Origin of the sequence: uncultured Roseobacter sp., from assembly GCF_947496515.1 — a bacterium.
Taxonomy (GTDB): domain Bacteria; phylum Pseudomonadota; class Alphaproteobacteria; order Rhodobacterales; family Rhodobacteraceae; genus Roseobacter.
Window position 1 is genome coordinate 1 of sequence record NZ_CANMDB010000009.1, and the last position, 114,486, is coordinate 114,486.

Below are 114,486 nucleotides of genomic sequence, written 5' to 3' on the forward strand. Positions count from 1 at the left end.
CAGATCTGCCGCGGGGTCAGATCCCAACTCGTCAAATCCCCCGCCTCCAACTTCAGCTTCTGAGCCGAATCAGAGGAGATATAAAGTTCGGGGATCGGCGCCAGGTTGCCAAGCATCAGGAAAGTCCTTCGTATCATGTCGGATTGGGATCGGGGGCCATGCAAGCTCCGAAATTCAAGGCCAGATACACCGCAGGCGTGAACAAAATCCAGTAAATCTTCGAAAAACCGGATGTTAGCCTTAATGCCACTTGGTAAACGCCGCCAAGCCTGTTTGGTTTTGCCAGTTTATCGCCCCGAAAAGACGCCGACATAGCTTACCGGGCCAGATCCGAGGCTGCCCCGGAGCTGGCTGTCATCATCGGACGGTGCTGAAACCGGCCCGGGACGGTCACCTCGCCGACGATGCCGGGAAAGATGGAGTTCGGATCTTGGCCTGAATGCTTAAATAATAGTCGCTCAGTGTACTATTTATGCGGGAAAGTCAGCCAGTTCCTTTTTGATCGAAAACGTGGCCCTGCTCCCTCTTCCCGGAGCGTTTTTGTCGGCGAATAGACGCGCATAACGGGTACCTTCGGAGATCATAACGATTGACTTAAAAAGACACCCGGAAGTATAACGTTAATGACTAAATTTTTTCTAAATCATTTCAGTAATTTATATTTGCCAGTATAAGGAATACCCGATGTATAGCGCTCGTTTAGTAAATTCCTCCATGTACACCGAAGCTGATCGTGCCAAAGTCTCCACGCTCTTGCCTGCGACCGAATGCACGCTGACCGGGATGGGGGGCGTGCTGTCGAACCGGTCCGGCGATTTCGAGCTTGATGGCCGGGATGCCTGGATTTTCATCAGTATCAAAAACCGCAGCTTCAATCGCGGCTACATCGACCGCTTTATCGACATGTGTGAGGCGCAGGGGCTGAACGGATACATCTGCCCGGTCGATGACCCTTACCGCTACAACAGCATGGCGGAATTGCGCCGCGATGATCTTCCCCAGCAGGAGGAGGACAAGATCGGGCGGCTGTCCACGGACATCACGCGCATGGTGCAGAAGGCGCTGAATGGTAAAAGATCCACGCGGGTCAGCATCGTCAAATGGCGCGATCTCGAAGAGAAGACGCCCGCCGTCTACCGCGCCGAACTGACCAAGGCCTTCCACGACCGGACGGCGATCCGGGACATCCTCTACGATCACATCAGCTCCGTCAAACCTATCGAAACGGAACGGGATTTCGAGCGGTACGCCGAATTCTTCCTGTGCGAGGTACCGGTCCTGATGCACACCTACTACTGCAACGGAGCCACTCTGGACATCTACCCCGGCCCGCAGCCCAAATTCTTCTGGCAGATCGAGCTGGGCGTGTTTGAGCGCGAGTTGCCCGAACTGACAGCGCTGACCCGCGGCCAGCGCCCCATGCTTTATCTGGATACGCATCACCGACCCAAACTCAAGGCGTGATCGGCATGACAGTGAAAGAGAGAGCTGCGCTTTGCGCAGACGATGTGCTTGACGGTCACTTTACCCTGGTGTCGTTGCCCGGGATGATCGACGCGATCAGCCTTGAGGGTGCGCGCGGCTGGACCTCCCCCAATCCGCATCCGGTGCTCAGCCTGATGCAGTGGACGACGACCAATACCGATCTGGCCGCCGCGGCGCTCGACAGCGCGCTGGAGCGATTTCGCGAAAAGGGTCACGGCTTCGATTGGATGACAGGCCCGAAATGCGCGCATCTTATCCCGCTGTTGCAGGGAAAGGGCTTCATTGAACCCTCGCTTGACGTCGCTGCGATGGTTTGTGCGATCCCCCGGGATGTGGAGGCGCCGGTCCCGGCTGGCATCCGTATTTCCAGGATCGACGACCCCGAGGATTTGCGCGTGGCACGGGTCATGGCGCGTGGTTTTGATGTCCCGGCAGAGGTCGGCATCATCTTTCACCATGCCTATCTGACGCCATCACCGGTGCAGACATCGGAGGTCTTCGCGGCTTTTGCCGATGATGATGACGACCCCGTTGGCGTTGGCTACCTGTCCTATATGGCGGATGAACGCTCCGTGCTGCTGCGTGTGTCCAGTGTGCTCGAGAGCCACCGGGGCAGGGGCATCTACCGGGCGCTCGTCACCCACCGTCTGGCGGCAGCGGCGGCGCAGGGCAGGACGCAGATGTTTGTCCACGCCTATTCGGACGGCTCGCGCGCGGCCCTCGAAGACCTCGGGTTTGAACGTATTGGAACACTGCAGCTTCATCGCTGGAGGCCCTGACCATGGCACATATCCGGGTGGTAACACCGGTCATTCCCACAGGTCTGACGAAGGCGGAGGATTTCGAGGGTATTCTTGCGACTGAGGATACCGTTGATTTCGTTGAGATCGACAGGGGGCCGGCCTCTATCGAATCCGGGTTTGACGAGATGTTGGCCTCCGCCGGGACGGTCGCAAAGATCATCGAGGCCGAAGCTGCGGGGGTCGATGCTGTGGTCATTGACTGTATGGATGATCCCGGGTTGCGGGCAGGGCGCGAAAGCGTCTCCATCCCCGTGCTGGGGCCGGGCGAGGCGTCGATGAACCTCGCCTGCATGCTCGGGCATCGGTTCAGTGTTTTGTCGGTACTGGCCAACATGCGCGTCCTTTTCGAGACCCACGCGCGGCTCTATGGGGCGTGGGACAAATATGCCTCGACCCGCTCGGTGGAGATCCCAGTGCGGGATCTGCATGCCCAATCGGATCTGCTGAAATCCAACCTGCTGGAACAAGCCCTGCTGGCGCTGACGCAGGACGGTGCGGATACGATCATTCTGGGCTGTACCGGCATGCTCGGTGTGGCACACAACCTGCAGACAGATCTGCAACGCGCGGGATGGGATGTTCCGGTCATCGACCCGATCCCGGTGACGATCCGGCTGGCCAAGCTGCTTGTGCAAAGCGGGATCAGTCATTCCAAGGCGGTCTATCCCACGCCGCGAAAGAAACTGATGCAAGGGTACGACGGTTCTGCGTTGGAGGCGTTCCGTGGCTCATAGCGTGCAGGAACGGATCCCCGAAGCCTTTCCCTCCGAGGTGGGCCACGAAACACTTGGAGCGCTGGTACGCGCGGCGCTGTCAGTCTCTCCTGATCAGGTCGCACTACGGTATGCCGGTGCGGAAAAGACCTGTGGCGCCGTTCTTGCGGATGCGGACCGCGTGGCCGAGCGGCTCGCCGCGCTCGGCATTGGCGCGGGCGAACCCGTTGTGCTGGAGATGGAGCATTCCTTTGAGATGGTGGCCGCGCTCTGCGGTATCCTGCTTGCGGGCGGTGCGGCGGTGCCGGTGGATCCGAAACTGCCGGTCGAGCGGCGACGCGCCATCTTCTCCGATGTCGATCCAAGGCTCTATATCGAGTTGTCCGAGGACGGGCTCTCTCCGGAGATCAAGACTCGCAGCAGCCACATCGGAGCTCACCCGGGGCTGGCCTTCATCGTCTATACCTCCGGTTCCAGCGGTGGTCCGAAAGGTGTGGAAATCACCCATGATGCCTATGTGGGGCGCCTGAAACATATCATCTCGTCCAACCCCACAGCCCCCGAGGATGTCGATCTGATCTGGACCCCGTCGAGCTTCATCGGGATGCTGGACGAGGTTTTCTTTCCGTTTCTCAAGCACATTCCCGCGGTTATCGCGAGCCCTGCGGCGCGGTCCGATCCCCGTGCCTTTGCCGATCTTGTCGCCCGTGAGAAAATCACCACCTTCCGGATCACGCCCAGCCTTCTGGATGTGTTCCTGACCCCGGTGACCGCGGAAAAGCTGCAGGGCCTGCGCGCGATCTATGCCAGCGGCGAGACGATGTCGGACGCCGTGCAAAAAAAGGTTCACGATCTCATACCGGCAACCATCATAGGGTTTTACGGCGCCACCGAAGCGCCGGGCATCGCCTATCACGTCTACGACCGGGATGCGGATCCGCTCACCTCGACGGTCTGTACGCCGCAGGATTTCACCCGGCTACGGTTTGTCGATGCGACGGGTGCCGATGTCCCGACAGGGCAGACCGGGGAAATCTGGATCGGTGGTCTGGCCGTGGCGCAGGGCTACTGGCGCAAACCCGAGCTGACGGATGAGACCTTTGTGCAGGCGCAGGGTGTCTCATGGTACCGCACGGGTGATCTGGGCCGGCGGCTGGAGGACGGCCGCTTTGAGGTTCTGGGCCGCGCCAACCTGAACGAGGTCAACATCCTCGGGGTTCGCGTCAACATTCCAGAAGTCCGGGAGGTCCTGTGCGGGCTGGACGGGGTCACGGAAACCTGGGTTAGCATTGTGGAGATGTCACCGGGCGAGGATCCGGTGCTCGTGGGTCATTGTGTGACGCAGGACATCGCGGGGTTTGATCCCGACGCGCTCAGGACAACGCTGGCCGCCCGTTTGCCAACGGCGGCGGTGCCACGGCTCTTGCTGGGTCGGGAGAGCTTTCCGCTGACCGCCAATGGCAAGCTGGATGCGATGGCGCTGAAGCAGGAGGCACACGACCTTCTGACGACGCATCCCGCCCCAGCCGATGCAAATGCAGGGGATGTGCCCCTCTCCGATCAGGCCAATGTGCTGCTCCCACTGGTGCTTGAGGTCGCAGAGGAAACCCTGAAGACATCCGGTGTGACGGCGCGGGACAACTTCTTTGTGCTTGGCGGCAACTCCCTGCTCGCGGTTCAGTTCGCCCTGCTGATCAGCGAGCGGTTGGACCTCGAACTGACCAGCACGCTGATCTTCAACACCGCCAATTTCGGCGAGGTGGCCGAGACCATCGCCAGCGGGCGCTCCGAGAAAGTCTCGCCCCTGCGGCTGCTGCGGGCGGGTGCCGAGGGTGCGCCGCCGCTCTTCACCATCAACGCCATCGGCGCCTATGTCCGGCTCTCGCGGCAACTGCAGGCGCAGGGGACCGTCTATAACCTCAACCTCTTCGGCCTGACCAACGAGGTGGTCGACCGGATCGACAGGCTGACATTGCAGGACATCGCTCAGCGGTTTGCCGATGCGGTGCTGGAGGCGCATCCGACCGGCCCATGGCGGCTCATGGCCTTTTGTCAGGACGGGTGTCTGGCGGTTGAAATCGGGCGCATTCTGCAGGCACGCAATCAGGGATCGTGCAGCCTGTTGTTGATCGATACCTTCTTTCTGGACCACAAGTTCAATTTCAGGATGCTGATCTCCCGCGCCATCGACATGGGCCCGTCCTATTTTTTCCAGAAGTTCAGAAACAGGTTCCTTGGCAAGCCGCCGGACCAGAAGCCAAAAGAAATCTCCGTCGAACAACGCGCCGCCCAGCTGGAGAAATCCCAGAATGACGGCCGCCTCTACCGACGGTACATGGAATTCTTCATGTCCTATCAGCCGACCTCTTTCGAGGGGCCGATCGTGCTGTTTGTCTCAACCGAATGGCGGCACGTGCGGCTCGACGGGATCCGCGAGATGGCCAGGAACGGCCTTGTGGTCAAAGACCTGCCCGGTCGTCACGGCGCGATTTTCTCTCCACAAACACTGCCCGTCCTGGCCAATGCCGTCGATGGCAGCCTGGAGGATTTATCGGCGCAGGGCCACTGATCCGGCAGGCCGCGATTTGATCACTGTGTGAGCGATACTTGAACGTACCGCTCGGATGTGTCGGGGGATCTGTCGGGAACGAACGCACCTGAGGTCTCGCAGTCTCAAACACAAAAAAAGCGCGGCGCCCCGAGAGACGCCGCGCCATGGACCAGATTGTTTTCGATCAGAACAGGAAGTTGAGTTCCGGCTCTTCGAGGACCAGAGGGGAGGTGCTGTTGAAGTCACCTTCTCCGGCGCGCAGCGCATCCCACATCGACCATGGCTCATCGCCCCGCTGACCGGGCTTGCCGATGATGTCATTTGCGGTATCACCGTTCCCGTTGGTGATTTCCAGCATCAGCGTGTCCGTCTCGAAGTCGATCACGGTGCGGGCCTTGTAGGCATCGTCCAGACCAACGAAGACGATTTCATCGAACATACCCTGCAGGGCATCCACATTGATCAGCTCATGCGTGCCAACACCACCGGTGTAGTCGGACAGGTCGATGTTCAGCGTCCCGTCCAGCGAGATGCCGGACTGAACCGGGCTGCCGGACTGGTCCCAGTAACCGGAGCGGAATTCGCCCAGTGTCGAGAAGCCATCTTCATCGGCCACAAAGCTCAGCGTGGCATTGTCGGCCATCTGCATAATGGCGCGGCCATCGCTGTCACCGTCAAACCCGACCCGGGCGTCAGAGCCCACGATGCGCAGCTCGCTGCCGTTCGACAGGATCATCGACGCATCGTCCGTGGCAAGAATGGCCTGACCGTTGTCGCCCACCTGAATGGTGACGTCACCGTCCACCACACCGGTGTTGGCAAAACGCCCACCTTCGATGTTGACCTCCAGACGTCCGGCGTCGCCGAAACCGTTGGTCCAGAACTGACCGGCGCCGTCGATGGAGACATGGCCATCGCCACCGCTGGTGGACAGGGTGCCTTTGACTTCCAGCAGACCGGAGGTCACCGCCAGTTTGCCACCGTCACCCAGATCCAGATCTTCGATCCGCGATGTCAGCGAGCCGTACTGAACCCAGTTGCTGCCAAGATCAACCGTGTCGCCATCGGTGGGCAGCTCTTCACTGTCCCAGTTGATGCGGTTGTCCCAACGCACGCCACCGGCAAGGTCATTGGGGATGAAACGGTGCTCTTCCACCGCGGACCCGTTGTCCAGATCCTGACCGAAACCGGACTGGAAGTAGTTGACGATATCGCTGGCCGTAACCACGTCATCGTACTCGGTGTTGGACAGACTCAGGATGTAGTCCATCAGACCTTCAATCGTGGCGGTTTGCCCACCGGTCAGCTCAGCGGCGTACCGCTGGATGGTGGTCTGCATCGCCTGATCGAAATCCACATCGTCCAGATTGCGATCCATGGCATCTTCTTTCCAGCGCTTGGGATCGGATGCGAGCCAGTTCAGAACCTTTGTATCTTCATAGAAGTAGGAGGCGTTCTCCTTCTGCGACGTCGCAAAGCGGGTCACTTCCTTGCCGTCCAGACCGTTCGGATCATCCGGATCGCCCAGATGTGCCACGATGTTGTCCAGCATGGTGCTTTCGTAGCCACCGTTGGTGGTGCCCCAGCCCTGGCCGCCGATGCTCTGCGCTTCCTTAAAGGCACCCGACGTAATCACGTTGTCCGCGAAATACGTGAAGTTACCCACGTGGCCAAAGCTCTTGTAGTTGCCGCCCAGAAAGTTCACCGCGACGTTGTTGTCGAGGAAGAGGTTGTCCTCGGCAAAGGCACCGCCACGCAGCTGCGCGCCGACGGAAGACGATTCCGACGAGATGTTGTCGCGGAAGGTCACATCACGGGTGTCCCACTGCAGATAGACGTTGTGGCTGAACTGGTCAGGCGCACCGCCGGTCCCGTCCATGTTATAGCCGTCTTCCCAGCCGTTGTGGTGGAACACGTTGCCTTCCAGCAGGAGGCCGGTTGAATCCACGCCCAGCAGACCCTGGGTGACACCACTACCGTCGTTAAAGTCGATCGTGGCGTAGCTGATCGAGGAATCGTGCAGCGTCACAAACTCACTGCTCCGGATACCAAGACCGTCCGATACCAGATCGGTGTCAGTGATCAGAACGTTTTTGCTGTCCTTCACACCCATCCCGCCATGGACTTCGAGGTTTGAGATCACAATGTTCTCCGACGGCCGTTGCGAGATCGCAATGGTGTTGTCGAGGACGGGCGCAGGCCCCTCACCCCAGGAGGTGATGTGGATCGGATGCAGTTCGCTTTCACCCATGGCACCGCGACCCGTGACCTTGCCCAGATCGGTGTACTCATAGCCTGCTTCAAACAGCAGCCAGTGCGAGTTGGGATCCTGGTAGTCGGCAGTCAGCTCGTACCACAGGGTCATGCCCACATCGGTTGCCAGCGCCATATCTTCGCTGCCGCCATACTCGGGATGCTCCATCAGCCACTTGCCGTCGATGTCGCCAACCGCAACGCCTTCGCGGGCCGCGATGTCCGACAATGTCAGCGCTTTTTCGTCTTCCGAGACATATACCTTGCGATGGTTGTCGCCGGTTTCCACCACAACGTCGCCGTCGCTGTCACGTTCCAGCATGTAGTGCTGACCCATGCCCCAGCCCGCTTCCTGCGTTGGCGCCTGCACGTCAAGCTTCATCGTGCCGGTGGACGTGCTGCCATCGGCATAGGTTGTCTTGTACTCCACGGCCAGGGGACCTTCGTGGTCCGTACCGGTCATCACCACGGCGATGGAGTTGTCGGGATTGACGGTCGCATTGCCGGCAGCGGGCCCTTCGACGATTTCCACCGACGTGATCTGCTTGGCGGTATTCAGCTCCAGCGTCGTGGTGCGCCCGCCGCTGACGGAAACGGTTTCACCTGCGCTGTACTCCACTGCCTCAACCCGCACTGGGCCTTCGCCTGTGTCCGATGTGGGCAGACGCGGAGGCGTCGGCTCGGGATCAGTATCGGTATCGGTATCAGGTTTGGTGTCAGGGTCGGTATCTGTGTCGGTATCAGGTTTGGTGTCGGGATCCGTATCTGTGTCGGTGTCCGGTTTGGTATCGGGATCTGTGTCGGTGTCTGTATCGGGTTTCGTTTCCGGCACAACCACGCTGTCGAGGCTGACCATCTCGAACTCGGTATCGGGCCCGGACCAGTCCAGATCCAGCGTCTGCGATCCGCGCGCCTCGAAGTACAGAACCTCAATCGGGTAAGACCCGGCTTCCAGCTTCAGCGTCACAGTCTTGGTGATGGCATCGTGCAAGCCGTCGTTGTCGATCACCACCTTGCCGCCGATGCTCAGCTGCGAGCCATCGTCAGAATTCAGGTTAAAGGTATAGGTACCCGCCTTTTCGATTTTGATGTCGGCTGTGAAGCGGGCTGCAAAAAAGTTGCCTTTCCCGCCATCGTAGAAGGCATCATACCCTTCGTAGCTCAGGTCGCTCACGACTTCTTCGTGCACGCTCGGTGCTGAGAAGTCGATCTCGGACAGGGATTTGATGTCACGATCGTCGTCGTGGATGTTGAAGAACTCAGCCAGAAACCCTGGCTTGGCCTCATCGCCAGGCGTCGGTTTCGGCTCGGCACCGCCACTGCCCGGCACGATCGCGCTATCGCCGTCGATGTTGACCATCTCAAAGCCTGTATCGGGACCCGACCATTCCAGATCCAGCGTCTGCGTGCCGCGGATTTCGTAATACAGCAACTCAATGGGGTGCGACCCGGCCTCCAGTTCCAGCGTCACGGTCTGTTTCACCGCATCGTGCAGACCGTCATTGTCGATGACAAGATTGCCGTCGAGCGTCAGCTGCGAACCGTGATCGGAATTGAGGCTGAATGTATAGGTGCCTGCTTTCTCAACGGTAATCTCCGATGTGAAACGGGCCGCGAAAAGATTGCCTTTGCCACCGTCCCAGAACGCTTCCTCACCGTAGTAGTTGACCTTGTCCACGACTGTCTTGTGTGCGGCGGGCGCATCAAAGTCGATTTCGGACAGCGATGTGATGTCGCTGCGGCCACGATCGAGGACGAAGAACTCCGCAAGGAAGCCCACCTCTTGTGCCGCCGCTTCGGGTGCGGGCTCTGGCTCGGGCTGGCTGACCGGCGCTGGGCCGGGCTCAGGCTGCACTTGCGGTGTCGTGTCTTGTGGCGGAGTTGCCGTGCTTGGTGTCATAGTGTTGCTGCCATTTATGTTGACCATTTCAAAGCCGGTATCAGGACCCGACCACTCAAGATCCAGCGTCTGCTCGCCGCGGATTTCGTAGTACAGCAACTCAATTGGGTGTGACCCGGCTTCCAGCTCCAGTGTCACCGTCTGTTTGACGGCATCAGTATCACCGTCGTTGTCGATGATCCGGTTGCCGCCGAGCGACAGCTGCGAGCCGTGGTCGGAATTGAGGCTGAACGTATAAGTGCCGGCGGTCTCAACAGTGATATCTGCTGTAAAACGCGCGGCGAAGAGGTTGCCTTTGCCACCATCCCAGAAGGCATCTTCTCCGTAGTAGTTCACCTCATCCACGACTTGTGTGTGCGCAGCTGGCGCAGTGAAATCGATCTCTGAAAGAGATTTGATCTCGCTGTCGGCGCGATCAAGGATGAAGAACTCCGCCAAGAGTCCGGGCTGGTTTTCCTGGTTCGTCGCCATGTCTTATACTCCTAATAACTCTGCAACTAGACGTGCATTGGGTTAGCCGCGTCGGCCTCAGCTTTACTGAGAGCGTCAACGGCGCTAGGACCTAAGGAACCAAGGAAAACCCGCGTCTGGCGGGGAAACACAACTCAAGGTCACCGTTCGGCCGATGCTTGAGTTCTACGGGGGGAGTGGCACCGCAATGAGGTGCAATAGTGACCATTTCGTGGGCGGACGGATGTGTACTACATCAACCCTGGTCGAATCGTTTTCGCTGCTAAAGGCCTCATTTCGTGTGCTTTTCAGCGGCTATGCTGCCGCTTGAATTGTGTCATAAAACGCACATACGGGAATTGAATCAAAAGCAAAACGCCATCTGAACCAGAAGCGATAAAGAGGCAAATTCCCGCTCAGATAGGTGTTTCCGTCGGTGCCTTTATGCCAGAAATACACGTGTTAACAATGTATTAGATCTTGTTTGCCTACTGTTCCATTCGTGCCCGAATGTTGGGCTGGGCTGCCTTCTGAGAGGATTTGCATTCAATTCCGACTCAGCTTGCTCTAATCAAATCGACGAAAGAGACGGCAGGTTGACTGATTTGAACGCCATGCAAGAGCAGATTATCGCGCCCTACCGAACGGAGCCTGCATGGCTGGTCACCGCAGCATCGTTTCTGGTGGACCGGATCATACCGGATTGTGAGCGTGTTCAGCTTCCGGCGCATGAGGTAGCGGGCGGTACGCTGAGATACGGCAGGGGTCCCTTACCTGCGCCCTCTCTCCCGAAACGACAGCTGCGATCATGGCGCAAACCCAAACCGATTGCTGCGCCGCACGAGACTGTCTTTGATCTGCGCCGAAACACACCAACGAACTGGGCGCATTTTCTCAACAACCATCTGCCCATTGTCTTCTCGGTTTGCGATCAGCTGGGCATAGATCCGCAAGAGGTGCTGTTGGTGCTGCCCGACCAGACGCCGGGCTACATCCGCGGGGCCGCCGCCATGTTCGGCCTTGAGATCCTGACCACGGATGCGGCGGTGGACGGGACAGGGGTGCTCTTTGACGCGACCCCCTGGACGGGCATCCGGCCCCTGCGGCATGCCTGGGTGAATACCGCCCCGGTGCAGCAGGTGATGGCGCGCCTTGACGCCGCCGCCGATGACGCCGCACCGCGCAAGGTGTTCCTGTCCCGGCGTGACACCCGCGCGCCTCTCAACGAGGCAGAGGTCATGGCCTGGCTGGCGCCCCGGGGTTTCGTCAGGATCTACCCCGAAGACCTGACCCCGGAACAGCAGATCCAGCTGTTCCGGCAAACGGAGGTCATGGTCGCGGTGCACGGCGCCGGCCTCGCACCTCTGCTCTACACACAAGCGGGTGGGCGCCTGCGCCAGTTGATCGAGGTGTTGCATGCGGGGCATATGACGGATGTCTACCGCGTCATGGCGCATCAGGTCGGGGTGCAGTGGACCGGTGTGCGCGGGCGGCTGACGCCAGAGCTGATCAAGGGCGCCTATGACCTTGGGGGGCGCTACCGGGCGCATTCGCTGGATAACTTTGAGATCGACATCACATCGCTGCAGGTCGCGTTCGAGATGGCCGGACTGGAATGAGGGACACGGGATGACAGCAAAACACAAGGTCTTCGGGATCGGGTTCCAGAAAACCGGCACCACCTCTCTGGGCACGATTTTCACCAAGCTGGGATATGATGTCGCCAGCTACCGCGATTTTCGCGACTTCGCGCCGCACGACCGGGCCGACTGGGCCGAGGTGACCAGCCGCGCGCTGGAAATCGCCGCGCGCGTGGATGCGGCCAAGGATACGCCCTGGCCCTTGCTCTACCGCGAATTGGATGCCGCTTTCCCGGGATCGAAGTTCATCCACGTGACCCGTGATCCGGACGCCTGGATCGCCAGCGCGGTCAAGGATTTCGCGGCACACCCCAACGGGCTGCACCAGACGATCTACGGCTGCCCCTATCCCAAGGGGCACGAGGATACATGGCTGGCCCGCTACAACCGGCACAACGCGGAGGTCGCCGAATACTTCGCCGACCGCCCGGATGACTACCTGCACCTGCGGCTTGAGGACGGCGTGAGCTTTGAGGCCGTTTGCGATTTCCTCGGCGAGCCGCGCGTGGGGCAGGGGGTGCCTGTGGCCAACACCCGCGCGCGCAAGCGGCTGAAAATGATCTGGTGGCGGCTCTTTCGCAAGGGCTGAGGGGGCTTCGCACCCAACCCCCCCGCCGCATGGCGTGGTGTAACGGCCCGTCGCATCGCAATTCCTGACCACAGACAGCGGTTTGACCCCGGCGGATCAGGCCCGCTCTCGCCGCCACGGCTCTCCTCCGTCTGCATACGTGGGAACAGACCCCCCAGCAGCCCGGACGGAACCCTACCGCTTTTTCAGGAAAAGCTCTTCAATCTCGCGATCACCCATGACGCCCACCGGGCGCAGCGCCATCGTCAACACAATCACCAGCCCCAGCATGACGCCAGAGAGGCCCAGCACCTCCGGCAGGTCGATGCCGATCACCACGGGTCCCGTCTCAAGCCAGCGCACGACCTCCAGCCCGAAGGAGATGGCGAAGGTCCCCAGCACGGCCCCCGTCACCGTGCGCATACCGCCAAAGATCAGCATCGCGAGGGTCAGAAAGACGTGGTTGAAATAGAACGGCCGCGCCGAGATCGTCCCGAGGAAATAGGCATAGGCAATACCCGCGCAGGCAAGGATCAGCGCCGACAGCACCCATGCGATCAGCCTCAGGCGGACGACATGCACGCCCATCGCCGCAGCGCCGGTTTCATCGTCGGCAGAGGCGCGCAGCATCACGCCCCAGGCGCTCTCGCGAAAGCCGCGCACAACAAAGACCAGAACGACAGCCAGCACCACGATGGAGGTCAGGGAAAAGACCTGGGGGATGCCAAAGAACGCCTGATTGCCTTTGAAGATGTCGGTCCGGTAGAGAAAGATCGCATGCACGATCACGAGGATGGCGAGGGTTGCGATGGTGGCCCCCGTGCCGGTCATGCGCACGATGAAGATGCCCACCAGACAGGCGATGACCCCGGTGATCACCAGTGCGACCAGCGCCGATGTCACCGGGTCCAGCGCAAAGGCATTGAGACCCCAGGGCGCGTCGGGAAGGGCGATCTGCTTCATCGCCACCGGCGTCACGCAGATGGCCGCCGCATAGGCGCCGATCCCCATAAAGGCGCTGTGGCTGAGGTTCGTGAGCCGCGAATTCCCCATGAAAACCTGCAGGCCCAGCACCACGATCAGGTTGACGAAGGTGCTGTACACAAGGCGGAGCTGATAGTTCGAGGCCAGGAATGTGGCCAGCACGCCGATGGCGATCAGGATCGCGGCCAGCATGCAGGCCCCCACGATCCCGCGCTTCTGGCTTCGGGTCAGGGTCACAGCTTGTCCCCCTTCTCCTTGGCGGGGCTCAGGATGCCGTCGGGTCGCCAGACCAGCACCAGCGCGATGATGCCAAAGACGAACGCATCCTTGAGCCCGCCGTATTCCTGCGGCAACAGCACCAGCATGGCCACTTCGACCGCGCCCAGAAGAAAGCCGCCCAGCACCGCGCCCGGCAGGCTGCCAAAGCCGCCGACGACACAGGCGACAAAGGCCTTGAGCACCGGGTTGAACCCGAAATGCGGGTCCACCGATCCGCGGCGCGCCATGATGAAGATGCAGGCCAACCCCGCCAGAAGCCCGGAGATCAGAAAGGCCAGTGCAAAGACCCGGTTGGCGCGGATGCCGGTCAGGCGCACCATCTCGAAGTCGCGCGACGCTGCCCGCATGGCCAGCCCCAGCGTGGTTCTTTGCAAAAAGAGCACGAGTGCCATGATCACTACCACGGTCGTCACGGATTCGAAGATCTGCAAGGACGAAATCTGTACACCGAAAAGCATCACCGGCGTGTCCAGGAAATAGAGCGACGTCACCGCAATGGGGCGCGGTGAGATGAACAGCAAAAAGAGGTTTTGCAACACGATGGAGACGCCAAAGGCGGTCAGCAGGCCGGTTGTGGGGTCGGCGTAGCGCACAGGCCGGAAGGCGACCCGTTCCAGCGCGACCGACGTCAGAGCGGTTGCCGCCACGGCGCCGACGATGATGATCAGCGGATTGGCCGTGACCAGCGCGGCAAAGGCGACCATCGTATAGCCGCCTACCGCGATCACCTCGCCATGGGCGAAGTTGACCAGCCCCATGACCGAGAAGACGATCGCAAGGCCAAGCGCCAGCAGCGCGTATTCGGCGCCAAAGGACAGGGCATTGATGATCTGCTGCGCTGCATAGTCCATCTCAGCCCAGCCCCGTCAGTTTTGCCATCATATCGGTACTTTCGCCCAGCTCCTCGGCAGTGCCCTCGGCCTGAATGCGGCCGCTGTTCAGCAGATACGCATAGTCCGAAATCTGCAGCGCCTGACGTGCGTTCTGCTCCACCAGCAGGATCGTCATGCCGTCGGCGCGCAGCTGCGCGATCATCTGAAACACCTGTGCGACGATCCGCGGTGCCAGCCCAAGGCTAGGTTCGTCCAGCAGCAGGATCTTCGGCTTCGACATCAGGGCGCGCGCAATGGCGAGCATCTGTTGCTCTCCGCCTGACAGGGTGCCGCCGGGCTGGTCCCGGCGCTCGCCCAAAATAGGGAAGGTATCGAACCACCGCTCAATATCGGCCTGCACGTTTTCGCGGTCGGCCCGGATCCCACCCCCGAGCCGCAGATTTGCCTCGACGCTGAGATTGCTGAAGATCCGCCGCCCTTCGGGCGAGACGGCAATGCCGCGCCCGATACGGTCCTCAACCGTCACCCGCGTCAGATCGGTGCCCTCCAGCGCGATGGTGCCACTGGCCCGTGCAATGCCGCAGATCGCCGAGATCGTGGAGGTCTTCCCGGCCCCGTTTGGTCCAAGAAGCGCCACGCATTGCCCTGCGCCCACACGCAGAGAGATGCCGTGGACGGCCTCGATGGGCCCGTGAAAAACACGGAGGTTTTCGATGCTCAGCATGAGGTCAACAGGGCGCGACAGGCTGGCCGCGCCCCGGCTGAGTTACCAGTCCGTAGGGACATTTTCTGGAATTTCGTTCGAGACGAGCACCCGCTCGCCGTCCTTGTAGCCAATGACGGGGATCGTGCGCTGGGCGTAGGTCTTGGTCTCCTTGAACGAAATGCTGTCAACCGTCAGGACCGGGATGCTGTCAGCCTCGCGGATCGTCTGGGCGATGGTTGCGGGATCCGTGCTGCCCGACTGCTCAATGGCCCAGGCGACGGCTTTCACCGTGTCGGCACCGGTCGCGGGAAAGAGGCCCGGCACATCCACACCCAGTTCCTTGCAGTCGTTGATGAAGCTCACCACCGCACTGTCGGCGTGACTGGGGGCAAGGGTCGCAAAAAAGACCTTGTCCAGCAGCGATGGATCATCCGTGCCGATCGCATCCAGCGACGGATCGTCAAATCCGTCCGATCCCACGACCCAGGCGTCGATGCCAGCGCTGCGCAACTGGCGGACCAGCACGCCCACATCGGGCATGATGGAGGAAATATAAACCGCGTCGATCTCTTCGCCGAGCGCCCGCATCTCGGCGATCTGCGGTGACCAGTCAGAGGTGCCAAAGCTGAAATTCAATGTCTCAAGCACCGTGCCGCCGGCTGCCTCGATCGCCTCTCCGAACCACAGGGGCGTCTTGGCCGACCAGCTGCCGCCCTCGTCCGAGGTCATCAGGACCACATTCTGGACACCGTTTTCCAAGGCATAGTTGGCGGCCGCCGTGGCGGTGAACGGGTCCGGCGAGACGCCGGTAAAGAAGTTGTCGACGATGCCCGCGTGCATTTCAACCTGTGTGGACTGGGGTTGGAAGATCGACACGCCATAGCTCTGCGCGACCTGAGCCACCGGGATCATCGTGTCTGAGAACGGGATCGTGCCCAGCATGACCGCGCCCTCGTCCAGAAACTTCTGCGCCAATGAGATCGCGGTCTGCGTGTCGGCCCCGGCGTCCTGCACCAGCACCTCGATCATCTTGCCGTCCACACCGCCGTCGGCGTTGATCATCTCGGCCATGCAGCGCGCGCCCTGCCATTCGGCATAGGGCGCGTAGTCGCCAGTCATGGGCACGCCCAGACCGATCTTGATGGTCTCCTGTGCAAAGGCGGCGGGTGTCAGGGCGGTGCAGGCCAGCGCCGCGAGGATGGATTTTTTCATGGTCGTCTCCTTGTTGGTGGTTTTTTGTTCAGGCAACGGCGCTCGCGTCTTCTCCGAGATAGGCGCTGATGACTTTCGGGTTCTTGGTGATCTCCTGCGGTGTGCCCTCGGCGATGATGGCCCCCATGTCGAGCACGGTAATCCGCTCGCAAAGGGTCATGATGAATTTCAGATCGTGATCAATGACGAACAGCGCGCAGTCTGCCTCCGCCTGCACCCATGTCAGGGCGCGTCCAAGCGCGTCGGTCTCTTCCTCGTTCATGCCCGCCGCCGGTTCGTCCAGCATCAGAACCTTCGGTCTGAGTGCGAGACCGCGCACAATCTCCAGCCTGCGCTGATCCCCGTAGGACAGGGCATTCGCCGCCAGTGTCAGCTTGTCGCGCAGGCCGAATTCCTCGATTGCCGCCTCGGGCAGGGCCGCGCCACCCCCTGCGTAGCGGGCAACATCTATGTTCTGCTCGACGCTGAGGCTGGGAAAGACGCGCAGGTTCTGAAAGGTGCGCGCAATACCTTGCCGCGCGCGCTGGTGGGCGCTTTGACCGGTTAGGGAGGCACCATCGAGTGTCATGGTGCCCGACGAGGCCGTCAAAAGCCCCGAGATCAGGTTGACGAGCGTGGACTTGCCCGCGCCGTTCGGTCCGATCAGCCCGCGCACCTCTCCGGCGCGCAGCACAAAGGAGACATCGCGCACCGCCTGCACACCGCCGAAGGATTTGCTGACGCCGCTCAACTCCAGCATCGCGGCCTCCCCTCGTTCTGGCGGACGGCATCTCTCACAGGGCGTCCAGTTCTTCGATCAACGCGGCGGTGGTGACCTGCCTGCAATAGCCCTTGATCGTCCTCAGCGAGTTTTCGTGCCGCTCGGGCGTGTAGGTCAGGCAGGCATCCGTCACCTGCGTCACCAGATACCCCAGATCACAGGCATCGCGGATCGCACTTTCCACGCATTGATCCGTGATCAGCCCCGAAATCACCAGCTGCCGGACGCCCAGATTGCGCAGCACGTAATCGATATGGGTGGAGATGAAGACAGAGGAGGAGGATTTGGGCAGCACCATCTCGTCGCCCTCGGGCGCGATCTGGTCGATCACCTTGCCGTCCCATGACCCTTTGGGCACGTTGAACCCGGTGATCTTGTAATCCAGCGACCGGTCCCGCCCGTCGAGCGTCAGGCTCTCGATCGTGGTATACATCACCTCGACCTCCGCCCTGCGGCAGGCGGCCTGGAGGGCCTGCATATTCGGGATCACGCGGGCGTCCAGCTCCTCAAAGAACCAGCCATATGTCTCGTTGAAGTCTGCCTCGGGCATATCCTTGAACTCGCCGCCGTCGCGGTGCGCGGCAAAGTTCTGTACATCCACGAACAGCAGGGCAGAGGCTTCGGGCACCAGCGGGACAGCGCGGGTCAGCGTCATGGCGTCTCCTCCAGCACCGACCCGATGGCGGCAGCCAGCAGGTCCGCCCACCGCGCGACACCGGCCGCATCCGCCAGATGATCGTTGCGCACCTCGATTAGGCTGTGACGCACGCCGCGAGCCTCCGCGTGGCGCGGAATGAACCAGTCGCTGGCATCGTCGATCTGATAAGGCTCGTTCAGCGCCAGCGTCAGCTCCGGCGCATCCGCCGACATCCTGTTGATGAGACGCCGTGCCGTGTCCATGTCCCGCCGCACCAGAAAGCCCGCATCCCACGGACGTGCCCGCCCCTGAAAATGCGGGGTAAAGCTGTGGATGGAGAACACGGCCCGACGCGGATGCGCCTCGAACGCCGCGGTGATCGCATCGTTCATCGGATCGAAAATCGCCTGCCTGCGTGCGGCGTGATCCGCTGCGCTGAGACCGATATTGCCCGGCACCCGTGTGCTATCGCTGACCTCGGGGATGGACTCCTCGGATCCCGGCGGGCGGTTGCAGTCCATCACCAGCCGGCTGTAGCGCTGCAGGATCAGCGGGCAGCGCAGGCGGTCCGCCAGACGGCACGCCAGATCCTCCGCCCCGATGTCCCAGCCGATATGCCGATCAATCGCGCCATCGGGCAGCCCCAACCCGTTTAGCGCCTCCGGCACGGCCCGGCCCGCGTGTTCGCACAGCAAGAGCACCGGTGAGGCCGCCTGCCCATGGCGCAGCGTCACGGGCGCCGGATCGTTCGCGCGCAGCAGGCCGCCATGGGCAGCGCGCCCGTTTTCCCCGGCATCCATCACATTTGATCTTGTCACAGCTGTTCCCCGATCCTGCCGGAAGTAGACGAATGAAATTTTCCAGAGTCAAGTATTTCAAGTTGACTGAAAGAAAATTTTCATAAACGCTGGACCGGCAAAGGGGCCGGGGCGTGAAAACCGTGCAGATCAGACAGAAGATTGAAAAGGCATCCGACGGCTTCACAACCGGCGAGCGCAAGCTCGCGGCGGCCATCCTGTCGGATTACCCCTATGCGGGCCTGTCCTCCATTCAGGATCTTGCCTCCCGGTCCGAGGTGTCGGCACCGTCGATCTCCCGCTTCATGACAAAGATCGGGCTCACCGGGTATCAGCAGTTCCAGCGGCTGCTCATTGCCGAACTGAAAGACGGGGACCGCAGCCCGGTGGAGGTGCACGAGCGCGGCCGCCATATCGAGGGCGACTATCTGGCGGATTTCCTCGCCAAGGCCAGCGCCCAGATGGCCATCGCGGGCGACGCCATCACCGACGAGCAGTTCAACCGCGTCTGCACACTGCTCTCGAACCCCAAACACAGCGTCTACGTCCTCGGCGGGCGGATCAGCGACACGATCGCGGCGCATCTGTCGTTTCACCTGCGGCAGGCGCGGGCGGGCGTGTTTCATTTGCCCTCCGACCCGGAAACCTGGCCGGAGTATCTGTTGCGGATGAAAGCGGGCGACATCTTCTTCGTGGTCGATTTCCGCCGCTACCAGACCTCGCTTGCCAGCCTCGCGGCACTGGCCCGGGACGACCGCGGCGCGCGCGTGATGGTGATGACCGACAAATGGATCTCCCCCGTCGCGCGGCATGCCTCTGACGTTCTGCCGGTTCCGATCAAATCCGGCACCCTCTGGGACACCTATTCCTCCGCCCTCGCCGTGATCGAGGCCATCGTGACCCGGATCGCCGAAGACACCTGGGAGCTGACCCGCGACAGGATCGAGAGTTGGGACAGCCTCCGCGTGACCACAAAGGACAGCCCCCAATGACGCCGATGCCCCTGATCTTTGCCGCCACCTGCGATATTGCCGGCAAGGTGCGCGGCAAGGCATTTCCCGCCGACCAGCTTGAAAAGCGTCTCAGCCGCGGGGTGGGCTGGGTGCCCACCAACGTGCAGATCACCTGTTTCGACAGCATCGCGGAGAGCCCCTTCGGCTCTCTGGGGGATCTTCTGCTGGTGCCCGATCCGTCCTGCGAAGTGAACGTGGCCTTTGGCGAGGGTGCGCCGGAGCATTTCATGCTCGGCGATATCGTCACGCTCGATGGGGACCCTTGGGCTTTCTGCACGCGGCGGCTGTTGCGCGATGCGCTGGACCGGTTGCACCGCCTGACCGATGCACGGCTGTTCTCCGCCTTTGAGCACGAGTTCCAGCTCAAGGGCACCGGCCTGCCCAACGAAGGCTTCGGGCGCCGGGCGTTTGAAGACCAGCGCGGGCTGCTGGAAACCCTGATGGGCGCGCTCAAGGCGGCTGGCCTCACACCCGACAGCATCATGAAGGAATACGGGCCCAACCAGTTCGAGGTTGTGCTCGCCCCGGAGATCGGGGTGAGATCCGCCGATGCTGCCGTGATCCTGCGCGAACTGACCCGCTCTGCCGCGCGGGCCGCGGGGGAGGAGGCGACCTTTGCCCCGATCCTCGATACCGCCTCCGTCGGGAACGGTGTCCACATCCACCTGAGCTTTCAGGACGCGGATGGCACGCCGCTCACCCACGATGAAGATGGCCCCTGCGGCATGTCGGATCTGACGGCGGGTTTCGCCGCGGGTGTTCTGAAATACATGGCGTCCATTCTGGCGCTCACGGCACCGTCCGTGGTCTCCTACGAACGGCTCACACCGCATCGCTGGTCGGCGGCCTACAACAATCTGGGCTTTCGCGACCGCGAGGCATCGCTGCGGGTCTGCCCCGTTACGGCCCGGGATCCTGCCTCCATCGCGCGGCAGTTCAACATCGAATACCGCGCGGCGGATGCGGCGGCCTGCCCGCATCTGGCGCTGGCGGCGGTCGTCCATGCAGGCTGTCAGGGGATCGAGGACGGGCTGCGCGCCCCGACGGCGACGGAGGATGACCTGTCCCTCCTCTCCCCCGAAGAGCTGACCGCCCGCGGCTTTACCCGCCTGCCCGAAACACTGGTATCGGCGCTGGACGCTTTCACCGGAAACGACACGGTCACCGGCTGGTTCCCCGATCCATTCGCAGCCGTCTACCGTGCCCACAAAGAGGCCGAGATCGCGCATCTCGATGGCATGGATACCCCTGCCAAATGTGCCGCCTATGCGACGACCTACTAGGGAAAAACCGATGACGCGCCCGCACTGGCCCACCGGACCCAACACCGCCCTGCCGGACCAACGCCGCGGCATCGCCGGTGACAGGGCGAAAGGGGATGTCGCCCGCCGCCACCCGCCGCCTCGGGCAGTTGGCCTGCCCCACCCTTGCGGAGACACACCATGACACCCGTCACCGTCTTCGGCCCGGATTTTCCCTTTGCCTACGACGACTGGCTCAAACACCCCGCGGGGCTGGGATCCGTGCCCGCCGAAGCCCACGGCGCCAGGGTCGCCATCATCGGTGCCGGTGCTGCGGGTGTCATCGCGGGATATGAGCTGATGAAACTTGGCCTCTGCCCGGTCCTTTTCGAATCCGGGCACTTCGGCGGACGCCTGCGGTCGCAACCCTTTCAGGGCGCCGATGGCGTGATTGCGGAGCTGGGCGGCATGCGCTTTCCCGTCTCCGGCACCGGGTTCTATCACTACGTCGATCTGCTCGGGCTGGAGAGCCGCCCCTTTCCCAACCCGCTGACCCCCGCCGCGCGCTCAACCGTCATCGACCTGCTGGGCAAGACCTACTACGCCGAGACACTGCAGGATCTGCCGCCCCTCTTTCAGGACGTGGCCCGGGCCTACGATGCGGCGCTCGAAGAGGGGGCGAATTTCGCCGCCCTCAAACACGCCATCCGGGCGCGCGACATCCCACGCATCAAGGAGATCTGGAACCCGCTCGTCGCCGCCTGGGACGAACGCACGTTCTATGATTTCGTGGTCTCGTCACAGGCCTTCCGAAAGCTTTCCTTCCACCACCGCGAGGTCTTCGGTCAGGTCGGTTTCGGCACCGGCGGCTGGGACAGTGACTTTCCCAATTCGATGCTGGAAATCCTGCGTGTCAACGTCACGGAATGCGACGACCACCAGCGCTACATCCTCGGCGGTGTCGAACAACTGCCCCGGCGGCTGTGGGCGCATACCCCCCACAGGCTCACCCACTGGCCCGCCAGCACCAGCCTGCGCAGCCTGAACACCGGGGCGACCCGCGCCGGGGCCAAACGCCTCAGGCGGCTGCCCGACCACCGGATCGAGGTCACGGACAGCTGGGGCCAGGCGGAGGCCTTCGATGCGGTGCTCGTCACCTGTCAGACACATCTTCTGACCACGCAGATCGACACCGAAGAAGCGCTCTTTTCGCAAGAGCTGTGGATGGCGCTGGATCGCACCCGCTACATGCAATCGGCCAAGACATTCGTGATGGTGGATCGCCCCTTCTGGAAAGACCCCGATCCCGCAACGGGCCGCGATACCATGTCCATGACCCTGACCGACCGGATGACGCGGGGCACATATCTGTTCGACAACGGGCCGGACAAACCCTCCGTGATCTGCCTCAGCTACGCCTGGATGACCGACGCCCTCAAGGTCCTGCCGCTGCCGGTCGAAAAACGGGTGGAGCTTGCGCTCTCCGCCCTCGCCAAGATCTATCCGTCGGTCGACATCCGCAGCCACATCCTGGGCGATCCGATCACGGTCAGCTGGGAGACGGATCAGAACTTCCTCGGGGCCTTCAAAGGAGCACTCCCGGGGCATTACCGCTACAACCACCGCATGTTCGGGCACTTCATGCAGGGCGAGATGCCGCCCGGCCAGCGCGGGATCTTCATCGCGGGCGACAGCGTCAGCTGGACGCCCGCGTGGGTCGAAGGGGCGGTCCAGACCTCCCTGAACGCGGTCGCGGGCATCATTGCGCATTTCGGTGGCCGTGCGGCACCGGAGAACCCCTCACCGGTCGATGCCTATGCCGCGCATGGACCGATCCGTCTGAGCGTCTAAGATGGGCAGACCACCGGGCGGCACACCACACAAGCGGAGAGACCCATGAGCTGCACTCACACGATCCACAAGCATCACTACCATCTGGGATGGGACAACACGATCGAGCCCGCGCTCAGCGTTGCGCCGGGTGAGACAATCGCGGTGGAGACGATCGACGCCTCGGGTGGCCAGCTCCACGCCAAATCCACGCTGGAGGATCTCACCGCACTGGATTTCGACCAAGTGAACCCCGTCACCGGACCGATCTATGTCGAAGGGGCGGAACCGGGCGACGCGGTGGCGATCACCTTCAAGGCGTTTCACGCTTCTGGCTGGGGGTGGACGGCCAATATTCCGGGCTTCGGGCTGCTCGCGGATGAGTTTCCCGACCCCGCCCTGCATGTCTGGAGCTACGATACAGGGCTGGCCAAACCTGCCGTCTTCTCGCCTTTCGGGCAGGTGGCGCTCAAGCCGTTCGTGGGCACCATCGGGCTGGCCTTGGCCGAGCCGGGACAGCACAGTGTCGTGCCGCCGCGCCGGGTGGGCGGGAACCTCGATATTCGGGACAACTGCCTCGGCACCACGCTCTATCTGCCGGTCGAGGTCACGGGTGGCCTGCTCTCGCTCGGCGATACGCACGCAGCCCAGGGCGACGGCGAGATTTGCGGCACGGCCATCGAAAGCCCGATGGACGTGGAGATCAAGGTGGATCTGATCAAACACGCCCAGTTCCCGTTCCCCCGGCTGGAGACCGATGGCCCGGTTTCGACCCACATCGACCGGCAGGGCTACCGTATCACAACGGGGATCGGCCCCGATCTGATGCAATCCGCACGCGATTCCGTGCGCCAGATGATCGACTGGATCTGTGCCAGAACAAAAATCTCCCCTGTGGAGGCCTACATGCTGTGCAGCATCTCCGGCGACCTGCGGATTTCCGAGATCGTGGACATGCCCAACTGGGTCGTGAGCTTCTACTTTCCGAAATCCGTTCTGGGATAGGGGCATGATCCATGTGTCAGATCCCCCCGATCTGCCAGCCTGAAGCGTCCCGCGAAAAACCCGAACCGCGTAACGCTGCCTGAAATCAAAGATGTCGACGCGCTGCGTGATGCGTCAGGCCCCGGCATTTCGTCAGATGCCATGAACGCAACGGCTTTCAAAGCCAATCAGCTCGATCGTCGACCGCCTGAGGGGCGGTGCAGTCGTAAACCCCGTCTTCGATCTGCCTGCCGCAGGGTGACAATCGATCCCGCGATCTGATGTCCGGCGCCTCGCTTCACCGGATCCCACGTCCGCGGTACCCTCTCTGGTAACACGACGCCAGGTGTCGGAACCCATCGGCCTCACCTCATCAGTACAGATGTCCTAAAACATCGCGGATTTCCGCCACGCTGGAGAGAAAGCGCGCTCCCCAAGCGATGCAAATGCCCGCTTTGACGTCATATAGCCGCCCCCGGTAGTCGACCGGCGGTGCCCAACGGACGGCTCCGCCTTCCGCGATCCCTGCACCCGGACCCCGCGTCCCGGCACGTGCGCTCAAGGAGGATCCCAGATCGTCCCCTCGGTGTAGATTTGCGATGCCGATGGGTCGGCACAGGAGGATCCACCGGAGCCGGGTCTCCCGCGGACATCAGATCGACCCCAGTGCCCGTGTTTTTCCGTCGGCCTGACGCATCCCGCCCGGACGTCAGGCCGGGCAGCGGCCGAGCCCCCTCGATGGGGGCGAGGGCGCTTGCCTCCTCCCGATCACGCCCGCCCGCTCGTCCAACGGGTTGCGACCGGCTTGTCCCCGTCCTGCGGGTAAGTTTCCGTCAAAACCGGCAGCGTCAGATGTGACGCTGACTTCACACAGGTCTCTGCCCGCACCAACACGGCTCACTTGTCGCGAAACTGCGCCTCGCGTTTCTCCAGAAAGGCGGACATCCCCTCGGCCTGATCTTCCGTCGCGAAAAGCGCGTGGAACATGCGCCGCTCGAAGAGGATCCCCTCGCGCAGCGGCACCTCATAGGCGCGGTTGACCGCTTCCTTGACGACCATCGTGGTGATCATGGATTTCTCCGCGATCTTCTGGGCGGCCGCATGGGCCTCCTCCAAGAGCTTCTTGCAGGAGACGACCCGGCTGACCAGTCCTGCGCGTTCGGCTTCCTCCGCATCCATGAACCTGCCCGTCAGATGCATATCCATCGCCTTGGACTTGCCCACCACGCGGGTCAGCCGCTGGGTCCCGCCAATCCCCGCCACCACGCCGAGGTTGATCTCTGGCTGGCCGAATTTCGCCGTGTCCGAGCAGATGATGAAATCGCACATCATCGCCAGCTCACACCCGCCGCCCAGCGCATAGCCGGAGACCGCCGCGATAATGGGCTTGCGCACCGCGGTGATCTGGTCCGCCTCGGATGCAAACAGATCGCTCGTGAACACCTCGACAAAGCCCTTGTCCTTCATCATCGCGATGTCGGCCCCGGCGGCAAAGGCCTTCTCGGAGCCGGTGATGATGATGCAGCGCACCTTCTCGTTGGCCTGCGCCTCGCCCAGCGCCTGCGCCAGTTCCCGCATCAGCGCGTCGTTCAGCGCGTTGAGCGCATCCGGCCGGTTGAGCGTGATTTGCGCCACGTGGTTCTCCACATCGACGATGATCGTTTCATAGGCCATGAAGAATGCTCTCCGGTTGTGCTCCCAACCATCGACACAATACCATGCCGCGACGGTGTTCAAGCTATCTTTGGCACCGCGGGCAGAAGAATGTGGACCGCCCTGACTGCACGATACGTCCTATGACACCCCCGCAGCCGTCGGTGCGGCAGGGCGCGCCTTCGCGCCCGTAGACGTCGAAACTGTGCTGGAAATACCCCAGCTCGCCGCCGGTCTGCCGGTAGTCGCGCAGGGACGAGCCGCCCGCCGCGATGGCCGCCGCCAGCACCTCACGGATGACCGGCACCAGCCGCGCGACCCGCGCAGCACCGATCCGCCCCGCCTTGCGGGTGGGCCGGATCCCCGCCCGGAAAAGCGCCTCGCAAACGTAGATATTGCCCAGACCGGCGACCAGCCGCTGGTCCAGCAGTGCGGATTTCACCGGCGTCATGCGCCCCCGGAAGGCCGCGATCAGATGGTCCTCGTGAAAGTCATTGCCCAGTGGCTCGGGCCCCAGCACCGCCAGCAGCTTGTGCGCCTCCGCGCCTCTCGTGGCCATCAGGTCCATCGCCCCGAACCGCCGCGGATCGTTAAAGGTGATCCGCGCACCGTTGCCCATGTGCAGCACCACATGATCGTGCTTTTCCGGCGCCGGATGGGCGTGCACGAAATCGCCCACCTGATCGCCCGACACCAGCATCCGCCCCGACATCCCCAGATGCACCAGCAACGTCTCATCTGTGTCCAGATCGGCCAAAAGATACTTCGACCGCCGCCGCAACCCCAGCACGCGCGCCCCCGTCAGCCGGGCCGCCATCCGCGCGGGAAAGGGCCAGCGGAGATCAGGCCGGTTCACGTCCGCCCGCGCGATCACCGCACCTTCCATGGCAGGCGCCAGCCCGCGCATCACGGTTTCAACTTCGGGGAGTTCGGGCATTCCGCTGTCCTGTGACCAAAGGGCCGCATTGTGGTCCGCAGCCAGAGCCTTATAACAAAACCTGACGCCGAAAGGACCACAAGACCCCATGACCGATCACAGCGACAAAACCACCCATTTCGGCTATCAGACGGTGCCCGAAGGCGAAAAGGCCGGGCGCGTGCAAGGTGTCTTTTCCTCCGTTGCCAGCCGGTATGACGTGATGAACGACGTGATGTCGGGCGGCATCCACCGGCTGTGGAAAGACGCCATGATGGACTGGCTCGCCCCGCGCGCAGGCCAGCGTCTGCTCGATGTCGCGGGCGGCACCGGCGACATCGCCTTTCGCTTTCTCAAACGGGCAGGCGCGGCGCATGCCACTGTGCTCGACCTGACAGAACCCATGCTGACCGAAGGCCGCGCCCGCGCCGAGGCCGCGCAGATGGGCGACAGCCTCGACTGGATCGTGGGCGACGCCATGGCGCTGCCGTTCGACGACGCCAGCTTTGACGTCTACACCATCTCCTTTGGCATCCGGAACGTCACCCGCCCGCAGGAAGCGCTGGCGGAGGCCTACCGCGTCCTCAAACCCGGCGGCCGCCTGATGGTGCTGGAATTCAGCCAGTTACCCAACCCGGCGATGCAGCGCGCCTACGATCTCTACAGCTTCAACGTGATCCCCCGCATGGGCCAGATCATCGCCAAGGACCGTGACAGCTATCAATATCTGGTGGAATCGATCCGCAACTTCCCCGATCAGGAGACGTTTCTCGGCATGATCCGCAGCGCAGGCTTCGGCAACGCCAAGTACCGCAACCTGACCATGGGCGTCGCCTGCCTGCATTCCGGGTGGAAGCTGTGACGCGCTTACCCGGGCAGGCCTGACCGTTGCGGGGCCCTCACAACATCTGGCGGCTGGCCGTGACCGGTGCCACGTTCGAACGCACGGGTGCCATGAACGTGGTGCTCGATGCGCTCGACACGCCGCCCGCGCTGCGTGTCGCCGCGCGCACGCTGGCGCTGCCTTTCAAATGGCTGGGCTACCGCGGCGATCCCGCCATGCCGCCCGTCCCCCGTGCGCTCACGGCGCTGGGGCCCGCCTACATCAAATTTGGCCAGATCCTCTCCACAAGGCCGGACGTGGTGGGCGACGAGCTCGCGACGCAGATGCGCGTGCTGCAGGACAAGCTGCCGCCCTTCTCCATCGAAGAGGCCAAGGCCGAGGTGGAGCGGGAACTGGGCCAGCCCGTCGATGCGCTCTTTTCCAGCTTCAGTGCGCCGGTCGCCGCCGCCTCCATTGCGCAGGTCCACAAGGCCACGCTGGCTGCCACGGGTCAGGCCGTTGCCGTCAAGGTCCTGCGCCCGGGGATCGAACGCGCCTTTCGCAAGGACGTGGATGCCTTCTATCTCGCGGCCAAGATGATCAGCATCCTGTCGCCGTCCTCGCGCCGCCTGCGCCCGATGGATGTGGTCGAGCATTTCGACGGCGTGGTGCAGGGCGAACTGGATCTGAGGCTGGAATCCTCCGCCGCGTCGGAATTTGCCGCCAACACCAAGGATGATCCGGGCTTTCAGCTGCCCCAGATGAAATGGGAATACTCCGCCCGGCGGGTGATGACGCTGGGCTGGGCCGATGGTGTGCCCATGGGCGATAACGACGCCATCGATGCGGCGGGTCACGACCGGGTGGCGCTGGGCGACCGGGTGCTGACGCTGTTTCTCAACCACGCGCTGCGCGACGGGTATTTCCACGCGGACATGCATCAGGGCAACCTCAAGGTCGCGCCCAACGGCGACATCATCGCCTATGACTTCGGGATCATGGGCCATATCGATGAATATACCCGCCGCGTCTACGCCGAGATCCTCTTTGGCTTCATCCGCAAGGACTACAAGCGCGTGGCCGAAGTGCATTTCGAGGCAGGCTACGTTCCCGCCCACAAGGATGTGGACGAGTTCGCCCGCGCCCTGCGCGCCGTGGGAGAGCCGATTTTCGGCATGGACGCCACCAAGATCTCCATGGGGCGGCTGCTCAACTATCTCTTTGAAGTGACCGAGCGGTTCGGCATGGAAACGCGCACGGAGCTGATCCTGCTGCAGCGCACCATGGTCGTGGTCGAAGGGGTTGCCCGCTCGCTCAACCCGCAGATCAACATCTGGCAGGTCGCGGCACCGCTGGTCACGGATTACATCTCGCAGTCCATCGGGCCCAAGGCGGTGATCCGCGATCTGACCAAGACCGCCCGGGTCGTCACCCGCTTCGGCCCGCGCCTGCCCGGTCTGGTGGAGACCGCGCTGGTACGCCAGAGCATGCCCGCCCCGCCACCGCCCCGGCGCAGTCTGGTGGAACGCCTGCTGCTCGCCGTGGTCTTCGGTTTTGCCATCGGCGCGGGCGGCGCGCTGACGCTGCTGGTGATCGATCTGACCATTTTCTAGCGCGCGCCAGTTCTGTCCAGCGATGACCGCTTTGACCAAATCGGTGCCAAAACGCGCGTGCACGTGAGCTGGCGTGAACGGAATTTCGAAATTCCGTTCAGATTTCCTTACGGAAATCGGAGGATACCAGGGTCCTTTCCAGTGCTTTTTGACGCGCGACGGGTCGGGATCCGTGCCCCACGCGGCGCGCGCCGCGTGCCAGCGCGCCGCTGCGAGGTCGTCTTAAGGTTTACCGACCGTGCGCTGTCAAAACGGCGCAAAGCGTCGTGAATGCCGTCATTGCACCGATAAAATACCGACGTACCACCGACGCCATACCGACACGCCGATGCCCCTTGTTTCCAAGAAGCACAGCCCTTTTCGATGGTCCCCCGGAGAAAGGGTCCCGAACCGTTGCGCGTGCGCTCCGGTCACATCCGCTCAATCGCCAGCGCGATGCCCTGACCGCCGCCGATGCACATGGTGATCAGCGCCTTGGAGCCGCCGGTGCGTTCCAGCTCATAGAGCGCCTTGACGGTGATGATCGCCCCCGTCGCACCCACCGGATGGCCAAGGGCGATGGCCCCGCCGTTGGGGTTCACCTTCGCCGGATCAAACCCCAGTGACCTGCTGACCGCGAGGGCTTGTGCGGCAAAGGCCTCATTGCTCTCGATCACGTCGAAATCATCCGCAGAGAGCCCCGTCCGCGCCAGCAGCGATTGCACCGCGGGCACCGGCCCGATGCCCATCACCTCGGGTCGCACGCCCGCGTGCGCATAGCCCAAGATCCGGGCCTTCGGGGTCAGCCCCGCGGCCGCGGCCGCCTCCGCTGTGGCCAGCACGACAGCGGCGGCGCCATCGTTGAGTCCACTGGCATTTCCGGCTGTAACAGTGCCCTCCTTCTCGAACACCGCCCGCAATCCGCCGAGCGTTTCCAGCGTGGTTTCCTTGGGGTGTTCATCAACCTCAAAGGCGCGCGTCTCGCGCCGCACCCGCACCTCCACCGGTGCGATCTGGCTGGCGAAATGCCCCGCTTTCTGGGCGGCGGCGGCGCGGGTCTGGCTCTGCACGGCAAAGGCATCCTGATCCGCTCGGCTGATGCCTTCCTCGCGCGCGACATTCTCCGCCGTCACGCCCATATGGCCCGTGCCAAACGGACAGTTGAGCGCGCCCAGCATCATGTCGAGACTGCGCACGTCACCCATCTTGGCGCCCCACCGCTGGTCCGGCTGGATGAAGGGCGAGCGGGACATGTTCTCCGCCCCACCGGCCAGCCCGAACGCGGCATCCCCCAGCATAAGCGACTGAATAACAGAGACAATCGCCTGCACACCGGAGCCGCACAGCCGGTTCACGTTCATCGCGGGCACGCTGTCGGGCACCCCGGCCTGCATCGCCGCAACCCGGCTGAGGTACATGTCCCGCGGCTCGGTATTGATCACATGGCCAAAGGCCACATGCCCGATCTGCGCGCCCTCCACACCGGCGCGCGCCATGGCCGCCGTGCTGGCCACGGTGGCCAGCTCGATGGGTGGTACACCCGCCAAGGCGCCGCCGAAAGTGCCGATCGCAGTGCGTGCGCCGTCCAGAATTACGATGTCGTTGGTCATGCTGGCCTCCCTTGCCGTGCCCGTGCATAGGCCATGTCATGCTGCGCCAGATCCGTCCCGTGGGCAACGCTCACGCCACGTCCCGGGGGTGGTTTTCGTTTCCCCTCCGGCAGCGTATATCACCGGTGAAACCGGCCAAGGGGGCATATCCGATGCACAATGACATGATGGCCTTGTCCAAGCTGCACGCCCGCGAGGGGCTGTGGATGACCCGCGCGCCCGTGCCGGACATCGGCCCGGACGACGTGCTGATCAGGATCGCAAAGACCGGTATCTGCGGCACGGATGTGCACATCTGGAACTGGGACAACTGGGCTGCCGCGACGGTGCCCGTGCCGCTGATCACAGGCCATGAATTTGCGGGCGAGATCGTGGAGATGGGCCGCAATGTCACAGGTCTGACGATCGGGCAGCGCTGCTCGGGCGAGGGGCATCTGATCGGCCGTGCATCGCGGCAAAGCCGTGCGGGCCGGTTCCACCTCGACCCTGCGACCCGCGGCATCGGCGTGCACGAGCCCGGCGCCTTCGCCGAATACCTGCGGCTGCCCGCCTTCAACGTGGTGCCCCTGCCGGATGAAATCTCCGACGACATCGGTGCCATCCTCGACCCGCTGGGCAACGCTGTGCACACCGCGCTCAGCTTTGATCTGGTGGGCGAGGATGTGCTGATCACCGGTGCTGGTCCCATCGGGATCATGGCCGCCGCCGTTGCCCGACATGTGGGCGCACGCCACGTGGTGATTACCGACATCAACCCGACCCGTCTGGCGCTGGCTGCCGCGGTCGCGGATGTGGTCCCCGTCAATGTGGCACAGGTGGATCTGGCGCAGGTCATCGCGGATCTCGGGATGAAGCAAGGCTTTGATATCGGGTTGGAAATGTCCGGCAACCAGCGCGCCTTCGATCAGATGGTCGAGGCCATGACCATGGGCGGGCGCGTCGCCATGCTCGGTATCCCGCCCGGTAAAAGCCCCGTCGACTGGAGCCGAGTTGTCTTCAAGGCGATCACCATCAAGGGCGTCTACGGGCGGGAGATCTTCGAGACCTGGTATAAGATGATCGCCATGCTTCAGAACGGTCTCGACGTGAGCGGCGTGATCACCCACCGCTTTTCGGCAACTGCCTTCGAGGACGGCTTTGCTGCCATGAAATCCGGCCATTCCGGCAAGGTCGTACTGGACTGGAGCGCGCCCGCTTAGGGCATCAGCGGCACGCGCCCGTCTTCACTCAGCAGCCAGCAGTTTCGCCCCTGAAAGACAGCCGCATGCAGCGGTCGGAAGTAGCCCGCCCCGCCATCGAGGTTGACCCGGTTGCCCGCATGCTCCGGATAATCCAGCGCCGTGTGCCCGTGCACCACCAGAGGACCGAAGGATTTGCGGTATTGCAGGAACGGATCACGGATCCAGATCACGTCATCCTCGACCTGCTGATCGAGCGGGATACCGGGACGGATCCCGGCGTGCACGAAGAGCAGCTCTCCCTCCCGGTGCATCAGCGGCAGCCCCGCCAGAAAATCCCGATGCCGCTCAGGCACCGCCGCACGGGCCGCGGTCTGGATCGGCTGGAGCGGCGCTCCTTCCTCCGCCGTCACCCCGTAGGAGGCAAGCGTCTTGTCGCCTCCGAGGCGCGGGTTGAACCATGTCAGATCACCGCGCGTCGCCGGATCCTGCACGATCATCTCATCGAGAAAACGGCTCAGATAGCGGTCGTGATTGCCTTTGAGCATCACCCAGTTGCGGCCCGCGTCCTGTGCGCCGCTCAGCAGGTCAAGCACGCCGCGGCTGTCGGGCCCGCGATCCACATAGTCACCGACAAGCACCACCCGCGCGTCAGGCCCGCCGTCCGCCTCGATCAGTGCCAGCACGCGGCGGAGCTCGTCCAGCTGACCGTGCACATCGCCGATGGCATAGACGGGCGGGCCGGAACTGGGCTCCGGCACGGGCTGTTGCGCGCCGAAGCGTTTGAGGATGTTACGCCACATCGAAGGCCAGAGGCTTGATCTGGGTAAACAAATCCGTCTCTGCCAGTTTGGCACGGGCCTCTGCCGGGACCGCGTCATCGACATAGAGCAGCGCGATGGCTTCGCCCCCCGCTGCCGCCCGGCCAAGGGTAAAGTTGGCGATGTTCACGCCGAAATCACCCATGGTCTGGCCCAGCGTGCCGATGATCCCCGGCACATCCACATTGGTGGTGTAGAGCATGTGCGATCCGATCTCTGCGTCGATGTTGATGCCCTTGATCTGGATGAACCGCGGTTTCCCGTCGGAGAAAACCGTACCCCCGATGGAGCGTTCGCGCTTGGCCGTGACCACCGTCACCTTGATATAGCCATCGAAGGCGCCCGATTTGTCCTGACTGGTCGTGGAGATCTGGATGCCGCGTTCCTTGGCGATCACCGGGGCGGAGACCATGTTCACATCCGGATTGGCCTTTTTCATGATGCCCGCCATCACCGCGCAGTTCAGCGCGTCGAGGTTCATGCCTGCTGCGACACCGTCATAGAGGATGTTGACGGCCTGAATGGGCTCATCCGTCATCTGGCCCGTAAAGCTGCCCAGATGACCCGCGAGCTTGACCCAGGGGCCCATGACCTGCGCCTCCTCGGCGGTGACCGATGGCATGTTGAGCGCGTTGGAGACGGCCCCTGTCAGCAGGTAGTCGGACATCTGCTCTGCCACCTGAAGAGCCACGTTTTCCTGTGCCTCGGTGGTGGCCGCGCCCAGATGCGGTGTGCATACGACGTTGGGCAGGTGAAAAAGCGCGTTGTCTGTCGCGGGTTCCTTGGCAAAGACGTCAAAGGCCGCACCGGCCACGTGGCCCGACTTCAAGGCTTCGGCGAGCGCGTCCTCATCGACCAGACCGCCGCGCGCGCAGTTGATGATCCGCACGCCTTTCTTGGTCTTGGCGATGGCCTCGGCGCTGAGAATATTGGCCGTCTGATCCGTATAAGGCACGTGCAGGGTGATGAAATCAGCGCGCCCCAGCAGATCGTCCAGTTCGACCTTCTCGACACCCATCTTCTGGGCCTTCTCCTCGCCCAGGAAGGGGTCGTAGGCCAGCACCTTCATTTTGAGCGCCCTCGCCCGATCACAGACGATACCGCCGATATTGCCTGCGCCGATCACGCCCAGTGTCTTGCCCGTGAGCTCCACCCCCATGAAGCGGGATTTCTCCCATTTGCCAGCGTGGGTGGAGGCGGAGGCTTCAGGGATCTGCCGCGCGACGGCGAACATCATTGCAATCGCGTGCTCGGCTGTGGTGATCATGTTGCCGAAGGGTGTGTTCATCACGATGATCCCCTTCTTGGAGGCGGCGTCCTTATCGATGTTATCGGTGCCGATCCCGGCCCGCCCGATGACCTTGAGATTGCTGGCGGCCGCGATGATTTTCTCGGTCACTTTGGTGGCCGAGCGGATGGCGAGGCCGTCGTAGTTGCCGATGATCTGGGCCAGTTTGTCCTTGTCCTTGCCCAGATCGGGCTGGAAATCCACCTCGATGCCGCGGTCCTTGAAGATCTGGACGGCGGCGGGCGACAGCTTGTCGGAGATGAGTACTTTGGGAGCCATTGCTTTGGTCCTTTTGAAGAAGCGATGTGTCACCCTCGGGCCTGACCCGAGGGTCTCTGTGTCAATGTCGGGGAGGGTGGGCAGGCAGGAGATCCTCGGGTCAGGCCCGAGGATGTCGGTTACCCGGCGATCTCGGTTTCAAATGCCCAGGCAAGCCAGGGCAACATGGCCTCGATATCCGCGGTTTCGACCGTGGCACCGCACCAGATCCGCAAGCCGGGGGGCGCGTCGCGGTAACCGCCGATGTCGAATGCCACACCTTCGTCCGCAAGACGTTTGGCGACAGATTTGGCAAAGGCGGCACCGTCGGTGATCCGGGGGTCGGTGAATTTCAGACAGACGGATGTGTTTGACCGGGTCGCGGGGTCAGACGCCAGAAAGTCGATCCAAGGCTGCGCGGCCACGAACCGCGTCACGGCGGCGGTGTTGGCATCGGCGCGGGCGATCAACCCTTCCAGGCCGCCTACGGAGTGTGCCCAATCGAGTGCCTGTAGGTAGTCTTCCACACAGAGCATCGATGGCGTGTTGATCGTCTCTCCTCGAAAGATCCCCTCGATCAGATTGCCGCCTTTGGTCAGGCGAAAGATCTTTGGAAGCGGCCAGGCGGGCGTGTAGCTCTCCAGCCGCTCCACCGCACGCGGGCTCAGGATCAGCATGCCATGCGCTGCCTCGCCGCCCAGCACCTTTTGCCAGCTGTAGGTGGTCACATCGAGCTTGTCCCAGGGTAGATCGACCGCAAAGGCCGCCGATGTCGCATCGCAGAGCGTCAGCCCGGTCCGGTCCGCGGGGATCACATCGCCCGTAGGGACCCGCACGCCGGAGGTCGTGCCATTCCAGGTGAAACAGACGTCCTGAGTGTAGTCGAGCGTGGCAAGATCCACGATCTCACCGTACCCGGCTGTGTGCACGGAATGGTCGATCTTGAGCTGCTTAACCACATCTGTCACCCAGCCCGCGCCAAAGCTCTCCCAGGCGACCATTTGCACCGGGCGTTCGCCCAGCAGGGTCCACATCGCCATCTCAAACGCGCCGGTGTCGGAGGCGGGTACGATCCCGATCCGGTAATCGTCGGGGATCCGCAGGATCTCGCGCGTGGTCTCGATGGCAGCTTTGAGCTTTGTCTTGCCTTCGGTCGCGCGGTGAGACCGGCCAAGCGGTGCACCCGCAAGCTTTGACAGATCAAAAGAGGGGGGTTTGGCACAGGGGCCGGAGGAGAACCGCGGATTGGTGGGTCGCGCGGATGGTCGTGCTGCCACGTCCTGCGGCAGGGTCGTTTGCATAGCCATTGTTGCTATCCTTCCAGATATGCGCCCTTCGTTGGGGAAGGGTGTCCCACCGCCGGACATACGGAAACGCGGCCAAGACAGCAACAGCCAAAGCTACTCCCAATATCGGCACAGCAAGACTTTTGCGGGCCGATGCAGGCACGCATGTTTCCGATAGGCATAAACCTGAGACAAGGAACCCCGGATTTGGGACTCGATTGAAGAACCGGGCCACAGGCGGCCTACGGTGTCGAAACAGGCGGTGGAAGGGCGTTGGCAAAGAAAACGGGCGAGAGAGCGGGCGTTCGCCTCAACGACCATGCCGAAAGGTCAGTATTTCCGGTCATGCGCTCGGGCTGCCTCCGTGTGGCAAGGCAGGTGCGGTTGCATCTACGGCTTCATCGTCAGGTAGCGCGCCGTTGGGCGCCATATCTGCGCAACTTACTGAGCGCATGGCCTCGGTTACCGAACAAGCACCTGAGCCGCGGGCGGAGTACGACGACACCAGCAGACCGCATGCGTCTTGCGGCGATCCACCATCCGTACAGCCGCGGCGCGCTTGCTCAAAGCGAAACCTAGAACTCTAAAACCACGATACCCAAACTGTCATCATGAACGAGTAAGCCTGTGGGGGCCGAGCGGGTGAACCGGTTGGCTTGCGCTGCGTCAGATCACGGCTTTCTCGACAATCGGCTGGTCCGCAGTGATACGCGCGTAGTTGAAGGGTGTCATATCCAGTGCGCGGTATTCTCCGTAGGTCAGCCATTCAGCGGTTCCGCGGCCCATGGCGGGCGACTGCTGCAGGCCGTGCCCCGAGAACCCGTTGAGAAAGATGAAGTTCGACAGCTCGGTATGCGGCCCCATGATCGCGTTGTGATCAAAGGTGTTCATGGCATAATGACCGGCCCATTCGCTTTGAACCTTGATCGCTTCGAATTGCGGAATCCTTGTCGCGAGGATCGGCCAGATGTGGTTCTCCCAGAGGGAATGATCCATCGTGTGATCGTCGTAATCTACCGCCGGGTCATGATCGGAATGCCCGCCGCATTGATAGGTCCCGCTGCCGTTTTCGCGGACGTGTACGCCCGACGGGTCGATGGTGAGCGGCAGATCCCGGTCGAGCGGCTGCGCGGCCTTGAAGATCCAGGTGTAGCGTTTGCGCGGCTCCACCGGCACGTCGATCCCCGCCATTTTCGCGGTTCGGGCGGCCCTCGGTCCGGAGGCATTGACCACCTGACCGCAGGCAATCACGTCGCCTGACGCCAGGGTGACGCTTTCTACCCTTGTCCCGGCGGCGTCGGAGGAAATGGCGACCACCTCGTTCTGGATCCATTCCACCCCGCGCTCACGGCTTTGACGCCGCCACCAATCGTTGACGGCTGCGCCATCCCAGTACCCCTCATCCACGAGGTTGATCGATCCCAGCACGATGTCATCGACATTGTAGAACGGGTATGCCTCTTTGATCTGCGCTGCCGTCATCAACTGGGTTGCTGCGCCTGCGGCCAGTTGCACGCGCTGGTTCTGTCGCAAGACATCGGCAAAAGCGTCGGTATCGGCGAGATACATATAGCCGAAAGAGCGAATGCCGAGGTCGGGAACCCGCTCGTCCCCGCCCATGTAGCTGCGGATGTTCTTGACGAAATCGGCGGCAAACTGGCTGATCCGAACGTTCAGCTCTGTTGAAAACTGCTGCCGCATGCAGGAGTTCGTGTGCGCGGTGGAACAGGATTCGTATGTCATGTCGCGCTCAACGACGAGCACGGAGCCGTTGAAATCCTCGTTGTCCGAGAGAAACCACGCGGTCGAGGCGCCCATGATGGCGCCCCCGATGATGACAACGTCGTAGCTCTGCCGGGTTGGGCTTTGTCGGCTCATATTTCTTCCCCCTGTGCGACGGTTGAATGGACCGCTGCGATGTCATCGGCTGTCAGGCCATAGTCTCGCTGTGCTGTCTCTTCGGAAATATACCCTTGTGCCAGATCGCGTCTCACCAGTTCTTTCGGGCGCTCGGCCGGATCGCCGTAGCCAGCGCCGCCCGGGAAGGCCATCATCACCTTGCGACCATGAGGCACGAATTGCTTGCCTTTGGTCTGCATGACCGACCCGTCATCTTGTGCAATCGTTGTCGGCGCACCGTTGTGTCCACCGCGACGGCCCCGTGCGGGGTACTGGCTGCGGTCAAACATGGCTTGAATATCAAACTCATGTCCTTCCTGCGCCCCGACCTCCATGTATTGACCAAGGCCGCCGCGCGTCTTTCCCGCGCCGCCGCTGTCCGGGCGCAGCTCTTTGCGCCAGATGATGACCGGGCCTGCGTGTTCGGTCGCCTCAATCGGCATGGTCATGACGCCCGATGGAAAGGCCGTGGCGTTCATACCATCGTGCTCTGGCCGCGCCCCGCTGCCGCCGGAGTTGAAGGTGAGGACTTCGGACCGCTGCGCATCAGACGGTGCAGGAGCATCACTGCGGGGCCGCAAACTCACTTGAAAGTTGCACAGGCATCCGGCCCCTTCAGCGGGCACCAGTCCCGGCACGATCTTGTCAAAGGCATCATAGACGGCGTCCGGCACGAAATGCCCGACGATATGTCGCAGCGCCACCGGTGCAGGGTGGAGGGCATTCACGATGGAATTCTCGGGCGCAATGATCTCGAAAGGCGCAAGCGAGGCTGCGTTGTTCGGAATATCGGGTGCGATCGCGAGTTTGAGCGCATAGCAGGCATAGGCTTTGGTATAGACAAGCGGGCAGTTGATCCCCTTTTTGTCGAGACCGGAGGTGCCGGTAAAGTCGGCAACGATGCGGTCGCCCTCGACGCGGACCGTGACCTTCAGCGTGATTGGCACGTCGAAACCGTCCATGGTCATCTCGCCCGTCGCAGAGGTCTGCGGCAGGGCTGCGATCGCCTCGATCGTGGCGCGGCGCGAGTTTTCCAGAATGAATTCTGCAATACCGTTCAGATGATCGAGGTTGAACTCATCCATCATGTCGATCAGACGTCTGTGGCCGATTTCATTGCAGGTGGCCAGCGCATAGATGTCGCCGATCAACTGGTCCGGCTCTCGGACATTGCCGCGGATGATGCGGATGAGTGTTTCGTCCACATTGCCGCGGTCGGCGAATTTCATGATCGGGATGTAGAGCCCTTCCTCATACACACTTTGCGCATCTGCCCCAAATCCACGCCCCCCGATGTCAACGATATGGGCCGTGCAGGCGAAAAAACCGACCAAGGTGCCTTTGTGAAACGAGGGTGTGACCATGGTGATGTCATGAAGATGCCCGGTACCCTCCCACGGATCATTGGTGATGTAGACGTCGCCCTGGGACATGTTCTGCCGACCGATACGGCGGATGAAATGCGCTACCGCATCAGCCATGGCGTTCACATGACCGGGGGTGCCGGTCACAGCCTGGGCCAGCATATTCCCGTGTTTGTCATAGACGCCCGCTGACAGGTCCCCGGCCTCGCGGACAGAGGTCGAAAATGCCGTGCGCACCAGCGCCTGCGCCTGTTCTTCCACGACCGAGATCAGGCGGTTCCACATAATCTGATAGGCAACGTTCGACGGTTCTTGGGTCATTGGGCTGCTCCCTTCGTTACCACGTCGATACATCCGTCGGGCTGGCAGATGGCATCGCGGCCACTGGGCACGATGATGGTGGTCTCAGCCTCGGTCAGAGCTGCTGGTCCTGTTGCCCGCTGTCCCGTCGTCATGGTGTTCCGGTCGATCACCTGCGCGTCGATATAGGTGTTTGAGGCCGGATCAAAAAGCTGCCTCCGACCGCTCGCCACAGCCGGTGCGGTGCCGTAAATGGCCATAACCCGCGCCACCTTTTCGGGCGGTGTCGTGGCATTCACAGACCAAACGGTAATTTCTATATCCATCCCGGCGACCGGGCGACCAAAGAGCTTGGCGTAGTCTTCCTCGAACCGGGCTTTAAAGGTTGCAGCATCGGGGTTCATGGCCTGCGCTTTGGTCAGCTCAACGGGAATTTCCCAACCCTGGCCGCTGTACCGCATGTAGACTTTGAATTCCGAGAGGATCGGGCTGACCGCGTCGCAGGTGCGCACGAATCCGGTGGCCTCCGCCTCCAGGTCTGACAAAAGATCCGTGATCCTCTGAGCGTTGAAATCGCTGAGCTTCATGTAAACCGAACGATTGGCCTCAAAGCTGAAGGGCGCGCGCAAGAACCCGATGGCAGAGCCGACACCCGCTCCGGGCGGGACCAGAAAGCGTTGGATACCCAGTTTTTCGCACAGACGACCGGCATGAAGGGGAGCCGCGCCCCCAAAAGCGATCATCGTGTAGTCGCCCAGATCCTCACCATTCTCGACCGCGTGAACGCGGGCCGCGTTGGCCATCGTCTCATCAACCACTTCGGCGACGCCGAAAGCCGCCTCGACCGTGGTCATGTCTAACCTGTCACCAACCTGTGCGGTCAGCGCCGCCTCCGCGCTTTCGGGATGCAGGGCGATGGATCCACCGGCAAAGCTGTCGGGATCCAACTTGCCAAGTACCAGATCAGCGTCTGTTACCGCCGGGCGTTCACCCCCGCGGCCGTAGCACGCGGGTCCCGGTTCGGATCCGGCGCTTTCCGGGCCCACACGGATTTGCCGCATGCTGTCTACATGCGCGAGACTGCCGCCGCCCGCGCCGATCTCCACCATATCGATCACAGGTATCGAGATCGGCATGCCGGAGCCCTTCTTGAACCGGTAGCTGCGTGCGACCTCAAAGACACGTCTGGTCTTGGGCGTCTCGTTCTTGATCAGACAGATCTTGGCGGTGGTCCCGCCCATGTCAAAAGAAAGCACCTTGTCCAAGCCGTAGCGGGCCGCGACATGTGCCGCGAAGACAGCACCCCCTGCCGGTCCGCTCTCGACAAGACGCACGGGAAAATCAGCGGCATTCCGGATCGAGATGATCCCGCCGCCTGAATGCATCAGGAAGATGCGGCACCTCACACCTTCATCGCTCAAACGGTCTTCGAGCCGTCCCAGGTAGGAGGCCATCAGTGGCTTGATGTAGGCATTGGCAACCACGGTATTGAACCGCTCGTATTCACGCATCTGAGGCGAGACCTCGGACGAGATCGACACCGACACGGTCGGACACCGTTCGGCGAGAACGTCGCGTACCAAGAACTCGTGCTTTGGATTGAGGTAGGAGTGGATCAGGCCAACCGCGACGCTTTCAAATCCCGCCTTGGCGATACGATCAACCACGACTTCGATGTCAGCGCGGTCGAGATCGACCAGAATTTCGCCCTTGGCGTTCACCCGGCCCGGCACCGTGAACCGCATCTGGCGCGGCAAGAGGGGCTTCGGCAAGTTAAGGTTGAGGTCATATTGCTCAAACCGGCTTTCGGTGCGCATCTCGATCACGTCCCGGAACCCTTGGGTGGTAATCAGCGCTGTTTTGGCGCCGCGCCGCTCGATCAGCGCGTTGGTCGCCAGCGTGGTGCCGTGAATGATCTGGTCGATCTCGGCGGGTTTGACACCCGCCTTGGCGCAAACCTGGTGCATCCCGTCGATGATGGCATTTTCGGGTGCCGCGTAGGTGGTCAGCACCTTGACGGAATACTGCTGCTCGGCTTTCTCAAGCACAACGTCTGTGAACGTGCCGCCGATGTCGACGCCCAGTCGAATGGAATTGGACTTCACGGGTATCTCCATATCGACGAACGGTTCATCCGTCGACATGGGACCACAGCGCGCGAGAATTCAAATCAAATGATTTCCTTCACTCCAAAGATCTTCGTTTTCGAGGCTCTGGACCTGTCACCAACAGATGATGGTTGCTGCGCCTGCAATGGCGGAGAGGAGGACGCGGGACATCTGCCCTAGCCTGTTGCGGGGTACCGCCAGTCCATCCTCCTGCCGGACATGATCTCGATCCGGCTGGGTCGTTTGTATCTGTGTTTGCCGTACCGCGCAGGTTTTGGACGAACCTTCCCGCCCGGCACGTAGGCGCGTCCCGCCTTGTTATGCAGAGCTTTCCTGAGACGGGCTCATGCGGTTTCTTTTTCGCCACGTCCGGTGCCCAGGCCTATCATGATCCGGGCAAAAACGCCCTTACCGCCGCGCCGCGTCTCGCGACCGCAAGCCACTGCGATGGACGCAGATCATTCCGGTCGATTTTTGACCGATGCAACGAGCCGCAACCCGAGTCTATTGATCACGATCCAGAGCCACCACGGGTTCGGGCCTTCTCTTTGAAAGGAGACCCTACGCGGGTCGCTCTGGCGCGGCGTTGAAAACGCCGCTAGAACGCCGCAACACCGCATTTTCGCGATACCCGCGACACCACTCGGAAACCAGATCCATGTTGATGGCCACCTTGCTGAGCGCCCCCACCGCGCGCACTCTCGACGCCGCACTCGTCACCGCGTTGCGCGATGCCTGGGGTGGCGGAGAGATCCGCTGGCTCGCCCCGCAGGAGGCAGCCGAGTTTGCCCTGCCTCACATGCCCGACAACCGTTGGGAGGTTTGGGAGAGCCTGCAAACGCAGGGCGTCGATCTGGCGGTGCAGCCTGCGGAGGGACGGCGCAAGGCGATGTTGCTGGCGGATATGGACAGCACCATGATCCAGCAGGAATGCATCGACGAGCTTGCGGAGGAGGCCGGCGTCGGCGAACGGGTCAAGGACATCACCGCCCGTGCCATGGACGGCGCACTCAATTTCGAGGAGGCGCTGCGGGCGCGGGTCGGGCTGCTCAAGGGGCTGGCCTCCGATACCATCCAGAAGGTGCTGGCAGAACGGATCACCTATATGCCCGGCGGCTCCGTACTGCTGGCGACGATGAAGGCGGCGGGCGCCCATGCGGCGCTGGTCTCGGGCGGGTTTACCGATTTCACCGCAACGGTCGCGGCGACGCTCGGGTTTGACGAGCACCGGGCCAATACGCTGCTGCACGATGGCCGCGCGCTGTCGGGCGACGTCGGTCTGCCGATCCTCGGCAAGCAGGCCAAGGTCACCGCGCTGGAAGAGATCACCGCGCGGTTGGGTCTCTCAGATGAGGACGTGCTGGCCGTCGGCGATGGTGCCAATGATCTCGGTATGCTGCACCGCGCGGGGATGGGCGTCGCCCTGCACGCCAAACCCAGCGTGGCCGCGCAATGCGAGTTGCGGATCAACCACGGTGACCTGACGGCTCTGCTGTTTTTGCAGGGCTACTCAGCGGCGGAATTCGCTGCCTGATCAGCTGAGCGTGACGGCGGGCCGGACCCACCCTGTGCGCACATCCCGGCGGTTGGTGATCGGCGCGTTCATGCGTTTCAGCGTCGCGGGATGCGTCGCCTCCAGCGCGCCAAGCTTCACGAGGATCGCCGCCATGGCACATTCGGACGCGCGGGTCGTACCATCGGTGATCTTGAGCGCGACACCCAGCCCGCGCTCGGGCAGGATGGCGGTAAAGAACCCCTCCGCCCCGGTCTTGATCGCCACACGCCCGTCCATCGCCTGCATCAGCTCGGTACAGGCACGCCCGTCACCCGCCACCAGATCAGGGTGCAGGCGCATGGCTTCGTGCAACTGAGCCTCCGGGCTGCCCTCGGGTGCGGCAGCGAAATGCGCCATCGCGCGGGCCATCGCCCGGAGAGTTGTCGCGTAATTGGGGGCAGAGCAGCCGTCGATGCCGAACCCGGGGCTGCTCTCTCCCGTGACCGTCTCGAACGCCTCCAGACAGGCGCGCTGCACGGGATGATCCGCCTCGATGTATTCGGATCCTGCGTTCAGGTGCCGGGCCAGCGTCAGGAACCCAGTGTGCTTGCCCGAGCAGTTGTTGTGCATCTGGCAGGGCGGCGCATCGCCCCGGATCAGCGCCTCGCGCGCGGGGCGGTTGTCAGGCATCTGAGGGCCGCAGCGCAGGGCATCGTCCGCACGACCGAGCGTTTTCAGCCATGTCTCTACCCGGTCCGTATGGATCGCTGCCCCATTGTGCGATGCGCAGGCCAGCGCCAGTTGCTCGGTCGAGAGCCGCGCCGCCCTCGCCGCACCGGAGGTGATCAGCGGCAGCGCCTGGATCATCTTGGCCGAACTGCGCGGCAGCACCACCGCCTCCGGATCCCCCCATGCGTGCAGGATCTGCCCGGCCGCATCGCAGACCACCGCATGACCGCTGTGCATGCTTTCCAGAAAATCGCCGCGCCAGATTTCGACCATGGGAGCAGGCTGCGTCATCTCGTTCCTCAATTATCTGGCAGAAACCTGCTAATCAGCCTTTCGGGCCTCGCGGCTTTTGCGCTATTATGCCACTTGTCGAGAACAAAGACGGGTCTTGCAAGAGAGCGGGTCGAAAAAGACGCGCCGGGCGGGAACACCGCGAATTGAGGTCACATACGGCTGGAGGCTGTAGGCATGCGAATTTTACAAAAATGGATGGCGGGCATTTCCGCTCTGGCGCTGGCCGGGATGACAACGCAGGCACTCGCCCAGGCAGAGAGCAGCAATCTAGTCGCGGAAAAGACGGATTGGGCCGTCTACGAGGACAGCGACCCCAAGGAATGCTGGGCGGTTTCGGTGCCTACGCAGTCAGTCATAACAGTCGACGGGCGCGTGGAAGACCGGTCCCGGGGAGATGTTCTGTTGATGGTTTTTTACCGTCCGGACGCGGGAGCGAATGCTCAGGTCACGTTCACCGGTGGGTACCCATTCGCAGATTCCTCTAACGTCAGAGTGGCGATCAGCGGCAGCACCTATGAGATGTTCGTCGATGGCGAATGGGCCTGGCCTGCCGACACGTCAGCGGATGCGCAGATTGTCACGGCCATGCGCCGGGGTGCGCAGGCAGTGGTGACCGGGCAGTCGAGCCGTGGGGCCACAACCACAGACACGTTTTCGCTGTTGGGCTTTACCGCAGCGCTGGAAGAGGCACAGACCCGCTGCGCCAGCTGACCCCTTAACGCTGGTCCGCCTTTCTCTTTTGATCCTGACACAATCCCCTATATAGAGCGCGGGCAGCGCACCCTCCGGGGCGCGCGCGCCCGTGCCCTATGGTTCGGGCCGCCACCGGACGCGCTGGTCGCGTCTTTTCGCACTGTCAGGAGCTTTTCATGTCTGCCCAGGCGCCGATCACGCAAGACGTACATACGATCCCGCGTAAACTGCCCGAGGGACCGGTCAACCTCGTCGGTCTGACGCGCGAGGCGATGCGGGACGCCTTGATTGACGCAGGTGTGCCCGAGAAACAGGCGCGCATGCGCACGGGTCAGATCTGGCAGTGGATCTATCAATGGGGCGTGCGCGACTTCGACGCAATGACCAACCTCGCCAAAGGCCTGCGCGCGGATCTGCGAGAGCGCTTTGTCATCGAGATCCCGGAGGTCGTTTCCAAACAGGTGAGCAGCGACGGCACCCGCAAATACCTCGTGCGCATCGCGGGCGGTCATGAGGTGGAGGTCGTCTATATCCCCGAGGAGGGGCGCGGCACGCTCTGTGTCTCCAGCCAGGTCGGCTGTACGCTGACCTGCTCATTCTGCCACACGGGCACCCAGAAATTGGTCCGCAACCTGACGGCGGCAGAGATCATCGGCCAGGTCATGATGGCCCGAGACGATCTGGGCGAATGGCCCGAGATGGGCGCGCCAAAGGACGAAACGCGGTTGCTCAGCAACATCGTTCTGATGGGGATGGGCGAGCCGCTATATAACTTCGAGAACGTGCGCGACGCAATGAAGATCGCCATGGACGCGGAAGGCATCCAGCTGAGCCGCCGCCGCATCACACTCTCAACGTCGGGTGTCGTGCCGGAGATCGCGCGCACCGCACAGGAAATCGGCTGCCAGCTGGCGGTGAGCTTTCACGCGACCACGGATGATGTCCGTGACAAGCTCGTCCCCATCAACAAGCGCTGGAACATCGCGGAGTTGCTGGACGCCCTGCGCAGCTACCCCAAAGTGTCGAACTCAGAGCGGATCACCTTTGAGTATGTGATGCTCGACGGTGTGAATGACAGTGACGTGGACGCGCACCGGCTGATCAAGCTGATCGAGGGCATCCCGGCGAAGATCAACCTGATCCCGTTTAACGAATGGCCCGGCGCGCCCTACAAACGGTCGTCGAACAACCGCATCCGCGCATTCGCCAACATCATCTATCAGGCGGGCTACGCATCGCCAATCCGCACGCCGCGGGGCGAAGACATCATGGCCGCCTGCGGTCAATTGAAGTCTGCCACAGAGCGGTCGCGCAAGTCCCGCCGCCAGATCGAGGCCGAAGCGGGCATCGGCTCCAGCTGATGAAGCGACGGGATCTTCTGATCTTGGGCGGGGCCGTGGGACTGACAATGGCGGTACCGCCCCTGCTGAGACGCGACCCGCCGTTGCAGTTCGAGGAAATTCCCGGCGCTCCGGGCTTTCGTCGTCTGGTTCGTGATAACGTTCCCGCGGCCCCTGATCTATTCGCAGGCATCGTGACCCCGACGGAAGAAGCTGCGATGGTCGATCTGCCCGAAGACATCTGCCCGCTGATCTTCGGTGAATTGGCCGATGTGGCACAAGTGCCCGTCGCGGTCTTCAGCGATTATTACTGTCCCTATTGTTCAGTTTTGGATGCACGGCTTGCCCGGATGAAGGCCGAGGGGTCTCCCATCCGACTGATGTTCCATGAATTACCGATGCTGGGCGATCGTTCCATTCGTGCGGCGCGACTGGCGCTTGCCGCGGCGCGTCAGGGTGATCACACGACCCTGCATCTCGATCTGATGAAACGTACAATCAAACCGGGCGCGGCTGGTGTGGCGGATATCGCCCGTCGGCACAATCTCGATGAGGCGCGTCTTCGGAAAGATATTGTCAGTGAAGATGTTGAGCAGCAGCTTCAGACGTCTCTCGCCCTCGGACGCCGACTTGAGATCCCGGCGACACCCGGGATGGTCATCGGACGCACCGTGGTGATCGGTGCGCTGCCGGAGGAGGTCTTGGCCAATATCATCGAGCTTGAAAGTGACCGACCTACATCGGTCTGTGCCTGACGGCTATTCAGTCCGACCGGGGCACACTCAACCGTTTGCCGCGATAAATCGCGTCAGTGACGCCGCCCCTCGGCCATTCCCTGCGCCATACCGTGCATGAACGCAGCTGCTAGTGGGGGCATGTCGCGCGTATCAGGCGCTTCTGGCACTTTCTGCGATGAAGTCTGCGTGGTCTCGCTGGTCGTTCCGCGAGCGGCGACCATAAAGATCAGACCAAGACCCAGATACCCTCCGCCCATGATTGCACTGGCGGTGATTGCGTCCGTCACGGTCAGTAGAAACATGAGTAAGGACGCGCTGAAAAAGCCCAGCCCGACGATACTCATCAATGCGCCGAGACCACCCAGTGCAAAGCGTTGGGCCGTCTCGCGCAGCTTTGTTCGAAATCGCGTCAGCATCTCAGTGACGACGTGCTGCCAGCAATCCGACAAGAAAACCAACGCCAGCGGCAATCCCAACCGACATTGCAGGTTGCTGCCGCACCGTGTCCTCGGCCTTAAGATACGCCATCTCCGCTTCGTTGCGGATCTGATGGGCGGTATCTGACGCTTTGGCTTGCGCCGTCTTGGCGGCGGCCTCAGCCGATGCGCTCATGTCCTTGACCGAACCGGCCGCCCGCTTCTTTGCTTCGTCTGTTTTGTCCTTGGCAAGATCGGCCATCAGATTTGTCAGCGCTGCGATGTCCTGTTTGATGGTGTCGATCTGTGCCGTGACGTCGGTGAGTTCGGTTTTCCCGTTTGTGCGTGCCTGTGCCATGCGGTTCTCCTATCTGTTTGCTAAGCCCCCGGGGCTCAATGGATGTGGCTGACCATCAAACGCCGTCGTCCGGGGATTGGTTCCGCAATTGGTACTGCTATGTGGATGGAATCACCGCCGTCGCCTCGATCTCGACCAGTGCCGCGTCTTCGATCAGGTCGGCGACGACGACCATGGTCATGGCCGGATAGTGTCGCCCCAGCAGCTCTCGGTAAGCGGCTCCGATCTCACTTTGCCGGGCGAGGTAGTCGCGTTTGTCCGTCACGTACCAGGTCAGCCGGGTGATATCCTGCGGCTGTCCGCCTGCTTCCTCTACCACTGCCACGATATTGCGCAGCGCCTGGGTCATCTGGCCGATGAAATCATGGCTTTCAAACACCTGCTGCGCGTTCCAGCCGATCTGACCGCCCACGAAAAGATGCCCCTCGGGTGTCAGAACGCCGTTGGCATAGCCCTTTGCAGGGGCCCATCCGTCTGGTGCGATGATGCGGTGTGACATGACGGGTCCCTTCAGCTGTGGCCTGCGCGCAGACGAAAGCGCTGGATCTTGCCGGTCTGGGTCTTCGGAAGACCGTCGGTGAACCGGATGGAGCGCGGATATTTGTAAGGCGCGATGGTGGCCTTGACGTGCTCTTGCAGGCTCTGGGCGGTCGTGACATCCGCAGGCCAGCCCTCTGCCAGCACCACATGGGCCTCAACGATGTGGCCGCGCGCGTCGTCCGGCACACCGATGACGGCGCATTCGACCACCGCCGCATGGGCGAGCAACGCCGCCTCAACTTCGGGCCCCGCGATGTTGTAGCCCGCCGAGACGATCATATCGTCGTTGCGCGCGGCAAAGTGCAGATACCCATCGTCGTCCATCACAAAGGTATCGCCGGTGATGTTCCAGCCGTTCTGCACATACGCTCCCTGCCTGTCGTCGGCCAGATAGCGACACCCGGTCGGCCCCCGCACCGCGAGCCGTCCGGGGCTGCCGCGCGGCACCTCCGCGCCCGCTTCGTCCAGCAAGCGCACCTCGTAGCCCGCGACTGGCTTGCCCGTACAGGCAGGTTTGTGATCATCAAAGCGGTTGGAAATGAAGATATGCAGCATTTCCGTCGCGCCGATCCCGTCGAGCATGGGCTTGCCGGTGCGGTCCATCCACTCGTCATAGACCGGGCCGGGCAGCGTCTCTCCGGCAGAGACGGCGGCCCTTAGGCTGCTGAGATCGGCGCCCTCATCCATCGCCCGCATCATCGCGCGGTAGGCCGTGGGCGCGGTAAAACAGACCGTTGCGCGGTATTTCTCGATGATCTCGACCATATTGGGAGGCGAGGCCGCCTCCAGCAGTGTCGCCGCCGCCCCGAACCTCAGGGGAAAGATCGCAAGGCCCCCCAGCCCGAACGTAAAGGCGAGGGGTGGCGAGCCGACAAAGACATCCTCGGGCGTGACCTTCAGCACCTCGCGCGCATAGCCATCCGCAATAATCAGCAGATCGCGGTGAAAATGCATCGTGGCCTTGGGGCTGCCCGTGGTGCCGGAGGTAAAGCCCAAAAGCGCCACATCGTCCCGCCCCGTCGGTACCGCCTCGAACTGCACGGGCTTTTCCAGCGCCAGCCGATCCAGTTCCGCATGGTGGTTGGAGGTGCCGTCGAACCCCACCACAGATGTCAGAAAGGCTGATCCCTTGGCGCAGGCCACCATCTCCTCCATCAGCCGCGTATCGCAAAGCGCGTGGGCGATCTCTGCCTTGTCCACGATCTGGGAAAGCTCGCCAGCGCGCAGCATCGGCATTGTGTTGACCACGACGGCGCCCGCCTTGGTCGCGGCCAGCCAGCAGGCCACCATCGCAGGATTGTTGGCCGAGCGGATCAGGACGCGGTTGCCGGGTTGGACCTTCAGATCTTCCGTCAGCACATGGGCCAGACGGTTCGTCCAGTCCGACAGCTCCTTGTAGGTGCGCCTGCGCCCGTTCCCGATAAGCGCGGTGCGGTCGCCAAACCCCCGTTCGACCATCGCGTCAGTCAACTCGACGCCCGCGTTCAGCCGTTCGGGGTAGTCGAAGCCCTTCAGCAGAAAGTCGGGTTGCGCCGCGGCGGGTGGCAGATTGTCCCGCGTGAAGCTGTCGATATGTGCGCTCGGGCCCAGCATGGCTCAGTCATTGGCCTCGGGCGGCAGGAAGTCGACGTCATGCTGGGCGGAGATACGCGCGGCTTCTTCGGGATCGCTGAGGTTGTGCAGCTGATCAAAGAGATCCTTGAGCTTGCCCATCGGCGATACCCAGAAGAGCGCGCGGCACGGTTTGTCGGATTTGTTGAAATAGCCGTGCGGCACGCCGCGGGGCATGCGGACCACATCTCCGGGGTAGGCCTTGCTCCACACTCCGTCGAGTTTCAGGTCCAGCTCACCTTCCTGCACGAGGATGAATTCATCCTGAGTGGCATGGACATGAACGGGCACGAAATCGCCCGGTTTGGAATTGGTCTCAAAGGCAAAGCTGCTGTCGCATATGCTTTTGGGGAAGTACGCCTGCCCGAGGATGTTCCATTCGGTGCCGTCAAAGCCTGTGCCGTTCTGCGTGATGCCTTTTTCGAGGTCTGTCATGGTCAACTCCCTTTGGGTTCGGTGGTATGGGCGCCCATGGTCTGGCGCGCGATGATCACCCGCTGCACGTCGGAGGCACCTTCGTAGATACGTAGCGCGCGGATGTCTCGGTAGAGCTCTTCGACCTTCTGACCCTTGCGCACGCCGTCACCGCCGTGCAGCTGGACGGCCGTGTCGATGACCCGCTGCGCCTGATCGGTGGAGAAGAGCTTGGCCATCGCGGCCTCTCGGGTGACACGCGCGTCGCCGCTGTCCTTGGCCCAGGCGGCGCGGTAGATGAGCAGCGCGCTTGCATCCACATCCACTGCCATATCCGCGATGTGCCCCTGCACCATCTGCAGATCAAAGAGCGGCGCGCCCTGAACATGGCGTTCCGTGACCCGGGTCAGCGCCTCGTCCAGCGCCCGGCGGGCAAAGCCCAGTGCCGCCGCTGCCACGGACGTCCGGAACACATCGAGCACCGACATGGCGATGCGAAAACCCGCACCGCTTTCGCCGAGAAGGGCGGTATCGGGGATGCGGCAATCGTCGAAGCGCAGGGTGGCCAACGGATGCGGCGCGATGGTTTCAAGCCTCTTTGTCACCGTCAGCCCGGGCGTGTCCGCGGGCACGACGAAGGCCGAAAGCCCCTTGGCCCCCGGCGCGTTCCCGGTGCGGGCAAAGACGGTGTAGACATCCGCGATACCGCCATTGGATATCCAGGTCTTTTCGCCCTGCAGCAGGTAGTCATCCCTGTCGCGCGTCGCCGTCATGGTCGCGTTGGCCACGTCCGAACCAGAGGCTGGTTCGGTCAGGGCAAAGGCGGAGATCGCCTCGCCCCGCCGCACTTTGGGCAGCCATTCCGCCTGTTGCTCCGCCGTGCCGAAAAGCGAGATCGCGCCGGTCCCCAGCCCCTGCATGGCAAAAGCGAAGTCAGCCAGACCGTCGTGGCGCGCCAGCGTTTCCCGAATGAGGCAGAGCGTCCTCACATCAAGCCTGCCCCCAGATCCGGGCGCAACTGCCGCATGTTCGAGCCAGCCGCCCGCACCAAGGGCCGTGACCAGATCCCGGCAGGCCTGATCGGTGTCGGTATGATTGACACTCAGCCCCGCGGCGAAATCCTCCAGCCGTTCGGCCAGCGCACGGTGGCTGTCGTCAAAAAACGGCCATGTCAGGAACGTGCGGTCCGCCATCAATCCCCCTCGAACACCGGTTTTTCCTTGGCGACAAAGGCGTGATACGCCCGTTCGAAATCGCCAGTCTGCATGCAGATCGCCTGCGCCTGTGCTTCTGCCTCGATGGCCTGTTCGATGCTCATCGACCATTCTTGCGCCAGCATTGTCTTGGTCATCATATGGCCAAAGGTCGGACCGGCGGCGAGCCGTTCGGCCAGAGCGCGCGCGTCAGTGTCCAGATCATCGGTCAGGGAATTGTAGAAGCCCCAGGCGTGGCCTTCCTGTGCCGTCATCGAGCGCCCGGTATAGAGCAGTTCCGCCGCACGACCCTGCCCGATGATCCGCGGCAGGATCGCGCAGGCACCCATGTCACAGCCCGCGAGCCCCACGCGGGTGAACAGGAACGCCGTTTTCGCGGTGGGGGTGGCGATGCGCAAATCAGCGGCCATGGCGATGATCGCGCCCGCGCCGACGCAGATGCCATCGACCGCGGCGATGACGGGCTTGCCGCAATTCACCATCGCCTTGACCAGATCTCCGGTCATCCGGGTAAAGCGCAACAGCTCCTTCATGTTCATGCCGACCAAGGGCCCGATGATGTCGTGCACATCACCCCCGGAGGAGAAATTGCCTCCGTTCGAGGCGAAGACAACGACGTCGATGTCCTCGGCATAAGCCAGATCGCGGAACCAGTCGCGCAACTCGGCGTAGCTGTCGAAGGTCAGAGGGTTCTTGCGGTCGGGCCGGTCCAGCGACACTGTGGCGATGCGCCCCGTGATCTCGCAGCGGAAATGTTCCGGTGTGCTACCCATGGTCGGCGCCCTCCTCCCGCACGGTCAACGCAACCTCCAGCGTATCGGCCAGCTGGCGGCTGTCGCAGGCGTCCAGACCGCCCAAAAGCTCGCTGACCCATTGCTCGTGAACGCAGGCTTGCCGTTCGAACTCCGCCACCCCTGCCTTGGTCAGCCGCACCCGGGCCGCACGCCGGTCACCGGGCACGGCCTCGCGCAGCACGAGCGCATCCTCGGTCAGCCGGTCGATGATGCCGGTGACATTGCCATTGGAGACCATCAGCATCCGTGACAGCTCGCTCATCTTCATGCCCTTAGGATTGCGGTGCAACGCCGCCATCACGTCGAACCGCGGCAGCGTCGTGCCGAACTGAACCCGCAGGCGTTCGCGTAACTCCGCCTCTATCAGGCGGTTGGTCTTGAGCAGCCGCAACCAGAGCCGCAGATGCGCTTTGGAGGCAGGGATTTCGTCTGGCAGATCCTGCGGTCTCATATCTCGCCCCCCGATACCGACAGCGCGTGGCCGTTGACCATCGCCGCCCCGGGCGAGGCCAGAAACAGCGCGGTGGCCGCGACTTCTTCGGTGCTGATCAGGCGCCCGACGGGATTGTTTGACACGACCATGGCCTGCGCCGCCTCAGCATCCAGGCCCCGGTTTGCCATGACACTTTGCACCGCAGCTTCGGCCATCGGTGTGTCCACGAACCCAGGACAGATGGCGTTGCAGGTGATGTCTTTGTGCGCGACCTCCTGCGCCACCGACCGCACCAGCCCCAGCACACCGTGCTTGGACGCCGCATAGGCCGCGATGCGCCCGCCACCCTTGAGCGCCTGGGTAGAGGCGATGGCAATCAGGCGACCGCCCGCTGGCATGTCGCGCAGCGCCGCGCGAAAGGTCAAAAACGTGCCGGTGAGGTTGATGGCCAGCGTATTGTTCCACTCCGCCAGACTGACCTCTGCGAGCGGGGCCGCACGGCCCACACCTGCATTGGCGATCACCACGTCGAACGGCCGATCAAAGAGCGCCTCCACCGCCGCTTCATCGGTCACATCGGCGGTCTTGCAGATCATGCCGTGTGCGCCACTGGTTTCCTCCAGCGCGTCCATACGCCGTCCGGTGATCGTCACCTCCGCACCGTCCTGCGCAAAGGCACGCGCGATACCCCGCCCGATGCCGGAGCCGCCGCCGGTAACCAGAATCCGCCTCATACCCCGGCCTCCGCGTCGCGATCCGCCAGCCGCCAGAGTTGGTCGCGCCCGGCCTCATAGGGCAGGGGCCAGCGCTGGTGCCGGTCGCCGATCTGCGCGCCGGCTCGGAGGGTCCAGTAGGGGTCCGTCAGATGCGGGCGGGCGAGGCAGACCAGATCGGCGCGCCCCGCCATCAGGATGGAGTTCACGTGATCCGCCTCGAAGATGTTGCCCACCGCCATGGTCGCGATGCCCGCCTCGTTGCGGATCCGGTCCGAGAAGGGCGTCTGAAACATGCGCCCGTAGACGGGTTTGGCCAGCGTGGAGGTCTGCCCGGCGGAGACGTCGATGATGTCCGCACCCGCCGCCTGGAAGGCACGCGCAATCTCCACCGCATCCTCGGGGGTGATGCCGCTCTCGCCCACCCAGTCATTGGCGGAGATGCGCACGGACATCGGTTTTGCCTTGGGCCAGATCGCGCGCACGGCCCCGAACACCTCCAGCGGATAGCGCAGACGGTTTTCTAATGTGCCGCCATAAGCGTCCGTCCGGATGTTCGACAGCGGAGAGATGAAGGACGACAGCAGATACCCATGTGCAGCGTGTAGTTCGATCATATCGAAGCCTGCCCTGTCGGCCATTTGGGCTGCTGCAACGAAATCCTCGCGCACTGCGTCCATGTCGTCCCGCGTCATGGCGCGAGGCGTTGCGTTTTCCTCCGACCATGGGAGGGCGGAGGCTGAGATCAGATCCCAGTTGCCCTCCGCCAGCGGTGTATCCATCCCCTCCCAGCCGAGGTTGGTGGACCCTTTCCGCCCGGCATGACCGATCTGGCAACAGATCTTTGCGCCCGTCTCGCGGTGCACGAATGCCGTCAGTCGTCGCCATGCGGCCTCATGCTCCGGCGCGTAGAGTCCGGGGCAGCCCGGCGTGATCCGCCCGGTCGCCGATATGCAGGTCATTTCCGTATAGATGAGCCCCGCGCCGCCCTTTGCCCGCTCGGCGTAATGGGCGAAATGCCAGTCCGTGGGGCAACCATCCTCGGCTTTGTACTGCGCCATGGGTGAGACCACGATGCGGTTCTCCAGCGTCATCTCGCGCAACTTGAAGGGTGCGAACATGGGCGCGCGCACTGGCTCTGGCGCAGCACCCGCCTGAACCTGGAGCCATTGCTCGGCGCTCCGCAGCCAATCGGGATCGCGCAGGCGCAGGTTCTCGTGGCTGATGCGCTGGCTGCGGGTGAGCAGGGAATAGTTGAACTGCACCGGATCCAGCCCGAGATAGCGCTGCACGTCCTCGAACCACTCCAGCGAGTTGCGGGCCGCCGATTGCAGGCGCAGCACCTCGACGCGGCGGTCCTCCTGATAACGCGCGAAGGCCTGTGGCAGATCGGCCTCCTCTGTCACGCAATCGGCCAGTGCGATGGCACTTTCCAGCGCGAGCTTGGTGCCAGACCCAATGGAGAAATGCGCCGAGGCCGCCGCATCGCCCATCAGCACGATATTCTCGTGGCTCCAGGTCTCGCAGAGCACGCGGGGGAAGTTGATCCACGCAGAGCCGCGAATATGATTGGCGTTGCTCATCAGCGCATGACCGCCCAGATGCTCTGCAAAGATCTCCTCGCAAACCGCGATGCTGTCGGCCTGGCTCATCTCTCCGAAACCGTAAGCGTTCCACGTCTTCTCATCGGTCTCCACGATGAAGGTCGCCGTATCTGCATCGAACTGATAAGCGTGCGCCCAAAGCCAGCCCTTGTCTGTCTCCTCGAAGATGAAGGTGAAGGCGTCGTCGAATTTCTGGTGCGTGCCCAGCCAGACGAACTTGCAGGCGCGCATGTCGATCTGTGGTTTGAAGCGGTCCTCGAACGCCCCCCGCGCGACGGAGTTCAGCCCGTCCGAGGCGACCACGATACCATAGTTCGCCGCAAACGCCGCGACGCTGTCCACGGTATGCTCGAACACCAGTTTCACACCCAGTTCGCGCGCGCGGTCCTGCAAGAGCAACAGCAGCGTCTTGCGCCCGATCCCGCAGAACCCATGGCCCGTCGACAGCTGCCGCGACCCCCGGTAATGCACGGCGATATCGTCCCAGTAGGCAAAGTGATCTCGGATCGCCTTGGCGCTCACAGGATCGTTCTGCATCAGCCGGTCGAGCGTTTCGTCCGACAGCACGACACCCCAGCCAAAGGTATCGTCGGGCTTGTTCCGCTCGAACACGGTCACATCCACGTCAGGCTGCCGCAGTTTCAGGGAAATCGCGCAGTAAAGGCCTGCCGGTCCGCCCCCCAGACATGCAACGCGCATTCGCAGAGTCTCCCGTTGATTGCTTTCCTGACAGCCTATGAGGGCACCTAAACTATTTCAAGTCTGAAATTTTAAGCTTGAAATATATAGCCAGTCGCTCTTGAATGCCGGCACACAGTGGGCCACCGTGGTCAGCGCGGGCGAGCCCAGCCTCAGCAAGAGTAAACCGATGACCGATGCCTTTGATCCCGAAGAAGACGGCGCGCAGATGTCCTTTGCCAAGGACATGACATACGGTGATTACCTCGGCATGGATGGCCTGCTGGCTGCGGCACAACCGTTGTCGAACGCCCATGACGAGATGCTCTTTATCGTGCAGCACCAGACCTCCGAGCTGTGGATGCGGCTCGTGCTGCACGAGCTGACCTCCGCCCGGGTGCTGATGCTGGAGGGGCGCACCCAGGAGGTTTTCAAGATGCTGTCTCGGGTCGCGCGGATCTTTGAGCAACTGAACAACGCATGGGATGTTCTGAGGACCATGACGCCGAGCGACTACACCGCCTTTCGCGACGATCTGGGGCAGTCATCGGGGTTTCAGTCGCACCAGTATCGGCTGATCGAGTTCATTCTGGGCAACCGCAACCGGGCCATGATGAAAGTGCACGAGCACCGGACAGAGCTGCACCGCATGCTCACCCATGAGCTGACGCAGCCCTCGCTCTACCACGCGGCACTGCGCCTGCTGGAGACGGAGACAGACAGCCGGTTCGATCCCGCGTGCTATCGCATGGACGCGCCGCATCAGGCGGACCCCGCGATCATGGAGGCCTGGAGCCACATCTACCGCGACCCGCAGGCGCATTGGACCCTCTATGATCTGGCGGAAAAGCTGGTGGATCTGGAAGACTACTTTCGCCGCTGGCGGTTCAATCACGTCACCACGGTCGAGCGGATCATCGGTTTCAAACGGGGCACTGGCGGGACCAGCGGCGTGACTTATCTGCGACGGATGCTGGAGGTCGAGCTATTCCCGGAACTATGGCACCTGCGCGGAGGACTGTGATGACCCTGCCCCTCAAACATTTTTTCGAGCTGCCCGAGGGTATCTTGTACCTCGACGGAAACTCTCTGGGCCCGTTGCCGAAAGGGGTCGCCGAAAAGGTGCAGGCGGCCGTCATGCAGGAATGGGGCGAGACGCTCATCGGTGGCTGGAACCAGTGTGGCTGGATGGCGCAGCCCGGTCGGGTCGGCGACCGGGTGGGCCGTCTGATCGGCGCGCCTGAGGGCAGTGTGGTGATGGGCGATACGCTCTCGATCAAGGTGTTTCAGGCGTTGGCAGCCGCCTTGGCGATGCGCCCGGATCGGCGGGTGATCCTGTCGGATACGGGCAACTTTCCCACAGATCTCTATATGGCCGAGGGGCTGATCGCCCTGAAGAACGCGGGCTACACGCTGCGGACGGTCGCCCCGGAGGACGTGGCGGATGCCATAGACCACCAAACCGCCGCCGTGATGCTGACGGAAGTCGATTACCGCACCGGGCGCAAACATGACATGACAGAGATCACCCGCCGGGCGCAGGACGCGGGCGCTGTGATGATCTGGGATCTGGCCCATAGCGCCGGGGCGCTGGAGGTCGATCTGACCGCTGCCGGATGCGAGTTCGCCGTGGGCTGCACCTACAAGTACCTCAACGGTGGACCGGGCGCGCCTGCGTTCATCTACGTGCGCCCGGATCTGACCTTGAAGGTGGAACCGGCGCTGGCGGGCTGGCTGGGACATCGCGCGCCCTTCGACTTTGATCCCAGCTACACGCCCGCGCCTTCTGTCGAGCGGATGCGCGTCGGCACACCGCCCGTGTTGCAGATGACCGCGCTGGAAGAGGCGCTGAAGCTCTGGGACGATGTGGATATGGCGGAACTCCGCCAGACCTCACTGGCACTGTCGGAGATGTTCATCGCAGAGGTCGAGGCCGGTTGCCCGGACCTGCAGCTGGTCAGCCCCCGGGATGGCGCGCAGCGCGGCTCTCAGGTGTCCTTTGCGTTTGAGCATGGCTACGCGGCCATGCAGGCGCTCATCGCGCGCGGCGTGATCGGGGACTTTCGCGCGCCGGACGTGATGCGCTTTGGCTTCACGCCGCTCTATCTGGATGAAAACGACGTCCGCGCTGCCGCCGCGATTCTGACAGAGGTGATCCGCGACGGCCTGTGGGATGACCCGGCCTATCAGCGGAAAGGCGCGGTGACGTGAAACGGCGCCTCTGCATTGATGGGAATTCTCTCTATTGTTAACTTGATCACATATTGTACGACGGCTTTTGATTACCAGAGACATTCCAGGCCAGAACGGCCTTCATTGACCAGTATCGGCAAAACAGCTTAAGCCGGGCCCGATGGGGCCTTAGGGTGTGGGCAACAGACCGTGTTGGCACGCTGTGCCGGCGCATCGAACGGACGGGTGAGACGGATGCAGACTTCGATCATAAAAGCGGGCCGCAAAGAGCTGCGCCGCGTGCGCAAGCGCAGCCGTGGGCTTTACTGGGCAGTGGGGCTGTTCAGCCTCTTTGCCAACCTGCTGATGTTGACCGGGCCGCTCTACATGCTGCAGGTCTACGACCGGGTGCTGTCTTCGGGGTCGCAGGAAACGCTGCTGGCGCTCTCGATGATCGTGATTTTCATGTACGCGATCATGGGGCTGATGGAATATGTCCGAGGCCGGGTGATGGCCCGTGTGGGTGCGCGGTTCCAGGATGCGCTGGATCGCCGGGTGTTCGACGCGGTGGTCCGCAAGTCGGTTGTCGCTCCGGACGTGAAAACAGAAACCGGGCTGGCGGATCTGGAATCGGTGCAGCGGCTGATGACCTCGCCGGTGCTGATGGCTGCATTTGATCTGCCGTGGACACCGGTGTTCTTTGCCGGAATTTTTCTGTTTCACCCACTGTTGGGCTATTTTGCGGTCTGCGGTGCTGTGGCACTGATCCTGATCGCGCTGGCCAACCAGCTGCTGTCGCGCGAGCCGCAGGCCAGCGCCAGCCACGCGGGCCATGTGGCCACGCAGATGTCCGATCAGATCCGCAAGGAATCCGAGATGGTGCAGGCCATGGGCATGCGCGATGCAGCCTTCGCCCGCTGGCAAAAGGCCCGCGGGCATTCCCTCAGCCGTCAGATGGAGGCGACGGATGTTACCGGTGTGTTCACCTCCCTCACCAAGACACTGCGGCTTTTGCTGCAATCGGCCATGCTGGGCATCGGTGCCTATCTGGTGCTACAGGGCGAGATGACGGCCGGTGCGATGATCGCGGGCTCTATCCTGCTGGGCCGCGCGTTGGCCCCGGTGGAACTGGCGCTCAATCAATGGCCGATCGTGCAACGCGCGATGAAGGGCTGGGAAAACCTCAGCGAGCTGCTGGGAGCCGTCCCCGAAGAACAGGAGCGCACGCCGCTGCCAGTGCCCAAGGCAAACCTCTCCGTCAAAGTGCTGAGCGTGGTGCCGCCGGGTGAGCGTACGCCGTCGCTCAAATCCCTGTCGTTCGAGGTAAAGCCCGGGCAGGCGGTGGGTGTCATTGGTCCCTCCGGTGCGGGTAAATCGACCCTCGCGCGGGCGCTCACCGGCGTGTGGGCACCTACCGCGGGGTCCATCCGGCTCGACGGGGCGACGTTGGCGCAATACCCGCCGCATGTGCTGGGTAAGCACATCGGGTATCTGCCCCAGCGGGTGCAGCTGTTTGATGGTACGATCGCCGACAACATCGCCCGGCTTGAAGGCACACCGGATCCGGCAAAAGTGGTGGAGGCTGCTCAAAAGGCGGCAGCGCACCAGATGATCCTCGATCTGCCCAACGGCTATGACACCATCGTGTCGGCGGCCCAGTCACGGCTGTCGGGCGGTCAGATGCAGCGCATTGGCCTTGCGCGCGCGCTCTACAGCGATCCGGTTCTGGTGGTGCTGGATGAGCCGAACTCCAACCTCGACAACGATGGCAGCAACGCGCTGAATGCCGCCATCCGGGGTTTGAAGCAAAAAGGCAGCTCCGTCTTGATCATGGCCCACCGGCCCGCCGCCATTCAGGAGTGTGACACGCTGCTGGTGCTGGATCAGGGCGCGCGCACCGCGTTCGGGCCCAAGGATGAGGTGCTGAAAGGCATGGTCAAGAACCACAAGCAGATCAAGAAAGCCACCGCAGGAGGTGTGTCATGAGCGAGACATCCGATTGGTCCGCCCGCAAACCGCTGATCCTGGGGTTTCTGGGGCTTATCGCGCTGGTGGGTGGCTTTGGAACCTGGGCGGTCCTGTCTCAGATCTCGGGCGCCGTGGTCTCCTCCGGCCGGTTCGAGGTGGATCGCAACCGCCAGATCGTCCAGCACGAAACGGGCGGGACGGTGGCCGACATTCTGGTGGATGAAGGCGATACCGTCGCCGCCGGTGACCTGCTGCTGCAGCTCGACGGTGCTCAGCTAACCTCTCGTCTGGTGATCGTGGAGGACCAGCTTTATGAGCTGAAGGCCCGCCGTGCCCGGCTGGAAGCGGAGCGTGACGAGGCGGACGCCCTGGACCTTGACGATGATCTTCTGGAGGCGGGCAAGCTCGATGTGGATGTGCAGGAGCTGATCACCGGGCAACGGAACCTCTTCAACGCGCGCCGCGATTCGGTCGCGCAGGAAATCGACCAGCTCTCCAAACGTGCCAGCCAGATCCGCAGTCAGATCGTCGGCATTGAGGCGCAGGAAGTATCGCTGTCCAAGCAGCTCGACCTGATTGAACTGGAACTGGCAAACCAGCAGTCGCTGCTGGAACGCCAGCTGACCCAGGCGGGCACGGTCCTCAGCCTGCAGCGCGAATCCGCACGGCTCAACGGTCAGCTGGGAGAGCTGGCGGCCTCCAAGGCGCAGGCGGAGGGGCGCATCACCGAGATCGACATCGAACGGCTCAAGCTGTCCACCGGCACGCGCGAGGAGGCGATCACGCAGCTGAGGGATCTGCGCGCGCGCGAGCTGGAACTGGCGGAGCAAAGCAATGCCCTGCGGGAGGAAATCGACCGCCTGGGCATCCGAGCGCCTGTCTCTGGCGTGATCTACGGGATGCAGGTGCGCACACCACGCTCGGTCATTCGTGCTGCGGAACCGGTGATGTTCCTCGTGCCGCAGGATCGGCCTCTGGTGATCGCGGCGCGGGTCGATCTCATCCATATTGACCAGCTGGTGGCGGGTCAGGACGTTACCTTGCGGCTCTCGGCACTGGATCAGCGCACCACGCCGGAGCTCTTCGGCAGTGTGACCCAAATCTCCGCCGATGCGTTTGAGGATGAGGCAACAGGACAAAGCTATTACCGCGCCGAAATCGTGCTGAACGAGGGCGAGGCCGACAAGCTGGCCGAAGGTACCGTGCTGATCCCCGGCATGCCGGTGGAAGCCTATATCAAGACGGGTGACCGTACGCCGCTCGCGTATCTGGTCAAACCGCTGACCGACTACTTCGTCCGGGCCTTTCGCGAAAGCTGAGCAGCGCTTCGGCGATGCAGGGTTTTTCGAAAACCCTGTTGTAACCCCCGCTCGAGCGGGGGTGGCTGCCTGGCAGCGTCAGCGCTGACTATCCCGTAGGCGCTGACACAAGGTTTTTCGAAAAACCTTGTTCCGCGCGCCGTGATCGCAGTCAAACGGATCCTTCTCGCTGGCTTAGCCTTATTAACTTTACCGACCCGGAATGCTGTCGCGTGCCGGAAGGTCCTGCCAAGTCTCGATGAGCCGCACTGCCTCGGCAGCGTCATCGACAAAACGGAACAGCGACAGATCCTCCTGCGAGATGGTGCCCGCATCGGCCAGTGCGTCCCAGTCGAGGATCCATTCCCAGAACGCCTTGCCAAAAAGCAGGACAGGCACCGGCTGCATCCGCCCGGTCTGGATCAGCGTCAGCGTTTCGAAAAGCTCGTCCAAGGTCCCGAACCCGCCGGGAAAGACGCAAATCGCCCGCGCCCGCATCAGGAAGTGCATCTTGCGCAGGGCAAAGTAGTGGAAGTTGAAACATAGCTCGGGCGTGACATAAGCGTTGGGCGCCTGCTCGTGGGGTAGCACGATGTTCAGCCCGATGGACTTGCCGCCTGCCTCCTGTGCGCCGCGGTTGCCGGCCTCCATCACGCCGGGCCCGCCGCCGGTGACGACGACGTTCTCGCGCCCGCCGGTCTCCAGGCTCTGGAGCGTCATCAGCCGCGAGAATTCCTGCGCGACGGTGTAGAACCGCGACAGATCCGCCAATGTCTTTGTGCGCGCCTCGTCCTTTCGGTCGGGTGCGGGGATCCGTGCGCCGCCGAACAGGACGATGGTGCTGGTGATCCCTTGGGCGTCCAGCATCATCTCTGGCTTGAGCAACTCCAGCTGCAGCCGGACAGGGCGCAGCTCCTCCCGGCACAGGAAATCCTCATCGGCAAAGGCCAGACGGTAGGCCGGTGCGCGGGTTTGCGGCGTATCGGGAACCTCTCGCGTTGCCGCACGGTCGGTCGGCGCATCGCGCAGGGGATGGCGGGGTCGGTTCATCTGACAGTCTCCGATTGGCTCTTTTCCGGCAGGGGCGCATGTTGTGGCACAAGTTGCAATTGAATTGATTTAGATTTCACGAAAGGCGTGTGCATTTCGCGGCACCTCAAGCCAACGCCGTTGAAGCTTTGGCCCGGCGAGGATAGAAGCGGCAAAATCATTTCGGATCGGAGCCATCATGTCCAACGCCCAGCTTGAAACCGCCATCGAAGCCGCATGGGACGCGCGCGACACCATCACGCCGACCACAGGCGGCGAAACACGCGAGGCCATCGAGGAGACGCTGGCAGCGCTCGACAGCGGGACACTCCGCGTGGCGGAGCCTCGCGACGGCGGGGATTGGCACGTGAACCAATGGGCCAAAAAGGCGGTGCTCTTGGGGTTCCGGATCAAGGACATGGAGATCCAGCCCGGTGGCCCGCAGGGTGGCGGCTGGTGGGACAAGGTGGACAGCAAGTTCGCGGGCTGGGGTGACAATCAGTGGAAGGCCGCCGGTTTCCGGGCCGTGCCCAACTGCGTGGTGCGCAAATCGGCCTATATCGCGCCGGGCGTGGTGCTGATGCCCTCCTTTGTGAACCTCGGCGCCTATGTGGACAGCGGCACCATGGTGGACACTTGGGCGACGGTTGGTTCCTGTGCCCAGATCGGCAAGAACGTGCACCTGTCGGGCGGTGTCGGCATCGGTGGCGTGCTGGAGCCGATGCAGGCTGGCCCCACCATCATCGAGGACGATTGTTTTATCGGTGCGCGGTCCGAAGTGGTCGAAGGGTGCATCGTGCGCGAAGGCTCGGTGCTGGGCATGGGTGTTTTCATCGGCAAATCCACCAAGATCGTGGACCGTGAGACGGGCGAGTTCACCTATGGCGAAGTGCCCGCAGGCTCGGTCGTGGTGGCAGGATCCATGCCGTCGAAGAACGGCGTGAACCTTTACTGCGCGGTGATCGTCAAGAAGGTGGATGCGCAGACCCGTTCCAAGACCTCGATCAACGAACTGTTGCGCGACTGACGGGCGATGGCCAACCCGAAAAAACCCTCTCGCCAGCAGGTCTATACGCTGGTCGTACAGATCGGTCGCAAGGCCGGGGATGGCCTGCCCGAGGGGGCGAGCGGTGCGGGGCTCGTGGTTTTTGCCAGCGGTGTGGACGAGGCCGAAGCCGTGCGCGAGACGGTCGCCGTGCTGAAACAGGCGGAGACGGCGCCGCTGGATGTCACGGGCTATGGCACGCTGGCCGAACGGCAGGCCGAAGGTCATGAGATCAGCGAAGAAGAACAGGGTCTGATGCAGCGCGCGCTTGATGAAAACGCCGTCATAATCGCGCAGATGGAGCCCTTTTACGGCGACGCGCCCGACCCGGACGCGACCCTTCAGTGAACCGAAAGGCAGCGATATGACCTCGACAGACCCTGTGAGCCTGACAGCTGATCTGGTGCGCTGCGCCTCGGTCACTCCCGCGGACGAAGGGGCGCTCGATGTTCTGCATGATCTGTTGAGCGGCGCCGGGTTCGACTGCGCCTGGGCCGATCGGGGCGGTATCCGCAACCTCTTTGCCCGTTGGGGGCCGAAGGGTCACGCGCGGACCTTCGGGTTCAACGGTCACACGGATGTGGTGCCCGTGGGAGATGAGGCCGCCTGGACCAAGCCGCCCTTTGGGGCCGAGATCCACGATGGTGTGCTCTACGGGCGCGGGGCCACGGATATGAAATCAGGTGTTGCAGCATTCGCGGCGGCTGCTGTCGATCTGGTGACGCTGTCGCCCCCCGATGGTGCCGTGATCCTCGCAATCACCGGTGATGAGGAAGGCGACGCGACCGATGGTACCACCGCTCTGCTGGCGCATATGGAGGATATGGGCGAACGGATGGACGTCTGCCTGGTGGGTGAGCCGACCTGCCCCGACACCATGGGCGAGATGATCAAGATCGGGCGGCGCGGGTCGATGTCCGCCTGGATCCGGGTCATCGGGACGCAAGGCCACGCTGCCTACCCGCACCGGGCGCTTAATCCGCTGCCCGCGATGATGCGGCTGATGGACCGGCTGGCAAGCCACCAGCTGGATCAGGGCACGGAACACTTTGACCCGTCGACGCTGGCCGTTGTCACGGTCGACACCGGCAATCCAGCCACCAACGTCATCCCGGCGGAGTGTCGCGCGACCGTCAACATCCGCTTTAACGATACCCATAGCGGTGCCTCGTTGACCACGTGGATCGAGCAGGAGATCGCCCGGATAGAGGCAGAGTTCGGTGTGCGTACCGAGCTCAAGGTCAAGATCTCCGGTGAGAGCTTCCTGACCCCGCCCGGCGCGCTTTCGACCCGCGTTGCAGACGCGATCAAGGCCGAGCTGGGCGTGACACCGGTACTGTCCACCAGCGGCGGTACGTCGGATGCACGCTTCGTCAAGGACCACTGCCCTGTGGTGGAGTTTGGCCTTGTCGGGCGGTCGATGCATCAGGTGGACGAACATGTGGAGATCGCCCATATCCGGCAGTTGAAAGCCGTCTACGGGCGCATTCTGGCCGATTATTTCGCGTGAGCTTGCGGATCGAACAGACCCGCGACATCGCGACCTGCCAGCGGTTACGCGCAGAGGTGTTCACCGGGGAACAAGGCGTGTCCGAGGCGGATGAGGTCGATGGGCGCGACGGCGACGCGCTGCATCTGTTGCTGTGGGAAGGCGACTGTGCCCAGGGCACGGCCCGTATGCTGATCCTGGACGACACTGCCAAGATCGGACGGGTGTGCATCCTGGCCGAAGCGCGTGGCAGGGGGCTGGGGGCTGCGCTAATGCGCGCGGCGCTGACACTGGCGCGCAACCAGCCGGGTGTGACACGCGCCAGGCTTGGCGCGCAGCTCTCCGCGCTGACCTTCTACGAAGCGCTCGGGTTCACGGCAGAAGGCCCGGTCTACGATGATGCCGGGATCGACCACCGCGATATGGTCCGGGATTTGTGAAACCCTGGCTCGTCATCATGTTGAAGGAACCTCGCCCGGGCCGGGTAAAGACACGGCTGGGGCGCGACATCGGGCTGGTCCCCGCCGCCTGGTGGTTCCGCCATCAGGCCGGGTCACTCATCCGCCGCCTGCAGGACCCCAGATGGGATCTAGTGCTCGCGGTCAGCCCCGACCGCGAGGGGATGCTGAGCCGTGTCTGGCCCGCGCATCTTCGCCGGATGCCGCAGGGCCGCGGCGATCTGGGGGAGCGCATGGCGCGTGCTTTGAGATGCGGGCACGGGCCGGTATGTATCATCGGCGCCGATATCCCCGGCATCCTGCCCGCTCATATCGCGCGGGCCTTCACCGCTCTGGGGGGCGCGGATGTGGTCTTTGGCCCTGCGCCAGACGGTGGCTACTGGCTGATCGGGTCACGGCACCCGCGCTGTCTGCCGTCGACGCTCTTCAAGGGCGTGCGCTGGTCGACGGAACATGCGCTCGACGATACGGCGGCCAGCCTTGGCAATGCCCGCGTCGCCTATGTGGATGTTTTGCGCGACGTGGACGAGGCCCGCGATTTGACCATGACGGCACCGGGTGCGCGTGCTACCTGAGGGGGTATGAACCGCATCCCCACAAAACCCGAAATCCTCGACTGGATCAGCGAAAACCCGACCCAGACGGCGAAGCGCGATATCGCCAAGGCCTTTGGAATCAAGGGCGCGGCACGGATCGACCTGAAACGCGTGCTCAAGGAACTGGAGGCCGACGGGCATCTGGAAAAGCGCAAGCGCAGTTACCGGGACCCGGACCGTCTGCCGCCGGTCAGCGTGCTGCAGGTGACGGGACCGGATGCGGATGGAGATCTTTTTGCCAAACCGATGGAATGGCACGGCGACGGGGTGGAGCCTGTGGTGATCGTGGTGCCGCGTGCCTCGGATCCTGCACTCGGTGCAGGCGACCGCATTCTCGCACGGTTGACGCTGATCAAGGGCGAGGAGCATCACTACGAGGCGCGGCTCATTCGCCGCATCGGTACTAACCCGCGCCACGTGCTCGGTGTTTTTCGCAAGACGGCCGAAGGCGGTCGAATCCTGCCGGTGGACAAGGGCTCCGACAAGGAATGGCAAGTGCCCGAAGGCGCGACCCACGGTGCGCAGGACGGCGAGCTGGTGCAGGCAGAGCTGGCTGGTCCCAAGACCCGCATGGGCCTGCCGCGCGCGCGCATCACCGAACGTCTGGGCGATCCCTCTGCGGCGCGTGCGGTATCGCTGATCGCGATCCACCAGCACGGCATCCCCGACAGCTTTCCCGATGACGTGATGTCGGAGGCGGACCGCGCCGAACCGCTCGGCCTTAAGGGCCGGGAGGATCTGCGCGACCTGCCGCTGATCACCATCGACCCGTCCGACGCCCGAGATCACGACGATGCCTGCTATGCCCATGCCGACGAGGATCCGGCGAACGAAGGCGGTCACGTTGTCTGGGTCGCCATTGCCGATGTGGCCGCCTATGTCACGCCCGGCTCCGCGCTGGATCGGGAGGCGCGGCTGCGCGGTAACTCCACCTATTTTCCCGACCGTGTGGTCCCGATGCTGCCCGATCGTCTGTCAGGGGACCTTTGTTCCTTGCACGAAGGGGTGCCGCGCGCCTGTATCGTAGTGCGCATGGTTCTTGATGCGGACGGCAACAAGCTGGGGCACGCGTTCCATCGCGGGCTGATGCGCTCGCCCGCGTCACTCCACTACGAGGAAGTGCAGGCTGCAATCGACGGCGCACCTAACGACCGCTGCGGGCCACTGTTGGAGCCAGTGCTAAGGCCCCTTTACGCAGCATACGAAGCGCTTGCCGCTGCCCGCGAAAGACGCCAGCCGCTGGATCTCGACCTGCCGGAACGGCGCATCGTGCTGGATGACGCAGGGCAGGTGACGTCCGTCCAGTTCAAGGACCGGCTGGATGCGCACCGGCTGATCGAGGAATTCATGGTGCTGGCGAACGTCTGCGCCGCAGAGACGCTGATCGCCAAAAAGACCCCGCTGCTCTTTCGGGTGCACGAGGAGCCGAGCGCCGAGAAGCTCGACGCGCTGCGCGAAACCGCTAAGGCAAGCGGCTATGCATTGGCCAAGGGGCAAGTGCTGAAGCCCGCGCACCTGAACCGGCTGTTGCACGAGGCCGCGGGATCGGACGAGGCGGAGCTGATCAACATGTCCACCCTGCGCTCCATGACGCAGGCCTACTACGCGCCGCAGAACCTCGGCCATTTCGGGCTGGCGCTGGCGCGCTACGCGCATTTCACCTCCCCCATCCGGCGCTACGCCGATCTGGTCGTGCACCGGGCGCTGATCAGCGCGCACGGTTGGGGCAAGGACGGCTTGCAAGGCGTCGATGAAGACGAGCTGACCACCACGGGCACCCATATCTCGGACACCGAGCGCCGCTCCATGATCGCGGAGCGTGATACCACCGACCGCTACATGGCGGCGTATCTGAGCGAACGGGTGGGCAACGAATTCGAGGGACGGATCAGCGGCATCGCCCGTTTTGGCATCTTTGTGAAGCTTGATGAAACTGGTGCCGATGGTCTGGTGCCGATGCGCGCCATCGGACAGGAGTATTTTCACCACGACGCTGAGACCAATAGCCTGATGGGGGCCGATACCGGCCTGACGATTCGGCTGGGTCAGCGGGTCACGGTCCGCCTGGCCGAGGCGCTGCCCACCACCGGTGGCATCGCGTTGGAGCTCTTGTCGCTGGAAGGGGAGGCGCTGCCGCAGGGGCGCGTGTCTCCCGCGGGGCGCACGCCGCGGCGGGGTCGGCCCAAGCCGCGGCGCAAAACCGACAAGGCCAAGCGCAAGCTCAAGCGCAGCCGCAGCTAGGCTCAGGATCCGGCGGTGTCGGGCAGCAGTGCATCAATGCGCCGGATGTAAGGCATCAGAACAGGATCCTGGCGGATCCGCTCGGATAACAGCGTTTCACCGGGCATCGCGATGGCGGCGCTGATCATCGGCCCGACAGAGGCATCTGCCGCGGTGGGCTGATCCCCAAACAGGAACGGGCTCTGATCCACGCGCGCTGCAATCGCCAGCAGGTCGGGTTCAATGCGGTCCAGCCTCTGGCTTTCGTTGAACCGCCCCAGCCCCTGCGCATTGAGGCCCAGCATCAGCTGCTTGCGGATCCGCGACGTAACGAGCCCGCGCAGCACGCGCGGGATCATTGAGAAATAGGTGTCCCGGATGATGGGCCATTGGGCGTCATTGCCCCAGCGGTCCATGACCACGTGAAAGTAGATGTGCTCCTCCGCCATGCGGATGAAGGCGCGGGCGGTAGACTTGTCCAGCGTGGACAGGCCGGGTTCAAAGGCGGCACCCTGGCTTTCCAGATAGGCGCGGATGGCATCGCTGTCGGCGATGATTTCCCCGTCCACCCGGATCACCGGCAGTTTTTGAAAGGGCATCTTGCGCGGGTCCAGTTGATCTTCGCGTTGCCACGTCGCGCCCGCCTGATCCAGCAAGAGCGCCACCTTGGTGCAAAAGGGGCTGGCGGAGAACTGACCAAAGGTAGCCGGATAGGTGACGAGCGTAATCATGAGAGATGATCCTTTCCTGTTGACAGTTGGGTAGGGTGTCATGCTGTCAATTTCTGGCATGAGATGTGATAGGTGTGGGGTATGAGCCGCACACACCGCCTTTTCCAGATGATGCAGACCCTGCGCCGCCTGCCGCCGCCTGTGACAGCCGCCCAACTGGCGCAGGAAATGCAGAAATCGCCCCGCACGATCTATCGCGACATCGATGCGTTACGCAGCATGGGGGCTGTGATCGACGGTGAGGCGGGCTTTGGCTATACGCTGATTGAAGACGCCGCAATGCCGCCTCTGGGCTTTGAGGATGATGAGTTGGAGGCGCTGGTGCTGGGGCTGCGGGACGTCACCATGATCGCCGATCCGGCCTTGGCCAAGGCCGCAGGCTCGGCGCTGGCCAAGATCAAGGCGCGGGTGCCGCCGCGACAGGCCCACCGGTTGCAATATGCCGTGCTCGACGCGCATCGTTTTGTCAGGCCGCCCGCGATCAGCATCGATGCAGCTGTCCTGCGGGCTGCAACCTGGGACGAGGTGGCGGTGCGCTTTTGCTATCGTGACCGTCGCGGGGCGGATACGCTGCGCAGTGTCGATCCGTTGGGTCTGGTCTATCTCGACAACACCAATGTGCTGTTGGCGTGGTGTCATCTGCGCCAGGATTTCCGCACCTTCCGGCTCGACCGGATGCAGGATCTGGAACGCACGACCCAGAGCTTTCGGCCGCGCCGGGTGCCGATGCTGCGCGCGCATCTCGCGCTCATCCGTGAGCAGATGGAAAAAGCCGCCGAGAGCGGCGTAACCTTCGATTGAATTCTTTCGAAAGCAGCCGATCTGGCGTAGACTGGCCCCAATCAATAATGAGCAGCGGTAGGTCACAATATGCGAAGAACAGCGGTGTGCGCAGTCGTTCTGGCGACTGGTTTGATGGGAATGGCGGCGGCAGCATTTGAAGCGCAGCCCTTGTTGAGACCTGTGGTGCGGCCCGCGCCGCCGCAGCTGGAAACGGTGCAGAAGGTGGCCGCGGCGATCAGACCGCAGCTGCGGCCCTCGGGTCTTGCACCGGCTCCGCTGCAAGCGACGCAAACGGCCAGCAATCAGGGTCTGGCGCGCTGGATCGACGGGTTTGAGCGACGCGCGCGCGCGCAGGGCATCCGGTCCGAGACGCTGCGCGCGGCGTTCGACGGGGTGCGCTATGATCCGGATGTGATCCGGCGCGACCGCAATCAGTCGGAGTTTACCAAGACCATTTGGGAATATCTCGACAGCGCGGTATCCGACACGCGCATCCGCAATGGCAAGGCGGCCCTGCGCGACCATCGCCGGACGCTTGACGCCATTGAGGCGCGCTACGGGGTGGAGAAGGAGGTCGTCGTGGCTGTCTGGGGGCTGGAAAGCGCCTACGGTGAGTACCGCGGCAGCAACGATGTGATCCAGTCACTGGCCACGCTCGCTTATGACGGGCGGCGGGGCAAATTCTTTGAGGAGCAGTTGATCGCCGCCCTCAAGATATTACAGAACGGCGATACCAGCCCGCGCAACATGACCGGCAGCTGGGCGGGCGCCATGGGGCATACTCAGTTCATCCCCACGTCCTTTCTGGCCTATGCCGTTGATTTCACCGGCGACGGGCGGCGCGACATCTGGTCCGACGATCCCACCGATGCGTTGGCCTCCACCGCGGCTTACCTCAAGCGGTTCGGGTGGGTCACAGGACAGCCCTGGGGTGTCGAAGTGCGGTTGCCGCAAGGGTTCGACTACGCGCAGGCCAGCCGCAAGATCACCCGGTCGCCCGCAGAGTGGGCAAGCCGCGGGGTGGTCGGAACCGACGGGCGCGCTGTGCCGAACTACGGCAATGCGTCGATCCTGCTGCCCGCAGGGGGGCAGGGAGCGGCTTTCATGATCTTCAAGAACTTCAGTGTCATCGAGCGGTACAATACGGCCGATGCTTATGTGATCGGTGTTGGGCATCTGAGCGACCGGATCGAGGGCGGACCTGCGATCCAGGCGAGCTGGCCGCGCGGGGACCGGGCGCTGAGCTTTGCCGAGCGCAAGGAGCTGCAGCAGCGCCTGACACGCGCCGGGTTCAGCACGAAAGGGGTGGACGGCCGGATCGGCCCGAACACGATTGCCGCGGTGCGCGCCTATCAGCGCAGTCAGGGGTTGGTGCAGGATGGCTACGCGTCATTGAGATTACTTCAGAGGTTGCGCTAGCGGCGGGTGCGGGAGCCTCCGGCGGGAGTTTATCTGGCAAGATGAAAGAGCCGGAAGCGCTTTAGCTCGGCGACATGCCGCGGAGGCGTTCGGAGCGTCGGCGGAGCAGTTCCACCACGGTCAGCAGCGCGATAGAGATGATCACCAGGATCGTGGCGACGGCCAGGATGGTGGGGCTGATCTGTTCGCGCAGGCCGGTGAACATTTGCCAGGGCAGGGTCTTTTGCCCCGCTGAGCCCACGAAGAGGACCACAACCACCTCGTCAAAGCTGGTGATGAAGGCGAAGAGACCACCGGAGATCACCCCCGGCAGGATCAGCGGCATCTGCACGCGGAAGAACGTTGTCACCGGACCGGCGCCCATATTGGCGGCGGCACGGGTGAGCGAATTGTCGAAGCCCACCAGTGTGGCGGTGACGGTGATGATGACGAAGGGGATGCCCAAGGCGGCATGCGCGAGGACGACGCCGGTGTAGGTGCCCTGCAGACCGATGCGGCTGTAGAAGAAGTACATGCCAGCCGCCGAGATGATCAGGGGCACGATCATGGGTGAGATCAGGATCGCCATGATCGCGCGGCGGAAGGGGACGTGGGCCTGGCTAAGGCCGATAGCGGCCAGTGTACCAAAGGTGACGGAGAGCAGGGTCGCCATGGGGGCGATCTTGACCGAATTGGCCAGAGCACCTTGCCAGTCGGCGTTGGTGAAGAAGTCTTCGTAGTGTTTCAGCGAGTAGCCTGCTGGATCGAACCGCAGCATCTCCGGCGTGAAGGTGAAGAAATCCTCTGCGTTGAAGCTGAGAGGCATGACGACGAGGATCGGGGTGATCAGGAAGACCAGGATCGCACCGCAGATCACCCGAAACGTGTAGTGCCAGAGCACCTGACCGGGGGTGAGGTAGGGGGCGACGTAGGCACGGTATCGTCCTTCGTAGAGCCAGAAGGTGAACCAGCCGAAGAACCAGCCGAAGGCGGCTCCGATCAAACCCGCCGCGATGCCGCTGAGGGCAAAGCCCGCGATGGCCATGACGAGGATGAGCACCCAACGGCTCGCGCTTTCCGCCTTGACCACCTGCGTGATCCCGAAAGCCGTGGCCGCCATGAGCAACGCCCCGGAAATGACCCCCAGGAACGAGCTGCCCTGAGCGGTGCCTACCAGCAAACCCGCAATCGCACCGGCGAGGGCCACGACAGGCACGTAGAAGGAAACAGGCGTGCGGGAAATGGGGGTAAGGGCTGTCATCGGTCAGCCTCCGAGCTTGACGTTGTCGATGCCGACGATCCGGTCGTAGGCCCAGTAGAGCCCGAGCACCAGGGCGAGCAGGATGGTCCCCAGTGCCGCCGCCAGACCCCAGTTGAGTGAGCTGGAGATGTGATAGGCGATCCGGTTGGAGATGAAGGTACCGGTGGTGCCGCCCACAAGCTCGGGTGTGATGTAGTAGCCGATGGCGAGGATGAAGACGAGGATCGAGCCTGCGCCGATGCCGGGCACCGATTGCGGGAAGTAGACGCGCCAGAAGGCGGTCCAGTTGGTGGCGCCCAGCGATTTTGCGGCGCGCAGGTAGCTCGGCGGGATCGTCTTCATCACCGAGTAGAGCGGCAGGATCATGAAGGGCAGCAGGATATGGGTCATGGCGATGATCGTGCCGGTCTGATTGTTGATGAGCGCGAGGCGACTGTCATCGGCCACCAGCCCGAGCCAGACCAGCGTGTCGTTCACCACGCCCTGCTGCTGCAACATGACCTTCCAGGCGGAGGTTCGCACCAGCAGCGAGGTCCAGAAGGGCAAGAGCACCAGGATCATCAGCAGATTGGCCGTGCGCGCGGGCAGGTTGGCCAGAATCCAGGCGACCGGGTAGCCCAGCAGAATGCAGCTGCCGGTGATGGCCAGCGACATGATCAGCGTGCGGATGAAGAGCTTGATGTAGATCTGTTCGTCATCGGGTCGCATCTCCGGGCCATCGGGCGATTTCTTCATATCGACGGCGTTGAGAAAATAGCCGGAGGTGAAATCGGGACTGTAGGTCTGGATCGTTTGCCAGACCTCGATGCTGTGCCAATCCTCGTCGATGTCCTCGAAAGCGGCGGCGTGATCGACCGTTTCGAAATCGGGAACGGCTGACATGGCGACCAGGAGTTCTGCCGACCCCGGACCGCCGTAGCCGGAGAGATCCGGCGTCTGGATCAGATCGGTATAGAGGGCCGAGTACACCAGCTCCCACGGGTCTTCATCTGCGAGGTTGTCTTCATCCTCGCGCTGCACGAAATCCGCAAAGATCTGGAAAATCTCGGCTGTCTGCGGCAATAGCCCAGTGATCTCCTCTCGCGGTTCGAACGGTGGTTGGGGGTCATCTGATCCCTCGTCCCACTGGATCTGGGCTGCGTTCCAGTCGTCGCTGCCCATCAGCGCGTTCCAGGTCTCGCTGTCTTTCCAGAAATCATCGAGGTCCTCGAACTGGTCCTGATAGACTTCGCCGATGTCATCGACGCGCCGCCCGGATTTGCGGAAGAGCGAGGATACGCCCGACAGCTCGTAGTTCAGCCGGGATCCGAGGCGGGTGTGCAGCTTGCGCTCCTGCGCGACGAAGATGTCGGTGTAGAGCGCCTCGAATACCTCCGGGGGCGGTATCTCGCCGCTGTCGGCGTCCCAATCGGCCAGTGTTTCGGTGGTGCGGGGCAGCGTGTCGGAGACGATCTGGTTTTCGACCGAGCGAAAGAGCATATCCGCAATCGGCGCGATGAACGTCACCATGATAAAGATCAGCAGCGGTGCGATCAGCGCCAGCGCGCGCAGTTTCTGCCGCCGCAGGGCGCGGTTCAGGCTGGATTTGAGCGGCCTGCCATCTGCGGCCAGCATGGGCCCGCTCTGATCTGTGATGTCTGCCATTATACGCCTTCCAACACGATGATCGTGCCCTCGGAAGCGGCCTGTCGGATCTTCATGTTTTCCTGATAGTCAGGGTCGTTGTAGAAGGCGAGCGCGTCCGCGTAGGACGGAAATTCGATGATCACATGCCGGTCGTGGCTGGTGCCTTCGAGGATCCGGGAGGTGCCCCCGCGGGTCAGGAATTTGCCACCATGGCGCGGCACCAACTCATCATTGCGCGCCGAGTAGGGCTGATAGCTTTCCGCATCGTGCAGGTCGACATGACCGATGATGTAGCCTTTGGGCATGGGGCGTCTCCGTCGGGATTGGAACGGGGCCAACCGCGGCCCCGTTCTTTTTTATCCGCCGTGGCAGTGGCTTATTGAGCCAGCCACGCCTGGAATTTGGCGTCCAGATCATCACGGTAGTCCGCCCACCATTCGTAGTTGTTCACGAATGTGTTTTCCGCGTTGTTGGGATCGGTTGGCATATGGGGTGCCATGTCGATGCCAAGCTCCGCGTGCTGACCGACCAGGGGTGCCGAAGATGCGCGCGCGGGGCCGTAGCTGATGTATTTGGCCTGATCCGCCAGACGTTGCGTGTCAGTGGCGAACTTCAGATAGTCCATCACGCGGGCAAGACGCTCGTCCGACAGACCGGTGGGGACGACCCAGCCGTCCAGATCAAACATCTGCCAGTCCCAGGCCATGCCAACCGGCTGACCCTGCTCTGCGATGACCGAGAACAGACGCCCGTTGAAGGTGGAGCCCATGAAGATCTCGCCATCGGCCAGAAGCTGGGGTGTCTCGGCACCGGCGGACCACCAGATTGTCTCATCCTTGATGGTGTCCAGCTTGGCAAAGGCCTGTGCCTGACCTTCTTCGGTCTCCAGCACGTCATAGACGTCCTCGTAGGCCACGCCGTCACACAACAGCGCCCATTCCATATTGGCGATCGGGCGCTTGTTGAGCGCGCGTTTGCCGGGGTACTTCTCGATCTCGAACACGTCACAGGCCGAGGTGGGTGGCTCTACACCTTCTGGCACCATATCGGTACGGTAGCCGAAAGTGGTGGAGAAGACGATCTGCGGAATAAAGCAATCCGATGCGATCGTATCGCCAAAGTCGTCCGAGGCAGAGGTGCCATCGGGTGCCGCGGCGAGCACTTCGTCGTGGTCAATCTCCATCGCCAGCCCCTCGTCACAGAGCCGGATGGCATCGGCGGCTTCCACGTCCACCAGATCCCAGGTGATGTTGCCAGCCTCGTTCATGGCGCGCAGCTTGGCGACCGCTTCGGGCGAGCTTTCATCGTTGATGATGGTGATGCCGGTATCCGCCATGTAGGGGTCGTGATACGCTTTTTGTTGCGAGTTGGAGTAGGCGCCGCCCCAGCTGACAATCGTCATCTCGGATGCCATGTGGCCGTCGGCGAGCGCCACACCACTGGCAACCGTCAGCGCGGTGGAGGCCAAAAGTGTCTTGGTCAGTTTCATGTATTTCTCCCAGTTATCTGCCCGTTCAGGTGTCTAAGGCGGGAGGGCCACGGGCTTGGCCTGCGCCTCGTCATTCATCGCGCCCGCGGGACGGACACGACAGTTTTGGTGCATGCGCCCTCAGGCGTCCAAGGCACGGCAGTCTTCCGGCAACCAGCCGATTTTCAGCTTTTCGCCCGGCTTGAGCCTTGCCTGATCGGGTGCATTGCGGCATTTCATCACGAAGCTGTCGCTGCCCGCAACCCGAAGTCGGGTGCGAAAGACGTCACCCATATAGATGAATTCCAGCACTTCGGCGTCGAGCATGTGCGCCTGATCGCTGAGCCGGTCGGGCTTGTATTCGACCCGCTCGGGCCGGATGGAAACACGGGTGCGCTCCCCCACGGCAGAGACGTTCACGGGCTTTGCAGTGATCAATTCACCATCGTCCAGCTGGACGAGCGCATGGCCATTCTGGATCTCCTTGACCACGCCTTCCAGCGTGTTGTTCTCGCCAATGAACTGCGCCACGAAGCTGTTCTCCGGCGCTTCATAAAGCTGATCGGGCGGGGCGAGCTGCTGAATGCGCCCGTCGTCAAACACCGCGACCCGATCCGACATTGTCAGCGCCTCGGTCTGGTCGTGGGTGACGTAGACGACTGTGATGCCCAGATCATGCGCCAGATTGGTGATCTCGAACTGCAGGGTCTCGCGCAGCTGCTTGTCGAGCGCGCCCAGCGGCTCATCCATGAGAACCAGCTCCGGCTCGAACACCAGCGCACGGGCCAGCGCGATCCGTTGCTGCTGGCCACCTGACAGCTGGGCGGGCCGCCGTCCGGCGAAGCTGCCCATCTGGACCATATCAAGGGCGCGTTTCACCTTGGCCTCGCGGTCGGATTTGCCCATTTTGCGGACTTCCAGCGGAAAGGACAGGTTTTCCGCCACCGTCATATGCGGAAACAGCGCATAGTTCTGGAACACCATGCCGATACCGCGTTTGTGCGGCGGGATGTTGTTGATCGACTTCCCCGCGAGGCGAATGTCACCGTGGGTTGCCGTCTCAAAGCCTGCGAGCATCATCAGACAGGTGGTCTTGCCGGATCCCGATGGCCCCAGCATCGTCAGGAACTCGCCTTTCGGCATGGACAGGTTGAGATCTTTCACGACGAGGTTTTCCCCGTCATAGCTCTTCTGCACGCGTTCGAATTCAACGAAGGCGCTGTCGCTTTTTATGTCGGCCAAAAGTGGCTCCCCGGTGGCTTCGGCGCGTTTCCGCCGTTGTTTGATCAAAAGTAACGCAAATTCAGCGGCAGGACGCAACCGGTTAACCTGCGCCGGGCGCGAATGCCGCGTCTCATGATTGGTTAGGTTGCGTTCGCTGGGCAATTCCGCACCCCTCAAACGGGAACGGCGGGGCGCCTCACGAACGGCGTGCCCGAATCGCAGGGCAGTTACGATCAAGCTGGCGGGGTCAGCAAGCCCTGCGCCTTGAGCTCCGCGTAGGTTTCATCCAGCGCAGTGCGGGCGCGCGTCATGAAGACGTCGATGTCTTCCGGCTCAATGATCAGCGGGGGTGAGACGATCATCCGGTCGCCCACATGGCGCATCACCAGATTGTTTGCAAAACAGCGCTCGCGGCAGATCAGGCCCACCGTGCCTGTTGGCGCGGCGAACCTGGCGCGGCTCTCCTTGTCCGGGGTCAGCGGCAGCGACGCCATCATCCCCTTGATCGACAGGCCGCCCACCAGCGGGTGATCGGTCAGCCCCTCCAGCCCGGCCTTGAGCGCAGGCGCCCCGACCGTGCGTACCCGCTCGATGATCTGCTCTTCCTGCAGGATGCGCAGGTTTTCCAATGCCACTGCTGCAGCAACGGGATGGCCGGAATAGGTGTAGCCGTGGTTGAACTCCGCCGCCCCGATCACCTCTGCGATCTGGTCGCAAACGATGGAGCCGCCGATGGGCTGGTAGCCCGAACTCAGCCCCTTGGCGATGGTCATGATATGCGGTCGGATGCCCATGGTCTGGCTGCCGAACCAGTTGCCCGTCCGGCCAAAGCCGCAGATCACTTCATCCGCGATCAGCAGGATCTCGTACTTGTCGCAGATGCGCTGGACTTCGGGCCAGTAGCTGTCGGGCGGCACGATCACACCGCCTGCGCCCTGCACCGGTTCGGCGATGAAGGCGGCGACGTTCTGCTCTCCCAGCTCTTCGATCTTGGCCTCCAGTTCGCGCGCACGGGCGAGGCCGAATTCCTCGGGGTTCATCTCGCCCCCTTCTGCCCACCAGTCGGGCTGGCCAATATGGTGAATGCCCGGGATCGGCATGCCGCCCTGCGCGTGCATGTAGCTCATGCCGCCCAGCGACCCCGACCCCATGGAGGACCCATGATAGGCGTTCTTGCGGCTGATGATATGGGTCTTGGCCGGTTTGCCCTTCTCTGCCCAGTAGGTGCGCACCATGCGGATGTTGGTGTCGTTCGCCTCAGACCCGGAGCCCGCGAAGAACACATGGTTCAGCCCTTCAGGTGCCAACCGGGCGATTTCCTGCGACAGCGCGATGGCGGGTACATGGGTCGTCATGAAAAACGTGTTGTAGTAGGGCAGCTCCATCATTTGACGGGCGGCGACCTCTGCCATCTCCTTGCGGCCGTAGCCGATGTTCACGCACCACAACCCTGCCATGCCATCAAGGATGCGGTTGCCATCGCTATCGGTGAGATACACGCCTTCGGCCCGGGTGATGACGCGCGCGCCCTTGTCCGCCAGCTCATCGTTGGTGGTGAAAGGGTGCATGTGGTGTGCGGCGTCCAGCGCCTGCAGCTCTGCCGTGGGCATGTGGTTGGTGATCAGGGACATGGCAGCCTCCGGCAGGGATGAGATGTGCAGCTGGCGCACAATATGATCACATTATTCCGTGTCAATCGAATCGCGCTGCGGCAGGTCGGTGGTGACGGCAGCGCGCACCTGACGCATGCCTTGGGCCACGTCCTGCCGCATCGCCTCGCCCGCCGCCTCGCTATCTCGTGCCGCGAGTGCTGTCAGTAATTCTGCATGCTTGTCCGGCAGGTTCAGCGTGCCGTAGCGCCCGCACACCACCCGGAGTGATGGCGCAAACCGAAGCCACAGGCGATCCACCGTTGTGGCCAGGATAGGCGCAGCGGCGCAATCGTAGAGCATCCGGTGAAAACGGTAGTTGTGGGTCAGATATCCGCGCACATCGCCTTTTGAGATGGCGTCATTCAGCGCGGTATCCTGCGCGTGCAGGCCGCCAAGCGCAGCGGTGTCGAGGCGCCCTGTCGCTTGCCGCGCGAGCTCTGGTTCCAGCGCTTGTCGCATGAAATCCAGTTGGTCGATGCAGGCGGTTGAAAGCTCTGGAACGATCACGCGGCGGTTGTCCAGCATGCTGAGCGCCCCGTCTGAGGTGAGCCGCCGGATCGCCTCGCGCACCGGCGTGGTGCCTGCGCCCAGATCCTTTCTGAGCCCTTGGATCGTCACCGCCTGACCAGGGGCGAGGTCGCCAAAAAGGATGCGGGCCCTGAGGTCTTCGTAGATCGTCTGATGGGCCGGTGCCTTCGGGCGGTCAGTCGCCGCAATCCGCGCCGGTTTCATGAGCGTCATGGGTGTCGGATGATCCTATCTCGCAATGCAGGCAGCCTGCACGCTTGCACAGCGCAGGCGCGCGTGAAAGCATAACCTACCTTGCTCCGGTGAGCAAAAATTGGTCATATTATGCGAGAACCGGGCCAACCCGGTCTACATCAACGGGAGTATACCATGAAACAGCTTTTGCTCAGCGGCACAGCAGTTGTCTTTTGCGTGACCGCATCCTTCGCGGATGAGGTGCGCGTCTACAATTGGTCCGACTACATAGACGAAGCGCTGCTGGAAAAATTCGAACAGGAGACCGGGATCGAACTAATCTACGATGTCTTTGACAGCAACGAAGTGCTGGAGACAAAGTTGTTGGCGGGCGGCTCCGGTTATGACGTCGTGGTGCCGACGGGCACGTTTCTCGCCCGTCAGATCCAGGCCGGTGTGTTTCAGCAACTGGATAAATCCAAGCTCACAAATCTCGACAATATGTGGGATGTGGTCGAGGCGCGCACAGCGCAATACGATCCCGAAAATGCCTATTCCATCAACTATATGTGGGGCACGACGGGCATCGGCGTGAATGTCGGAAAAGTGCGGGACATCCTTGGTGCGGATGCGCCCATTTCCTCGCTCAGCCTGATCTTTGATCCCGGCAACATGGAAAAGCTGGCCAGCTGCGGCGTGCATTTCCTGGACGCACCGACGGAGATGATCCCCGCAGCGCTGACCTACTTGGGTGAGGATCCCGACGCCAAGGATGCAGAGGCTCTGGCACGCGCTGAAGAGGTGCTGGCTGCGGTCCGCCCGCATGTGCAGAAATTCCACAGTTCAGAGTACATCAACGCGCTGGCCAATGGCGACATCTGCGTGGCCTTCGGCTGGTCAGGCGATATCCTGCAAGCGCGCGACCGCGCAGCCGAGGCGGAAAACGGGGTTGAGATCGCCTACAATGCGCCCAACGAAGGTGCGCTGATGTGGTTTGACCAGATGGCCATCCCGGCGGATGCTCCGAACCCGGAGGCGGCGCATACGTTCCTGAACTTCATCATGGACGCCCAGAATATGGCGGATGCGTCGAACTACGTCTATTACGCCAATGGCAATGAAGCCTCAAAGGAATTTCTGGTCGAGGACGTGATCGGCGATCCGGCGATCTATCCCGACGAGGCGGCGCTGGAGAACCTCTATACGGTGACCACATGGTCACCGAGGGATCAGCGCAATCTGACCCGGAGCTGGACACGGATCAAATCGGGCACCTGAGCCTGATGAACGGGCGCGGGGATACTCTCCGCGCCCTTCCTTTTTCGGGAAGACGCATTTGGCCGAAACAGTTTTTGCCCCCTGGGACGATCCTGCCGAAAAACCGCTGATCCGGTTTCGCAATGTCACCAAGCAGTTTGGCAGCTTCACCGCGATCGACGATCTGACGCTGGACATCTTTGAACGCGAGTTCTTTGCGTTGCTGGGCCCGTCGGGCTGCGGCAAGACCACGATGATGCGGATGCTAGCGGGGTTCGAGACGATCAGCGGCGGGACCATCGAACTGGCGGGACAGGACATTGCCGCCGTGCCGCCAAACAAGCGCGCGGTGAACATGATGTTCCAGTCCTACGCGCTGTTTCCGCATCTGAGCGTTTACGACAACATCGCCTTTGGCCTGCGCAGGGACCGCAAGTCGCGCGGGGAAATCGACGCGCGGGTGGCTGAGATGCTGAAGCTCACCCGGCTGGAAAAATTCGCGCGTCGCAAGCCGCATCAGATTTCGGGTGGCCAGCGTCAGCGTGTGGCGCTCGCCCGCAGCCTTGCCAAGGCGCCCAAGCTGCTGTTGCTGGATGAACCGCTTGGCGCGCTCGACGCCAAACTGCGGCAGGCCACGCAGTTTGAACTGATGGACATTCAGGAAAAGACCGGCACCACGTTTGTGATCGTGACCCACGATCAGGAAGAGGCGATGACTGTTGCCAGCCGCGTGGCCGTCATGGACGAGGGCCGGCTGATGCAGGTCGCCACGCCGGAGCGGATCTATGAGGCGCCCGAAAGCGTCTACGTGGCGGATTTCATCGGAGACGTGAATATCCTGACCGGGACGGCACAGGCCTCGGGCGAGGCGCAGTTCAGGGTTATCTGGGACGGGGAGCAGACCCCGCTGGTGGCTGCCTCGTCGCGGGAGTTCCACGATGGGCAGGCCTGTCACCTTGCGGTGCGGCCGGAAAAAGTCTCGATCAGCGCTGAAAGGCCAGAGGCGGCGGAGAACGCGGTGCAGGGCAAGGTGCTCGATATCGCCTATCTGGGCAACCTAAGCACCTATCACGTGGAGCTGCCGGGCGGACAGATCATCAAGGCGCAGACAGCCAACACGCGCCGGATTTCGCGCCGCAGCTTTACCTGGGAGGACCCGGTCTGGGTCTCATGGAGCGCCACTGCGGGGGTGCTGTTAGCGGAATGACACCTCGCGCCATCAGCAAAGGAGGCCGCCCATGCAGCGTGTGATACTGATCGCGATCCCCTATGCGTGGCTGCTGGCGTTGTTCCTGATCCCCTTCGTGATCGTCTTCAAGATTTCCCTGTCGGACATCGCACTCGCCATTCCGCCCTATACGCCGACGCTGGATGACGGGGTCGGGCCCTTCTTTCGCGCGCTCGACTTTGAGAATTTCGCCTTCCTGATGTCCGATGACCTTTATTGGAAGGCCTATCTCAGCTCGCTTCGGATCGCGGTGATCTCGACCTTGCTGACGTTGCTGGTGGGCTATCCGGTGGCTTACGCCATGGCGCGGGCACCCGAGGAATGGCGTGCCACGTTGATGATGCTGGTGATCCTGCCGTTCTGGACCTCTTTCCTGATCCGCGTTTACGCGTGGATGGGTATCCTCAGCCAGGAAGGCTTTCTGAACCAGTTCCTGCTGTGGACCGGGGTGATCGGAGAGCCGCTGACTATCCTCAATACAACGACGGCGGTCTATATCGGGATTGTCTACACCTACGTGCCCTTTATGATCCTGCCGATCTACGCCGCGCTCGACCGTTTAGACGGATCCTTGATCGAAGCGGCGGAGGATCTGGGCTGCTCCCGGCTGCAGGCGTTCTGGCTGGTCACCGTACCGCTGTCGAAGAACGGCATTATTGCGGGCAGTTTTCTGGTGTTTATCCCTGCGTTGGGTGAGTTCGTGATCCCGTCGCTGCTCGGCGGCTCCGGGACGCTGATGATCGGCAAGGTGCTGTGGGAGGAGTTCTTTAACAACCGCGACTGGCCCGTTGCCAGTGCCGTGGCGGTGATCCTGCTGCTGTTGCTGATTGTGCCGATCATCCTGTTCCAGCGTAACCAGCAGCGTCAGGCGGAGGCTGAGGGATGACGCGGCTCAGCTGGTTCAACGTGACATCGCTGACATTGGGCTTTGCATTTCTCTATTTGCCGATGGTGATCCTCATCATCTACTCTTTCAACGCCAGCCAGCTCGTGACTGTCTGGGCCGGGTTTTCGACCAGATGGTACGGCGAGCTTTTGCAGAACGAGGCGTTTCTGGATGCGGCCTGGGTGACGATCAAAGTGGCTGTGCTGTCCTCGACCATCGCGACGGTGCTGGGGACCATGGCCGCCTATGTTCTGGTGCGCGCGGGGCGTTTTCTCGGGCGCACGCTGTTTTCGGGCATGATCTATGCGCCATTGGTGATGCCCGAGGTGATCACTGGCCTGTCGCTGTTGCTGCTCTTTATCGGGATCGGCCTTGATCGCGGGGTGCTGACCATCGTTTTGGCTCATACGACCTTTTCCATGTGCTACGTCTCTGTTGTCGTCTCCTCCCGGCTGATGAGCTTTGACCGCTCGCTGGAGGAGGCGGCACTTGATCTGGGATGTTCAGGCTTTGATGCCTTTCGCCTTGTGACGCTGCCGATCATCGCGCCTGCGGTGATTTCCGGCTGGCTGCTGGCATTCACGCTCAGCCTTGATGATCTGGTCATTGCCTCATTTGCCGCCGGCCCGTCCGCCACGACCCTACCAATCAAGATCTTCTCTGCCGTGCGGCTCGGTGTGTCGCCGGAGATCAACGCGCTTTCCACGATCATGATCGGAATTGTAACGGTTGGTGTGATCAGCGCGTCGCTTATCTCCAAACACCGCACGCTGCGGCAGCGGCAAGAGGAGCAGGCTGCGGCCCGCGCGGCATGACGCGGATCTTTGGGGATTATGCCTACGGGTCCGGCCCTCGGGCGGGGTGCTGGTGGGATGAGACCTGTGCCGCACCGGAACGGCCATCTCTGAGGGGGACGCGCAAGGTTGACGTCGCGATCATCGGCGCTGGCTTTACCGGCCTGTCGGCGGCCCTTCATCTGGCTGAGGCGGGCCTGTCGGTCATGGTGCTGGACGCGGCCTATCCGGGCTGGGGGGCCTCTGGGCGCAATGGCGGGTTCTGTTGTTTGGGTGGTGGGATGCTGGGGGACGCCGAGCTGGATGCCCGTTTCGGCCGGTCGGAGAGGTTGGCCTTTCGCGCTACGGAAAAGGCCGCCGTCGAATGTGTGTCGGACCTGATCGGGCGGCTGAAGCTGTCGGTTGACCGACACTCACACGGCGAAACAGAGCTGGCCCATCGTCCTCGCCACATGGCGGCGCTGCGGGAGAAAGCGATTGCGGTGGAGGAAAACTACGGCGTTTCTCCTCAGTTGATCGAAGCGGAAGCGCTGGCCACACATGGGTTTGCGGGCCCCTTCTTCGGGGCGCTGACGATCCCCGTGGGCTTTGCGCTCAACCCGCGCAAATACCTTCTTGGGCTTGCCGCGGCGGCGGAGGCGGCTGGTGCGATGATCTTTCATTCCAGCCGCGTGCGGGGATGTGACTTTGCTGAAGGGCGGCATCGGCTGTCCATTGCCGCTGGTGAGGTGATCGCGAGGCAGGTGATTGTTGCGACCAATGGGTATTCGTCCGAGGATCTGCCTGCTTCTTTGGCCGGACGCTACATGCCTGCACAATCAAACGTGCTGGTGACACGCCCCCTCACGGAGGCGGAGATTTCAGCACAGGGCTGGCACACGGATCAGATGTGTTACGACAGCAGACACCTGCTGCATTACTTTCGTCTGATGCCAGACAGACGGTTTCTTTTTGGCATGCGGGGCGGTCTGTTCACGGGAGCAAGAGCTGAGCGGCGGGCGCGCAGCCGCATCAGGCGAGACTTTCGGACGTTATTTCCAGAGTGGGCCGACGTGGCAGTGGATCATATATGGTCCGGGATGGTGAGCCTGGCGCGTCATCGCCTGCCTTTTGTCGGTGCGCTTGATGAGGGCATCGGCCTTTGGGCCGCCATCAGCTATCATGGCAACGGGATTGCGATGGGCAGCCTTGCGGGCAAGCTTTTGGCCGACCGCATCTGCGGCCATACGCCAGACGCGATCCCTCTCGCAATGCGTCAACACCCGCCGCAGTTTCCCTTCGGCAGGGCGCGTCGGCTGGTCATGCCTGCGGCCTATGCCGGATTTCTGCTTGCCGACCTCTGATTGGCAATAGATTTTGGGCAGCTAGGCTTTCCCCGATACCCGATCTATGGTGCCCTATGGAGTGCTCTCCGGCTCGCGCAAGGCGCTCACCTGATCGGTTGTAACGCTGGCACCACCGGCGAGGATAAAGACCGTGTTTGTGCCATCGCGGCGGGCCTCGGTGATCTTGGCATATGTTTCCGCCGGTGTTGTGGCGATAGCTTGGCCCAACTGCCGACTTTCCACGGCGAAATTGTATAGCCCGTATGGCAGTGACTTCCCGTCTTCATCGACCCCTTGCCAATCGACGGGATCACTGCTGTTGTCGATTTGCTGGCGCGATACCACATTGCCGTCCGCATCATAGGCGATCAGAACCACTTCATCTGCAGTGCTTTCGGGTTTCGGCGTGACACTGATGCTGGATCCATCAAACGGCACCTTGGCAGTTGTGCGTGCTTCCATCCCGATCCAGCTGGCACTTTGACCGATGCTGGTGGCTGAGAGTTGACCTGCCAGCGCTTCGAGAAGGTCGTTGGAAAGAACCTGTTGCTCGACCATCGAGAATTGGGCCAGTTGCGCTGCGTATTCTGAGGAGTCTATCGGTTCCAGCGGATCCTGGTATCGCGCCTGGGCGGTCAGCATTTGAAGAAATGTCTCGAAATCTGAAGACAGAACTGCTGCGGACTGCTCGCTCGCGGCAGCGGCACGGGCTGTGTTTTGGGCAGCCTGAACGGTTTGGGTGGCTGTGACGTCCATAAAATGGCTCCTTAAAGGCGTAGATCGACACCGGTTGCCGGTGTCAGCGTGATTGGGATCTCGGGCTCTGCAGCGTCCTCAAAAAGGCGGGATGGCTGAAAGGAGGGGGCGTCATCATTGTCGGTCGTTTGCTGCTCGCTACCTGACTGGCCTTCGTTGAAGGCAAAATTGATGTTTTCGTATCCCAGGGCCTTAAATTCCTGCCCAAGCTGGTCGATATTGCGGCGCATAAGGTCCAGCGTTTCGGGCCGTTCCGCTGTGATCTGGACCGTGATGCCTGCTTCTGCCGCCATGATGTTCATACGAACCCGACCGAGTTCCCGCGGATTGAGCGAAACCTCAACCGGCCGGTCCGGCAGTCTTTGGAGAGCCTCGGCCATCTGGCGGCCGATCATGCCGGGGGTTTCTGACCGTGCGAGTGTTTGAGCGAGCGTGTTGGGGTTGGTCGAGCGAGCCTCCCACGAAGATGGCAGATCAAGGTCGCCGACAGCCGAAAGCGATAGCTCCGGACCTGCGGCATCTGCTTGAACCGTCAGAGGCATTCCGCTTTGCTGAAGCGCGGAGGGCGTGACAGTCAATGGCGGCTTTGTTGCCAGGGGGGCTGATGATGCGCTGGTGGTTTTGACCGAATGCAACTCGGCCGTTGTGACACGTCTGAGCCGTCGCTCATCACCTTCGGCATTCCGTTCGCCGCTTATTGACTTTGCGATCGATGTCGGCGCTGTTGGCAGTGGATTGACGGGTTGTGCGCTAAGCGTTTGTGTCGCGGCAGGTGTCGCAGTCGACACTGCCTTGGCGGTCGACGGAGCAGCGTCTGGCGTTGATGCTTCACGCGGTACCGATGGCGCAACACTCGCCATGACGGCTGCTTGCGGTGTCGCCTTGACAGATGGATCTACTGCAGTAGTGCTTGCTTCTTTGACGTCGCGGGGCGCCGTTGTAACACGCTGCGCGAAGGCCAGTTCACTCGTCTCGACACGAGGTTTTGTCGTGACGGATGTTGTTGCGCCAACTCCCTGATCCTCCAGTTTTGCCGCTTTTGGTACGTCGGTGGTGGCCATATCCGCCGACGGATCTGCATCAGTGGATCCTGTCGCCGTGTCAGGATCCTCGTCCACCGCTGGCGTCGCCACTAAGTCTTCGGCCGGCTCATCCGGTGCAACGGACGAAGGTGCCTTTTGCTCCATATCCTCCAATGTCTCCTCAGTCGAGGATTCTGCGGCATATGCGGTATCGAAATCCGCTTCCGAACTATTTTCCTTCGTATCTTGGGAAGGATCACGCATCGCTTGATTGTCGGTTCGGGTCGGCTTTGTAACGGCCGGTATGAGTTGAAGGTCGGTCATCGGTATCTCCGGGAGTTCTTCCGCGCTTGGCCTCTTATGACGCCGTTTGGTTACCGCATCTTTACCGGTTTCGCGCATACCGTCGAAAAGTAGTTGCAATTGGAGAGACCTCATATGACCGCCCCCATGATCGTCGGATCATCTGCTGCACCCATGTCCCCGCAAGACCGCGCCTTGCATCATGTCGCCCAAAAGCTTGAGGCCAGTTTTCTCGCGGAAATGTTGAAATCCGCGGGTTTGGGTAAGACGAGCGAACATTTCGGCGGTGGTGCAGGCGAGGATCAGTTCAGCTCTTTCCTCGTCGAAGAACAGGCCATGTACATGGTCAAGGCGGGCGGCATCGGCCTGAGCGAATCGTTGTTTCACGCACTGAAGGAGAAGCAAAATGACCAATGATGATATTGCCGACGTCATCGACGCCCTTGATGAATTGCTGGATGCAGAGCGCGCAGCTGTTCTCAACGGTGATCTTGATGAGGTCGGCCGTTTGCTGGCTCGTAAAGAGAGCCTGATAGCCGATCTGGACACCCAGCAAGACGCTGATCGCCAGGCGCTGGAGGCCATGAACCAGAAGATCCGGCGCAATCAACTGCTGCTCGAGCAGGCGATGGAGGGGATCCGCTCCGTGACCGACCGGTTGGCCACGCTGCGTCGTGTGAGCCGCTCTCTGGAGACCTATGACGAGAACGGTGAGCGCAAGACCGTCGACATGGGCGGCCAGAGCGCTGTGGAAAAGCGCGCCTGACACTGCATTTGAATTAAATGCGATCAACGAAGGAAGCAGCGATTAAGGTTCCATTAGTCTGTTTTCGCGCATGTTCCGCCTGCATCCGAGGTCGGGTGGCGCAGGGCTGAGAAAAGTCTCTGCATTGGTCAGAATGACAGTTTTGTCCCGCCGTGAAGGCGCGCGGGCCTAATCCACGCAAAGCGTGATTGATCAAAGGAACATGCTTCATGTCGAGCATTCTTACCAACAACAGCGCAATGGTTGCGCTGCAAACCCTGAAATCCATCAACATGAACCTTGGCAAGGTGCAGAGCGAGATCTCCACCGGCCTGACCATCGAAAGCGCCAAGGACAACGCTGCTACATGGGCCATCTCCAAAGTGATGTCTTCGGACGTTGCGGGCTTCGAAGCAATCTCTGACTCGCTGGCTCTTGGCCAGTCTACCGTCGGCGTGGCCCTGAATGCGGCTGAAAGTATCACGGATCTTTTGGAAGAGGTCAAAGGCAAGATCGTTAACTCACAAGAGGCAAACGTTGATCGCGAGAAGATCCAAACAGATATCAAGGAGTTGACCGACCAGATCTCTTCGATTGCTGGTGCAGCGCAATTCAATGGCCTAAATCTGCTGAATGGCTCTGATACTGCTGATGTCGATATCCTGTCCTCGCTCGATCGCTCGGCCGATGGCTCTGTTACCACGGGTGAAATCTCCGTTGCTCGCTCAGACCTTACCTCGACGGACATTGCCCTTGGAGATACAACTGTTGCAGCTGGTAGCGGTAATGGTGGTAACGTGGGTGGCGCTGTTGGTGGCGATAGCACAAGCAGTTTGGCTATCGCCGTTGGTGACGGTACGACACTCGTGTCTGCTGGTGGTTCTGTTGACGGGGTCGCATTTGCGCTGGCTCTTAGTGCGGGTGCGGGTGCTTACTCAACCGCTGGTAACGATTTGAACCTGACAGGTTTGAGCGCTACCGGGATTTCATATGTAGCATCAGAAGGTGATACTGCCGCGGATATCGCAGCAGGCCTCGAAGCCGCTTGGATCGGCTTTGCAATGGATCAAGGCTACGATCTGAACGCTGAGAACTTCCTGCAGGTTCGCGCCAATGGCGGTGCCATTGAGGTGACAACCAGCGGTTCTTTGGGTGCGACGGCTAACAACATCACTGCTTCGGTAAGCGTCAACGTCGCAGATGCGGCAACCGCGCCGCACAAGGCGGCAGGTCTGATGAACAACCTGAGCAAGATGGACGTGTCAACCGAAGCCGGTGCAGGTAACGCGCTGCTGGCGATTGAAAACCTAATTCAGACTTCGATTGATACTGCTGCTGCTCTCGGTTCGGCTGGTGGCCGGATCGAAACTCAGAACGAGTTCGTCAGCAATCTGATCGATAACCTGAAAACTGGTATTGGCGCACTTGTTGACGCGGACATGGAAGCGGCTTCGGCCAAGCTTCAGGCTCTGCAGACACAGCAGCAGCTGGGTGTTCAGGCTCTGTCGATTGCCAACCAGGCACCGCAGACAATCCTGTCGCTCTTCCGTTAAGCGATACCTTGGGGGCGCGTTTGATCGCGCCCCCAGACTTCAATTAGTTAAAGAGTAAAGGTTGCATCGTGAACGCTTACGCACAGGCCCAGAGCGCATATGCGCCAGCGACGGCCCCGACCAGAACGGCACGCAGAGCGGAATATGAGGTAATCGCTCGGATTTCTCACCGTCTCAAGAAGGCAATTAAGGACGACGACTTCCCCGCTCTCGCCGCTGCCCTTTATGAGAACAACAAACTCTGGACCACACTGGCGGTTGATGTCTTGAATGAAGACAACCTCCTGCCCGATGATCTGCGCGCACGTATAGTTTACCTGGCCAATTTTACCCGTCTGCACACTCAGAAAGTGCTCCGCAAAGAAGAAACAGCCGTCCCGCTTCTCGAAATCAACGCGATGATACTCGGCGGTCTCAGTGGAACTGGAGAGCAAAAATGAGCGGTCTCGTCCTCAAACTGAGCCCAAAGGAGAGGGTCTTGATCAACGGCGTCGTTATAGAAAATGGTGACCGTCGGAGCCGGTTGGCGATTATGACACCGGGCGCGCACATTCTGAGACTCCGGGATGCAATTCACCCAGAAGATGCAAAAACCCCCGTCAAACGGGCTTGCTTTGCCATGCAACTGGTGCTGTCGGGTGACAAGGATCCTGACGACGCGCACCTGCCTCTATTGCGTCAGCTTGAAGAGCTGAGCCAGGTTTTTACGGACGCGGACAGCCGATCTATTCTGGCGGAAGCAACGACTGGTCTTGTTGAAAAACAGCACTATCGCGCTCTGAAGGCTCTACGTGCTTTGATACCGAGAGAAGAGCGGCTGCTTGCCGCACGGCTGACCTGATGTTTGTCCCAATAATACCATCATCTGGTCTCGCTGGCTGGCGCTTCCTGCAAAGAACGTACGACAGCCAGTTTGCCAATTTCTCCAACTCAGCACAGGTAAGCCGGAGTGCAGAGTACTTCTCCGAAAATATCGGAAAAGTCGAGACGGCCAAAGATCTCACGTCTGACAGACGTCTTCTGGAGGTTGCGCTTGGTGCCTTCGGCCTCCAAGATGATATAGATAACCGCTTCTTCATTCAAAAAATCTTGGAAGAAGGAACAACGGCGGATGACGCCTTGGCGAACAGATTCTCCGATAGTCGCTATCAGGAGTTTTCCAAAGCCTTCGGACTAGGTCCCGGTGAACAAGTGCAGGTGTCAGCGGATGGCTTTGCCGCTGATATGGTGGCGCGTTTCCAGGCCAATAGTTTTGAAGTATCTGCCGGTCAGCAGGACGATACCATGCGTGTCGCTCTATACGCTCAACGCACCCTTGTTGATCTAGCAAGCCCACCGGTGAAACCAGATGATCGGATCGCTACCGAGGCGGTTGCAGCTGCCGTCAGCGAATTTGCCGAAACGATCGAGGGTGACGCGGCCTATTTTGAGAACAAGATTGGCAGCGTGATAACACCCGATGATCTTCTAGATGACACGCGTCTCCTGAAAATGGCCCTCGGCGCATTCGGTCTTTGGGATGATTACGATGCAATTATAAATTTCGAACCGACTGTTGATGTTCCGGTGAGCCCCGTTCGCGATAAAGTCAAGCAGGTTCTCGAAGAAGGCAGCATTTCAAATGTCGCCTTTGCCAATGAGTTGGAAAATCCTGCCTACGCCGACCTTGCGCGCGCCTTTGGTTTTGGCATTGCTGAGACGGTTCAAGTCAGACAACAAGGGTTTGCTGGCTCAATTGTGGATCGTTTCATTGAGCAGAATGTCGAGATACCAGACGGCGTTATCTATAATGAACCTCTTGTGGTCATAGATGGATCATTGCCACTAGAACCGTTTTCCGATCAAGACATGTCAAATGATGCCAAGTGGTTTACGATCATGGGTGAACCGCCGCTGCGGGCTCTTTTCGATGCTGCTCTGAACCTTCCAAGTGAAGTCGGGCAGATCGATATTGAAAAACAGTTGACTATCTTTAAAGAGCGCGCTCAGTCCATCTTCGGGAGTGATCAGGTAAATCAGTTTTCCGATCCTGAGAAAGTGGACGATCTCATTACGCAGTACTTACTTCGCTCACAGATTCAGTCATTCAACAACGCCACATCTTCCCAAGCAATTGCTCTGACACTTCTTCGCTCATAGCGGATGTGGTCAGCCAGCGGAGGTGTGGTGTCGTAAACCGTTTGAAGCGGGAACGTCCGACGATGTTCTGACGCGGCGTAAGATAAGATCGAGCTGTGTAAAGCTTTCCCTTATGGTGTCCCGTTCCTGCATGGCCATGAGTTTGTCAAGATCGGACCATATCTGGATCGCTGCGTCGATCTCGGGATCGCTGCCCATCGAATAGAGCCCAGCACGGATCATCATCGCATTTTCTTCATAGACAGAAAGTAGTCGGCGAGCCTTAGAGATAGATGCATTTTGTGGTTGTGTCGCGGCATCTGGCAAACTCCGGGAAATCGACTTCAGAACGTCGATAGCGGGGTAGCGACCGCGTTCCGCTATTGCGCGGTCAAGCACGACGTGACCATCAAGGACCCCTCGCAGGATATCTGCAATTGGTTCATCCAGATCTGATCCAGCAACCAATACACTGAATACTCCGGTGATATTGCCTTGGGTCCCTTGTCCCGGACCTGCTCGTTCACAAAGGGATGTGATCAAATGTGTTGTCGATGGAGGGAATCCCCTCAGCACCGGTGCCTCGCCCGCAGCAACCGCAACCTCGCGATGCGCTTCGGCAAAACGTGTGATTGAGTCTGCAAGCAGTAGAACCGATTGACCTTGATCACGAAAATGTTCTGCTACCGACATCGCGGCCCAAGCGCACCTTCTGCGCATCAAGGGCGATTGATCGGATGTTGCGCAAACGATTACAGCGCGGCGCAACCCTTCAGGACCCAACACACTTTCAACGAAGTGGCGCAGTTCACGGCCACGCTCGCCGACCATGGCGATAACAACCACATCTGACGTCATGTTCTGTGCAAGCTGACCTAGCAAGCTTGACTTGCCGACACCCGAGCCCGCGAATAATCCGATACGCTGGCCCGCGACAATCGGCAACATCGTGTTTAGCGCAATCATGCCGGTATTCATGCGATCTCCGAGGCCGCGCCGTGCGCCAGCATCCGGTGGGGCCCGGCGCAAGGGGTGTGTCACCGGACCAGACAACAACGGCTTGCCATCCAGCGGCTGGCCGAGGGGATCGACGATCCGGCCGATCCAGGCGTTCGATGGAGATATGCCAGAGGCGCCTAAAAGCGCGACGCGATCGTTCAGCGCAACGCCGTCCGGTGTTTGATCCGGCAGTAAAACCAACGAGGTATCATCTAGCTGCAGAATCTCGCCGCACAGGGGTGTGCCCTTCCGGCGGATTGCAACCAGATCGCCCACCCGAGCTTTGTGGGTCAGGCCAGATACGTGAATGACGCCTGCTTCAACCCGACTGACCCGTCCTATGCTGTTGGTTGATGTCAGCCTATTGATCTCGGCTGCGAGCCCATCGAATGGAATTGGCGCTTTCATGACGATCCTTTGCTGTTCGCACACTCTTTCTAAAGGAATCAGGGTTAAGCCTTGATGAAACCGTTCGAGGGAGAAGCCCGGATGTTCAAAAACCTAGAAGTCTTCAAGATTTCCCATGCGATGGCGCGACACGCGGGCCACAACCAGGCCGTGGTTGCCGAGAACGTCGCGAATGCTGACACGCCAGAATACAAGGCGCGTGCGCTTGACGGTTTCAAAGATAGCTATCTGGCGAGTGTTTCGATGGGCTCGACCCTGGGCCAAAAAGCAACGCGCGCGAAACATCTGAATGGCGCTGTACCTGGGCAAATCGCACAGGTTCGAACAGACGACGCAGCAATTGCATCCCCCAATGGAAATACGGTGTCGCTCGAAGGGGAGATGCTGAAGTCTCTGAATGCCCGTCGCCAGCATGACCGCGCGCTGGCCATCTATAAATCCTCCCTTGGTATTCTTCGCGCGACGTTGAGTCGGCAATAAGGAGAACGTTTCATGAACGATTTTGCAAAGGCACTTGATGTCACCTCAAGCGGGCTGAAGGCTCAGGCTACCCGACTCCGGCATCTGGCGGAGAACATCTCTAACTCCGATACGCCCGGCTATCGGCGAAAGCTGGTCCCATTCGAAACGGCTTTCAATTCTGACAGCCGCGTATCGATGGTCGAAACCGGACGCGTTCAGCTGGATCGGTCGACTCTGGAGCGCGTCTATGACCCATCGCACCCTATGGCGGACGATAGTGGCTATTTCGATGGCTCAAACGTCGATTTGATTATCGAGCTCGCAGACACCCGGGAGGCGCAACGCAGTTACGAAGCCAATCTCAAGGTGTTTGAACAAACCCGGAAAATGTCCAGCAGCTTGATGGATCTGCTGAGAAGTTAACCAACCAGATTTGTTACCGGCCCTACGTTAAAGGAGATCCAGAATGGATATGAAAGCTGTCTCAGCAATTCAACGTTTCACCGACGCGCGCGCCGCGTCTGCGATCGAGAGCTATGCCCAGGCCCGGCCTGCCACCGAACCCATGCCAGATCAGCCGACCATCATGGAGACCGCTAAAGTGGTCGCCGTGGATTTCGCCCAAACCCTCGCGGAGAGCGAGGAGACCGCTAAAGCGTCGATGATCGGTGATGCTGATCCACATGCTTTGGTTCAGGCGCTCGCTCAGACGGAACTCGCGGTCGAGGCCGCTGTGACAGTCCGTAACAAGGTGGTGGAGGCGTACCAGGAAATTCTGCGGATGCCCGTCTAGCATGCTGGATGAAGTCCTCTTCTTCGACACAATGCGGCAAGGGCTGTGGATTGCCTTTCTCATATCAATCCCAATCCTGACAGCCGCTTTGATCACGGGCGTGTCTATCGGTCTCGTTCAGGCCCTGACATCTATCCAGGAGATGACGCTCACGTTTGTGCCGAAACTCGGTGCCATCGTTCTCGTCTTCTGGCTGTCCATGGGCTTCATGACACAAACCTTGGTGTCGTTTTTTCACAACCGGATCATACCGCTGATCATCGGAGGGTAAGATGGAAAATACTGGCTACACGACTTTGACCCGGCAATCCGGGCTCATGCGCGAAATGCGTATCGTTGCCAACAATATCGCAAATGCCGCAACGACCGGCTTTCGGCAAGAGGGGTTGGTGTTTTCGGAATACGTGATGTCCGTTGACGGCGCTTCCAGCCTGTCGATGGGGCAGGGCAATGTCCGCAATACCTCCTTCGATCAGGGAACCCTGACCCAAACCGGCGGGACCTTTGATTTTGCAATTGAGGGCGAAGGGTTTTTCTTGGTCGAAACTCCCGACGGCGAAAGGCTGACCCGATCAGGTGCGTTTACCCCCAATGCAGAAGGTGACCTCGTGACCTTCGATGGTTACCGGGTGCTCGACGCCGGCGGCGCGCCCGTTTTCATCCCACCGGGCGCGTCGGATATCGCCGTCGCAGCGGATGGAACCATTTCAAGCGAGGGCAATCCCGTTGGTCAGATCGGCGCGGTTCAACCCGTCAATCCGCGTGAGATGGTTCGCGAAGACGGTGTCATGTTCCGGGCCGATGACGGATTTGAACCTGCAGAAAACGCCCGAATCCTGCAACGTTTCGTCGAGAACTCGAACGTAAACCCGGTTCTACAGATCACACGGATGATCGAGGTACAGCGCGCCTACGAACTGGGTGCCAGTTTCTTGGATGCGGAGGATGAGCGTGTGCGTCAGGCGATGCGTTCGATGTCTGAGTAGTTTTTCTTTAAAAGGAGTATCCCATGCGAGCCCTCAAGATTGCCGCAACAGGAATGAGCGCCCAGCAGATGCGGGTGGAGACCATTTCAAACAACCTCTCGAACATGAGCACCACTGGCTACAATGCCCGCCGGGCGGAATTTGCCGATCTGCACTATCAACAGATGACGCGGCCTGGCACGATCAGTTCTACAGACGGAACGGTTATGCCAACCGGTGTACAGCTGGGTTTGGGTGTGCGACCCGCAGCGGTGTCGATGCAATTGCAGCAGGGCTCTCTTAGTGCGACGGGTGGCGACCTAGATATCGCCATTGAAGGCAGAGGGTATCTTGAGGTGACGCTGCCAGCCGGTCAGATTGCCTATACCCGCGACGGCGGGCTGAAGCGCAACGGAGAAGGATTGATCGTCAATTCGGACGGCTTCCCTCTGGAGCCTGAAATCGTGATCCCGGACGATGCCCGCAGTATTTCTATCAGCGCCTCCGGAGAAGTCTTTGCCTATTTTGCAGACGCGGTCGATGCTGAGCTGTTGGGCCAGTTTAATCTGACCGGCTTTACCAATCCAAAGGGGCTTGAGGCGCTTGGCGGCAATCTTTTCGTCGAGACCGAGGCCTCTGGCCCGCCGCTGATCTCCACCCCGGGTGAGGACGGGCTGGGAACGGTTCGCCAAGGGTATCTGGAGGAAAGCTCGGTAGATGCCGTGCGTGAAATCACCGAGCTGATCGAGGCGCAGCGCGGCTATGAGATGAACGCCAAGGTAATCTCTGCAGCCGACCAGATGATGGGCGCCACGACACAGATCCGATGACCCGCATCCTGAGCCTCCTTTTTGCATCCAGCCTGTCATCGATGGTATTTGCGGATGTGGTCGTACCCACAAGAACGATCCGTGCGAACGCGATCATCACTGAGATGGACGTCAGTGCGAAAGCCGGTGAGGTCGCCAACACTTTTAATCGCCCGACCGATGTGATTGGGCAGGAGGCGCGCACCACGCTTTATGCCGGGCGCCCAATCAGGTTTGACGATGTCGGCCCGCCTGCTTTGGTTGCACGCAACCAGATTGTACCTTTGCGATTTGAGTCAGGTGGCCTCTTGATCACGACCGACGGCCGATCTCTTGAGAGAGGCGGCGTCGGCGACCGGGTCCGGATCATGAATCTGGATTCGCGCACAACGCTCTTCGGTCAGGTTCGACCGGATGGGTCCGTACAGGTAAAAAGATAGGGGTATCCAATGCTTTTTCGTAATTGTGTTATTGTCGGATCCGTTGTGCTGATCGCGGCCTGCGCTCGGATGGATCATTTGGGGAAACCGCCTACATTCTCGTCCCCTCGGGCCACATCTGAGCACAACGCCATGCTGTCTCCGGGGCTGCCGTTGCGGTCCGATGCGCAGGGACCGACCGAACGTGCGTCTCTATGGTCAGGGGCGCGTCAGTCTCTTTTGGGAGATCGCCGCGCTATTCAACAAGGCGACATCTTGACGGTTGTGATCGAAATCGACGAGGAGGCCGAGATTTCTAACGCCACCGACCGATCTCGCTCAGGCTCTGAAAGCTTGGGTATTCCTGGTCTTTTTGGATTGCCGCAACGCCTCGACGAAAGGCTACCAGATGGCGCGTCTTCGGCTGACGCGGTTTCAATCAACTCAACCAGCAGCTCTTCCGGTGATGGCTCTGTCAAGCGCAACGAGAAACTAACACTGCGTATCGCGGCTACAGTTATTGGTGTCTTGCCGAACGGCGTTTTGTCCATCTCCGGTAGTCAAGAGCTGCGCGTGAATTTTGAGATGCGGGAGCTGTTGGTTAGCGGTTATGTCCGGCCGGAAGATATCTCCCGCCAAAATGAGATCACTTATGACAAGATCGCAACTGCGCGGGTTTCCTACGGTGGTCGAGGTCAGATTACCGATGTCCAACAGCCGCGGATCGGCCAACAGGTGCTTGATGGTATCCTGCCATTTTAGAGGAAACATGAGATGAAAAAGCTGCTTCCGATTGTCATGCTTCTAATCGGCTCCGGCGCAGGTGTCGGTGCGGGAATATTTCTGAGGCCGGAGCCCGTTGAAGAGAAACAGGCGCTCTCCGAGGAAATGGAGGCGGAGCAAGACACCCAAGTTGAGAAAGATGAGGGAGCTGCTGATGAAACGAGTGGTCCTACCGCAGGTATGGAATACGTTCGGCTGCCCAATCAATTCGTAGTCCCTCTTGTCGCGGATGATCGGATTTCAGCGCTTGTTGTTATGTCCTTAAGCATGGAAGTCGCATTAGGTAGCACCGATACGATTCTTTTGGCTGAACCCAAAATCCGGGATAGCTTTTTGAGGGTGTTGTTCGATCACGCCGCCATTGGGGGCTTTGACGGTGCATTTGCAACCACGGAGAACATGGACGTAGTCCGCCGTAAGCTCCGAGATATCGCGCAGAGTATAATGGGCGAAGATATCGTCAACGATGTACTGATTTTTGAAGTTGCTCGGCAGGACTACTAGTCGAATAACTATGTGGTCAACTTTTTCGAAAGATGGTGTTTAAGGACTGTTGCGTTAATGGGGGGAGTGCTTCTGCAAGGGTCTTCATCGCCGGGGTTATGCGGTAACTTTAAAGAGGGCATTGATAAGCGCGATCGCGCCCCGAATACCCGGTTGTTTTTGATGGATGTGGCCGGGTTTAATGGTCTGGATAGTTTTTAGTCCACTCGGGGTTGCTTTGGCGGTTCGCACGGATCGGAAGCTCTGCTGATATCCTAGAATCCGTCTCACGGCGGAATCATCACTTTTGATAAGATTGTTGCGCCACTTTCGGTCAATGCGGCGAGTACTGTCAAAATGAGGACTATAGCGGTGATTGAGCCCGCGGATGACACGGGCGTGGGCCTGTGTTTTGTCCGTGCAGATCGTGGCGGGTTGATGTAGGCGTACGCGCTCGATCGCATTGTTGAGAAAGGCTTTGGCCGCTTTCGCATCCCGCCGCGCGGTCAGGCGGAAGTCGACCATCTGCCCGTTCGCATCCACAGCGTACCACAAATATCGCCACTCACTGCTCGGCAGTCGCTGCTTGCAGCGATGAGAGGGTGCCACCGACACGGATATAAGTCTCGTCCACGCGCCAATCGACACTGGCGCGGTGCAGATTTTTCGGTTCGCTTCGTCAGCTCCGGACCGAACTTCTGGACCCAGCGATGCACGGTTGAGCGGTCAACGGTGACACCGCGTTCTGCCAATAGATCGACAACGTCTCGATAGGACAGAGGATACCGAAGGTACCACCGCACAGCACACAGAATGATCTCACGCGGAAAGCGATGATGCTTGAACGGTGATTTGCGCGGCATAGCGAACCTAAAAAGCAGCACCTTGGCCAAAATGGAGCGACTACCGCGACAGTCCCCCAAATCGGCTCAAATCCGCAGAATCTGATCAGCTTATTGTCGTGATCAGCTTTTCTCTTTGGCTATATCCAGCCCCAAAGTACACAAGCCGAAAGCGCTAAGCTGAGGCAGACTTGGAGCGCATGCTCTTCGTTCCCGGCGAGCGCGTTGTGCCTGAAGACATGGCAATCACAACCGAAACTTTGAGCCTTCTTGCAAGATTTCCAAAAGAAATTCATTTGACGTGAAATGCCCTGGCCACGTTGGGAGAAGCCATAGCAAGGCGGCGGCCCGTTGCCTAAATGGAACGCATCAATCTGGCCACATCCGACGACTTTGAGCGCGTCGAGCATCTGGTCGGTCTGGCCATTATCGGATGGTGCAGTTTCGATAATGGCCGATGGATGGCGGTTATCCCATAAACGCGTCATAGCCCTTGGATCGGTGTCCGACCCACCAATCACTGAACCATCCGCTAACTCAAGGTACGCTTAAGTGATGGCGTCTCAAGAGTAGTCTTCGAAGCCCCCTTGGATGTAAAATTCAGTCCGTGTTAGCAACTACCTGACGATAAACTCGGCATGTAGGGCACCTGCTGCTTTAATGCTCTTAAGAATGTCAATCATATCTCTTGGCGCAACACCTAGTGCGTTCAAACCAGCGATAACTTCTGATAAGGATGTACCGGTTGGAACCTCTGCAAGTCCAATTCCTGGCTCTTCCTCGATTTCTGCCTCCGTGCGTGGGACGACCACTGTCTCACCATCGGCAAACGGGTTAGGTTGTACGGCGATTGGTGCTTCTTGTATTCTGAGTGTCAGATTTCCTTGTGACACTGCAACTCGAGAAATACGTACATCTTCGCCCATGACAATTGTGCCTGATCTTTGATCTACAACGACGCGTGCCTTTCTTTCGGGCTGGACGGATATGTTCTCAATTCGGCCAAGCGCATGCGCGACCGATGCCATACGCGTTTCAGGTATGTTCAGTTGAACAGTGCCGGAATCGAGCATGAAGGCAACTGGCCGACCGAAATCGGCATTTATGGCGTCTTCAATACGCGAGGCAGTTGTGAAATCGGCATCTCTTAGGGCAAGCCGCAGGTTTGTAAGGGTCGAGAGGTCGAAATCAATTTCGCGCTCCACCCGAGCACCGGAGGGTATAACTCCAGATGTTGGTACACCTTGGGTTACATTTGCACCATCACCTTCGGCCACGGCCCCTCCGGCAATGATTGTTCCTTGTGCTACAGCATAAATCTGCCCATCAGCGGCATTGAGAGGGGTCATGACAAGCGTACCACCAAGCAAGCTGCTGGCGTCGCCTATCGCTGAAACGGTCACGTCAATCTGACCACCGCCGCGGGCGAATGGGGGCAAGACGGATGTCACTAGCACAGCAGCGACATTTTGCGGTCGGAATTGCTCTCCTGTCACGTTCACGCCCAAACGCTCAAGAATATTGGACATTATTTCTTCGGTAAAAGGCGCGTTTCTCAGGCCGTCACCAGTCCCATTCAATCCGACAACCAGGCCATAGCCAACAAGGTCGTTGCCCCGAACACCATCAAATTCAACAAGATCCTTTATACGTACAGGCGTTGCCCAAGACAGTTGCACCGATGCAGAAATAGCAAGTAGGAATGCGAGAAACAGCTTCATAGGAAGTTCACCAATCTAAGCTGGGAACTGCGAACTGTAATGGTGTAGAGACTTTCAAGCTGAAACTGTACACTTTCGAGTTGGGTTGCAGCCTCAAACGGATCCGATGCAAGCAACGCGTTCCGCGCGAATTCGGTGCCTATTTCCTCGGCTTGGTTACGGGCCGAAATTGTCTCGACGCGTCCCTCCACAAAGCCAATCGTCGTGCGGACCCGGGTAAGCTGGTCCTGATTAGACTGTAAACCGAGACCCGCGATGCCAAAGAGTTCTGATTGCGTTGGTACGTCGAGTGCCAAACCGGGGTCATCGGCGAGGGCAGCAACGCTCATATTCATTAATAGCTCTTTAATGGCTGGGTTATTCGCACGGATGTCCAATGACACGCGTTCCGTATCAGAAAGAACAAAAGGGGCTAGCGATGTATTTGATCCGCTATATGCGACCGTATCGAATCCTGCAGGGTCGTCAAACCACGCCTTTGCAGCCGCGAAGATATCCTCAGGTGTTGTCTGTCCGAGGACTTCTGCTCGAACGAGCGCAATCAGCTCGTCAGCGTCCGGGAGTGGCACTGTGTCAGTTGCGGCGCCAGCAAAAAGGCTACGACCGGCCACGTCATCATTAAGCGAATTCAGTGTTGCCGATAGCTGAGTTCGTGCATTCTCCGACTGATTGCCAGATACAACACCGATAGGACCACCGCCCGCTAAGATAAGATCCAGCCCAAGTTCGCTGCCGAAATTCTGAACGTTTTCAAGTGACGTTTGCATTGTCTCCATCAGGTAGGCCGCTTCGGTATTTGCGACCGAATATCCGTTGAGAACCTCAAGAGATCTTTCAAGACTGGTGAGATAGTTATGATTGCCGTCCAATACTTGCCGCACATCCGCGACTTTCCCACTTGAAAGCTCGGTGGTAAGGCGTGTCATGTCCTGTCGCAGCGCACTGCTCCGGCGCTGTAGCATGAAAGATTGGGCGAGATCGCCAAGGGACGTGGTTGTCATTATTACAGCCTCAGGATTGTTTGCATCATCTCGTCTGCCGCCTCGATCATTCGGGCATTCGCGGCGTAGGTTTGTTGAACGACAATCAAACGCTGCATCTCTTGGTCGCTGTCGACCCCGTCAGCCAGAACCAGCTGGGTCAGCTCATTGAATTGGGTTGATGCATAACTCTGCACCTGCTCTGCCTGTGCTCTGTCTGCAGCAACGTTCGAGGTAAGTCCCGACGCCAGATTGACGAAGGAAAATGCGCCGACGCCAAAGCTGCCAGAGGCTGGCGTGCGCCGATCGGTCAGCGTATCAGACAGCGTTTGCAGCAAGCGAGCGTCGCCGACATCACCCTGAGTGACTGCATTGATCCCGTCCCTGATGCGCCAGGCCTCACCACCTTGCCGTTCATCTACGGCGGCGTTGAGCGTGATACGTTCTGATATTCCCACCTCGTTTAATGGGTCAAAGGCCGCTCCAGCATCTGTAAACAGCCCGGCGTCGGTCGCTCCGAGCGTCGGATCGACGGCGGGATCTTGAAACCGTTCGATCAAGTCGCGTGCGAGCGCGTCTAGCTGAGTTTGCGCTTCTACACCAAGTTCGTCGCGGATCTCGAATTGGGCACCCAGAGTGCCGCCCCCGAGTGCTCCGCGCGCACTGCTTGTTCGAACGGAAAAGCCATCAACGGTCAGGCCCGATAACGAACCGCCGTCGAGCGTCATGTAAGGTGTGACCTGGTTGACTGCGCTGAACTCAATTTCGGCCACGCCACCGTCAAGCAGAATGGCACCACCTGTTGAGTAAAGCGCGATCTGACCGTTCTCGCGAGAGACCTGCCGCACGGGGACCATGGCGCTGATTTCATCGACCAGTGACTGCCGATTGTCTTGGAGTGCTGAGGTATCGCCGCCCAAAACCATAGTCTTCGTGATCTGACGATTGATCTCCTTGACGCTTTGCAGTGCGGTGTTCAACCTGTTGACTTGGGTCTCGATATTGCGATCAGCGTCACTTCGTGAGCGCTGGATTTCTGTTGAGGCGGCCACGATGAATTCCGCCAGATCACGGGCCGCATCGACGCTGCCCCCAAGACGCTCTGCCGCATCGGGCCGGCTCGACGCGGTGACCAAGCTCCTTTCGAAGTCCGAGATGCGTCCAGATAGCGAGTTGGCCTCATCCGGTATGCCGAGTGCGTTCTCATAGTTGGTCAGAAACTGCGTCCTGTTGTCGGCATTGCGGAAAGCGGCCTCGGCGAGGCCGCGATCCATTAAGAGGGCTGGATTGACGGTGCGGTTGATCCCATCGACCCGAACACCGCCGATCTGCGACGACGACAGCGCGACGGACCGGACGCCGTAGCCGGGCGTCAGGGCGTTGGCAATGTTGGCCGAGATCGTCTGCGAGGTGCGCCCCGCAGCACGCAGACCGGTCATCGCATTTGATAGTGCAGATGAGATTGTCATTTTTGGCCCCCTTGGTCAGGCAACGATTTTCCTAGCCGCCGTCATCGCTTGATGTTGGTCGTTTCCTGCAACATTTCGTCGACAGTCTGGATCACTTTGGCGTTGGAAGAATAGGCCCGCTGTGTCTTGATCATATCGGTCAGTTCGCCGGCAACATCCGTGGTTGACTCTTCCCTTGCGAAAGAGACTACGTCGCCGGTCGGTCCATCACCTGCATCCCACAGGAAAAATGAACCGCTCGCCCGCGTGGGCAGATAGGTCTGGCTGTCCAAGGCTTCCAACCCATTCGGGTTGGGAACGTTGACCAGCGGGATCTGGTACACGAGACGGATCTCGCCGGTATCGAACGTTGCCCGGACAAAGCCGTTGGCGTCTACATCAAGACCCACAAAGTTACCGATAGCGGAGCCGTCCTTTGTCACCGAGATCGGCGCGAAGTTGTAGGAAAGCTGTGACAAACCACCAGTGTCGCCATAGGCGCCAATATCAATGGTAATTGGGCCAGCAGCGACGTCGACGGTCAGCAACCCGGTTGTGCTGGTATACGCCGGGCTGGGGCCGGCATTGGGACCTGCAGGGATGGCAATGGGCGCAACATTCGAGATTGTTCCGCCAGCGGTGCGTGCATCAAGGAACGTAATTTCATAGCGGCCAATCTCGGCGCCGGCCTGGGCTGAATCGGTCAACACCATCGTCCACTCGTTGGTCGCAGGGTCGGTTGCCGCTACCGGAGGTGTAGGCGTGAAGGTGATGCTGATGCTCTGCGACGTGCCAAGGTTGTCAAAGTATTCAACAGACAGTTGTTCCGTCAGAGCTGCCGCGCCAAATTCTGTCTCTGTTGCAGGCAGGTTGATGCCCAGCTTCATATTCAGTGTCGGATTGCCCGCCAACTGACCTGTATCGATTCGAACGGGTTCAAGTGCGTCGGCCGTGTCACGCGGGAAAGGCGGAATGGTTCCATCCAATGCTGCCGGGATGCCCATCAGTACCAGGCCAGACTGCGACGTCAGATACCCTTCGGCGTCGGTCCGGAACGAACCGGTTGTCGCCAGATACATCGGGGCATCATTCCCAAACGCCTGAACCTGTGCCGCCTGTGCGACGGGCATCATGCCTGCGCCCCGCACGGCCAGATCTGTCGCGTTGGATGTGCCGATAAGCGTGCCGCGTTGATCAATCAGCCGCTGTGTCGCCGCCCGAACGCCACCTGCGGCGTAGGATCCACCGCCCGATGACAACACCATGGATTCGAAGTCGGTTTCTACCCGCTTGTATCCAAATGTCGCTGAATTCGAGATGTTGTCGGAGATCGAGCCAAGCCGCTGTGCATTGGCTTGCAGCCCCGCAACACCTGCGTTGAGCGATGAAGAAATTGTCATGGGCACGCCTTTCTGATGTGATCATTTCTTGATACCCAGATAGACGTTCCGACTTAACGCCGCGCTAACAGCTAAAATCTGCCCTATTTATGCCACATTTCATCTCAGCAGAACAATTTCCACCCGGTCGTTTCGGGTCGCCATCGGATTGGGATGGATGGGTTCACGGTCCGCATGTCCCGTCACGCGCTGCATCCGGGCAGTACTGATACCGTCCTCCTGCAGCATCAGCCGCGTGCGCGAGGCGCGTTCAGCCGAGTTATCCCAGACGGGGTTGTCAGCCAAGACAATCGGACCCGCTCTTACATGACCACCGATTGCCACATCATTCGTGACCTTCTGGCTCATGTCAGCCACCATCTCGATCAGCGTCTCCATCAATTCGGTGGGCTGATCGGTGCCTTCGTCAAACAGCGGCATGCCATCCAGAGCGAACAGCTCAATCACGAGTCCCTCGTCGGTGATTCTGGTCACCACATGTTTGAGGGCATTTTCCATGACCATGCTTTCGCCACCGCGGGCGGTTAACTGGTCCACCAACTCTTGGAATTCGGCATCGGCGGCATCGCGTTCACCGTCGTCGCTATCCGTACCAGACTCGCCCCGGGACTGCTGCTGCTGGGCCGCGTAGTTCTGCGTGGCGCCGAGGCCATTCTGCGGCAGTGTCTCTTCGGAGAATATGCTCTCACCACCAAAGGCACCATCGCCGCCGCCTGAGACACGGTTCACCGGAATGGTCGGCGAAAAGTAATCCGCCAGACCTTTGCGTTGTTGTTCCGTCGTTGCATTCAACAGCCACATCATCATGAAGAACGCCATCATCGCTGTCACGAAGTCCGCATATGCGACCTTCCAGGCACCACCGTGGTGCCCGCCTGCGATAACCTTCTTCCGTTTGATGATGACTGGTGCCAGATTGCTCTGCGCCGCCATAAATCACCACTCTCGTATTCACCCAAAGCGTAGATGTAACGAAAAGGTCTTTCAGCCTCCTTAACAGCGCAGGGCAATTCTGTGGCGGGCGGGCGGAACGGGACGCAATCACTGCTGAGGGATGCCGGATCAAGCCTGTCGCAGTCGTGCGAGCGTCATCTGGCGCTGGCGTTCGCGAAACCGGGCCTTGTCCTCAGCGGACGTCTCATCGATGCACAGATGACAGCTGACTCCGGCCTCATACTCGGCCCGATTTGTATCCGATGGCAGCAAGGGGCGGCGGCAGCCGTGGCACAACAGATGCGGCCCCTCGCGCAGCCCATGCTCCACGCTGACGCGGTTATCAAAGACGAAACACGCGCCGTGCCATTTGCTGTCGGGTTCCGGCACTTCCTCAAGGTATTTCAGAATGCCACCCTTGAGGTGATAGACATCCTCGACCCCCTGGCTAAGCAAGTAGTTTGTCGATTTCTCACAGCGGATCCCACCGGTGCAGAACATGGCGACGCGTTTGCCTTCGAACTGCGCCTTGTTCTCCTCCCACCATGCGGGAAAGTCGCCGAAGCTCTCGGTTTTAGGATCGATCGCGCCGTCGAAGGAGCCAATGGCAACTTCATACGCGTTCCGTGTGTCAATCACGGCCACATCAGGCGCTGAAATCAACGCATTCCAGTCCTGTGGCTTCACGTAGTGGCCCACTCGCGCACGCGGATCCACATCGGGCTGGCCCATGGTGACGATTTCGCGCTTCAGCCGCACCTTCATCTTGCCAAAGGGCGGCTGGGCACTGGTCGATTCCTTCCACTCCAGATCCGCGCAGCCGGGCAGGCTTCGCAAATGCGCAATCACCGCGTCGATGCCTTTGCGCGGTCCGGCGATCGTGCCGTTCACACCCTCGTTCGCCAGGAGCAGCGTGCCTTTGACCTCTTCCGCCGCGCATAGGGCGACCAGCGCCGGCTTCAGGGCGGCCGGATCGCCGATGCGCGTGAAGTGATAGAGAGCGGCAATCGTGAACATGCCCGTCAGATATGACCAAGCACCGGGACGCGCAAGACCGTGCCTGCCTGCGCTGCCCCGCGGGCGGTCGCCATTGACGCGTCCCGCCCCGGCCCTTACCCACAGAGGACAGAAAGAGGGAGGAGCGCATGGCCGAAGCTCTGATTGTGATCGACGTCCAGAAAGACTTCTGCCCAGGCGGTGCTCTGGCCGTACCCGACGGCGATGCAATCGTTGGTGGAATCAACGCGCTGATGGCCGATACAGCGGCGGTGATCCTGACGCAGGACTGGCATCCGGCGGGTCACTCTTCCTTTGCGTCCTCCCATGAGGGTCGCGTCCCCTACGATGTCACGCAAATGCCCTACGGCGATCAGGTTCTTTGGCCCGATCACTGCATCCAGGGCAGTATCGGTGCACAGTTCCATGCGGAGTTGCACGCGGACCGCGCCGATCTCCTTCTGCGCAAGGGCCATAATGCCGCCATCGACAGCTACTCCGCGTTCTTTGAGAACGACCGAACCACGCCCACCGGGCTTGAGGGGTATCTGCGCACCCGCGGCATTGACCGCCTCGTCATGGTCGGATTGGCTCTGGATTTCTGCGTGAATTACTCTGCAGTCGATGCAGCGCGGCTGGGGTTTGACGTCACAGTGCGCCGTGATCTCTGTCGCGCCATCGATCTTGCGGGATCATTGGCCGCCGCGCTCGACGGGATGCAGACGGCGGGCATCGCGCTGGAGACAGCACATGGTTAACATCGCCCGTCGCGTTTGGAACCATAAGTGGAAGATCGACCCCATCGTGCGATCCTTGATCGACACGGATTTCTACAAGCTGCTCATGTGCCAGTCGGTGTTCCGGAACAAGCCCGGCACCCGCGTCACCTTCAGCCTGATCAACCGCTCTACCGACGTGCCCCTGGCCCGGCTGATCGACGAGGGCGAGCTGCGCGAACAGCTTGACCATATCCGCTCTCTGTCGCTGTCCCGGGGAGAGAGCACCTGGCTGCGCGGCAATACCTTTTACGGCAAGCGCCAGATGTTCCGCCCCGATTTCATGGAATGGTTCGAGGCGCTGCACCTGCCGCCCTACCATCTGGAGCGCAAGGGCGATCAGTACGAACTGACCTTCGAGGGCAACTGGCCCGAAGTGATGCTGTGGGAAATCCCCGCCCTGTCGGTACTGATGGAACTCCGGGGCCGCGCGGTGCTCAACCAGATGGGCAAGTTCGAGCTGGAAGTGCTTTACGCCCGCGCCATGACCCGTGTGTGGGAGAAGATCGAGGCGCTGCGCGAAGTGCCGGATCTGTCCATCGCGGATTTCGGCACCCGGCGGCGGCACAGCTATCTGTGGCAGGATTGGTGCGTGCAGGCGATGCAGGAGGGACTGGGGGCTGCGTTTACCGGTACCTCCAATTGCAAGATCGCCATGAACCGGGAGCTTGAGGCCATCGGCACCAATGCGCATGAGCTGCCCATGGTCTACGCCGCGCTGGCCGAAGATGACGCGGAACTGGCACAGGCGCCATACGACGTGCTGTCAGACTGGCACGACGAGCATGAGGGCAATCTGCGGATCATCCTGCCCGACACCTTCGGCACCAAGGGCTTTCTCGACAAGGCGCCGGATTGGCTCGCTGGCTGGACGGGCATTCGCGTGGACAGCGGCGATCCCGCGACCGCCGCAGAAACGGCCATCGACTGGTGGCAAGCCCGTGGTGAGGATCCTGGCGCCAAGCGCATCATCTTCAGCGACGGTCTTGATGTGGACAAGATCCGCGCCCTACACCGGGCCTTTGCGGGGCGCACCAATGTCTCCTTCGGCTGGGGCACGCTCCTGACCAATGACTTCCGGCATCTGGTGCCGGATGATCGGCTGGCGCCCTTCTCGCTGGTCTGCAAGGCCATTGAAGCCAATGGCAAACCCACGGTCAAACTGTCGGACAACCCCAACAAGGCGATGGGCCCGGCGGAGGAGATCGCCCGCTACAAGCGCGTCTTCGGTGTGGGGAACCAAGTCGCGCAAGAGGTTATCGTGTGACGCCACCCGACGCCGCGCCTGCCGCCCATACGACCCACGATGCCGAGGGCGATCCCCGAAACCGCGACATCAAGATCTACGTCAACGGTGCGCTGGTGCACCGGGATGCCGCCGTCGTCTCGGTCTATGACAGCGGCTTTCTGCTGGGCGACGGCATGTGGGAAGGCATGCGGCTCTACAACGGTGTCTGGGCGTTCTTCGACGCGCACATGGACCGCTTCTTTCAGTCCTGCAAGGCGGTCTCGCTCGACGTGGGGATGGACCGTGCAGGGATCCTCGATGCCCTGACCAAGACAGCCGAAGCCAACGGCATGGTGACCGATGTGCACTGCCGTCTGATGCTCACCCGCGGGGTCAAGGTCAAACCCTTCCAGCACCCCTCGCTCAGCCGGAGCGGTCCGACGCTGGTGATCATCATGGAACACTCGAAACCCGCCGACAGTCTGCAGCGCGCGGGCATCCGCCTCGCCTCCGTGCCGCAGGTGCGCGGGCTGCCCCACGCGCAGGATCCGAAACTCAACAGCCATTCCAAGCTCAACTGCGTCATCGCCTGTCTGCAGGCAGAGGCAGCGGGTGCAGACGAGGCGCTGATGCTCGACCCGCATGGCTTCGTGAACACGACGAATGCCTGCAACTTCTTTATCGTGCGCAAGGGGGAGGTGTGGACCTCCACAGGGGACTACTGCATGAACGGCGTCACCCGGCAAAAGGTGATCGACCTCTGCCACGCCAACGATATCCCGGTCTTCGAGAAAAACTTCTCTCTTTACGAGGCCTACGGTGCCGAGGAAGCCTTCCTGACCGGCACCTTCGGCGCCCAGACGCCCGTGCGCAGCATCGACGGTCGGCACATCAGCGATGGCCCGGGGCCTGTGACGAAACGTATCCAGGCGCTCTACAAAGCGCTGATCGCGGAGGTGACGGCGGGTCGGTGAATAAGGCACTTTGTGGTGATCTGATAGTCTTTTACAGCGCCGTCGCGATGGGCAGAACAGGCCTCCGATGAGGGCAATGCAGAACGCTTTCGTGGAGAGTTCCGACGGCAGCGATTGCGATGCCGCTGTTGCTTCCGTCTAAGGCACCAGCTTTCTGCTGGGTTGGGGGCGATTATGTCACCCCCGAGGCTATCGCCTTCTCGGGCCTCAATCGCTCGACCAGAGCGGTTACAAGACGGCCTCCGACTCGCGGTCTAATTTCGCTAATTGAAAATTTTATACTGAGTGCGTATATATGTTTCGCGGGCAAGCGCTGGAGTAAATCCGAGTTGCCATCCGGCGGCAGCGTCCTTAGCGGCGTGATACAGGATCCAGGGGCCCGCGCCTAATCCAACTTTTGAACGAAGTTACGGACGACAGTTTTCGCAAGTGACTGGGCTGGGACGATGGTCAGCCCATGTCCCCAAATGTTTCCCTGCTTCTTCAAATAACGATCTTTGAAAAACTCAGCATATCTCGTCTCGGTGTCTCCGTATAGATTTGGTTCCAGAGCACAGTATGTTGCACTTGTGACTACATCAGCCAACTGAAGACCTGCACGTTTGCTATGATCTTCGACCTTGACGTCTTCTGGATTTAGTACATTCCAGTCAACAGACCTCACCGGCGGGATGACTTCTCTCCCATCTCGCATCAGAAATAGGTAGTCACGCATTACTTGATAGTCTGTTCCAGCTCTTTTGGAGAAAGTCACATTGAGCTTACATGGCCTTCTAGAAGCTGCACTTCGTCTTGCGCATGCTTCCGTTACGCGCTCAAGCAAGAAACGGACCAAGTAGTTGTATAGATGCCCCTTTTGTTTGTAGGCCGCAAAGGTCTTCGGCGGTAGGTTATGGATCGTCACTTTATCGGAGCAGATGACACAGGCACCGAATCTTTGCTCAGACAACATCCGGCAAGCTGCTACTTTTTGTTCGTGCTTGATTTTTTGGAAGTGCAGGTCCCGTCTTCTTTTGTGCGGGAACGTACTCATAATTTGGTCGCGCCATTGGGGCAGCAATCGGTCATTTTCTTGCGAAACAACTATGCCACCAATCATCAACCAATTTGATTGCGCGCTGTTCGGGTTCGCAGTCAGTTTGCCGAAGCCTTCATCCCCAGCTTCGTCGATGTAAAGGAAGTATTCGTCCAATAGCAAATCACCTCACAAACTTCTTGTGCTTCAACCGTTTGGGCTCCAGCGCATCCGCCCCCAGTCGCCGCTTCTTGTCCTCTTCGTAGTCCTCAAAGTTGCCCTCGAACCATTCCACGTGTGCTTCGCCTTCGAAGGCGAGGATATGCGTGCAGATGCGGTCGAGGAAGAAGCGGTCGTGGCTGATCACCACAGCACAACCCGCGAAATCGACCAGCGCATCCTCCAGCGCGCGCAGGGTTTCGACGTCGAGATCGTTCGTCGGCTCGTCGAGCAGCAGGACGTTGCCGCCCGATTTTAGGAGCCGCGCCATATGGACCCGGTTGCGTTCACCGCCTGACAGAAGGCCCACTTTCTTCTGCTGATCGCCGCCCTTGAAGTTGAACGACGAGCAATAGGCGCGTGAATTCACCTCCGCATCGCCGAGCTGAATGAGCTCCGCCCCGCCGCTGATCGCCTCCCAGACGTTGTGATCGGCGTTGAGATCATCGCGCGACTGATCGACGTAGGACAGATCTACCGTATCGCCGTATTCGATGTTTCCCGCATCGGGCTCAAGCTGACCCGTCAGCATCTTGAAAAGCGTGGATTTACCGGCGCCGTTCGGTCCGATCACGCCAACGATCCCGCCCGGCGGCAGGGAAAAATCCAACCCTTCCACCAGCTGCTTGTCGCCCATGTGTTTGGACAACCCAGAGACGTCGATCACCTTGGACCCGAGCCGCTGACCGTTCGGAATGACGATCTGCGCACGCGACAGTTTCTCGCGTTCCGACACTTCGGCCATCTCGTTATAGGCGTTGATCCGTGCCTTAGATTTGGCCTGCCGGGCCTTTGCGCCCTGACGCATCCATTCCAGCTCGCGCTCCAGCGTCTTCTGGCGCGACTTATCCTCGCGCGCTTCCTGCGCGAGCCGCTTGGCCTTCTGCTCCAGCCAGCTGGAGTAATTCCCCTCGTAGGGCATGCCGCGGCCACGATCCAGCTCCAGGATCCAGCCGGTGATATCATCGAGGAAATAGCGGTCGTGCGTCACGATCAGGATGGTGCCCTTATAGTCGATCAGGTGCTGCTGTAGCCAGGCGATGGTCTCCGCATCCAGATGGTTGGTCGGCTCGTCGAGGAGCAGCATGTCCGGTGCTTCCAGCAGTAGCTTGCAGAGGGCGACGCGCCGCGCCTCGCCGCCCGACAGTGTCGTGACATCCGCATCATCGGGCGGACAGCGCAACGCCTCCATCGACACGTCGATCTGGCTGTCCAGATCCCAGAGGTTTTCCGCGTCGATCTGGTCCTGCAGCTGGGCCATCTCGTCCGCCGTCTCATCGGAGTAGTTCATGGCCAGCTCGTTGTACCGGTCCAGGATCCCCTTCTTGTCGGCCACTGCCAGCATCACGTTCTCGCGCACCGTGAGCGCCGGATCGAGTTTCGGCTCCTGTGGCAGGTAGCCCACTGTGGCCCCTTCGGCGGACCATGCCTCGCCCTGAAACTCGGTATCCAGACCGGCCATGATCTTCATCAACGTCGATTTACCCGCACCGTTGACCCCGACGACACCGATCTTCACACCCGGCAGGAAGTTCAGATGGATGTTCTCAAAGCACTTCTTGCCACCCGGATATGTCTTGGACACGCCGGACATATGATACACGTATTGATAGGCCGCCATTGAATGCTCCTGTGCAAAAGAAGGGCTCGGGTCGTGATCAGATACAACCCCGACGACGCAGGTGCAATGGAGGCCGCGCGGACACGGCAGCATTGACAACCGCGCGCGCCCGACGTTCAAAAGAAGCGGATAGCAGACGAGGGCAACAGCCTGATGAAACAGGGGTTCCCCGTTGCCAGACCGGGCGAGGTCATCGGTCTCTTGGGTGGGTCGTTCGATCCCGCGCATGCCGGGCATGTGCACATCACCCGTGAAGCGCTAAAGCGGTTCGGGCTGTCGCGCATCTGGTGGCTGGTCAGCCCCGGCAATCCGCTGAAAGAGCGTGGACCCGCACCGCTGGAGACGCGGATCGCGCGGGCGCGCAAGCTGATGAAACACCCGCGCGTCCGGGTCACTGGGATCGAGGCGGCACTTGGCACCCGCTATACCGCCGCGACGCTGCAGGCGTTGCAAGCGCTTTATCCGGGTGTGCAGTTTGTCTGGCTGATGGGGGCGGACAATCTGGCGCAGTTCCACCGTTGGCAGGATTGGCACCAGATCATGGCCTCCGTTCCGGTGGGCGTGCTGGCCAGACCCGGCGACCGGATCTCCGCTAGAATGAGCCCGGCGGCCCGTCGTTTCGAGCAGGGGCGCCTGACCGGCGCAAGGGCGCAGCTTTTGGGACGGTCGCAGCCACCCGCATGGTGTTTCGTCAACGTCCCGATGATCTCCCAGTCCTCCAGTGCGATCAGGGCAGCGGGCGATTGGGAGACAGGTATGGGCGGTCTCACGGAAAATTAAACTCGCTGCAGTAGTGATACGGTTGTTTCTGTAAAAGTGCTGAGGTTTAGTTGCGTTATGAGTCCTAGGTTTATGTCCAAGATGCCGCGGCGTGCATTCCTGACAGGGGTCATCGCCGCGGGCGCTGGCCCGGTGCTTGGCGCAACCCCTGCTGTTTCCCTGCGGCCCCGGCTGCGTCCGGCGCGGGCGGTCGGGCCCGCGGCTCTGGCGGGTATGATCCGCGGTGCAGGTGTCAGCGGTCAGATCGCCTGCGCGGTGGCGGATGCGGAAACCGGTGAGATCCTGGAGGGGTATGCAACCGCCACGCGGCTCGCGCCCGCAAGCGTGACAAAGGCTGTGACGGCGCTTTACGCTCTCGAAACGCTGGGCTCCGATCATCGGTTCACAACGCGGGTCGTGGCGACGGGCAAGATCACTAACGGCATTCTTGCGGGCGATCTGGTGCTCGTGGGTGGCTGTGATCCGACGCTTGATACACGCGGGCTCGCAGCACTCGCCGAAGGGATGAAAGCCGCCGGTATCCGGGAAGTGCGTGGGCGCTTTCTGGTTTATGAGAATGCGCTGTCGCCGATCCGGACGATTGATCCTGATCAGCCGGACCATCTTGGGTACAGCCCCGCTGTGTCCGGCCTCGCGCTCAACTACAACCGTGTCCATTTCGAGTGGAAGCGTCAGGGGGCCAAGTACCTTGTGCGGATGGATGCGCGCACAGCGGGTTACCGGCCCGAGGTGCAAGTGGCGCAGATGCGCGTGGTGGATCGCGCCACGCCGGTCTACACCTATACGAATGGCGGCCAGCAGGATCACTGGACCGTGGCCCGCGGCGCGCTCGGCTCGGAAGGGGCGCGCTGGCTGCCGGTCCGCCAGCCGGGTCTTTACGCAGGCGACGTGTTCGCCACCCTTGCGCGCAGCCACGGCATCGTGCTGGGGGCACCGGAGCTGATCGAAGGCGCCCCGGTGGGAGAAGACGTAGCCACCGTGGACAGCCCGCCGCTGCGTGAGGTTTTGCAGGGGATGCTGAAGTACTCCAACAACCTCACGGCAGAGATGGTGGGCCTCGCCGCAACGGCACAGCGGGTGGGCCGCGCCCCGACACTGGCCACCTCCGCGCTGCACATGAACCTCTGGGCGATGCAGTCGCTGGGGATGGAGAGGCCCGGGTTCGCGGATCATTCCGGCCTTGGCAGCGCCAGCCGGATCAGCCCGGCGGATATGGTCCGGGGGCTGGCCGCCGTCCACCGCGCGGGGGCGCTGCGCCCGATCCTGAAACCGGTCACCATGCGGGACACCAAGGGTCGGCCCGTTGCGGACCATCCTGTCAAGGTGGTCGCCAAGACCGGCACGCTGAATTATGTCTCGGGTCTCGCGGGGTACATCAAGACAACCGGTGGCCGCGATCTGGTCTTTGCGATCTTCAGCGCCGACGAAGATGTCCGTGCGACCATCACCCGCGCCAACCGGGAACGCCCGGCAGGCGCCCGCGCGTGGGCGTCTCGCGCGCGACGGTTGCAACGGCGTCTGTTGTCCCGGTGGGGTACTGAAATCAGCGGATGATGACCCGGTGTGCTGCAGGGACGTCGGGCCGGTCGACGGGGTCAGATGCGTGGCAGCGCATTCTGGCACGGCCTCGTGTTACCGGTCATTGCGATGAACGGTTCCAATGAGAGAAGGGCAGCGACCGCTGCGCGTGCCTCCCGACATGTCGCCAGCAAGGTTCAACCCACCTCGGCAAGGCAAAGCGTTACAGGCTCGGCAACCAAAGGGCGATACCGGGGAACAGGATCAGCAAGGCCACCAGCACCAAGGAACAGCCGATGAAGGGGAAGGCGGAAGTGTAGATTGTCCGCATCGTCGTGCCTTTTGGCGCCACTCCCTTCATCACGAACAGCAGTAACCCAAAGGGTGGCGTGGTAAAGCTGATCTCCAGCGCCAACAGCATGATCAGCCCGAACCAGATCGGATCGAACCCCAGCGTCTGTGCGAGGGGGAAAAAGATCGGCACCGTAAGCAGCATGATGGAGATCTGCTCCATAAACATGCCCAGCAGCAACAGTACCGCGAACATTGCCAGCAGCATGGCAAGCGGTGCCAGATCGTAGGAGGTCGCCCATGTGATCAGCCCGCTGGAGGCACCGGAAAACGCCAGAAGCTGGCTGAACGTGGCGGAGCCGAAGACGATCAGATAGGCCATCAGCGTCACCTTGAGCGCGCCGATGACCGCCTTGCGGATCGCCTCCCACGTGAGGCACCGAAAGACGGCGGCCAGGATAAGGACCCCGAGCGCGCCAAAGGCCGCTGCCTCGGATGGCGTGATGAGCCCGTTGATCATGCCGATGACGATCAGCACCATCACCCCGATCATCGGGACGACTTCGCGCAGCAGCAGGCCGATCTTGGCAGCCAAGGACAGGGGTGTGACGTCGTAGGCGGGGGCGGCCTCCGGATTGATCCGGGTTTGCAGCCAGATCGTTCCGATGTAGAACAGCGCCAGAATGAGCCCGGGCACGACACCGGCGATCAGCAGGGCCGCGACATCAATCTGCGCCAGCGTCGCCAGCAAGACCGCCAGCGCCGAAGGTGGGATGATGATCGCCAGCCCACCGGTGCCCAGAATGGGACCAATGCTCATATGCGGCTTGTATCCGCGTTGCGTCATCTCCGGCACCATCAGCGAGCCCAGAAGCGCTGTCGATCCCATGGACGACCCCGACAGGGTGGAGAACGCCGTGCCGCCTAGTACGGTCGCGTAGCTCAGCCGCCCCGGCAGCCGCCCCAGCAGCCGGTCGATGGCGTTGAACATGCGCCCGCCCAGCCCGGTGTGAAAGAAGATTTCGCCCATGAGCAAGAACAGCGGGATTGGCACCAGCGCGTATTTCGTCAGTGACCCCAGACCGTTATTGAGCAGTTGCCCGATGCCACGTTCGCCCCCCATAAACACCCATGCACCGAGGATATTGGCCGCCAGAAAGGCAATCGCCACAGGCATGCCAAGCGCCATCAGCGCCATGATCGTGCCCACCAGCAGCGCCAGAGCCTCGTACCATTCCATTATTCGTGGATCCCGGCTTCACCGCTGTGCAGGATGTCCTGTCCGGCAACGAACCTTGCGAACTCCACCGCCATCAGGCCAAAACTCAGCGGAAAGGCGACGGTCAGGAGCCAGCGGGGATAGTAATAAGCGCGGGTATCCACGTCGCCGCGCGCGATATTGGTGAGGAAAAGCTCCGCCCCTTTCCACGCAAGCACGCCGCAGACAAGCACGCAGGCCGCGGCGACCAGACGGCTGACAATCCGGCGCAGCCGGGCGGGCAGAACGGCGGTGACCAATTCGATATGAACGTGGCCCCGCTCGCGCACCAGCCAAGGCGCACCCAGCATGGTCATGTAAAGCAGCCCGTATTCCGCGGAGGTAAAGAGCCAAGCAAAAGGCTGCAGCCCGAGGTTGCGCATCAGCACGGATGTCACCACCGATACCATCAGCCAGACGAGCGTCATGCCAGCGATGATCGCCATCGCGAAAAGCAGCG

Annotated in this window: 105 protein-coding genes and 1 pseudogene (1 of these 106 only partly in view); 54 read left to right on the forward strand and 52 right to left on the reverse strand. The window is 61.3% G+C overall.

Translation table 11 applies throughout. The features are described from left to right. Positions 1-684 precede the first annotated feature (684 nt). Genes Q1A53_RS15365 through Q1A53_RS15380 form a run of 4 tightly spaced genes read left to right on the forward strand, consistent with a single transcriptional unit; the run spans position 685 to position 5,570 of the window. Positions 685-1,464 carry a hypothetical protein gene (locus tag Q1A53_RS15365; protein WP_299968458.1) on the forward strand — a complete coding sequence of 260 codons (780 nt, stop codon included), beginning with the start codon at positions 685-687 and terminating at the stop codon, positions 1,462-1,464. 5 nt (positions 1,465-1,469) lie between these two features. After that, positions 1,470-2,264 (forward strand): GNAT family N-acetyltransferase, encoded by a 795-nt coding sequence (locus Q1A53_RS15370; protein ID WP_299968460.1) that lies wholly within the window; start codon positions 1,470-1,472, stop codon positions 2,262-2,264. A 2-nt stretch (positions 2,265-2,266) separates the two neighbouring features. Then, a complete protein-coding gene (locus Q1A53_RS15375) occupies positions 2,267-3,022 on the forward strand; it encodes an aspartate/glutamate racemase family protein (protein ID WP_299968462.1) in 756 nt (251 codons plus the stop codon). After that, the gene (locus Q1A53_RS15380; protein ID WP_299968464.1) at positions 3,012-5,570 is read left to right on the forward strand and encodes an AMP-binding protein; all 2,559 of its coding nucleotides are present in this window, start codon (positions 3,012-3,014) and stop codon (positions 5,568-5,570) included. The genes Q1A53_RS15375 and Q1A53_RS15380 overlap by 11 nt, the downstream gene beginning before the upstream one ends. 166 nt (positions 5,571-5,736) lie before the next feature. Here the strand turns inward: Q1A53_RS15380 and Q1A53_RS15385 are convergent, their stop codons facing one another. Beyond that, entirely contained in the window at positions 5,737-10,176 is a 4,440-nt protein-coding gene (locus tag Q1A53_RS15385; protein ID WP_299968466.1) for a PA14 domain-containing protein, read from the reverse strand. Positions 10,177-10,769: 593 nt separating this feature from the next. On the opposite strand from Q1A53_RS15385, the gene Q1A53_RS15390 reads away from it, so the two are divergent. Both Q1A53_RS15390 and Q1A53_RS15395 read left to right on the forward strand, forming a co-directional pair. Continuing rightward, entirely contained in the window at positions 10,770-11,774 is a 1,005-nt protein-coding gene (locus Q1A53_RS15390) for a glycosyltransferase family 61 protein (protein WP_299968468.1), read from the forward strand. Between the two features lie 10 nt (positions 11,775-11,784). Beyond that, a complete protein-coding gene (locus tag Q1A53_RS15395) occupies positions 11,785-12,384 on the forward strand; it encodes a sulfotransferase (protein ID WP_299968470.1) in 600 nt (199 codons plus the stop codon). 174 nt (positions 12,385-12,558) lie between these two features. Here Q1A53_RS15395 and Q1A53_RS15400 read toward each other — a convergent pair whose 3' ends face one another. From Q1A53_RS15400 to Q1A53_RS15430, 7 genes are read right to left on the reverse strand one after another with little or no spacing between them, the layout of a single operon-like run. Then, positions 12,559-13,584: a branched-chain amino acid ABC transporter permease gene (locus tag Q1A53_RS15400; protein ID WP_299968472.1), complete on the reverse strand. Its 1,026-nt coding sequence runs from the start codon at positions 13,582-13,584 to the stop codon at positions 12,559-12,561. Continuing rightward, positions 13,581-14,477, reverse strand: a complete 897-nt coding sequence (locus Q1A53_RS15405) for a branched-chain amino acid ABC transporter permease (protein ID WP_299968474.1) — start codon at positions 14,475-14,477, stop codon at positions 13,581-13,583. Before Q1A53_RS15405 ends, Q1A53_RS15400 begins: the two co-directional genes overlap by 4 nt. A 1-nt stretch (position 14,478) precedes the next feature. Next, entirely contained in the window at positions 14,479-15,183 is a 705-nt protein-coding gene (locus tag Q1A53_RS15410) for an ABC transporter ATP-binding protein (protein WP_299968476.1), read from the reverse strand. 42 nt (positions 15,184-15,225) lie between these two features. Then, the gene (locus tag Q1A53_RS15415; RefSeq protein WP_299968478.1) at positions 15,226-16,377 is read right to left on the reverse strand and encodes an ABC transporter substrate-binding protein; all 1,152 of its coding nucleotides are present in this window, start codon (positions 16,375-16,377) and stop codon (positions 15,226-15,228) included. Positions 16,378-16,405: 28 nt separating this feature from the next. Next, complete coding sequence (locus tag Q1A53_RS15420; protein WP_299968480.1) at positions 16,406-17,116, reverse strand: ABC transporter ATP-binding protein; 711 nt, start codon at positions 17,114-17,116, stop codon at positions 16,406-16,408. A 34-nt stretch (positions 17,117-17,150) separates the two neighbouring features. Next, positions 17,151-17,792, reverse strand: a complete 642-nt coding sequence (locus Q1A53_RS15425; RefSeq protein ID WP_299968482.1) for an isochorismatase family cysteine hydrolase — start codon at positions 17,790-17,792, stop codon at positions 17,151-17,153. After that, on the reverse strand, positions 17,789-18,592 hold the full coding sequence (locus Q1A53_RS15430; RefSeq protein WP_299968484.1) for an N-formylglutamate amidohydrolase: 804 nt from the start codon (positions 18,590-18,592) through the stop codon (positions 17,789-17,791). The genes Q1A53_RS15425 and Q1A53_RS15430 overlap by 4 nt, the downstream gene beginning before the upstream one ends. A 113-nt stretch (positions 18,593-18,705) precedes the next feature. Here Q1A53_RS15430 and Q1A53_RS15435 point away from each other — a divergent pair, with 113 nt between their 5' ends. From Q1A53_RS15435 to Q1A53_RS15450, 4 genes are all read left to right on the forward strand, one after another. Beyond that, positions 18,706-19,563, forward strand: coding sequence for a MurR/RpiR family transcriptional regulator (locus tag Q1A53_RS15435; RefSeq protein WP_299968486.1), 858 nt, complete (start codon positions 18,706-18,708; stop codon positions 19,561-19,563). After that, complete coding sequence (locus tag Q1A53_RS15440; RefSeq protein WP_299968488.1) at positions 19,560-20,867, forward strand: glutamine synthetase family protein; 1,308 nt, start codon at positions 19,560-19,562, stop codon at positions 20,865-20,867. The genes Q1A53_RS15435 and Q1A53_RS15440 overlap by 4 nt, the downstream gene beginning before the upstream one ends. A gap of 159 nt (positions 20,868-21,026) precedes the next feature. Next, positions 21,027-22,676 (forward strand): NAD(P)/FAD-dependent oxidoreductase, encoded by a 1,650-nt coding sequence (locus Q1A53_RS15445; RefSeq protein WP_299968490.1) that lies wholly within the window; start codon positions 21,027-21,029, stop codon positions 22,674-22,676. Positions 22,677-22,721: 45 nt separating this feature from the next. Further along, on the forward strand, positions 22,722-23,660 hold the full coding sequence (locus Q1A53_RS15450; RefSeq protein WP_299968492.1) for an acetamidase/formamidase family protein: 939 nt from the start codon (positions 22,722-22,724) through the stop codon (positions 23,658-23,660). 876 nt (positions 23,661-24,536) lie between these two features. On the opposite strand, the gene Q1A53_RS15455 is transcribed toward Q1A53_RS15450, so the two are convergent. Then, positions 24,537-25,313 (reverse strand): enoyl-CoA hydratase, encoded by a 777-nt coding sequence (locus Q1A53_RS15455; RefSeq protein WP_299968494.1) that lies wholly within the window; start codon positions 25,311-25,313, stop codon positions 24,537-24,539. A 64-nt stretch (positions 25,314-25,377) separates the two neighbouring features. After that, positions 25,378-26,229: a bifunctional DNA-formamidopyrimidine glycosylase/DNA-(apurinic or apyrimidinic site) lyase gene (gene mutM, locus Q1A53_RS15460; RefSeq protein WP_299968496.1), complete on the reverse strand. Its 852-nt coding sequence runs from the start codon at positions 26,227-26,229 to the stop codon at positions 25,378-25,380. An 88-nt stretch (positions 26,230-26,317) separates the two neighbouring features. Here mutM and ubiE point away from each other — a divergent pair, with 88 nt between their 5' ends. Next, entirely contained in the window at positions 26,318-27,070 is a 753-nt protein-coding gene (gene ubiE / locus Q1A53_RS15465; RefSeq protein WP_299968498.1) for a bifunctional demethylmenaquinone methyltransferase/2-methoxy-6-polyprenyl-1,4-benzoquinol methylase UbiE, read from the forward strand. 26 nt (positions 27,071-27,096) lie between these two features. Then, positions 27,097-28,644, forward strand: a complete 1,548-nt coding sequence (ubiB, locus tag Q1A53_RS15470; protein ID WP_299968500.1) for a 2-polyprenylphenol 6-hydroxylase — start codon at positions 27,097-27,099, stop codon at positions 28,642-28,644. Between the two features lie 410 nt (positions 28,645-29,054). Here ubiB and bktB read toward each other — a convergent pair whose 3' ends face one another. Next, positions 29,055-30,233, reverse strand: a complete 1,179-nt coding sequence (gene bktB / locus Q1A53_RS15475) for a beta-ketothiolase BktB (protein ID WP_299968502.1) — start codon at positions 30,231-30,233, stop codon at positions 29,055-29,057. 152 nt (positions 30,234-30,385) lie between these two features. Between bktB and tdh the strand changes: the two genes are divergently transcribed. Continuing rightward, positions 30,386-31,432, forward strand: coding sequence for an L-threonine 3-dehydrogenase (gene tdh, locus Q1A53_RS15480; RefSeq protein ID WP_299968504.1), 1,047 nt, complete (start codon positions 30,386-30,388; stop codon positions 31,430-31,432). Here tdh and Q1A53_RS15485 read toward each other — a convergent pair. The 6 genes from Q1A53_RS15485 to Q1A53_RS15510 all read right to left on the reverse strand — a co-directional run bounded on the left by Q1A53_RS15485 (position 31,429) and on the right by Q1A53_RS15510 (position 40,771). Next, a complete protein-coding gene (locus tag Q1A53_RS15485) occupies positions 31,429-32,214 on the reverse strand; it encodes a metallophosphoesterase family protein (RefSeq protein ID WP_299968506.1) in 786 nt (261 codons plus the stop codon). The genes tdh and Q1A53_RS15485 overlap by 4 nt on opposite strands. Then, positions 32,204-33,799, reverse strand: a complete 1,596-nt coding sequence (serA, locus tag Q1A53_RS15490) for a phosphoglycerate dehydrogenase (RefSeq protein ID WP_299968508.1) — start codon at positions 33,797-33,799, stop codon at positions 32,204-32,206. Before serA ends, Q1A53_RS15485 begins: the two co-directional genes overlap by 11 nt. Positions 33,800-33,918: 119 nt before the next feature. After that, complete coding sequence (locus tag Q1A53_RS15495) at positions 33,919-35,085, reverse strand: phosphoserine transaminase (protein WP_299968510.1); 1,167 nt, start codon at positions 35,083-35,085, stop codon at positions 33,919-33,921. A 645-nt stretch (positions 35,086-35,730) separates the two neighbouring features. Next, positions 35,731-36,942: an FAD-binding oxidoreductase gene (locus Q1A53_RS15500; protein ID WP_299968512.1), complete on the reverse strand. Its 1,212-nt coding sequence runs from the start codon at positions 36,940-36,942 to the stop codon at positions 35,731-35,733. Then, positions 36,939-38,648: a hydantoinase B/oxoprolinase family protein gene (locus Q1A53_RS15505; protein WP_299968514.1), complete on the reverse strand. Its 1,710-nt coding sequence runs from the start codon at positions 38,646-38,648 to the stop codon at positions 36,939-36,941. The genes Q1A53_RS15500 and Q1A53_RS15505 overlap by 4 nt, the downstream gene beginning before the upstream one ends. Next, on the reverse strand, positions 38,645-40,771 hold the full coding sequence (locus Q1A53_RS15510; RefSeq protein WP_299968516.1) for a hydantoinase/oxoprolinase family protein: 2,127 nt from the start codon (positions 40,769-40,771) through the stop codon (positions 38,645-38,647). Before Q1A53_RS15510 ends, Q1A53_RS15505 begins: the two co-directional genes overlap by 4 nt. Before the next feature lie 622 nt (positions 40,772-41,393). On the opposite strand from Q1A53_RS15510, the gene serB reads away from it, so the two are divergent. Then, positions 41,394-42,269, forward strand: a complete 876-nt coding sequence (gene serB / locus Q1A53_RS15515; protein WP_299968518.1) for a phosphoserine phosphatase SerB — start codon at positions 41,394-41,396, stop codon at positions 42,267-42,269. Here the strand turns inward: serB and Q1A53_RS15520 are convergent, their stop codons facing one another. Then, positions 42,270-43,250 (reverse strand): asparaginase, encoded by a 981-nt coding sequence (locus Q1A53_RS15520; protein ID WP_299968520.1) that lies wholly within the window; start codon positions 43,248-43,250, stop codon positions 42,270-42,272. Between the two features lie 177 nt (positions 43,251-43,427). Here Q1A53_RS15520 and Q1A53_RS15525 point away from each other — a divergent pair, with 177 nt between their 5' ends. The 3 genes from Q1A53_RS15525 to Q1A53_RS15535 all read left to right on the forward strand — a co-directional run bounded on the left by Q1A53_RS15525 (position 43,428) and on the right by Q1A53_RS15535 (position 46,041). Continuing rightward, positions 43,428-43,964 carry an invasion associated locus B family protein gene (locus tag Q1A53_RS15525; RefSeq protein WP_299968522.1) on the forward strand — a complete coding sequence of 179 codons (537 nt, stop codon included), beginning with the start codon at positions 43,428-43,430 and terminating at the stop codon, positions 43,962-43,964. A gap of 158 nt (positions 43,965-44,122) precedes the next feature. After that, positions 44,123-45,307 (forward strand): 23S rRNA (adenine(2503)-C(2))-methyltransferase RlmN, encoded by a 1,185-nt coding sequence (gene rlmN / locus Q1A53_RS15530; RefSeq protein ID WP_299968524.1) that lies wholly within the window; start codon positions 44,123-44,125, stop codon positions 45,305-45,307. Next, positions 45,307-46,041 carry a DsbA family protein gene (locus tag Q1A53_RS15535; RefSeq protein WP_299968526.1) on the forward strand — a complete coding sequence of 245 codons (735 nt, stop codon included), beginning with the start codon at positions 45,307-45,309 and terminating at the stop codon, positions 46,039-46,041. Before rlmN ends, Q1A53_RS15535 begins: the two co-directional genes overlap by 1 nt. A gap of 53 nt (positions 46,042-46,094) precedes the next feature. Here Q1A53_RS15535 and Q1A53_RS15540 read toward each other — a convergent pair whose 3' ends face one another. The 10 genes from Q1A53_RS15540 to Q1A53_RS15585 form a co-directional block, all read right to left on the reverse strand. Next, the gene (locus Q1A53_RS15540) at positions 46,095-46,499 is read right to left on the reverse strand and encodes a hypothetical protein (protein ID WP_299968528.1); all 405 of its coding nucleotides are present in this window, start codon (positions 46,497-46,499) and stop codon (positions 46,095-46,097) included. Further along, positions 46,441-46,797, reverse strand: a complete 357-nt coding sequence (locus Q1A53_RS15545) for a DUF883 domain-containing protein (protein WP_299968530.1) — start codon at positions 46,795-46,797, stop codon at positions 46,441-46,443. Before Q1A53_RS15545 ends, Q1A53_RS15540 begins: the two co-directional genes overlap by 59 nt. Before the next feature lie 97 nt (positions 46,798-46,894). After that, on the reverse strand, positions 46,895-47,296 hold the full coding sequence (locus Q1A53_RS15550) for a RidA family protein (protein ID WP_299968532.1): 402 nt from the start codon (positions 47,294-47,296) through the stop codon (positions 46,895-46,897). An 11-nt stretch (positions 47,297-47,307) separates the two neighbouring features. Then, entirely contained in the window at positions 47,308-48,930 is a 1,623-nt protein-coding gene (locus Q1A53_RS15555; protein WP_299968534.1) for an AMP-binding protein, read from the reverse strand. A 3-nt stretch (positions 48,931-48,933) separates the two neighbouring features. Next, positions 48,934-49,383 carry a cupin domain-containing protein gene (locus Q1A53_RS15560; RefSeq protein WP_299968536.1) on the reverse strand — a complete coding sequence of 150 codons (450 nt, stop codon included), beginning with the start codon at positions 49,381-49,383 and terminating at the stop codon, positions 48,934-48,936. Between the two features lie 2 nt (positions 49,384-49,385). Beyond that, positions 49,386-50,555 (reverse strand): acyl-CoA dehydrogenase family protein, encoded by a 1,170-nt coding sequence (locus Q1A53_RS15565; protein WP_299968538.1) that lies wholly within the window; start codon positions 50,553-50,555, stop codon positions 49,386-49,388. After that, entirely contained in the window at positions 50,555-51,349 is a 795-nt protein-coding gene (locus Q1A53_RS15570; RefSeq protein ID WP_299968540.1) for an enoyl-CoA hydratase family protein, read from the reverse strand. The genes Q1A53_RS15565 and Q1A53_RS15570 overlap by 1 nt, the downstream gene beginning before the upstream one ends. Further along, complete coding sequence (locus Q1A53_RS15575; RefSeq protein WP_299968542.1) at positions 51,342-51,821, reverse strand: MarR family transcriptional regulator; 480 nt, start codon at positions 51,819-51,821, stop codon at positions 51,342-51,344. The genes Q1A53_RS15570 and Q1A53_RS15575 overlap by 8 nt, the downstream gene beginning before the upstream one ends. After that, positions 51,818-52,537, reverse strand: a complete 720-nt coding sequence (locus tag Q1A53_RS15580; RefSeq protein ID WP_299968544.1) for an SDR family NAD(P)-dependent oxidoreductase — start codon at positions 52,535-52,537, stop codon at positions 51,818-51,820. The genes Q1A53_RS15575 and Q1A53_RS15580 overlap by 4 nt, the downstream gene beginning before the upstream one ends. Next, positions 52,534-54,819 (reverse strand): bifunctional salicylyl-CoA 5-hydroxylase/oxidoreductase, encoded by a 2,286-nt coding sequence (locus Q1A53_RS15585; protein ID WP_299968546.1) that lies wholly within the window; start codon positions 54,817-54,819, stop codon positions 52,534-52,536. Before Q1A53_RS15585 ends, Q1A53_RS15580 begins: the two co-directional genes overlap by 4 nt. A gap of 169 nt (positions 54,820-54,988) precedes the next feature. Here Q1A53_RS15585 and Q1A53_RS15590 point away from each other — a divergent pair, with 169 nt between their 5' ends. From Q1A53_RS15590 to Q1A53_RS15605, 4 genes are all read left to right on the forward strand, one after another. Beyond that, complete coding sequence (locus Q1A53_RS15590) at positions 54,989-55,822, forward strand: tryptophan 2,3-dioxygenase family protein (RefSeq protein WP_299968707.1); 834 nt, start codon at positions 54,989-54,991, stop codon at positions 55,820-55,822. Next, on the forward strand, positions 55,822-57,009 hold the full coding sequence (gene kynU / locus Q1A53_RS15595) for a kynureninase (protein ID WP_299968548.1): 1,188 nt from the start codon (positions 55,822-55,824) through the stop codon (positions 57,007-57,009). Before Q1A53_RS15590 ends, kynU begins: the two co-directional genes overlap by 1 nt. Before the next feature lie 216 nt (positions 57,010-57,225). Next, positions 57,226-58,956: a type I secretion system permease/ATPase gene (locus Q1A53_RS15600; RefSeq protein WP_299968550.1), complete on the forward strand. Its 1,731-nt coding sequence runs from the start codon at positions 57,226-57,228 to the stop codon at positions 58,954-58,956. Then, on the forward strand, positions 58,953-60,257 hold the full coding sequence (locus tag Q1A53_RS15605; RefSeq protein WP_299968552.1) for an HlyD family type I secretion periplasmic adaptor subunit: 1,305 nt from the start codon (positions 58,953-58,955) through the stop codon (positions 60,255-60,257). The genes Q1A53_RS15600 and Q1A53_RS15605 overlap by 4 nt, the downstream gene beginning before the upstream one ends. Positions 60,258-60,446: 189 nt before the next feature. Here Q1A53_RS15605 and Q1A53_RS15610 read toward each other — a convergent pair whose 3' ends face one another. Beyond that, positions 60,447-61,286: a TIGR00730 family Rossman fold protein gene (locus Q1A53_RS15610; protein ID WP_299968555.1), complete on the reverse strand. Its 840-nt coding sequence runs from the start codon at positions 61,284-61,286 to the stop codon at positions 60,447-60,449. A 178-nt stretch (positions 61,287-61,464) separates the two neighbouring features. Between Q1A53_RS15610 and dapD the strand changes: the two genes are divergently transcribed. Genes dapD through rnr form a run of 6 tightly spaced genes read left to right on the forward strand, consistent with a single transcriptional unit; the run spans position 61,465 to position 67,094 of the window. Next, positions 61,465-62,292 (forward strand): 2,3,4,5-tetrahydropyridine-2,6-dicarboxylate N-succinyltransferase, encoded by an 828-nt coding sequence (dapD, locus tag Q1A53_RS15615; RefSeq protein WP_299968557.1) that lies wholly within the window; start codon positions 61,465-61,467, stop codon positions 62,290-62,292. 6 nt (positions 62,293-62,298) lie between these two features. After that, entirely contained in the window at positions 62,299-62,658 is a 360-nt protein-coding gene (locus tag Q1A53_RS15620; protein WP_299968561.1) for a hypothetical protein, read from the forward strand. A 16-nt stretch (positions 62,659-62,674) separates the two neighbouring features. Next, positions 62,675-63,820 (forward strand): succinyl-diaminopimelate desuccinylase, encoded by a 1,146-nt coding sequence (gene dapE, locus Q1A53_RS15625; RefSeq protein WP_299968563.1) that lies wholly within the window; start codon positions 62,675-62,677, stop codon positions 63,818-63,820. Further along, positions 63,817-64,239: a GNAT family N-acetyltransferase gene (locus Q1A53_RS15630; protein WP_299968565.1), complete on the forward strand. Its 423-nt coding sequence runs from the start codon at positions 63,817-63,819 to the stop codon at positions 64,237-64,239. The genes dapE and Q1A53_RS15630 overlap by 4 nt, the downstream gene beginning before the upstream one ends. Beyond that, positions 64,236-64,832 carry a TIGR04282 family arsenosugar biosynthesis glycosyltransferase gene (locus tag Q1A53_RS15635; protein ID WP_299968567.1) on the forward strand — a complete coding sequence of 199 codons (597 nt, stop codon included), beginning with the start codon at positions 64,236-64,238 and terminating at the stop codon, positions 64,830-64,832. Before Q1A53_RS15630 ends, Q1A53_RS15635 begins: the two co-directional genes overlap by 4 nt. Positions 64,833-64,838: 6 nt before the next feature. Then, on the forward strand, positions 64,839-67,094 hold the full coding sequence (gene rnr, locus Q1A53_RS15640; RefSeq protein WP_299968569.1) for a ribonuclease R: 2,256 nt from the start codon (positions 64,839-64,841) through the stop codon (positions 67,092-67,094). Positions 67,095-67,096: 2 nt separating this feature from the next. Here rnr and Q1A53_RS15645 read toward each other — a convergent pair whose 3' ends face one another. Continuing rightward, complete coding sequence (locus Q1A53_RS15645) at positions 67,097-67,804, reverse strand: glutathione S-transferase family protein (RefSeq protein WP_299968571.1); 708 nt, start codon at positions 67,802-67,804, stop codon at positions 67,097-67,099. Between the two features lie 81 nt (positions 67,805-67,885). Between Q1A53_RS15645 and Q1A53_RS15650 the strand changes: the two genes are divergently transcribed. Both Q1A53_RS15650 and Q1A53_RS15655 read left to right on the forward strand, forming a co-directional pair. Next, positions 67,886-68,605, forward strand: a complete 720-nt coding sequence (locus Q1A53_RS15650) for a YafY family protein (protein WP_299968573.1) — start codon at positions 67,886-67,888, stop codon at positions 68,603-68,605. A gap of 120 nt (positions 68,606-68,725) precedes the next feature. Further along, positions 68,726-70,006 (forward strand): lytic murein transglycosylase, encoded by a 1,281-nt coding sequence (locus Q1A53_RS15655; RefSeq protein WP_299968575.1) that lies wholly within the window; start codon positions 68,726-68,728, stop codon positions 70,004-70,006. A gap of 61 nt (positions 70,007-70,067) precedes the next feature. On the opposite strand, the gene Q1A53_RS15660 is transcribed toward Q1A53_RS15655, so the two are convergent. From Q1A53_RS15660 to Q1A53_RS15690, 7 genes are all read right to left on the reverse strand, one after another. Next, on the reverse strand, positions 70,068-71,246 hold the full coding sequence (locus tag Q1A53_RS15660; protein ID WP_299968577.1) for an ABC transporter permease: 1,179 nt from the start codon (positions 71,244-71,246) through the stop codon (positions 70,068-70,070). A gap of 3 nt (positions 71,247-71,249) precedes the next feature. Further along, positions 71,250-72,890 (reverse strand): ABC transporter permease, encoded by a 1,641-nt coding sequence (locus tag Q1A53_RS15665; protein WP_299968578.1) that lies wholly within the window; start codon positions 72,888-72,890, stop codon positions 71,250-71,252. Then, positions 72,890-73,177, reverse strand: coding sequence for a DUF1330 domain-containing protein (locus tag Q1A53_RS15670; RefSeq protein ID WP_299968579.1), 288 nt, complete (start codon positions 73,175-73,177; stop codon positions 72,890-72,892). Before Q1A53_RS15670 ends, Q1A53_RS15665 begins: the two co-directional genes overlap by 1 nt. Positions 73,178-73,248: 71 nt before the next feature. Next, positions 73,249-74,361, reverse strand: coding sequence for an extracellular solute-binding protein (locus Q1A53_RS15675; RefSeq protein ID WP_299968580.1), 1,113 nt, complete (start codon positions 74,359-74,361; stop codon positions 73,249-73,251). Between the two features lie 120 nt (positions 74,362-74,481). Then, positions 74,482-75,582 carry an ABC transporter ATP-binding protein gene (locus tag Q1A53_RS15680; RefSeq protein ID WP_299968581.1) on the reverse strand — a complete coding sequence of 367 codons (1,101 nt, stop codon included), beginning with the start codon at positions 75,580-75,582 and terminating at the stop codon, positions 74,482-74,484. 215 nt (positions 75,583-75,797) lie between these two features. After that, positions 75,798-77,195, reverse strand: a complete 1,398-nt coding sequence (locus Q1A53_RS15685; protein ID WP_299968582.1) for an aspartate aminotransferase family protein — start codon at positions 77,193-77,195, stop codon at positions 75,798-75,800. A gap of 51 nt (positions 77,196-77,246) precedes the next feature. Then, positions 77,247-77,948, reverse strand: coding sequence for a GntR family transcriptional regulator (locus Q1A53_RS15690; protein ID WP_299968583.1), 702 nt, complete (start codon positions 77,946-77,948; stop codon positions 77,247-77,249). A 165-nt stretch (positions 77,949-78,113) separates the two neighbouring features. On the opposite strand from Q1A53_RS15690, the gene Q1A53_RS15695 reads away from it, so the two are divergent. From Q1A53_RS15695 to Q1A53_RS15715, 5 genes are read left to right on the forward strand one after another with little or no spacing between them, the layout of a single operon-like run. Continuing rightward, positions 78,114-79,196 (forward strand): polyamine ABC transporter substrate-binding protein, encoded by a 1,083-nt coding sequence (locus Q1A53_RS15695; RefSeq protein WP_299968584.1) that lies wholly within the window; start codon positions 78,114-78,116, stop codon positions 79,194-79,196. A gap of 58 nt (positions 79,197-79,254) precedes the next feature. Further along, positions 79,255-80,382, forward strand: a complete 1,128-nt coding sequence (locus Q1A53_RS15700) for an ABC transporter ATP-binding protein (protein WP_299968585.1) — start codon at positions 79,255-79,257, stop codon at positions 80,380-80,382. Between the two features lie 31 nt (positions 80,383-80,413). Beyond that, positions 80,414-81,289, forward strand: a complete 876-nt coding sequence (locus Q1A53_RS15705) for an ABC transporter permease subunit (protein WP_299968586.1) — start codon at positions 80,414-80,416, stop codon at positions 81,287-81,289. Continuing rightward, positions 81,286-82,104, forward strand: a complete 819-nt coding sequence (locus tag Q1A53_RS15710; protein ID WP_299968587.1) for an ABC transporter permease subunit — start codon at positions 81,286-81,288, stop codon at positions 82,102-82,104. Before Q1A53_RS15705 ends, Q1A53_RS15710 begins: the two co-directional genes overlap by 4 nt. Then, a complete protein-coding gene (locus tag Q1A53_RS15715) occupies positions 82,101-83,426 on the forward strand; it encodes an FAD-binding oxidoreductase (protein ID WP_299968588.1) in 1,326 nt (441 codons plus the stop codon). The genes Q1A53_RS15710 and Q1A53_RS15715 overlap by 4 nt, the downstream gene beginning before the upstream one ends. Positions 83,427-83,480: 54 nt before the next feature. Here Q1A53_RS15715 and Q1A53_RS15720 read toward each other — a convergent pair whose 3' ends face one another. Together Q1A53_RS15720 and Q1A53_RS15725 are read right to left on the reverse strand one after the other, a co-directional pair. Further along, positions 83,481-84,164, reverse strand: coding sequence for a flagellar hook capping FlgD N-terminal domain-containing protein (locus tag Q1A53_RS15720; protein ID WP_299968589.1), 684 nt, complete (start codon positions 84,162-84,164; stop codon positions 83,481-83,483). 11 nt (positions 84,165-84,175) lie between these two features. Next, positions 84,176-85,510, reverse strand: a complete 1,335-nt coding sequence (locus tag Q1A53_RS15725; protein ID WP_299968590.1) for a flagellar hook-length control protein FliK — start codon at positions 85,508-85,510, stop codon at positions 84,176-84,178. A 126-nt stretch (positions 85,511-85,636) separates the two neighbouring features. Between Q1A53_RS15725 and Q1A53_RS15730 the strand changes: the two genes are divergently transcribed. The 6 genes from Q1A53_RS15730 to Q1A53_RS15755 all read left to right on the forward strand — a co-directional run bounded on the left by Q1A53_RS15730 (position 85,637) and on the right by Q1A53_RS15755 (position 89,926). Next, entirely contained in the window at positions 85,637-85,906 is a 270-nt protein-coding gene (locus Q1A53_RS15730) for a rod-binding protein (RefSeq protein WP_299968708.1), read from the forward strand. Next, positions 85,896-86,255: a flagellar biosynthesis protein FlgN gene (locus Q1A53_RS15735; protein ID WP_299968591.1), complete on the forward strand. Its 360-nt coding sequence runs from the start codon at positions 85,896-85,898 to the stop codon at positions 86,253-86,255. The genes Q1A53_RS15730 and Q1A53_RS15735 overlap by 11 nt, the downstream gene beginning before the upstream one ends. Positions 86,256-86,464: 209 nt before the next feature. Continuing rightward, complete coding sequence (locus Q1A53_RS15740) at positions 86,465-87,787, forward strand: flagellin (RefSeq protein ID WP_299968592.1); 1,323 nt, start codon at positions 86,465-86,467, stop codon at positions 87,785-87,787. A gap of 68 nt (positions 87,788-87,855) precedes the next feature. Further along, positions 87,856-88,227 (forward strand): flagellar biosynthesis regulator FlaF, encoded by a 372-nt coding sequence (gene flaF, locus Q1A53_RS15745; RefSeq protein ID WP_299968593.1) that lies wholly within the window; start codon positions 87,856-87,858, stop codon positions 88,225-88,227. Next, complete coding sequence (flbT, locus tag Q1A53_RS15750; RefSeq protein ID WP_299968594.1) at positions 88,224-88,628, forward strand: flagellar biosynthesis repressor FlbT; 405 nt, start codon at positions 88,224-88,226, stop codon at positions 88,626-88,628. Before flaF ends, flbT begins: the two co-directional genes overlap by 4 nt. Beyond that, positions 88,628-89,926: a DUF1217 domain-containing protein gene (locus Q1A53_RS15755; protein WP_299968595.1), complete on the forward strand. Its 1,299-nt coding sequence runs from the start codon at positions 88,628-88,630 to the stop codon at positions 89,924-89,926. The genes flbT and Q1A53_RS15755 overlap by 1 nt, the downstream gene beginning before the upstream one ends. Positions 89,927-89,935: 9 nt before the next feature. Here the strand turns inward: Q1A53_RS15755 and Q1A53_RS15760 are convergent, their stop codons facing one another. Next, entirely contained in the window at positions 89,936-91,312 is a 1,377-nt protein-coding gene (locus Q1A53_RS15760) for a FliI/YscN family ATPase (RefSeq protein WP_299968596.1), read from the reverse strand. Between the two features lie 54 nt (positions 91,313-91,366). On the opposite strand from Q1A53_RS15760, the gene Q1A53_RS15765 reads away from it, so the two are divergent. The 9 genes from Q1A53_RS15765 to Q1A53_RS15805 are packed head-to-tail and all read left to right on the forward strand — an operon-like array spanning position 91,367 to position 96,047. Beyond that, positions 91,367-91,792: a FlgB family protein gene (locus tag Q1A53_RS15765; RefSeq protein ID WP_299968597.1), complete on the forward strand. Its 426-nt coding sequence runs from the start codon at positions 91,367-91,369 to the stop codon at positions 91,790-91,792. Between the two features lie 12 nt (positions 91,793-91,804). Beyond that, on the forward strand, positions 91,805-92,197 hold the full coding sequence (gene flgC / locus Q1A53_RS15770) for a flagellar basal body rod protein FlgC (RefSeq protein WP_299968598.1): 393 nt from the start codon (positions 91,805-91,807) through the stop codon (positions 92,195-92,197). A 43-nt stretch (positions 92,198-92,240) separates the two neighbouring features. Continuing rightward, positions 92,241-92,567 carry a flagellar hook-basal body complex protein FliE gene (fliE, locus tag Q1A53_RS15775; RefSeq protein ID WP_299968599.1) on the forward strand — a complete coding sequence of 109 codons (327 nt, stop codon included), beginning with the start codon at positions 92,241-92,243 and terminating at the stop codon, positions 92,565-92,567. Between the two features lies 1 nt (position 92,568). Beyond that, the gene (locus Q1A53_RS15780) at positions 92,569-92,838 is read left to right on the forward strand and encodes a flagellar biosynthetic protein FliQ (protein WP_299968600.1); all 270 of its coding nucleotides are present in this window, start codon (positions 92,569-92,571) and stop codon (positions 92,836-92,838) included. Between the two features lies 1 nt (position 92,839). After that, positions 92,840-93,553 carry a flagellar hook-basal body complex protein gene (locus tag Q1A53_RS15785; RefSeq protein ID WP_299968601.1) on the forward strand — a complete coding sequence of 238 codons (714 nt, stop codon included), beginning with the start codon at positions 92,840-92,842 and terminating at the stop codon, positions 93,551-93,553. 23 nt (positions 93,554-93,576) lie between these two features. Continuing rightward, positions 93,577-94,362, forward strand: coding sequence for a flagellar basal-body rod protein FlgG (gene flgG, locus Q1A53_RS15790; RefSeq protein ID WP_299968602.1), 786 nt, complete (start codon positions 93,577-93,579; stop codon positions 94,360-94,362). Next, a complete protein-coding gene (flgA, locus tag Q1A53_RS15795; protein ID WP_299968603.1) occupies positions 94,359-94,781 on the forward strand; it encodes a flagellar basal body P-ring formation chaperone FlgA in 423 nt (140 codons plus the stop codon). The genes flgG and flgA overlap by 4 nt, the downstream gene beginning before the upstream one ends. Before the next feature lie 9 nt (positions 94,782-94,790). Next, positions 94,791-95,522 (forward strand): flagellar basal body L-ring protein FlgH, encoded by a 732-nt coding sequence (gene flgH / locus Q1A53_RS15800; RefSeq protein ID WP_299968604.1) that lies wholly within the window; start codon positions 94,791-94,793, stop codon positions 95,520-95,522. A gap of 12 nt (positions 95,523-95,534) precedes the next feature. Continuing rightward, positions 95,535-96,047: a flagellar basal body-associated FliL family protein gene (locus tag Q1A53_RS15805; RefSeq protein WP_299968605.1), complete on the forward strand. Its 513-nt coding sequence runs from the start codon at positions 95,535-95,537 to the stop codon at positions 96,045-96,047. 96 nt (positions 96,048-96,143) lie between these two features. Here Q1A53_RS15805 and Q1A53_RS15810 read toward each other — a convergent pair. The 8 genes and pseudogenes from Q1A53_RS15810 to Q1A53_RS15845 form a co-directional block, all read right to left on the reverse strand. Beyond that, positions 96,144-96,889: pseudogene (locus Q1A53_RS15810) on the reverse strand (IS6 family transposase). 119 nt (positions 96,890-97,008) lie between these two features. After that, on the reverse strand, positions 97,009-97,356 hold the full coding sequence (locus Q1A53_RS15815) for a hypothetical protein (protein WP_299968606.1): 348 nt from the start codon (positions 97,354-97,356) through the stop codon (positions 97,009-97,011). A gap of 129 nt (positions 97,357-97,485) precedes the next feature. After that, on the reverse strand, positions 97,486-98,589 hold the full coding sequence (locus Q1A53_RS15820; RefSeq protein WP_299968607.1) for a flagellar basal body P-ring protein FlgI: 1,104 nt from the start codon (positions 98,587-98,589) through the stop codon (positions 97,486-97,488). Beyond that, the gene (locus Q1A53_RS15825) at positions 98,586-99,515 is read right to left on the reverse strand and encodes a flagellin (protein WP_299968608.1); all 930 of its coding nucleotides are present in this window, start codon (positions 99,513-99,515) and stop codon (positions 98,586-98,588) included. Before Q1A53_RS15825 ends, Q1A53_RS15820 begins: the two co-directional genes overlap by 4 nt. A gap of 77 nt (positions 99,516-99,592) precedes the next feature. Next, the gene (gene flgK / locus Q1A53_RS15830) at positions 99,593-101,038 is read right to left on the reverse strand and encodes a flagellar hook-associated protein FlgK (RefSeq protein ID WP_299968609.1); all 1,446 of its coding nucleotides are present in this window, start codon (positions 101,036-101,038) and stop codon (positions 99,593-99,595) included. 41 nt (positions 101,039-101,079) lie between these two features. After that, a complete protein-coding gene (locus tag Q1A53_RS15835; RefSeq protein ID WP_299968610.1) occupies positions 101,080-102,417 on the reverse strand; it encodes a flagellar hook protein FlgE in 1,338 nt (445 codons plus the stop codon). A gap of 99 nt (positions 102,418-102,516) precedes the next feature. Beyond that, positions 102,517-103,350, reverse strand: a complete 834-nt coding sequence (locus tag Q1A53_RS15840; RefSeq protein WP_299968611.1) for a flagellar motor protein MotB — start codon at positions 103,348-103,350, stop codon at positions 102,517-102,519. A gap of 129 nt (positions 103,351-103,479) precedes the next feature. Continuing rightward, a complete protein-coding gene (locus tag Q1A53_RS15845) occupies positions 103,480-104,367 on the reverse strand; it encodes a rhodanese-related sulfurtransferase (protein ID WP_299968612.1) in 888 nt (295 codons plus the stop codon). Between the two features lie 128 nt (positions 104,368-104,495). Here Q1A53_RS15845 and pncA point away from each other — a divergent pair, with 128 nt between their 5' ends. Genes pncA through Q1A53_RS15860 form a run of 3 tightly spaced genes read left to right on the forward strand, consistent with a single transcriptional unit; the run spans position 104,496 to position 107,324 of the window. Next, a complete protein-coding gene (pncA, locus tag Q1A53_RS15850; RefSeq protein WP_299968613.1) occupies positions 104,496-105,104 on the forward strand; it encodes a bifunctional nicotinamidase/pyrazinamidase in 609 nt (202 codons plus the stop codon). Further along, a complete protein-coding gene (pncB, locus tag Q1A53_RS15855; protein ID WP_299968614.1) occupies positions 105,097-106,389 on the forward strand; it encodes a nicotinate phosphoribosyltransferase in 1,293 nt (430 codons plus the stop codon). The genes pncA and pncB overlap by 8 nt, the downstream gene beginning before the upstream one ends. After that, positions 106,386-107,324: an aminotransferase class IV gene (locus tag Q1A53_RS15860; protein WP_299968615.1), complete on the forward strand. Its 939-nt coding sequence runs from the start codon at positions 106,386-106,388 to the stop codon at positions 107,322-107,324. The genes pncB and Q1A53_RS15860 overlap by 4 nt, the downstream gene beginning before the upstream one ends. A 385-nt stretch (positions 107,325-107,709) precedes the next feature. Here Q1A53_RS15860 and Q1A53_RS15865 read toward each other — a convergent pair whose 3' ends face one another. After that, positions 107,710-108,516 carry a DUF3800 domain-containing protein gene (locus Q1A53_RS15865; RefSeq protein WP_299968616.1) on the reverse strand — a complete coding sequence of 269 codons (807 nt, stop codon included), beginning with the start codon at positions 108,514-108,516 and terminating at the stop codon, positions 107,710-107,712. A gap of 7 nt (positions 108,517-108,523) precedes the next feature. After that, on the reverse strand, positions 108,524-110,179 hold the full coding sequence (gene ettA, locus Q1A53_RS15870; protein WP_299968617.1) for an energy-dependent translational throttle protein EttA: 1,656 nt from the start codon (positions 110,177-110,179) through the stop codon (positions 108,524-108,526). A gap of 153 nt (positions 110,180-110,332) precedes the next feature. Here ettA and Q1A53_RS15875 point away from each other — a divergent pair, with 153 nt between their 5' ends. Both Q1A53_RS15875 and dacB read left to right on the forward strand, forming a co-directional pair. Continuing rightward, positions 110,333-110,959, forward strand: coding sequence for a nicotinate-nucleotide adenylyltransferase (locus Q1A53_RS15875; protein WP_299968618.1), 627 nt, complete (start codon positions 110,333-110,335; stop codon positions 110,957-110,959). 72 nt (positions 110,960-111,031) lie between these two features. After that, on the forward strand, positions 111,032-112,513 hold the full coding sequence (dacB, locus tag Q1A53_RS15880; protein ID WP_299968619.1) for a D-alanyl-D-alanine carboxypeptidase/D-alanyl-D-alanine-endopeptidase: 1,482 nt from the start codon (positions 111,032-111,034) through the stop codon (positions 112,511-112,513). Positions 112,514-112,700: 187 nt separating this feature from the next. On the opposite strand, the gene Q1A53_RS15885 is transcribed toward dacB, so the two are convergent. Together Q1A53_RS15885 and Q1A53_RS15890 are read right to left on the reverse strand one after the other, a co-directional pair. Then, positions 112,701-114,008, reverse strand: a complete 1,308-nt coding sequence (locus Q1A53_RS15885; protein WP_299968620.1) for a TRAP transporter large permease subunit — start codon at positions 114,006-114,008, stop codon at positions 112,701-112,703. Beyond that, positions 114,008-114,486 carry the 3' portion of a TRAP transporter small permease gene (locus Q1A53_RS15890; protein WP_299968621.1) on the reverse strand. 19 nt of this gene lie beyond the right edge of the window, so only the last 479 of its 498 coding nucleotides appear in the window; the start codon falls outside the window, past its right edge; it ends in the stop codon at positions 114,008-114,010. Before Q1A53_RS15890 ends, Q1A53_RS15885 begins: the two co-directional genes overlap by 1 nt.

Excerpts from the sequence above, each read along its gene's own strand:
- Q1A53_RS15555 (WP_299968534.1), bottom strand. The coding sequence starts at position 48,930 with ATGCTGGGCCCGAGCGCACATATCGACAGCTTCACGCGGGACAATCTG.
- Q1A53_RS15715 (WP_299968588.1), top strand. The coding sequence starts at position 82,101 with ATGACGCGGATCTTTGGGGATTATGCCTACGGGTCCGGCCCTCGGGCG.
- Q1A53_RS15425 (WP_299968482.1), bottom strand. The coding sequence starts at position 17,792 with ATGACGCTGACCCGCGCTGTCCCGCTGGTGCCCGAAGCCTCTGCCCTG.
- Q1A53_RS15610 (WP_299968555.1), bottom strand. The coding sequence starts at position 61,286 with ATGAACCGACCCCGCCATCCCCTGCGCGATGCGCCGACCGACCGTGCG.
- tdh (WP_299968504.1), top strand. The coding sequence starts at position 30,386 with ATGCACAATGACATGATGGCCTTGTCCAAGCTGCACGCCCGCGAGGGG.
- Q1A53_RS15730 (WP_299968708.1), top strand. The coding sequence starts at position 85,637 with ATGATCGTCGGATCATCTGCTGCACCCATGTCCCCGCAAGACCGCGCC.
- Q1A53_RS15720 (WP_299968589.1), bottom strand. The coding sequence starts at position 84,164 with ATGGACGTCACAGCCACCCAAACCGTTCAGGCTGCCCAAAACACAGCC.
- Q1A53_RS15650 (WP_299968573.1), top strand. The coding sequence starts at position 67,886 with ATGAGCCGCACACACCGCCTTTTCCAGATGATGCAGACCCTGCGCCGC.
- Q1A53_RS15875 (WP_299968618.1), top strand. The coding sequence starts at position 110,333 with ATGAAACAGGGGTTCCCCGTTGCCAGACCGGGCGAGGTCATCGGTCTC.
- Q1A53_RS15420 (WP_299968480.1), bottom strand. The coding sequence starts at position 17,116 with ATGCTGGAGTTGAGCGGCGTCAGCAAATCCTTCGGCGGTGTGCAGGCG.
- Q1A53_RS15385 (WP_299968466.1), bottom strand. The coding sequence starts at position 10,176 with ATGGCGACGAACCAGGAAAACCAGCCCGGACTCTTGGCGGAGTTCTTC.
- Q1A53_RS15695 (WP_299968584.1), top strand. The coding sequence starts at position 78,114 with ATGAAACAGCTTTTGCTCAGCGGCACAGCAGTTGTCTTTTGCGTGACC.
- Q1A53_RS15675 (WP_299968580.1), bottom strand. The coding sequence starts at position 74,361 with ATGAAACTGACCAAGACACTTTTGGCCTCCACCGCGCTGACGGTTGCC.
- ettA (WP_299968617.1), bottom strand. The coding sequence starts at position 110,179 with ATGGCGGCCTATCAATACGTGTATCATATGTCCGGCGTGTCCAAGACA.
- kynU (WP_299968548.1), top strand. The coding sequence starts at position 55,822 with ATGACCCTGCCCCTCAAACATTTTTTCGAGCTGCCCGAGGGTATCTTG.
- Q1A53_RS15520 (WP_299968520.1), bottom strand. The coding sequence starts at position 43,250 with ATGACGCAGCCTGCTCCCATGGTCGAAATCTGGCGCGGCGATTTTCTG.
- Q1A53_RS15785 (WP_299968601.1), top strand. The coding sequence starts at position 92,840 with ATGGAAAATACTGGCTACACGACTTTGACCCGGCAATCCGGGCTCATG.
- Q1A53_RS15760 (WP_299968596.1), bottom strand. The coding sequence starts at position 91,312 with ATGAAAGCGCCAATTCCATTCGATGGGCTCGCAGCCGAGATCAATAGG.
- Q1A53_RS15665 (WP_299968578.1), bottom strand. The coding sequence starts at position 72,890 with ATGGCAGACATCACAGATCAGAGCGGGCCCATGCTGGCCGCAGATGGC.
- Q1A53_RS15495 (WP_299968510.1), bottom strand. The coding sequence starts at position 35,085 with ATGGCTATGCAAACGACCCTGCCGCAGGACGTGGCAGCACGACCATCC.
- Q1A53_RS15620 (WP_299968561.1), top strand. The coding sequence starts at position 62,299 with ATGGCCAACCCGAAAAAACCCTCTCGCCAGCAGGTCTATACGCTGGTC.
- Q1A53_RS15840 (WP_299968611.1), bottom strand. The coding sequence starts at position 103,350 with ATGGCGGCGCAGAGCAATCTGGCACCAGTCATCATCAAACGGAAGAAG.
- flbT (WP_299968594.1), top strand. The coding sequence starts at position 88,224 with ATGAGCGGTCTCGTCCTCAAACTGAGCCCAAAGGAGAGGGTCTTGATC.
- dacB (WP_299968619.1), top strand. The coding sequence starts at position 111,032 with ATGTCCAAGATGCCGCGGCGTGCATTCCTGACAGGGGTCATCGCCGCG.
- Q1A53_RS15780 (WP_299968600.1), top strand. The coding sequence starts at position 92,569 with ATGCTGGATGAAGTCCTCTTCTTCGACACAATGCGGCAAGGGCTGTGG.
- Q1A53_RS15590 (WP_299968707.1), top strand. The coding sequence starts at position 54,989 with ATGACCGATGCCTTTGATCCCGAAGAAGACGGCGCGCAGATGTCCTTT.
- Q1A53_RS15545 (WP_299968530.1), bottom strand. The coding sequence starts at position 46,797 with ATGGCACAGGCACGCACAAACGGGAAAACCGAACTCACCGACGTCACG.
- Q1A53_RS15500 (WP_299968512.1), bottom strand. The coding sequence starts at position 36,942 with ATGAGCCGACAAAGCCCAACCCGGCAGAGCTACGACGTTGTCATCATC.
- flgC (WP_299968598.1), top strand. The coding sequence starts at position 91,805 with ATGAACGATTTTGCAAAGGCACTTGATGTCACCTCAAGCGGGCTGAAG.
- flgG (WP_299968602.1), top strand. The coding sequence starts at position 93,577 with ATGCGAGCCCTCAAGATTGCCGCAACAGGAATGAGCGCCCAGCAGATG.
- Q1A53_RS15735 (WP_299968591.1), top strand. The coding sequence starts at position 85,896 with ATGACCAATGATGATATTGCCGACGTCATCGACGCCCTTGATGAATTG.
- Q1A53_RS15375 (WP_299968462.1), top strand. The coding sequence starts at position 2,267 with ATGGCACATATCCGGGTGGTAACACCGGTCATTCCCACAGGTCTGACG.
- Q1A53_RS15705 (WP_299968586.1), top strand. The coding sequence starts at position 80,414 with ATGCAGCGTGTGATACTGATCGCGATCCCCTATGCGTGGCTGCTGGCG.
- Q1A53_RS15550 (WP_299968532.1), bottom strand. The coding sequence starts at position 47,296 with ATGTCACACCGCATCATCGCACCAGACGGATGGGCCCCTGCAAAGGGC.
- Q1A53_RS15820 (WP_299968607.1), bottom strand. The coding sequence starts at position 98,589 with ATGAAGCTGTTTCTCGCATTCCTACTTGCTATTTCTGCATCGGTGCAA.
- Q1A53_RS15485 (WP_299968506.1), bottom strand. The coding sequence starts at position 32,214 with ATGTGGCGTAACATCCTCAAACGCTTCGGCGCGCAACAGCCCGTGCCG.
- mutM (WP_299968496.1), bottom strand. The coding sequence starts at position 26,229 with ATGCCCGAACTCCCCGAAGTTGAAACCGTGATGCGCGGGCTGGCGCCT.
- flgH (WP_299968604.1), top strand. The coding sequence starts at position 94,791 with ATGCTTTTTCGTAATTGTGTTATTGTCGGATCCGTTGTGCTGATCGCG.
- rlmN (WP_299968524.1), top strand. The coding sequence starts at position 44,123 with ATGTCTGCCCAGGCGCCGATCACGCAAGACGTACATACGATCCCGCGT.
- Q1A53_RS15740 (WP_299968592.1), top strand. The coding sequence starts at position 86,465 with ATGTCGAGCATTCTTACCAACAACAGCGCAATGGTTGCGCTGCAAACC.
- Q1A53_RS15710 (WP_299968587.1), top strand. The coding sequence starts at position 81,286 with ATGACGCGGCTCAGCTGGTTCAACGTGACATCGCTGACATTGGGCTTT.
- Q1A53_RS15755 (WP_299968595.1), top strand. The coding sequence starts at position 88,628 with ATGTTTGTCCCAATAATACCATCATCTGGTCTCGCTGGCTGGCGCTTC.
- dapD (WP_299968557.1), top strand. The coding sequence starts at position 61,465 with ATGTCCAACGCCCAGCTTGAAACCGCCATCGAAGCCGCATGGGACGCG.
- Q1A53_RS15535 (WP_299968526.1), top strand. The coding sequence starts at position 45,307 with ATGAAGCGACGGGATCTTCTGATCTTGGGCGGGGCCGTGGGACTGACA.
- serA (WP_299968508.1), bottom strand. The coding sequence starts at position 33,799 with ATGGCTCCCAAAGTACTCATCTCCGACAAGCTGTCGCCCGCCGCCGTC.
- Q1A53_RS15440 (WP_299968488.1), top strand. The coding sequence starts at position 19,560 with ATGACGCCGATGCCCCTGATCTTTGCCGCCACCTGCGATATTGCCGGC.
- Q1A53_RS15575 (WP_299968542.1), bottom strand. The coding sequence starts at position 51,821 with ATGAGACCGCAGGATCTGCCAGACGAAATCCCTGCCTCCAAAGCGCAT.
- Q1A53_RS15690 (WP_299968583.1), bottom strand. The coding sequence starts at position 77,948 with ATGAAACCGGCGCGGATTGCGGCGACTGACCGCCCGAAGGCACCGGCC.
- Q1A53_RS15655 (WP_299968575.1), top strand. The coding sequence starts at position 68,726 with ATGGCGGCGGCAGCATTTGAAGCGCAGCCCTTGTTGAGACCTGTGGTG.
- Q1A53_RS15645 (WP_299968571.1), bottom strand. The coding sequence starts at position 67,804 with ATGATTACGCTCGTCACCTATCCGGCTACCTTTGGTCAGTTCTCCGCC.
- flgK (WP_299968609.1), bottom strand. The coding sequence starts at position 101,038 with ATGACAATCTCATCTGCACTATCAAATGCGATGACCGGTCTGCGTGCT.
- Q1A53_RS15605 (WP_299968552.1), top strand. The coding sequence starts at position 58,953 with ATGAGCGAGACATCCGATTGGTCCGCCCGCAAACCGCTGATCCTGGGG.
- pncB (WP_299968614.1), top strand. The coding sequence starts at position 105,097 with ATGGTTAACATCGCCCGTCGCGTTTGGAACCATAAGTGGAAGATCGAC.
- Q1A53_RS15505 (WP_299968514.1), bottom strand. The coding sequence starts at position 38,648 with ATGACCCAAGAACCGTCGAACGTTGCCTATCAGATTATGTGGAACCGC.
- Q1A53_RS15370 (WP_299968460.1), top strand. The coding sequence starts at position 1,470 with ATGACAGTGAAAGAGAGAGCTGCGCTTTGCGCAGACGATGTGCTTGAC.
- Q1A53_RS15565 (WP_299968538.1), bottom strand. The coding sequence starts at position 50,555 with ATGGCGGACCGCACGTTCCTGACATGGCCGTTTTTTGACGACAGCCAC.
- Q1A53_RS15450 (WP_299968492.1), top strand. The coding sequence starts at position 22,722 with ATGAGCTGCACTCACACGATCCACAAGCATCACTACCATCTGGGATGG.
- Q1A53_RS15885 (WP_299968620.1), bottom strand. The coding sequence starts at position 114,008 with ATGGAATGGTACGAGGCTCTGGCGCTGCTGGTGGGCACGATCATGGCG.
- Q1A53_RS15405 (WP_299968474.1), bottom strand. The coding sequence starts at position 14,477 with ATGGACTATGCAGCGCAGCAGATCATCAATGCCCTGTCCTTTGGCGCC.
- Q1A53_RS15825 (WP_299968608.1), bottom strand. The coding sequence starts at position 99,515 with ATGACACGCCTTACCACCGAGCTTTCAAGTGGGAAAGTCGCGGATGTG.
- Q1A53_RS15765 (WP_299968597.1), top strand. The coding sequence starts at position 91,367 with ATGAAACCGTTCGAGGGAGAAGCCCGGATGTTCAAAAACCTAGAAGTC.
- pncA (WP_299968613.1), top strand. The coding sequence starts at position 104,496 with ATGGCCGAAGCTCTGATTGTGATCGACGTCCAGAAAGACTTCTGCCCA.
- fliE (WP_299968599.1), top strand. The coding sequence starts at position 92,241 with ATGGATATGAAAGCTGTCTCAGCAATTCAACGTTTCACCGACGCGCGC.
- serB (WP_299968518.1), top strand. The coding sequence starts at position 41,394 with ATGTTGATGGCCACCTTGCTGAGCGCCCCCACCGCGCGCACTCTCGAC.
- Q1A53_RS15395 (WP_299968470.1), top strand. The coding sequence starts at position 11,785 with ATGACAGCAAAACACAAGGTCTTCGGGATCGGGTTCCAGAAAACCGGC.
- Q1A53_RS15570 (WP_299968540.1), bottom strand. The coding sequence starts at position 51,349 with ATGGGTAGCACACCGGAACATTTCCGCTGCGAGATCACGGGGCGCATC.
- Q1A53_RS15365 (WP_299968458.1), top strand. The coding sequence starts at position 685 with ATGTATAGCGCTCGTTTAGTAAATTCCTCCATGTACACCGAAGCTGAT.
- Q1A53_RS15510 (WP_299968516.1), bottom strand. The coding sequence starts at position 40,771 with ATGTCGACGGATGAACCGTTCGTCGATATGGAGATACCCGTGAAGTCC.
- Q1A53_RS15410 (WP_299968476.1), bottom strand. The coding sequence starts at position 15,183 with ATGCTGAGCATCGAAAACCTCCGTGTTTTTCACGGGCCCATCGAGGCC.
- rnr (WP_299968569.1), top strand. The coding sequence starts at position 64,839 with ATGAACCGCATCCCCACAAAACCCGAAATCCTCGACTGGATCAGCGAA.
- Q1A53_RS15560 (WP_299968536.1), bottom strand. The coding sequence starts at position 49,383 with ATGACAGACCTCGAAAAAGGCATCACGCAGAACGGCACAGGCTTTGAC.
- Q1A53_RS15845 (WP_299968612.1), bottom strand. The coding sequence starts at position 104,367 with ATGTTCACGATTGCCGCTCTCTATCACTTCACGCGCATCGGCGATCCG.
- Q1A53_RS15805 (WP_299968605.1), top strand. The coding sequence starts at position 95,535 with ATGAAAAAGCTGCTTCCGATTGTCATGCTTCTAATCGGCTCCGGCGCA.
- Q1A53_RS15660 (WP_299968577.1), bottom strand. The coding sequence starts at position 71,246 with ATGACAGCCCTTACCCCCATTTCCCGCACGCCTGTTTCCTTCTACGTG.
- Q1A53_RS15455 (WP_299968494.1), bottom strand. The coding sequence starts at position 25,313 with ATGGCCTATGAAACGATCATCGTCGATGTGGAGAACCACGTGGCGCAA.
- Q1A53_RS15525 (WP_299968522.1), top strand. The coding sequence starts at position 43,428 with ATGCGAATTTTACAAAAATGGATGGCGGGCATTTCCGCTCTGGCGCTG.
- bktB (WP_299968502.1), bottom strand. The coding sequence starts at position 30,233 with ATGACCAACGACATCGTAATTCTGGACGGCGCACGCACTGCGATCGGC.
- Q1A53_RS15725 (WP_299968590.1), bottom strand. The coding sequence starts at position 85,510 with ATGACCGACCTTCAACTCATACCGGCCGTTACAAAGCCGACCCGAACC.
- flgA (WP_299968603.1), top strand. The coding sequence starts at position 94,359 with ATGACCCGCATCCTGAGCCTCCTTTTTGCATCCAGCCTGTCATCGATG.
- Q1A53_RS15585 (WP_299968546.1), bottom strand. The coding sequence starts at position 54,819 with ATGCGCGTTGCATGTCTGGGGGGCGGACCGGCAGGCCTTTACTGCGCG.
- Q1A53_RS15685 (WP_299968582.1), bottom strand. The coding sequence starts at position 77,195 with ATGTCCCTGATCACCAACCACATGCCCACGGCAGAGCTGCAGGCGCTG.
- Q1A53_RS15415 (WP_299968478.1), bottom strand. The coding sequence starts at position 16,377 with ATGAAAAAATCCATCCTCGCGGCGCTGGCCTGCACCGCCCTGACACCC.
- ubiE (WP_299968498.1), top strand. The coding sequence starts at position 26,318 with ATGACCGATCACAGCGACAAAACCACCCATTTCGGCTATCAGACGGTG.
- Q1A53_RS15600 (WP_299968550.1), top strand. The coding sequence starts at position 57,226 with ATGCAGACTTCGATCATAAAAGCGGGCCGCAAAGAGCTGCGCCGCGTG.
- Q1A53_RS15580 (WP_299968544.1), bottom strand. The coding sequence starts at position 52,537 with ATGAGGCGGATTCTGGTTACCGGCGGCGGCTCCGGCATCGGGCGGGGT.
- Q1A53_RS15835 (WP_299968610.1), bottom strand. The coding sequence starts at position 102,417 with ATGACAATTTCTTCATCGCTCAACGCAGGTGTTGCGGGGCTGCAAGCC.
- Q1A53_RS15815 (WP_299968606.1), bottom strand. The coding sequence starts at position 97,356 with ATGACGCGTTTATGGGATAACCGCCATCCATCGGCCATTATCGAAACT.
- Q1A53_RS15390 (WP_299968468.1), top strand. The coding sequence starts at position 10,770 with ATGCAAGAGCAGATTATCGCGCCCTACCGAACGGAGCCTGCATGGCTG.
- dapE (WP_299968563.1), top strand. The coding sequence starts at position 62,675 with ATGACCTCGACAGACCCTGTGAGCCTGACAGCTGATCTGGTGCGCTGC.
- Q1A53_RS15445 (WP_299968490.1), top strand. The coding sequence starts at position 21,027 with ATGACACCCGTCACCGTCTTCGGCCCGGATTTTCCCTTTGCCTACGAC.
- Q1A53_RS15670 (WP_299968579.1), bottom strand. The coding sequence starts at position 73,177 with ATGCCCAAAGGCTACATCATCGGTCATGTCGACCTGCACGATGCGGAA.